The organism is Achromobacter xylosoxidans (assembly GCF_001457475.1).
Classification (GTDB): Bacteria; Pseudomonadota; Gammaproteobacteria; order Burkholderiales; family Burkholderiaceae_B; genus Achromobacter; species Achromobacter xylosoxidans.
Genome location: NZ_LN831029.1, coordinates 1,362,035 through 1,477,377, shown reverse-complemented (window position 1 = coordinate 1,477,377; position 115,343 = coordinate 1,362,035). Strand labels below are relative to the sequence as shown.

The 115,343-nt window shown below is 67.6% G+C and carries 91 protein-coding genes and 3 tRNA genes (2 of these 94 running past the window's edge); 33 read left to right on the top strand and 61 right to left on the bottom strand.

Annotation, left to right across the window (positions count from 1 at the left end):
- The 5 genes from AT699_RS06710 to AT699_RS06690 form a co-directional block, all read right to left on the bottom strand.
- Positions 1-620: the 5' end (the start) of an efflux transporter outer membrane subunit gene (locus AT699_RS06710; protein ID WP_024068064.1), read on the bottom strand. It extends 811 nt beyond the left edge of the window; only the first 620 of its 1,431 coding nucleotides appear in the window; its start codon is at positions 618-620; the stop codon falls past the left edge of the window.
- A 10-nt stretch (positions 621-630) separates the two neighbouring features.
- The gene (locus tag AT699_RS06705; RefSeq protein ID WP_006389192.1) at positions 631-3,750 is read right to left on the bottom strand and encodes a MexW/MexI family multidrug efflux RND transporter permease subunit; all 3,120 of its coding nucleotides are present in this window, start codon (positions 3,748-3,750) and stop codon (positions 631-633) included.
- Between the two features lie 16 nt (positions 3,751-3,766).
- Positions 3,767-4,897: an efflux RND transporter periplasmic adaptor subunit gene (locus AT699_RS06700; protein WP_058207259.1), complete on the bottom strand. Its 1,131-nt coding sequence runs from the start codon at positions 4,895-4,897 to the stop codon at positions 3,767-3,769.
- Positions 4,898-5,090: 193 nt separating this feature from the next.
- Entirely contained in the window at positions 5,091-7,061 is a 1,971-nt protein-coding gene (locus tag AT699_RS06695; RefSeq protein WP_006389190.1) for a BCCT family transporter, read from the bottom strand.
- Positions 7,062-7,239: 178 nt separating this feature from the next.
- The gene (locus AT699_RS06690; RefSeq protein ID WP_020924762.1) at positions 7,240-7,863 is read right to left on the bottom strand and encodes a TetR/AcrR family transcriptional regulator; all 624 of its coding nucleotides are present in this window, start codon (positions 7,861-7,863) and stop codon (positions 7,240-7,242) included.
- Between the two features lie 166 nt (positions 7,864-8,029).
- Here AT699_RS06690 and AT699_RS06685 point away from each other — a divergent pair, with 166 nt between their 5' ends.
- The 5 genes from AT699_RS06685 (at position 8,030) to AT699_RS06665 (ending at position 16,923) form a co-directional block, all read left to right on the top strand.
- Entirely contained in the window at positions 8,030-9,208 is a 1,179-nt protein-coding gene (locus AT699_RS06685) for an efflux RND transporter periplasmic adaptor subunit (RefSeq protein WP_024068062.1), read from the top strand.
- On the top strand, positions 9,205-12,378 hold the full coding sequence (locus AT699_RS06680; protein WP_024068061.1) for an efflux RND transporter permease subunit: 3,174 nt from the start codon (positions 9,205-9,207) through the stop codon (positions 12,376-12,378). The genes AT699_RS06685 and AT699_RS06680 overlap by 4 nt, the downstream gene beginning before the upstream one ends.
- Before the next feature lie 2 nt (positions 12,379-12,380).
- Positions 12,381-13,901: an efflux transporter outer membrane subunit gene (locus AT699_RS06675; protein ID WP_024068060.1), complete on the top strand. Its 1,521-nt coding sequence runs from the start codon at positions 12,381-12,383 to the stop codon at positions 13,899-13,901.
- 248 nt (positions 13,902-14,149) lie between these two features.
- On the top strand, positions 14,150-15,286 hold the full coding sequence (locus AT699_RS06670) for a C45 family autoproteolytic acyltransferase/hydolase (RefSeq protein WP_020924766.1): 1,137 nt from the start codon (positions 14,150-14,152) through the stop codon (positions 15,284-15,286).
- A gap of 74 nt (positions 15,287-15,360) precedes the next feature.
- The gene (locus tag AT699_RS06665) at positions 15,361-16,923 is read left to right on the top strand and encodes an ABC transporter substrate-binding protein (protein ID WP_006389184.1); all 1,563 of its coding nucleotides are present in this window, start codon (positions 15,361-15,363) and stop codon (positions 16,921-16,923) included.
- A 440-nt stretch (positions 16,924-17,363) separates the two neighbouring features.
- On the opposite strand, the gene AT699_RS06660 is transcribed toward AT699_RS06665, so the two are convergent.
- The 7 genes from AT699_RS06660 to AT699_RS06630 all read right to left on the bottom strand — a co-directional run bounded on the left by AT699_RS06660 (position 17,364) and on the right by AT699_RS06630 (position 25,178).
- A complete protein-coding gene (locus tag AT699_RS06660; protein WP_006389183.1) occupies positions 17,364-18,923 on the bottom strand; it encodes an ABC transporter substrate-binding protein in 1,560 nt (519 codons plus the stop codon).
- Positions 18,924-19,105: 182 nt separating this feature from the next.
- On the bottom strand, positions 19,106-19,726 hold the full coding sequence (locus AT699_RS06655; protein ID WP_024068059.1) for a GntR family transcriptional regulator: 621 nt from the start codon (positions 19,724-19,726) through the stop codon (positions 19,106-19,108).
- 90 nt (positions 19,727-19,816) lie between these two features.
- Positions 19,817-21,472 carry an ABC transporter ATP-binding protein gene (locus AT699_RS06650; protein ID WP_024068058.1) on the bottom strand — a complete coding sequence of 552 codons (1,656 nt, stop codon included), beginning with the start codon at positions 21,470-21,472 and terminating at the stop codon, positions 19,817-19,819.
- Positions 21,469-22,290, bottom strand: coding sequence for an ABC transporter permease (locus AT699_RS06645; RefSeq protein ID WP_024068057.1), 822 nt, complete (start codon positions 22,288-22,290; stop codon positions 21,469-21,471). The genes AT699_RS06650 and AT699_RS06645 overlap by 4 nt, the downstream gene beginning before the upstream one ends.
- A complete protein-coding gene (locus AT699_RS06640) occupies positions 22,287-23,231 on the bottom strand; it encodes an ABC transporter permease (protein WP_006389179.1) in 945 nt (314 codons plus the stop codon). The genes AT699_RS06645 and AT699_RS06640 overlap by 4 nt, the downstream gene beginning before the upstream one ends.
- A 61-nt stretch (positions 23,232-23,292) precedes the next feature.
- Positions 23,293-24,156, bottom strand: a complete 864-nt coding sequence (locus AT699_RS06635; RefSeq protein ID WP_020924771.1) for an alpha/beta hydrolase family protein — start codon at positions 24,154-24,156, stop codon at positions 23,293-23,295.
- 596 nt (positions 24,157-24,752) lie between these two features.
- Entirely contained in the window at positions 24,753-25,178 is a 426-nt protein-coding gene (locus tag AT699_RS06630; protein ID WP_006389177.1) for an Lrp/AsnC family transcriptional regulator, read from the bottom strand.
- Between the two features lie 296 nt (positions 25,179-25,474).
- Between AT699_RS06630 and AT699_RS06625 the strand changes: the two genes are divergently transcribed.
- Positions 25,475-27,631: a TonB-dependent receptor family protein gene (locus AT699_RS06625; RefSeq protein ID WP_024068056.1), complete on the top strand. Its 2,157-nt coding sequence runs from the start codon at positions 25,475-25,477 to the stop codon at positions 27,629-27,631.
- 91 nt (positions 27,632-27,722) lie between these two features.
- Here the strand turns inward: AT699_RS06625 and AT699_RS06620 are convergent, their stop codons facing one another.
- On the bottom strand, positions 27,723-28,634 hold the full coding sequence (locus AT699_RS06620; RefSeq protein ID WP_024068055.1) for a DUF808 domain-containing protein: 912 nt from the start codon (positions 28,632-28,634) through the stop codon (positions 27,723-27,725).
- 163 nt (positions 28,635-28,797) lie between these two features.
- Here AT699_RS06620 and AT699_RS06615 point away from each other — a divergent pair, with 163 nt between their 5' ends.
- The gene (locus AT699_RS06615) at positions 28,798-29,106 is read left to right on the top strand and encodes a DUF1272 domain-containing protein (protein WP_006389174.1); all 309 of its coding nucleotides are present in this window, start codon (positions 28,798-28,800) and stop codon (positions 29,104-29,106) included.
- Positions 29,107-29,203: 97 nt separating this feature from the next.
- On the opposite strand, the gene ytfE is transcribed toward AT699_RS06615, so the two are convergent.
- Positions 29,204-29,884, bottom strand: coding sequence for an iron-sulfur cluster repair protein YtfE (gene ytfE, locus AT699_RS06610; RefSeq protein ID WP_006389173.1), 681 nt, complete (start codon positions 29,882-29,884; stop codon positions 29,204-29,206).
- Between the two features lie 150 nt (positions 29,885-30,034).
- On the opposite strand from ytfE, the gene norR reads away from it, so the two are divergent.
- Complete coding sequence (gene norR / locus AT699_RS06605) at positions 30,035-31,555, top strand: nitric oxide reductase transcriptional regulator NorR (RefSeq protein ID WP_024068054.1); 1,521 nt, start codon at positions 30,035-30,037, stop codon at positions 31,553-31,555.
- A gap of 13 nt (positions 31,556-31,568) precedes the next feature.
- Here the strand turns inward: norR and AT699_RS06600 are convergent, their stop codons facing one another.
- From AT699_RS06600 to galU, 4 genes are all read right to left on the bottom strand, one after another.
- Entirely contained in the window at positions 31,569-31,919 is a 351-nt protein-coding gene (locus tag AT699_RS06600) for a hypothetical protein (RefSeq protein ID WP_024068053.1), read from the bottom strand.
- Positions 31,920-32,003: 84 nt separating this feature from the next.
- A complete protein-coding gene (locus tag AT699_RS06595) occupies positions 32,004-33,146 on the bottom strand; it encodes a sensor histidine kinase (protein ID WP_307190327.1) in 1,143 nt (380 codons plus the stop codon).
- A 25-nt stretch (positions 33,147-33,171) separates the two neighbouring features.
- On the bottom strand, positions 33,172-34,701 hold the full coding sequence (locus AT699_RS06590; protein ID WP_024068051.1) for a PAS domain-containing sensor histidine kinase: 1,530 nt from the start codon (positions 34,699-34,701) through the stop codon (positions 33,172-33,174).
- A gap of 106 nt (positions 34,702-34,807) precedes the next feature.
- On the bottom strand, positions 34,808-35,641 hold the full coding sequence (gene galU, locus AT699_RS06585) for a UTP--glucose-1-phosphate uridylyltransferase GalU (protein WP_024068050.1): 834 nt from the start codon (positions 35,639-35,641) through the stop codon (positions 34,808-34,810).
- A gap of 414 nt (positions 35,642-36,055) precedes the next feature.
- Between galU and AT699_RS06580 the strand changes: the two genes are divergently transcribed.
- Positions 36,056-36,472, top strand: coding sequence for a response regulator (locus AT699_RS06580; RefSeq protein ID WP_081247764.1), 417 nt, complete (start codon positions 36,056-36,058; stop codon positions 36,470-36,472).
- Here AT699_RS06580 and AT699_RS06575 read toward each other — a convergent pair.
- Entirely contained in the window at positions 36,433-37,260 is an 828-nt protein-coding gene (locus AT699_RS06575) for a symmetrical bis(5'-nucleosyl)-tetraphosphatase (RefSeq protein ID WP_024068048.1), read from the bottom strand. The two genes, AT699_RS06580 and AT699_RS06575, sit on opposite strands and share 40 nt — an antisense overlap.
- Positions 37,261-37,416: 156 nt before the next feature.
- Between AT699_RS06575 and AT699_RS06570 the strand changes: the two genes are divergently transcribed.
- Complete coding sequence (locus AT699_RS06570; RefSeq protein WP_006389165.1) at positions 37,417-38,181, top strand: SDR family oxidoreductase; 765 nt, start codon at positions 37,417-37,419, stop codon at positions 38,179-38,181.
- A 10-nt stretch (positions 38,182-38,191) separates the two neighbouring features.
- Here AT699_RS06570 and AT699_RS06565 read toward each other — a convergent pair whose 3' ends face one another.
- A complete protein-coding gene (locus AT699_RS06565; RefSeq protein WP_024068047.1) occupies positions 38,192-38,932 on the bottom strand; it encodes an SDR family oxidoreductase in 741 nt (246 codons plus the stop codon).
- Between the two features lie 39 nt (positions 38,933-38,971).
- Positions 38,972-40,312: a CitMHS family transporter gene (locus AT699_RS06560; protein WP_024068046.1), complete on the bottom strand. Its 1,341-nt coding sequence runs from the start codon at positions 40,310-40,312 to the stop codon at positions 38,972-38,974.
- 530 nt (positions 40,313-40,842) lie between these two features.
- On the opposite strand from AT699_RS06560, the gene AT699_RS06555 reads away from it, so the two are divergent.
- From AT699_RS06555 to AT699_RS06545, 3 genes are read left to right on the top strand one after another with little or no spacing between them, the layout of a single operon-like run.
- Positions 40,843-41,541 (top strand): response regulator transcription factor, encoded by a 699-nt coding sequence (locus AT699_RS06555; protein WP_049055169.1) that lies wholly within the window; start codon positions 40,843-40,845, stop codon positions 41,539-41,541.
- Positions 41,510-42,958, top strand: a complete 1,449-nt coding sequence (locus AT699_RS06550) for a sensor histidine kinase (RefSeq protein ID WP_058207258.1) — start codon at positions 41,510-41,512, stop codon at positions 42,956-42,958. The genes AT699_RS06555 and AT699_RS06550 overlap by 32 nt, the downstream gene beginning before the upstream one ends.
- Positions 42,948-44,030, top strand: a complete 1,083-nt coding sequence (locus AT699_RS06545) for an ABC transporter substrate-binding protein (RefSeq protein WP_058207257.1) — start codon at positions 42,948-42,950, stop codon at positions 44,028-44,030. Before AT699_RS06550 ends, AT699_RS06545 begins: the two co-directional genes overlap by 11 nt.
- Before the next feature lie 5 nt (positions 44,031-44,035).
- Here AT699_RS06545 and AT699_RS06540 read toward each other — a convergent pair whose 3' ends face one another.
- The 9 genes from AT699_RS06540 to AT699_RS06500 all read right to left on the bottom strand — a co-directional run bounded on the left by AT699_RS06540 (position 44,036) and on the right by AT699_RS06500 (position 54,465).
- Complete coding sequence (locus tag AT699_RS06540) at positions 44,036-45,091, bottom strand: hypothetical protein (RefSeq protein ID WP_054499433.1); 1,056 nt, start codon at positions 45,089-45,091, stop codon at positions 44,036-44,038.
- Between the two features lie 94 nt (positions 45,092-45,185).
- On the bottom strand, positions 45,186-47,639 hold the full coding sequence (locus tag AT699_RS06535) for a TonB-dependent siderophore receptor (protein WP_024068041.1): 2,454 nt from the start codon (positions 47,637-47,639) through the stop codon (positions 45,186-45,188).
- A gap of 86 nt (positions 47,640-47,725) precedes the next feature.
- Positions 47,726-48,676: a FecR domain-containing protein gene (locus tag AT699_RS06530; RefSeq protein ID WP_024068040.1), complete on the bottom strand. Its 951-nt coding sequence runs from the start codon at positions 48,674-48,676 to the stop codon at positions 47,726-47,728.
- Positions 48,677-48,682: 6 nt separating this feature from the next.
- A complete protein-coding gene (locus AT699_RS06525) occupies positions 48,683-49,210 on the bottom strand; it encodes a sigma-70 family RNA polymerase sigma factor (RefSeq protein ID WP_020924792.1) in 528 nt (175 codons plus the stop codon).
- 105 nt (positions 49,211-49,315) lie between these two features.
- Positions 49,316-49,759 (bottom strand): CopD family copper resistance protein, encoded by a 444-nt coding sequence (locus tag AT699_RS06520; protein WP_054505117.1) that lies wholly within the window; start codon positions 49,757-49,759, stop codon positions 49,316-49,318.
- Positions 49,760-49,779: 20 nt separating this feature from the next.
- The gene (locus AT699_RS06515; protein ID WP_024068038.1) at positions 49,780-51,906 is read right to left on the bottom strand and encodes a TonB-dependent receptor family protein; all 2,127 of its coding nucleotides are present in this window, start codon (positions 51,904-51,906) and stop codon (positions 49,780-49,782) included.
- Between the two features lie 96 nt (positions 51,907-52,002).
- On the bottom strand, positions 52,003-52,686 hold the full coding sequence (locus AT699_RS06510; protein WP_006389153.1) for an ABC transporter ATP-binding protein: 684 nt from the start codon (positions 52,684-52,686) through the stop codon (positions 52,003-52,005).
- On the bottom strand, positions 52,679-53,473 hold the full coding sequence (locus AT699_RS06505; protein WP_024068037.1) for an ABC transporter permease: 795 nt from the start codon (positions 53,471-53,473) through the stop codon (positions 52,679-52,681). Before AT699_RS06505 ends, AT699_RS06510 begins: the two co-directional genes overlap by 8 nt.
- The gene (locus AT699_RS06500) at positions 53,470-54,465 is read right to left on the bottom strand and encodes an ABC transporter substrate-binding protein (protein WP_024068036.1); all 996 of its coding nucleotides are present in this window, start codon (positions 54,463-54,465) and stop codon (positions 53,470-53,472) included. Before AT699_RS06500 ends, AT699_RS06505 begins: the two co-directional genes overlap by 4 nt.
- Before the next feature lie 61 nt (positions 54,466-54,526).
- On the opposite strand from AT699_RS06500, the gene AT699_RS06495 reads away from it, so the two are divergent.
- Positions 54,527-55,246 (top strand): Crp/Fnr family transcriptional regulator, encoded by a 720-nt coding sequence (locus tag AT699_RS06495; protein ID WP_024068035.1) that lies wholly within the window; start codon positions 54,527-54,529, stop codon positions 55,244-55,246.
- Positions 55,247-55,372: 126 nt separating this feature from the next.
- Positions 55,373-56,086, top strand: a complete 714-nt coding sequence (locus AT699_RS06490) for a DUF1971 domain-containing protein (protein ID WP_020924798.1) — start codon at positions 55,373-55,375, stop codon at positions 56,084-56,086.
- Positions 56,087-56,134: 48 nt separating this feature from the next.
- On the opposite strand, the gene AT699_RS06485 is transcribed toward AT699_RS06490, so the two are convergent.
- Both AT699_RS06485 and AT699_RS06480 read right to left on the bottom strand, forming a co-directional pair.
- Complete coding sequence (locus AT699_RS06485) at positions 56,135-56,863, bottom strand: META and DUF4377 domain-containing protein (protein ID WP_024068034.1); 729 nt, start codon at positions 56,861-56,863, stop codon at positions 56,135-56,137.
- A gap of 406 nt (positions 56,864-57,269) precedes the next feature.
- Entirely contained in the window at positions 57,270-63,323 is a 6,054-nt protein-coding gene (locus tag AT699_RS06480) for a DUF3320 domain-containing protein (RefSeq protein ID WP_024068033.1), read from the bottom strand.
- A gap of 186 nt (positions 63,324-63,509) precedes the next feature.
- Here AT699_RS06480 and AT699_RS06475 point away from each other — a divergent pair, with 186 nt between their 5' ends.
- Together AT699_RS06475 and AT699_RS06470 are read left to right on the top strand one after the other, a co-directional pair.
- Positions 63,510-64,295, top strand: a complete 786-nt coding sequence (locus AT699_RS06475; protein WP_020924802.1) for an extracellular solute-binding protein — start codon at positions 63,510-63,512, stop codon at positions 64,293-64,295.
- A gap of 79 nt (positions 64,296-64,374) precedes the next feature.
- A complete protein-coding gene (locus AT699_RS06470) occupies positions 64,375-65,307 on the top strand; it encodes a hypothetical protein (protein ID WP_024068032.1) in 933 nt (310 codons plus the stop codon).
- Between the two features lie 15 nt (positions 65,308-65,322).
- Here AT699_RS06470 and AT699_RS06465 read toward each other — a convergent pair whose 3' ends face one another.
- The 3 genes from AT699_RS06465 to AT699_RS06455 all read right to left on the bottom strand — a co-directional run bounded on the left by AT699_RS06465 (position 65,323) and on the right by AT699_RS06455 (position 68,539).
- Complete coding sequence (locus tag AT699_RS06465; protein WP_006389143.1) at positions 65,323-65,937, bottom strand: hypothetical protein; 615 nt, start codon at positions 65,935-65,937, stop codon at positions 65,323-65,325.
- Between the two features lie 221 nt (positions 65,938-66,158).
- Complete coding sequence (locus AT699_RS06460) at positions 66,159-66,758, bottom strand: nitroreductase family protein (RefSeq protein ID WP_006389142.1); 600 nt, start codon at positions 66,756-66,758, stop codon at positions 66,159-66,161.
- 140 nt (positions 66,759-66,898) lie between these two features.
- On the bottom strand, positions 66,899-68,539 hold the full coding sequence (locus AT699_RS06455; RefSeq protein ID WP_024068031.1) for a methyl-accepting chemotaxis protein: 1,641 nt from the start codon (positions 68,537-68,539) through the stop codon (positions 66,899-66,901).
- Positions 68,540-68,858: 319 nt separating this feature from the next.
- Between AT699_RS06455 and AT699_RS06450 the strand changes: the two genes are divergently transcribed.
- Positions 68,859-69,164 (top strand): hypothetical protein, encoded by a 306-nt coding sequence (locus AT699_RS06450; RefSeq protein ID WP_006389140.1) that lies wholly within the window; start codon positions 68,859-68,861, stop codon positions 69,162-69,164.
- Positions 69,165-69,297: 133 nt separating this feature from the next.
- On the opposite strand, the gene AT699_RS06445 is transcribed toward AT699_RS06450, so the two are convergent.
- The 5 genes from AT699_RS06445 to AT699_RS06425 form a co-directional block, all read right to left on the bottom strand.
- Positions 69,298-71,400: a PhoX family protein gene (locus AT699_RS06445; RefSeq protein WP_024068030.1), complete on the bottom strand. Its 2,103-nt coding sequence runs from the start codon at positions 71,398-71,400 to the stop codon at positions 69,298-69,300.
- Positions 71,401-71,524: 124 nt separating this feature from the next.
- The gene (locus tag AT699_RS06440) at positions 71,525-72,376 is read right to left on the bottom strand and encodes a hypothetical protein (RefSeq protein WP_070541363.1); all 852 of its coding nucleotides are present in this window, start codon (positions 72,374-72,376) and stop codon (positions 71,525-71,527) included.
- A gap of 18 nt (positions 72,377-72,394) precedes the next feature.
- The gene (locus tag AT699_RS06435; protein WP_024068028.1) at positions 72,395-73,858 is read right to left on the bottom strand and encodes a hypothetical protein; all 1,464 of its coding nucleotides are present in this window, start codon (positions 73,856-73,858) and stop codon (positions 72,395-72,397) included.
- 45 nt (positions 73,859-73,903) lie between these two features.
- Entirely contained in the window at positions 73,904-75,598 is a 1,695-nt protein-coding gene (locus tag AT699_RS06430) for an OmpA family protein (protein ID WP_020924805.1), read from the bottom strand.
- 347 nt (positions 75,599-75,945) lie between these two features.
- Positions 75,946-76,030: transfer RNA gene (locus tag AT699_RS06425), tRNA-Leu, on the bottom strand.
- Positions 76,031-76,363: 333 nt separating this feature from the next.
- On the opposite strand from AT699_RS06425, the gene AT699_RS06420 reads away from it, so the two are divergent.
- Positions 76,364-76,543 carry a hypothetical protein gene (locus tag AT699_RS06420; RefSeq protein WP_006389135.1) on the top strand — a complete coding sequence of 60 codons (180 nt, stop codon included), beginning with the start codon at positions 76,364-76,366 and terminating at the stop codon, positions 76,541-76,543.
- 85 nt (positions 76,544-76,628) lie between these two features.
- Here AT699_RS06420 and secG read toward each other — a convergent pair whose 3' ends face one another.
- The 3 genes from secG to AT699_RS06405 form a co-directional block, all read right to left on the bottom strand.
- Complete coding sequence (secG, locus tag AT699_RS06415) at positions 76,629-77,132, bottom strand: preprotein translocase subunit SecG (RefSeq protein WP_024068027.1); 504 nt, start codon at positions 77,130-77,132, stop codon at positions 76,629-76,631.
- A 21-nt stretch (positions 77,133-77,153) separates the two neighbouring features.
- A complete protein-coding gene (gene tpiA / locus AT699_RS06410; protein WP_006389133.1) occupies positions 77,154-77,900 on the bottom strand; it encodes a triose-phosphate isomerase in 747 nt (248 codons plus the stop codon).
- Positions 77,901-78,028: 128 nt separating this feature from the next.
- A complete protein-coding gene (locus tag AT699_RS06405; protein ID WP_006389132.1) occupies positions 78,029-79,006 on the bottom strand; it encodes an NAD(P)H-quinone oxidoreductase in 978 nt (325 codons plus the stop codon).
- Between the two features lie 122 nt (positions 79,007-79,128).
- Here AT699_RS06405 and AT699_RS06400 point away from each other — a divergent pair.
- Positions 79,129-79,216: transfer RNA gene (locus AT699_RS06400), tRNA-Ser, on the top strand.
- A gap of 140 nt (positions 79,217-79,356) precedes the next feature.
- Here AT699_RS06400 and AT699_RS06395 read toward each other — a convergent pair.
- Both AT699_RS06395 and AT699_RS06390 read right to left on the bottom strand, forming a co-directional pair.
- Positions 79,357-80,619 carry a hypothetical protein gene (locus AT699_RS06395; RefSeq protein WP_024068026.1) on the bottom strand — a complete coding sequence of 421 codons (1,263 nt, stop codon included), beginning with the start codon at positions 80,617-80,619 and terminating at the stop codon, positions 79,357-79,359.
- A gap of 108 nt (positions 80,620-80,727) precedes the next feature.
- Complete coding sequence (locus AT699_RS06390) at positions 80,728-81,963, bottom strand: MFS transporter (RefSeq protein ID WP_024068025.1); 1,236 nt, start codon at positions 81,961-81,963, stop codon at positions 80,728-80,730.
- 100 nt (positions 81,964-82,063) lie between these two features.
- Between AT699_RS06390 and AT699_RS06385 the strand changes: the two genes are divergently transcribed.
- Positions 82,064-83,050: an AraC family transcriptional regulator gene (locus tag AT699_RS06385; protein WP_058207255.1), complete on the top strand. Its 987-nt coding sequence runs from the start codon at positions 82,064-82,066 to the stop codon at positions 83,048-83,050.
- On the opposite strand, the gene AT699_RS06380 is transcribed toward AT699_RS06385, so the two are convergent.
- A complete protein-coding gene (locus tag AT699_RS06380) occupies positions 82,991-83,932 on the bottom strand; it encodes a LysR substrate-binding domain-containing protein (RefSeq protein ID WP_024068023.1) in 942 nt (313 codons plus the stop codon). The two genes, AT699_RS06385 and AT699_RS06380, sit on opposite strands and share 60 nt — an antisense overlap.
- Before the next feature lie 92 nt (positions 83,933-84,024).
- On the opposite strand from AT699_RS06380, the gene AT699_RS06375 reads away from it, so the two are divergent.
- Both AT699_RS06375 and AT699_RS06370 read left to right on the top strand, forming a co-directional pair.
- Positions 84,025-84,948, top strand: a complete 924-nt coding sequence (locus AT699_RS06375) for a carbon-nitrogen hydrolase family protein (protein WP_024068022.1) — start codon at positions 84,025-84,027, stop codon at positions 84,946-84,948.
- Positions 84,949-85,505: 557 nt separating this feature from the next.
- A complete protein-coding gene (locus AT699_RS06370; RefSeq protein WP_232254292.1) occupies positions 85,506-86,066 on the top strand; it encodes a PIN domain-containing protein in 561 nt (186 codons plus the stop codon).
- Position 86,067: 1 nt separating this feature from the next.
- On the opposite strand, the gene AT699_RS06365 is transcribed toward AT699_RS06370, so the two are convergent.
- The 4 genes from AT699_RS06365 to rpsO form a co-directional block, all read right to left on the bottom strand.
- Positions 86,068-87,285, bottom strand: coding sequence for a threonine ammonia-lyase (locus AT699_RS06365; protein WP_006389123.1), 1,218 nt, complete (start codon positions 87,283-87,285; stop codon positions 86,068-86,070).
- Between the two features lie 15 nt (positions 87,286-87,300).
- Positions 87,301-88,029 (bottom strand): hypothetical protein, encoded by a 729-nt coding sequence (locus AT699_RS06360; RefSeq protein WP_024068020.1) that lies wholly within the window; start codon positions 88,027-88,029, stop codon positions 87,301-87,303.
- A gap of 208 nt (positions 88,030-88,237) precedes the next feature.
- On the bottom strand, positions 88,238-90,394 hold the full coding sequence (gene pnp / locus AT699_RS06355; RefSeq protein ID WP_020924855.1) for a polyribonucleotide nucleotidyltransferase: 2,157 nt from the start codon (positions 90,392-90,394) through the stop codon (positions 88,238-88,240).
- Positions 90,395-90,484: 90 nt separating this feature from the next.
- The gene (gene rpsO / locus AT699_RS06350) at positions 90,485-90,754 is read right to left on the bottom strand and encodes a 30S ribosomal protein S15 (protein ID WP_006223612.1); all 270 of its coding nucleotides are present in this window, start codon (positions 90,752-90,754) and stop codon (positions 90,485-90,487) included.
- A gap of 318 nt (positions 90,755-91,072) precedes the next feature.
- Here rpsO and AT699_RS06345 point away from each other — a divergent pair, with 318 nt between their 5' ends.
- Positions 91,073-91,591, top strand: coding sequence for a hypothetical protein (locus tag AT699_RS06345; protein WP_020924856.1), 519 nt, complete (start codon positions 91,073-91,075; stop codon positions 91,589-91,591).
- Positions 91,592-91,651: 60 nt separating this feature from the next.
- Here the strand turns inward: AT699_RS06345 and pssA are convergent, their stop codons facing one another.
- The 4 genes from pssA to AT699_RS06325 form a co-directional block, all read right to left on the bottom strand.
- Positions 91,652-92,425: a CDP-diacylglycerol--serine O-phosphatidyltransferase gene (pssA, locus tag AT699_RS06340; RefSeq protein ID WP_006389119.1), complete on the bottom strand. Its 774-nt coding sequence runs from the start codon at positions 92,423-92,425 to the stop codon at positions 91,652-91,654.
- Positions 92,426-92,660: 235 nt separating this feature from the next.
- Entirely contained in the window at positions 92,661-93,677 is a 1,017-nt protein-coding gene (gene ilvC, locus AT699_RS06335; RefSeq protein WP_006389118.1) for a ketol-acid reductoisomerase, read from the bottom strand.
- 70 nt (positions 93,678-93,747) lie between these two features.
- Complete coding sequence (gene ilvN / locus AT699_RS06330) at positions 93,748-94,239, bottom strand: acetolactate synthase small subunit (protein WP_006389117.1); 492 nt, start codon at positions 94,237-94,239, stop codon at positions 93,748-93,750.
- A gap of 10 nt (positions 94,240-94,249) precedes the next feature.
- Positions 94,250-95,965 carry an acetolactate synthase 3 catalytic subunit gene (locus AT699_RS06325; protein WP_006389116.1) on the bottom strand — a complete coding sequence of 572 codons (1,716 nt, stop codon included), beginning with the start codon at positions 95,963-95,965 and terminating at the stop codon, positions 94,250-94,252.
- A 494-nt stretch (positions 95,966-96,459) separates the two neighbouring features.
- Here AT699_RS06325 and AT699_RS06320 point away from each other — a divergent pair, with 494 nt between their 5' ends.
- A complete protein-coding gene (locus tag AT699_RS06320; protein WP_024068018.1) occupies positions 96,460-98,682 on the top strand; it encodes an FUSC family protein in 2,223 nt (740 codons plus the stop codon).
- A 77-nt stretch (positions 98,683-98,759) separates the two neighbouring features.
- Here AT699_RS06320 and yaaA read toward each other — a convergent pair whose 3' ends face one another.
- The 3 genes from yaaA to AT699_RS06305 all read right to left on the bottom strand — a co-directional run bounded on the left by yaaA (position 98,760) and on the right by AT699_RS06305 (position 101,743).
- The gene (gene yaaA, locus AT699_RS06315) at positions 98,760-99,530 is read right to left on the bottom strand and encodes a peroxide stress protein YaaA (protein ID WP_024068017.1); all 771 of its coding nucleotides are present in this window, start codon (positions 99,528-99,530) and stop codon (positions 98,760-98,762) included.
- Between the two features lie 16 nt (positions 99,531-99,546).
- Positions 99,547-100,329 carry a 3-hydroxybutyrate dehydrogenase gene (locus tag AT699_RS06310; RefSeq protein ID WP_024068016.1) on the bottom strand — a complete coding sequence of 261 codons (783 nt, stop codon included), beginning with the start codon at positions 100,327-100,329 and terminating at the stop codon, positions 99,547-99,549.
- 148 nt (positions 100,330-100,477) lie between these two features.
- On the bottom strand, positions 100,478-101,743 hold the full coding sequence (locus AT699_RS06305) for a cation:proton antiporter domain-containing protein (protein WP_024068015.1): 1,266 nt from the start codon (positions 101,741-101,743) through the stop codon (positions 100,478-100,480).
- 258 nt (positions 101,744-102,001) lie between these two features.
- On the opposite strand from AT699_RS06305, the gene AT699_RS06300 reads away from it, so the two are divergent.
- Positions 102,002-102,092: transfer RNA gene (locus tag AT699_RS06300), tRNA-Ser, on the top strand.
- Between the two features lie 144 nt (positions 102,093-102,236).
- Here AT699_RS06300 and AT699_RS06295 read toward each other — a convergent pair.
- Positions 102,237-102,866, bottom strand: coding sequence for a TetR/AcrR family transcriptional regulator (locus tag AT699_RS06295; RefSeq protein ID WP_006389111.1), 630 nt, complete (start codon positions 102,864-102,866; stop codon positions 102,237-102,239).
- 133 nt (positions 102,867-102,999) lie between these two features.
- On the opposite strand from AT699_RS06295, the gene AT699_RS06290 reads away from it, so the two are divergent.
- From AT699_RS06290 to AT699_RS06260, 7 genes are all read left to right on the top strand, one after another.
- Entirely contained in the window at positions 103,000-104,793 is a 1,794-nt protein-coding gene (locus AT699_RS06290) for an ABC transporter ATP-binding protein (RefSeq protein WP_058207254.1), read from the top strand.
- Complete coding sequence (locus AT699_RS06285) at positions 104,787-106,553, top strand: ABC transporter ATP-binding protein (protein WP_024068012.1); 1,767 nt, start codon at positions 104,787-104,789, stop codon at positions 106,551-106,553. The genes AT699_RS06290 and AT699_RS06285 overlap by 7 nt, the downstream gene beginning before the upstream one ends.
- On the top strand, positions 106,553-107,494 hold the full coding sequence (locus tag AT699_RS06280; protein WP_024068011.1) for an ABC transporter permease: 942 nt from the start codon (positions 106,553-106,555) through the stop codon (positions 107,492-107,494). The genes AT699_RS06285 and AT699_RS06280 overlap by 1 nt, the downstream gene beginning before the upstream one ends.
- A gap of 20 nt (positions 107,495-107,514) precedes the next feature.
- Positions 107,515-108,438, top strand: coding sequence for an iron chelate uptake ABC transporter family permease subunit (locus tag AT699_RS06275; RefSeq protein ID WP_049052720.1), 924 nt, complete (start codon positions 107,515-107,517; stop codon positions 108,436-108,438).
- Positions 108,435-109,211: an iron ABC transporter ATP-binding protein gene (locus AT699_RS06270; protein WP_006389106.1), complete on the top strand. Its 777-nt coding sequence runs from the start codon at positions 108,435-108,437 to the stop codon at positions 109,209-109,211. Before AT699_RS06275 ends, AT699_RS06270 begins: the two co-directional genes overlap by 4 nt.
- Positions 109,208-110,188 carry a siderophore ABC transporter substrate-binding protein gene (locus tag AT699_RS06265; RefSeq protein WP_024068009.1) on the top strand — a complete coding sequence of 327 codons (981 nt, stop codon included), beginning with the start codon at positions 109,208-109,210 and terminating at the stop codon, positions 110,186-110,188. Before AT699_RS06270 ends, AT699_RS06265 begins: the two co-directional genes overlap by 4 nt.
- A gap of 110 nt (positions 110,189-110,298) precedes the next feature.
- The gene (locus AT699_RS06260; protein WP_024068007.1) at positions 110,299-112,569 is read left to right on the top strand and encodes a TonB-dependent receptor; all 2,271 of its coding nucleotides are present in this window, start codon (positions 110,299-110,301) and stop codon (positions 112,567-112,569) included.
- A 15-nt stretch (positions 112,570-112,584) separates the two neighbouring features.
- On the opposite strand, the gene AT699_RS06255 is transcribed toward AT699_RS06260, so the two are convergent.
- The 3 genes from AT699_RS06255 to AT699_RS06245 form a co-directional block, all read right to left on the bottom strand.
- Positions 112,585-113,562, bottom strand: coding sequence for a Bug family tripartite tricarboxylate transporter substrate binding protein (locus tag AT699_RS06255; protein ID WP_006389103.1), 978 nt, complete (start codon positions 113,560-113,562; stop codon positions 112,585-112,587).
- A 118-nt stretch (positions 113,563-113,680) separates the two neighbouring features.
- Positions 113,681-114,589 carry a dihydrodipicolinate synthase family protein gene (locus AT699_RS06250; protein WP_006389102.1) on the bottom strand — a complete coding sequence of 303 codons (909 nt, stop codon included), beginning with the start codon at positions 114,587-114,589 and terminating at the stop codon, positions 113,681-113,683.
- Between the two features lie 13 nt (positions 114,590-114,602).
- Positions 114,603-115,343 carry the 3' portion of a mandelate racemase/muconate lactonizing enzyme family protein gene (locus AT699_RS06245; RefSeq protein ID WP_024068006.1) on the bottom strand. The gene runs 387 nt beyond the window's last position, so 741 of the gene's 1,128 nt are visible here — the last part of the coding sequence; its start codon lies beyond the right edge, outside the window; the stop codon is at positions 114,603-114,605.

Genomic DNA, 115,343 nt, shown 5'->3' with positions numbered 1-115,343 from the left:
AGGCTGTCGCGCTGGCTCTCAAGATTGGCGCGCGCCACCGCCAGGCGTTGCTCCGCGCCGCGCAATTCGAAGTAGTTGCGCGCCACTTCGGCCGCCACCACGATGCGGGCCTGCGCCAGGTCGGCGGACTGGGCCTCGCTGCGCGCCGCGGCGCCCTCGGCCGCGCGCCGCAGGCGGCCGAACAGGTCGATCTCCCAGGTGGCGTCAAAGCCCGCGCGGTAGCTCTTGGCGAGATTGCGCTCGCCCGTCACGCCGGGGTTGGCTTGCGACAGGCTGCGCTCGAAGCGGCCGCCGAGCGTCACCGTGGGGAACTGGTCGAGTTCCTTTTCGTCCAGCACCGCGCGCGATTCGGCCAGGCGGGCCTGGGCAATGCGGATGTCGTGATTGCGTTGCAGCGCCAGGGTGATCAGGCGGTCCAGTTGCGGGTCCTGCAGCTGCTTCCACCAATCCTGCTGCACCCGGTCGGTGGAGAACAGCGCCTGCTCGGGACTGGCCAGCGCCACCGACGCGGCCTGGGGTTTCTGGTAGTCGGGACCGACGGCGCAGCCGGCGGTGGCCAGCGCGGCCAGCAGCGCCAGGGTGCCGCGACGCAGGCGTATGGACAGGTCGGGATGTTTCATGATCGGTTCCTCAATGCGATTCGGCCGGGCGCGACGTTGCCGCCGGCAGTCCGTCCTCGGCCTGCGCCCGGGCCAATTCACGGGCGCGGGGCGTGTCGTTGGCGGCGCGGTGGTCGCGCGCCAGCACGGTGTAGACGGTGGGCAGCACGAACAGCGTGAAGAGCGTGCCGACCAGCATGCCGACCACGATCACCAGCCCCAGGCTGTAGCGGCTGTGGGCGCCGGCACCGCTGGCGAACAGCAACGGGATCAGGCCCACCACCATGGCGGCGGTGGTCATCAGGATCGGGCGCAGGCGGATGCGGGCGGCGTGCTCCATGGCGCTGCGCCGGTCCAGGCCGTGGCTGACCTGCATCTCGTTGGCGAATTCCACCATCAGGATGCCGTGCTTGCTGATCAGGCCGATCAATGTCACCAGCCCGATCTGCGTGTAGATGTTGATGGTCGCCATGCCCAGCGCGAGCGGGATCAGCGCCCCGCAGATCGACAGCGGCACGCTCACCAGGATGATGAACGGATCGCGCAGGCTTTCGTACTGCGCCGCCAGCACCAGGTAGATGACGATGATGGCGAAGATGAAGGTGATCATCAGCGCCGAGCCCTCCTGGCTGAACTGGCGCGCATCCGACTGCCAGTCGTAGCTGAAGCCGGCCGGCAGTTCCTGCGCCTGGCGCGTCAGGAACTGCACCGCGTCGCCCATGGTCACGCCGGGCATCGGGATGGCCTGGAAGGTGGCGGCGTTGAGCTGGTTGAACTGGGTCAGCTTGTTGGGCTCCACGCCCATCGACACCGAGACGATGTTCGACAGCGGCACCTGCGCGCCGCTGGCGCTCTTGACGTAGTACCGCGCCAGCGATTCGGGCGAGATGCGCTGCTCGCGCAGGCTTTGCGGGATCACGTCGTACGAGCGGCCGTCCATGCCGAAACGGTTGACGTAGTTCTCGCCCACCAGCACCGCCAGCGTGTCGCCCACCGCCTTCATGGTGACGCCCAGGCTGTTGGCCTTGGCGCGATCCACCTTCAATTGCACCACCGGGTTGTTGTAGTCCAGGTCGCTGTCGACCACCATGAACAGGCCGCTGGCGCGGGCCGCCTGCTTCAGGTTTTCCATGGCCTCGTACACCACCGGATAGTCGGCCGCGCTCATGATGACCATCTGCACCGGCAGGCCGCCGGTCGAACCCGGCAGCGGCGGCAACTGGAAGGCGAAGATATTGCTGCCCTCGATCTGGTTGACCATCGACTGCATGTCGGCCTGGATCTGGTCGGCCGAGCGCTTGCGCTGCTGCCAGTCGACGAAGTCGACGCCGCCGATGCTGTTGGACACGCCGTCCGAGCCATTGATGAGCCAGCGGCCCTTCTGCTCGGGCAGCGTCGCCATCACGTCGTCCCACTTCTTGCCGAACTTCTCGACGTAGTCGATGTTGGCGTGCTGCGGCGACTTGATCGCGGTGAGCACGGTGGACTGGTCCTCGACCGGCGCCAATTCGCGCTGGGCGGCGTTGTACAGGAACGGCAGGCTGGCCATCACCGCCACCGCCACCAGGCCGGTGACCCAGCGGTGGTGCAGCGACACGTCCAGCAGCCGGCCGTAGGCCTGGCCCAGGCGATTGAAGAAGTGTTCGGCGCGGCGCGCCATCCAGCCCTCGGATACGTGGCTATTGAGCAGGAACGAGCTCATCACCGGCGACAGCGTCAGCGCGATCACGCCCGACACCACCACCGCCCCCGCCAGCGTGAAGGCGAATTCCTTGAACAGCGAACCGGTCAGGCCGCCCATCAGGCCGATCGGCGCGTACACCGCCGCCAGCGTGATGGTCATGGCGATGACCGGGCCGGCCACCTCGCGCGCGCCGATCAGCGCCGCGCGCACTGGCGACTTGCCTTCTTCGATATGGCGGTGCACGTTCTCGACCACCACGATGGCGTCGTCCACCACCAGGCCGATGGCCAGCACCATGGCCAGCAGCGTCAGCAGGTTCACGCTGAAGCCGAACAGCGCCATGATGGCCGCGCCCCCCAGCATCGACAGCGGGATGGTGACCACCGGGATCAGCACCGCGCGCAGCGAGCCCAGGCACAGGAAGATCACCGCCACCACGATGACGATGGCTTCCATCAGCGTGTGCACCACGCCGTCGATCGAGGCGCTGATGAAGCGCGCCAGCTCGAACGGCACCTGCACGCTGGTGCCCGGCGGCAGATTCTGCTTGATGTTGGGCAGCAGTTCGTTCAGGCGCTTGACGATCACCAGCGGGTTGCCGACCGGCGTGGCGTTCAGGCCGAAGTACACGGCCGGCTCGCCGTCCATCAGGCCGCTGGAATCGGTCGAGGCCGCGCCCAGCTCCACGGTCGCCACGTCGCCCAGGCGCACGATGGCGTCGCCCTCGCGCTTGACCACCATGTCGCGGAATTCGGCCACGTTGACCAGGTCGGTGTTGACCTTGATGTTGGACACCACGTACAGGCCTTTGGCCTGGCCGGGCGCTGCCTGCACGTTGTTCTGGCGCAGGGCCTCGGCCAGTTCGCCGGCCGAGATGCCGCGCGCGGCCAGCCGGTCGGGATCGAGCCAGACCCGCATCGCCAGCTTCTGGCCGCCGTACAGTTCCACGCTGGCCACGCCGTCGATCGACGACAGTTGCGGCTGCACCACGCGCGACAGGTAGTCGGTCAGCGCCGGCAGCGACATGGTCGAGCTGGAAAACCCCACGTAGGCCACGGCCGTCGCCTCGCCGGCGGACTTGACCAGCACCGGGTCGTAGGCGTCCTGCGGCAGGCGGTATTTGACTTCGTTGACCTTGGCCATGACCTCGGTCATGGCCTTGTTGGAATCGGCGTTGAGCTTCATGCGCACCGTGATCACGCTGCGGCCCTGGGTCGAGGACGACGACAGGTAGTCGATGCCTTCGACGGTGGCGACCGATTGCGCGATGGGCTGGGTGACGAAGCCCTGCATCAGGTCGGGCGAGGCGCCCGGGTACTGCGTGGTGATGGTGATGGTGGTGCTTTCGGTCAGCGGGTACTGGCGGATCGGCAGGCCGCTCAGGGCGCGCAGCCCCATCAGCAGCAACAGCGTGCTGACCACCAGCGCCAGCACCGGCCGGCGCACGAACAGATCGGTGAACTTCATGATCGGCTCCGCGGGCTCAACGGGCTTGCGCCACGGATTGCGGCGCGGCGTCCAGCGCCACGGTGTCCTGGGCGCTGATTTCCACGGGCGCGCCATTGTGCAGGCGCAACTGGCCCGAGGTCACCACCCGGTCCCCGGGTTTCACGCCCTTGGTCACCACCACCCGCCCGCGCACGCGCTCGGCGGTCTGCACGTAGGCCTGGGTCACTGTCGGCGGAGCCGACGTGTCGCCCGCCTTGGGCGGCGTCACCACATAGACCGAGTCGCCATAGGCGCTGTAGCTGATGGCGGTTTCCGGCACGGTGAGCACGCCGGGCCGCGCCGGCAGCATCACCTGCCCGTGGGCGAACATGCCGGCCGCCAGCGCGCCGTCGGCATTGGCCAGCGTGGCCTGCACCCGGACCGTGCGCGAGCCGGGATCCACCTGAGGCTCGATCGTGGTGACGGTGCCTTCGAATACCCGTCCGGCATGGGCATCCACGGTGATGCTGACCGGCTGGCCCATGCGCAGCGCGCCCAGCGCCTGTTCCGGCAAGGTGATGTTGGCGTAGACGCTGGCCGCGTCGGTCAGCGACACCAGCGGATCGCCGGCGCGCGCGAACTGGCCCAGGTGGACCCGGCGCACGCCGAGCACGCCGTCGAACGGGGCCTTGACGCGCTTTTGTTCGATCAGGGCCTGGATCCGCTTGATCTCGCCGGCGGCCTGGTCGTAGTCCGCCTGGGCCTGGTCCAGCTGTTCGCGGGTGGCGGCCTGCTGCGGCACCAGGCGGCGGGTGCGCTCCAGCAACGCCCGGGCATTCCTGGCCTGGGCCTGCAGGCGCGCCAGTTCGCCCTGCTCGGGCGCGTCGTTCAATTGCACCAGCAGTTGGCCGGCGCGCACCCGCTCACCGGGGGTGAACAGGATCTGCGCCACCCGGCCGTCGACTTCGGCCGGCACCAGCACCTGGCGCGTCGCCTCGAGCGAGGCGATGCCGGACAGCGCCACCGGGAAATCCGCCTGCAGCACGGGGGCCACCGCGACCTTGGCCGGCGCCATGGCCCAGCCGCCCTTGTGCTGCGCCCCGCCGAATTTCCAATACAGCCCGCCGCCCGCGGCCACCGCCAGGATTAGCACCCCTGCCGTCCATGCGCCAGATTTCGCCTTCATGATTCTCTCGCTATTTATCAAAGGAATGGCTTGGATAATCCCTGAAAAATCAGACGAAGTCAAAAAACCTAAAGTAATGTTGAGGATTGAGGAATCCTATCGGCGAAAAAAAGCGTAAAAAAACCGCCGGCAACGGCCGGCGGTCTGCGGGAAAAGGACGGGCGCCGGGCGCGGGCCGGCGCGGAGATGGCTTCTAGGTACGAACCATGTGCAGGTAGTGGCGATGGCGCTCGTACTGGTCGAGGATGTCGCCGATGACGGCGTCGCGGCTCCAGCCCATGATGTCGTAGTCCTGTCCGCCCTCGCGCAGGTGGACCTCGGCGCGGAAGTACTTGCGTTCCTCCTCGTCGGCGGCCTCCTCGGGCGTCAGGCTGGGCCGCACAAAGGCCTGCGGCTGCACCGAATAGAAGAAGTCCAGGTGCTCGCCGTGGTTCACTTCCAGCACCGCGCCGCCCTCGACGTCGCCTTCCTTGACCGCGACCGCGTAGCCCTGCTTGCGTAGTTCGTCGGCCACGTCCTCCAGCGCCGGCGTCACCACGTCCGCGATGAAGCGCAGCACGTGGGCGCGACGCGGCATCATGACCATGTTGCGCAGCCGCCGCTCCCAGGACTGGCCGCCGCGCGCCGGGCGCGACAGTGTCAACGACTGGTAGCGGATGCCGCGCTTGGTGGCGTCGAGCTTGAGCGCCTTGAACAGCCCCCACAGCGACAGCAGCAGGATGACCGAGAACGGCAGCGCGCTGGCGATGGTGGCCGTCTGCAGCGCCGTCAGGCCGTCGGCCAGCAGCAGCGCGATGGCCACCGCGCCCATCGATAGCGACCAGAAGATGCGCTGCCACACCGGCGTGCGGTCGGCGCCGCCCGAGGCCAGCAGGTCCACCACCAGCGCGCCGGAGTCGGCCGAGGTGACGAAGAACACCGCCACCATTGCGATCGCGAAGATCGATATCACCCCGCTCCAGGGCAGCAGCTCGAAGAATGCGAACAGCGCCAGGGAGTTGTCGTCCTTGACGGTGTCGGCGAAACCCTTGATGCCGTCGACCAGGATGAAGTGGATGGCGGTGTCGCCGAACACCGTCATCCAGAACAGCGTGAACCCGGCCGGCACCAGCAGCACGCCGCTGACGAATTCGCGGATGGTGCGGCCGCGCGAGATGCGGGCGATGAACAGCCCCACGAACGGCGACCAGGCGATCCACCAGCCCCAGTAGAACAGGGTCCAGCCGCCGATCCAGTCGGTCGGCTCATACGCATACAGGTTGAAGGTCTTGTTGACAATGTCCGACAGGTAGGCGCCGGTGTTCTGCACGAAGGTCTGCAGCAGGAACACGGTGGGGCCGGCCACCAACACGAACAACAGCAGGATCACCGCCAGCACCATGTTGGCTTCGGACAGGATGCGGATGCCCTTGTCCAGGCCGCTGGCCACCGACAGCGTGGCCAGCCCGCAGGTGATGACGATCAGGACGATCTGCGGCATCACGCCGACCGGGATGCCGAACAGGTGGTTCAGGCCGCTGTTCATCTGCGCCACGCCCAGCCCCAGCGAGGTGGCCACGCCCAGCACCGTGCCGATGATGGCGAAGATGTCGACGGCATGGCCGATGGGGCCGTGGATGCGGTTGCCGATCAGCGGATACAACGCCGACCGCAGGGTCAGCGGCAGGCCGTGGCGGAAGCTGAAGAACGCCAGCGTCAGCGCCACCACGGCGTAGATGGCCCAGGCGTGCAGGCCCCAGTGGAAGAAGGTGATCTTCATGGATTCGCGCGCGGCGGCCGCGGTGGCGCCCTCGCCCACCGGCGGCGACATGAAGTGCATGACCGGCTCGGCCACGCCGAAGAACATCAGGCCGATGCCCATGCCGGCCGAGAACAGCATGGCGAACCAGGTGAAGTTGCGATAGTCGGGCTCGCTGTGGTCGGGCCCCAGCTTGATGTCGCCATAGCGGCTGATGGCCAGGAACGCCACCGAAAGCAGGATAATGGCGACCACCAGGATGTAGAACCAACTGGCGTTGCCCAGGATCCAGGCCTGGATCGATTCGAACAGGTTCTGCGCGGTCCTGGGCGCCATGATGGCAAAGCCCACCAGCAGCAGCGTGAATACCGCCGCTGTGTAGAAGACCGGGCGGTTGATGGTGGATGGTCGGGTTTCTGAAGACATGCTGCCGCTCCTTTCGCCCGAGGGATGCCTGAGGCTGCGGCGCTGGCCCCCTCAGTCCAGCCGGCGCGCCGTTGTAATTACTATCACGCGAACGAGCACCGTGACAATGCCCGCGATGCCGCGGTCGCCGCGGCCATGGCCCGATTGCCCGGCAGTGTGGCGCTCGCGGGCGGCCGCGCTAGCCGCTGTCGCGCTCGCCGAACACCACGCGGCGGAAGAATCCCGCCAGCACCGATTCGGTCGTCTCGGCGCTGACGTTCTGCGGATCGAAGGCGAAGCTGAACTGCATGCCGTCGGACAGCGCCAAGAGGCCGATAGCCAGTTCGCGCGCGGGCAGCGGCAGCGGCGTGCCGACGCGCTCGGAAAACTGGCGGATGTACTCGGTGGTGGCGTCGCGCAGTTCGCCCATGCAGGCGATGAAGCCGATGCGGAACTCCGGGTCGCGCGCCGCCTGCAGCTTGGCTTCCATCCACAACAGGAAGCACTCGTTGTCGCGGAAATGGTTGCTGTAGTAGTGCAGCACGCTGTCCTCCATCTGCTGGCGGGTTTCCCCGGCCTCGAAGATGGCGCGCATGTCGCTCATGACGTTTTCGTGGTCGCGCTTGAGCAGCTGCAGGAACAGTTCGGACTTGCTGGCGAAATTGGAATAGAAAGCGCCGCGGGTATAGCCGGCCAGTTCGGCGATGTCCTCGACGCTGGCGGCGACGAAACCCTTGGTCAGAAAGATCGATTGCGCGGCATCGAGCAGGCGCTGGCGCGTCTGGTCACGGCTTTGCTCTCGGGTAAGGCGGACTTTTGACATGCGCAGATTCTATCATCTGGAACGATTTCAGATTCACTCTTGTATTTGAATACAAGGTCGCATTAGAATCCATCCCGTATCGGATTGCCAAGGCGCCGCGCCGGCCTGTAACGGCTGGCCGCCCCGCGTCCTGTTCCCCCCTCCTGCCCGCGTCGCGAGGTGTTTCGTGAATTCTCCAGGTTCTTGCGCGCCCGTCGTCGCGCGCAATCCCGCCGCCCGTGTCGCGGCGCTTTCCCGCTCTCCCCTGCGCCGCCCCTGGCCGGCGCTCACCCTGGCGCTGACGCTGGCGCTGGCCGGCTGCGGCAGCAAGGAGGCCGAGGCACCCGCGCCGCGCCCGGTGGTGGCCATGCCGGCCAAGGCCGACGCCGCGCTGCCGGCCTGGACCCTGCCGGGCGAAGTGCAGGCGCGCTACAGCACGCCGCTGTCGTTCCGGGTGGGTGGCAAGATCATTGAACGCAAGGTGCGCCTGGGAGATACGGTCAAGCCCGGCCAGGTGGTCGCCCGGCTCGACCCCGCCGACGCCACCAAGAACGCCGCCGCCGCCCGCGCCCAGCTGTCGGCCGCGCAGCACCAGCTCGACTACGCCAAGCAGCAGCTGGACCGCGACCGCGCCCAGGCCCGCGAAAACCTGATCGCCGCCAACCAGCTCGAGCAGACCCGCAACGCCTACGCCTCGGCGCTGGCGCAACGCGACCAGGCGGCGCAACAGGCCGCCCTGTCGGCGGATCAGCTCAACTACACCACCCTGGTGGCCGACCACGCCGGCGTCATCACCGCTGAACAGGCCGACACCGGGCAGAACGTGACGGCCGGCCAGGCGGTCTACAACCTGGCCTGGTCGGGCGACGTCGACGCGCTGTGCGACGTGCCCGAAAGCGTGTTGGCGGGCCTGGCCATCGGCCAGCGCGCCACCGTCACGCTGGCGCCCCTGCCCGGCCAGACCTTCAGCGCCGTGCTGCGCGAGATCGCGCCGGCGGCCGATCCGCAGAGCCGCACCTATCGCGCCAAGCTGACGCTGGAGTCGCCCTCGCCCGAGGTGCGGCTGGGCATGACCGCCAACATCAGCTTCGACAACCGCCAGGCCAACGGCGCCACTACCTACACGGTGCCGGCGACGGCGCTGTTCCATGACGGCACCGAGCCCGCCGTCTGGATCGTCAAGCCGCAGGAAGACACGCTGGAGCTGCGCCGCGTGCAGGTGCTGCGCTACGACGCGCGCAGCGTCACCCTGTCGCAGGGCGTGCAGGCCGGCGAGCGCGTGGTGTGGCAAGGCGTGCACGCCGTGTCGGCCGGCGAAAAGGTCCGCGCGGTGCCGCCGCTGCACCCCGAGGACTTCGCATCATGAGCGCGCCGGTTCCCGAGAATCAGAACGCCGCGCACCGCCACGAGGAAGGCAAGTTCAACCTGTCGGCATGGGCCCTGCGGCACCAGCCTCTGGTGATCTTCCTGATCACGCTGGTGACGCTGTTCGGCGTGCTGTCGTATTCGCGCCTGGCGCAGTCCGAAGACCCGCCCTTCACGTTCCGCGTAATGGTCATCAAGACCCTGTGGCCCGGCGCCACCTCGCAACAGGTACAGGAGCAGGTCACCGACCGCATCGCCAAGAAGCTGCAGGAAACGCCGTCCACCGACTTCCTGCGCAGCTACTCGCGCCCCGGCGAATCGCTGATCTTCTTCACCATGAAGGACTCGGCGCCGGCCAGCGAGGTGGCCAACGAGTGGTACCAGGTGCGCAAGAAAGTCGGCGACATCGGCGCGACCTTGCCGCAAGGCGTGCAGGGGCCGTTCTTCAATGACGAGTTCGGCGACGTCTACACCAACATCTACACCCTGGCCGGCGACGGCTTCTCGCCGGCGCAGCTGCGCGACTACGCCGACAATCTGCGCACGGTGCTGCTGCGGGTGCCGGGCGTGGCCAAGGTCGACTACTTCGGCGAACAGCCCGAGCACGTCTATATCGAGATCAGCAACACGCAGCTGACTCGGCTGGGCGTGTCGCCGCAGCAGATCGCCGAGGCCATCAACAGCCAGAACGCGGTGGCCAGCGCCGGCACCCTGACCACGGCCGACGATCGCGTGTTCGTGCGTCCCAGCGGCCAGTTCCAGGACACCCGGGCGCTGGCCGAGACGCTGATCCGCGTCAACGGCAAGTCGATCCGGCTGGGCGATATCGCCACCATCCACCGCGGCTACGACGATCCCCCGGCCGAGCAGATGCGCACGCGCGGCGAGCCGGTGCTGGGCATCGGCATCACCATGCAGCCGGGCCAGGACGTGGTGCACCTGGGCAAGGCCCTGGAGGCCAAGTTCGGCGAGCTCAAGGCGCGCCTGCCCGCCGGCCTGACGCTGACCGAGGTGTCGAGCATGCCCAAGGCGGTGTCGTTCTCGGTGGACGAATTCCTGCGCTCGGTGGCCGAGGCCGTGGCCATCGTGCTGATCGTGAGCCTGGTTTCGCTGGGGCTGCGCACCGGCATGGTGGTGGTGATCTCTATCCCGGTGGTGCTGGCGGTGACCGCGCTGTTCATGGACATGTTCGGCATCGGCCTGCACAAGGTCTCGCTGGGCACGCTGGTGCTGGCGCTGGGCCTGCTGGTGGACGACGCCATCATCGCGGTCGAGATGATGGCGGTGAAACTGGAACAGGGCTGGAGTCGCGCGCGCGCCGCCGCCTTCGCCTACACCAGCACCGCTTTCCCGATGCTGACCGGCACGCTGGTGACGGTGGCCGGCTTCCTGCCGATCGCGCTGGCCAAGTCCAGCACCGGCGAATACACCCGCTCGATCTTCCAGGTGTCGGCGATCGCCCTGATCACCTCTTGGTTCGCCGCGGTGGTGCTGATCCCGCTGCTGGGCTACCGCATGCTGCCCGAGCGCAAGCGCGAGGCGCACCTGCCCGACGACCACGAGCACGACATCTACAACACCCGCTTCTACCAGCGCCTGCGCGGCTGGGTGGCGTGGTGCGTGGACCGGCGCTGGCGCGTGCTGCTGGCAACGGTGCTGGTGTTCATCCTGTCGATGGCTGGCTTCGGCCTGGTGCCGCAGCAATTCTTCCCCAGCTCGGACCGCACCGAGCTGCTGGTCGACGTGCGCCTGCAGGAAGGCGCCTCGTTCGAGGCCACGCTGCGCCAGGTCGAGCGGCTTGAAAAGACACTGGACGGCCGGCCCGAGATCGCCCATTCGGTGAGCTTCGTCGGCACCGGCGCGCCGCGCTTCTACCTGCCGCTGGACCAGCAGCTGGCCACGCCCAACTTCGCCCAGATCGTCATCACCGCCAATTCGGTGGAAGACCGCGAGAAGCTGGCGCACTGGCTCGAGCCGGTGCTGCGCGAGCAGTTCCCGGCGATCCGCAGCCGCCTGTCGCGGCTGGAGAACGGCCCGCCGGTGGGCTTCCAGGTGCAGTTCCGCGTGAGCGGCGACAAGATCCCCGAGGTGCGCCAGGTGGCCGAGAAGGTGGCCGCCGAAGTGCGCGCCGACAGCCGCTCTGTCAACGTGCAGTTCGACTGGGACGAACCGTCCGAGCGCTCGGTGCGCTTCGACATCGACCAGCAGAAGGCGCGCGAAGTCGGCGTAAGCTCCAACGACATCTCCAGCTTCCTGGCGATGACGCTGTCGGGCTACACCGTGACGCAATACCGCGAGCGCGACAAGCTGATCAACGTCAGCCTGCGTGCGCCCGACAGCGAGCGCATCGACCCGGGCCGCCTGGCCACGCTCGCCATGCCCACGCCCAACGGCCCGGTGCCGCTGGGCAGCCTGGGCCAGGTGCGCTACGGTTTGGAATACGGCGTGATCTGGGAACGCGACCGCCAGCCCACCATCACCGTGCAGGCCGACGTCACGGCCGGCGCCCAGGGCATCGACGTCACCCACGCCATCGACCGCAAACTGGACGCGCTGCGCGCCGAACTGCCGGTCGGCTATCGCATCGAGGTCGGCGGCCCGGTCGAGGAAAGCGCCAAGGGCCAGTCGTCCATCAACGCGCAGATGCCCATCATGGTCGTGGCGGTGCTGACGCTGCTGATGGTGCAGTTGCAGAGCTTTGCCCGCGTGCTGATGGTGGTGCTGACGGCGCCGCTCGGCCTGATCGGCGTGGTGGCCGCGCTGCTGCTGTTCGGCAAGCCGTTCGGTTTCGTCGCCATGCTGGGCGTGATCGCGATGTTCGGCATCATCATGCGCAACTCGGTGATCCTGGTCGACCAGATCGAACAGGACATCAGCGCCGGGCACAAACGTGTCGACGCCATCGTCGGCGCCACGGTGCGGCGCTTCCGCCCCATCACCCTGACGGCCGCGGCCGCGGTGCTGGCGCTGATCCCGCTGCTGCGCAGCAACTTCTTCGGTCCCATGGCCACCGCGCTGATGGGCGGCATCACCAGCGCCACGGTGCTGACGCTGTTCTTCCTGCCCGCGCTGTACGCGGCCTGGTTCCGCGTGCGCCACGACGAGCGCGAAGAGCCCGAAGGCGTGCCGCCCGGCGCCCACGCCGGCGACAACGTAGAACGAGGAGCCTGACGATGTCCCTCCGTCTCCCGACCCCGGCCTGGCGCCTGGCCACCCTGCCGCTGTTGCTGGCGCTGGGCGCCTGCGCCTTCGCCCCCGATAGCAAGCCGCCGGCGATGGCGCAGCCGGCGCAATACGGCGTCGAAGCGCTGCCCGCCGCCGGCGCGCCGGCACAGGGCGTGGCGCAGCGCTATGCGCGCGACGGCCGTCCGGTGCCTGAATGGTGGAAACGCTTTGGTTCGGACGCGCTCAACGCCATGGTGGAGGAAGGCCTGGCCAACAGCCCCGACCTGGCCGCGGCCGAGCGCAATCTGGCCGGCGCGCGCGAGCAGTTGCGCGGACAGGTCAATTCGTCGCTGCTGCCCTCGGTGGATGCCGGCGCCGACGTTTCGCGCAAGCGCGCGCTGACCATGCCGAACCTGCCGCAACCCACGGCGCTCTACAACGTCTTCACCGGCCAGGTCCAGGCCAAGTACGACCTCGACCTGTTCGGCGCGGCGCGCTTCGAGAACGTGTCGCGCGCGGCCCAGGTGGAACAGCAGGCCTATCAGCTCGAATCGGCGCGCCGTTCCCTGGCCGGCAACATCGTCACCGGCGCCATCACCTCGGCGTCGCTGGCCGAGCGGGTGGCGTTGACCGAAAAGCAGGTGGTGCTGGCGCGCCAGGTGGCGCGCGACACCCAGCGCCGGTACGAACTGGGCTCGGCCTCGCAGAACGACGCGCTGCAGGCCGACCAGGACGCCGCCACGCTGGAAGCCTCGCTGCCGGGCCTGCGCGCGCAATGGCAGGCCACGCGCCACGCGCTGGCGGTGCTGATGGGCCGCAGCCCCGACCAGGCGCCGCCCGACCTGGCCTTCGCCATGATCGCCGTGCCCGAGGAGGTGCCGGTGCTGGTGCCGTCCGAACTGCTGGCGGCGCGGCCCGACATCCACGTCGCCGAGGCCGTGCTGCGCGCGGCGGCGGCCGACGTCGGCGTGGCCACGGCGCAGTTGTTCCCCAGCCTGTCGCTGTCGGCGTCGATGGGCAAGGGCGGCTTCAGCTGGCCGACGGCGCTGTCGGGCGCGGGGTCGATCTGGGCGGTGGGCGCGTCGCTGACGCAGCCGATCTTCCACGGCGGCGCGCTGCTGGCCGAACGCAGCGCCGCCAAGGAGCGCTATGAGGCGGCGGTGCTGCAATACAAGCAGACCGTGCTGACCGCCTTCCGCGACGTGGCCGACACCCTGGCGCAACTGGAGGCGGACGGTCAGGCGCTGGCCTCGGCCGAGGCGTCGCGCCGGGCCGCGGAGCAGTCGCACCGCAACACCGCCAACCGCGTGCGCCTGGGCGCGCTGGCGCCCTACACCGCGTACGCCAGCGAACAGCATTACGTCGCGGCGCGGGTGCGCGAAGTGGAGTACGCCAATGCCCGCCTGACCGAGACGGCGGCGCTGTTCCAGGCGATGGGTTCGCCGGTGCGGGCACCGCAGGCGCTGACGCAGCCGGCTACCGAAGGCGCGGTAGCCAATCGGCAGACACCGCAGCAGCAACAGCAGTAACCCTCGCCCCCAATCCGCGCGGCCCCACAGGCCCCCGACGCCTACGGCGCGGGGGCCTGTTCCTTGATGCGGGACGCCAGCGCCAGGAATTTGATGCGCCACGCCGCGCCGCCGCGAGTCGCGCCCGCGTCTTTCCGGACCGCTATCTCCGGGCAAACCCTCGGTAATATTGGCGCCAAAATAAGCTAATATTTTTGCAACATTCTCCCCTTCCCCGACCTCACGGCGCCTCGCGCCGCTATCCGTTCATGACCCAGATCACCCAATTCCCGTTCGTATCGGTATCCGGTACTCCCGAGGCCCGCGGCCGCGCCTATGGCCAGCAGGCTGCCGACCGCGTGCGCAAGAGCGCCGCCATGTACGGCCAGACGCTGGTCGACCTGGGCTACGACGCCATGGCGCGCACCCGCCTCATCGAGAGCTTCGCGCGCGAGATCGAGAACTTCGCGCCGCACTACCTCGAGGAAATGCGCGGCATCGCCGCCGGCGCCGACGTGCCGTTCGAAGACATCGTGATGGTCAACGCCCGCACCGAAGTCATCGCCAAGGCCCGCGCCGAAAAGAAGAAGGCCGCCGAACTCGAACCCGGTGACGGCTGCACCGGCGCCCTGATCCTGCCGACCCGCTCGGCCAACGGCCGCCTGATCCACGGCCAGAACTGGGACTGGCGCGCCGAATGCGCCGAAACCGCCATCGTGCTGCGCGTGCGCAACGACAACGGTCCCGACATCCTGACCTTCGTCGAAGCCGGCGGCCTGGCCCGCAGCGGCCTGAACAGCGCCGGCGTGTCGATCACCGCCAACTACCTGGAATCCGACCGCGACTTCCGCCAGCTCGGCGTGCCGCTGTCGCTGATCCGCCGCAAGGTGCTGGAACAGGAGCACTTCGCGCTGGCCATCAAGGCCGTCAGCACCACCCCGAAGTCGTGCTCCAACAACATCATGATCGGCATGGCCGCGGGCTTCGGCGTGGACTACGAATGCACCACCGATGAAGCCTTCCCGATCTACCCGGGCGCCGATGACCTGATCGTGCACGCCAACCATTGGGTCAGCGAAGTCGCCCTGGGCAAGCTGCGCGACACCGGCCGCGCCAGCACTCCGGAAAGCGCCTACCGCGACTGGCGCGTACGCCGCCTGCTGAACGAAAAGGACAAGCTGACGCGCGCGGACCTCAAGCGCGCGCTGTTCGACGACTTCGGCACGCCCTACTCGGTCTGCCGCCCGCCGCGCCCCGGCAGCCACGACAACCTGTCGGCCACGGTGGCCATGGTCGTCATGGAGCCGGCCGCCGGCCTGATGGAAGTGGCGCCGCTGCCGGCGCTGAATCGCACCTTCACCCGCTACAGCCTGGACGCCGAGCCGGAACTGCTGGCCGCGGCCTGAACGCTCCCGGCCCCTTGAACCGTTGGCGGCGGCCGGCCTGCCCGGCCGCCCATGCAACCCGTGGAAACGCATCGATGAAAACCAAACTCCTGAATACCGCGGTTGCCCTGGCGCTGGGCGCGCTGGCCGGGACCGCCTGCGCCCAGGCGCCGGCGCCGCTGCGCATCTCGTTCACCGCCGACATCCGCTCGACCGAGCCGGGCGTGAACCGCGACAGCAACAGCGACGCGGTGGTGCTGCACATCGTCGAGGGCCTTGTGGCCTACGGCGAGGATGCCGAAGTGCGCCCGCTGCTGGCCGAATCCATCGACATCAGCCCCGACGGCAAGACCTACACCTTCAAGCTGCGCCAGGGCGTCAAGTTCCACAACGGCGCGCCGCTGACCTCCGCCGACGTGCTCTGGACCTGGCGGCACTACACCGCCGCCAACTCCGGCTGGCGCTGCGCCAGCGAATTCGATGGCCGCGGCACCGTCAAGGTCACCGGCGTCGAGGCGCCCGACGCCCAGACCGTGGTCTACCACCTGGAAAAACCCAGCAGCCTGTTCCTGGCCTCGCTGGCGCGCGCCGACTGCGGCGGCACCGGCATCCTGCAGCAAGCCTCGGTCAAGGCCGACGGCACCTGGGACAAGCCCATCGGCACCGGCCCCTTCGCCTTCGCCGAATGGAAGCGCGGCGAATACGTGCGCCTGACCCGGTTCGCCGACTACGCCAACCGCGACGGCAAGCGCGACGGCTACACCGGTTCCAAGCGCCCCCTGGTCGATGAAGTGCGCTTCGTCATCGTGCCCGACGATTCCACCGCCAAGGCCGCCCTGCAACGCGGCAACATCGACATCATCGAGGACGTTTCCAACAACGACGTGCCGGTGCTGCAAGGCACCCCCAACGTCAAGGTCGCCTACGCGCCCGTCATGAGCATGACCGCGTTGCTGCTGCAGACCCGGGACCCGCTGCTGTCCAATCCCAAGCTGCGCCAGGCCCTGGCCCACGCCATCGACTACGACCAGTTGGCCGCCGCCGTCACCGAAGGCCTGGCCAAGCCCAACAACTCCATCGTCCCGCTGGTCTCGCCGTACAGCGATGCGACGCAGAAGGAAGGCTGGAAATACGACCCCGCGCTGTCCCAGAAGCTGCTCAAGGAAGCCGGCTACAAGGGCCAGGAGATCGAACTGATCACCACCAAGCGCTATCCCCAGTCGTACAACTCCGCCGTCATCATCCAGGCCATGCTGCAGGCCGTCGGCATCAACGCCAAGCTGTCCGTGTCCGAATGGGCCACCCAGCTCGACCGCTACAACGCCGGCACCTACCAGATGATGACCTTCCCGTACTCCGCCCGCCTGGACGCGGCGCTGAACTACGAAATGGTCACCGGCGACAAGGCCAGGCAACCGCGCAAGGTCTGGGACAACCCCGACGCCCAGAAACTCCTGGACGCCGCCTCGGTCGACACCGACCACGCCAAGCGCCAGGCCGCCTTCGACCAGTTGCACAAGCTGTTCCTGGCAGACGTCCCCAGCATCCCGCTCTACAACGGCCTGGACATCGGCGCCTTCCGCAGCGATATCAAGGGCTACACCCCCTGGGCCGTCAAGAAGCCGCGCGCCTGGGAAGTGGAGCGCGTGGCGAAGTAACCCGCGCAACGCCAAGCAAAGAGGCCGCGAAAAGCGGCCTCTTTGCATTGCAAATAAACAGCGGCAGCGGCAGCCCACGCGCAGCGCCAACCCCAACCGCAAGACACCACGTAAGCTCAAAAGGGCCGCCCGCGCGGCCGCCTTTGAGCGGGCCCCGCAAGACTCGCCCCCCCCACCCTCCGTTGCATCCAGGAACCCCGAGCAAAAAAACCGCCCCGGCAACCGTCAAGCTTCAACGGTGGAGTCCGGGGCGGCGTTGGCCTGGCGTGCGCGGGGCGTGTAGATGCGCCCGAGGGAATCTGAAGGAACAGCCGCAGGCTGTGACAGATGACAACGGGGCAGTCCGGAGCGAACGCTCCGGACCGCAATCGTAGCCCCGCGCACGCCAGGCCAACGCCGCCCCGGACGGCCCCAAAAAGAGACCGCCCGAAAAAAGCGACTTACTTGCCAACGATCTTAGTCTCCCAAGCCCGCGGCTTCCCCTCCCAGACCGAAAACCCCTGCACCCGCTTGTTGGTCGCCCAAGCATCCGCCCCGTTATAAAGCACCAACAAAGGCGTCTGCTCCAGCATCAACGCATGCAGCTGGTCAAACAGCTTCTGCCGCTTCGCCGGATCCGACTCCAGGAAGCTCTCGTCGATCAGCTTCTGCGCCGCTGGATCATCCCAGACCTTGCGCGGCTGCTTGCTTTTGTCGCCCGCGAACTGCTCGAAGCTCAGCGCCGGATCGATGCGCGACGAGAACGTGAACGAACTGATCTGGTACTTGCCCGTGTTGTAGCGGTCCAGCTGCGTGGCCCATTCCAGCACCTCGATCTTGGCATTGATGCCCACTGCCTGCATCATCGCCTGCGCGATCACCGCCACCTGATAGCTCGGCACGTGCGCGCGCTTGTTGGCGTAGATCACGATCGGCTCGCCCTTGTAGCCCGCTTCCTTGAGCAACTGCTGCGCGCGCGCCGGATCGTATTTGTAGGTGCGCTTCTCGGCTTCCTGGTAATAGGCCGAGCCGGCATACACCGCCGAATTGTTCAGCTGCCCCAGGCCCTCGGAAGCCGCCGCCACCACCTGCGGAATGTCCAGCGCCGCCGCGATCGCCTGGCGCAGCTTGACGTTCTTGAGCACCGGATCCTGCGTCTGGAACAGCAGCGTGTGCTTGGTCGCGTCGTGCGGGCTCATCACCGACACCGCCGCATTGTTCTTCAGCTCGGCCACGTCGGTAATGGTGATCTGGCTGGCGTCGATCGCGCCCGACACCAGGCCGGCCTTGGCCGTCGATGGGTCCGGCACCACCAGGAAGCGCACCTCGTCGGCCAGCGGGCGCTTGGCGCCGACGTAGCCGTCCGGCTTGTCGCCGGCGCCGGGCGACACGTAATCCTTGAACGCCGTCAACAACACGTACTCGCCGCGCTTCCATTCCTTGAACTGGTACGGACCGGTGCCGACCGGCTGCTTCCACGAGCCATCGGCGTTGACCGAATCCTTGCTCAAGATAGCCGTCATGCCGCAATCGGTGCGCGCGAGCGAATCCAGGAACACCGCCGACTTGCGGTCGATCTTCATGACCACCGTCTGCGCGTCCGGCGCCGACACGTCCGTCACCTTCAGTCCGTTGCGGCCGTCGAAGTCGCTGCGGCAGCGCCAGTCCGTCTTCGGATCCATGTAGCGCTGCCAGCTCCACAGCACGTCGGCCGACGTCAGCGGCGCGCCGTTGTGGAACTTGACGCCGTCGCGCAACTTGAAGGTGTAGGTCAGGCCGTCTTCGGACAGGTCGACCGACTTGGCCAGCAGCGGCGCCACCGTGCCATTCTCCCGGTAGCCAACCAGGCCCTCCACCATGTTCAGCACCACGCCGTCGGTGGTGTTGTCGCGGTTCACGCCCGGATTGGTCGAGCGGATGTCGGCCGGCTGGGCAATGGTCAGGGTAGCGGCCTGGGCCGCGCCCGCGGCGGCCAGGGCCAGGCTGAGCGCGAGCGCGCGGGAAACAGGATGGTGGTGCATTGCAGGAACTCCCCCGGGGGCATGCGACGCCGGATTCATAACTATATTGGCGCCAAAAATAGCTGCCCATTATGAAGGCTTGTGGCGGTCGCGGTATCCGGGGTATCCCTGAAAGCGGCCCGGAAACGAGCGCGGCGGCCTCCTTTGCAGGAAGGCCGCCGCGCGTGCCGGGCGCTGTCGGGTCAGGAAATGTCCTGGCCGACGTGCTGGGCGATGATTTTCTGCAGGCGCTTGACGTCGCGCGCTTCCAGCGCCTCGACCATGTCGAAATACTCGCGCGCCGAGATCTCGATGCGCGACCGCGTCACCCATTCCTTGGCTGGCGCCGCCGGACCGCGCGCCCGGGTTTCCTGGATCAGGGCGGCCAGTTCACGGTTGGAACACATGTCGTACATGCCGGCATGGAAGGCCAGGTTGACCTCGTACTGTTCCAGCAGCGTGCCGTCCTGCAACAGCTTGACGAAGCGCTCGGCCAGCGCGCGCAGGGCGCGCACCTTGGCGGCGGTGACGTTCGGCATCAGGTCCGCCGCCGCGCCGGTTTCCAGCAGCACCCGGATGTCGCGGATCTGCAGGTGCTGGTCCGGGTCCATCGTGTAGACGTGATAGCCCCGGTTGGGGATGTGCGCGATCAGCCGCTTGGCCGTCAATTGGTCGAGCGCCCGCCGCACGTCCAGGCGCTTGGCGCCGTAGCGTTCCTGCAGGTCGATCTGTTTCAGCCATGCGCCAGGGCCGTATACCCCCGATTGAATATCCAGGGCAATACGGTCAACCAGGCCCGGCTGTGTCGCCGCCGCTTTCGGCATGGACCACTCCCGTGAATCTAATCCAAACCGCGTATTTTATGCGTAAGTCCGCGCCGCAACGGTAAGCCCGCGCGGCGCGGCCCCGCCCCGTCAGGCCATGGCCCGCGAGGGCTCCGGCTGGTCCAGGCGCCAGCGCAGGCGCACGCCGCCGGTTTCGGTCGATTCCAGGGCCGGAATCGCCGACAGCAGGCTGCGGGTGTATTCCTCGCGCGGCCGGTCGAACACCGTGTCGCGCGAGCCTTGTTCCACGATGCCGCCGTCGCGCATCACCACCACCCGGTCGGCCACCTGCTCCACCACGCCCAGGTCGTGGCTGATGAACAGGCACGAAAAGCCGTGGCGTTCCTGCAGGTCGGCGAACAGGTCCAGCACCTGCGCCCGCACCGTCACGTCCAGCGCCGACACCGGCTCGTCGGCAATCACGAAGGACGGCCGGCGCACCACCGCCCGGGCGATGGCGACGCGCTGGCGCTGGCCGCCCGACAGTTCGTGCGGAAAGCGCTTGGCGTATTCCGAACCCAGGCCAACTTCGGCCAGCACCTCGTCGACGCGACGGCGCTTGTCGGCCGCCGGCATGTCGACCAGCATACGCAGGCCTTCGCCCACCAGTTGGCCGATGGTCATGCGCGGGTCGAGCGACGAGTACGGGTCCTGGAACACCATCTGGCAGTTCAGGCGGTAGTCGCGCCAGGCCGGCGAGCGGCGGCTGACCGGCTGGTCGCGGAACAGGATCTGGCCTGCTGTCGGCGCCAGCAGGCCGGCGATGGCGCGGCCCAGCGTGGTCTTGCCGGAACCCGAGCCGCCCACCACCGCCACCACTTCGCGCGGCTTGACGTGCAGGTCGATGCCGTTGAGCGCGCGCTTGGCGCCGGTGCGCGAGAACAGGCGCTGGTGGCCGGCGTAGTCGACCACCAGGTTCCGGACCTCGACAATGGGCGCTTCCTGGATCGGCGCGCGCGCCGGCAGGCGGCGCGGCATGGCGTCCAGCAGCTTGCGGGTGTAGGGATGTTGCGGGCGTTCGAGGATGCCGGCGGTGGTGCCGGTTTCCAGCACCTTGCCGTGCTGCATCACCACCATGCGCTCGGTGTAGCGCGCCACCATCGGCAGGTCATGGCTGATCATCAGCACGGCGGTATTGTGCTCGCGCGTCAGGTCGACCATCAGTTCCAGCACGTCGCGCTGCACCACCGCGTCGAGCGCGGTGGTGGGCTCGTCGGCGATCAGCAGCGCCGGCTCCAGCAGCATCACCGAGGCCAGCATCATGCGCTGGCGCATGCCGCCCGAGAACTCGTGCGGCCAGGCCTCGACGGCGGCCTTGGGGTCGCGGATGCCGACGCGGCGCAGCATCTCCAGGATGCGTTCACGGCGCTGCGCGGTCGACAGGTCGCGGCGATGCAGCTTGAGGCCTTCGTCCAACTGGCGTCCGATGGGCATGGACGGGTTGAGCGAGGTCATGGGTTCCTGGAACACCATGCCGATGCGCGCGCCGCGCAGCTTGCGCAGCGCGGCCGGGCGTGCCTGGGTGACTTCCACGCCTTCGAAGCGGATCGAGCCGCCGGCCACCACCAGCGGCGGCGGCGTCAGGCCCATGATGGCGCGCGCCGCCTGGGTCTTGCCACTGCCGGACTCGCCGACGATGCCGACCATTTCGCCCGGCGCCACCTCGAAGGACACGCCGCCGACGATCTCGCGACCGCCGCGGCCGACGGTCAGGGACAGGTTCGATACGGTTACCAGTGCGCTCATTGCACGCCCCTCATGCGGGGATCGAGACGGTCACGCACCGCATCGCCCAGCAGGTTGATCCCGAGCAGCGCGAGCGCGATGGCCAGGCCGGGAAGAATGGAAAGGTACGACGCCTGCGCCATGAACGGGCGGGCGGCGGCCAGCATGTTGCCCCAGGTGGGCGCCGGCGGCGGCACGCCCAGGCCCAGGAAGGACAGCGCGCTTTCCGCCAGGATCACCCAGCCGAACATCGAGGTCGCCAGCACCGTCAACGGCGCGACGCAGTTGGGCAGCACGTGGCGCACCATGGTGTAGATCTCGGAGTTGCCCAGCACGCGCGAGGATTCGATGAACTCCTTCTCGCGCAGCGACAGCACCGTGCCGCGCACGATGCGCGTCACCGACGGCGTATAGGCCAGGCCCAGCGCCAGGATGATGCCGTACTTGTTGGCGCCGACCACCGCCAGCAGGCCCAGCGCCAGCAACAGGCCGGGAAAGGCCAGCAGCGCGTTGTTGAAGGCCATGATGATGCGGTCGGTCCAGCCGCGCACGAAGCCGGTCAGGGTGCCGACGATGGTGCCGGCGACGATGGCGAAGCCCACCGTCAGCAGGCTGATCCAGACGCTGCTGGAGGCGCCGGCCAGCAGGCGCGACAGTTCATCGCGGCCGAACTCGTCGGTGCCCAGCAGGAAGTCGCCGCCGGGCGGCTTCAGGCGCGCCACGAAGTTGATCTTGAGCGGGTCGTGCGGCGTCCAGAAGGCGCCCATGATGGCCGCGACGAGCATCGCCGCCACGATCACGCCGCCCACCAGCGCGTTAGCTGCAATTCGCTTTTTCATTCGGCGGTCACTCTCGGGTCGAAGATGGGATAGCAGAGGTCGATCAGCAGGTTGACGATCACGTAGATCACGCCCACGAACAGCAGGCAGCCCTGGATCACGGGATAGTCGCGGGCGAAGATCGAGTCCACCAGCAGGCGGCCCAGGCCGGGAATGGTGAACACGGTTTCGACCACGGCGATGCCGCCGAGCAGGTTGCCCAGCACCAGGCCGATCAGGGTCCAGGTGGGGCCGAAGGCGTTGCGGAAGGCGTGGCGCATCAGCACCGCGGATTCCGACAGGCCCTTGGCGCGGGCGTGGGTGATGTAGTCCAGCCGCAGCACTTCCAGGGTGCTGGCGCGCGCCATGCGCATCAGCACGCCGATCTCGTGCAGGAACAGCGTCAGGATCGGCATGGCCAGGTACAGCAGGCCGGCCTTCCAGTCTTCGCCGATCGACACGTAGCCCACCACCGGCAGCCATTGCAGCTTCAAGCCGAAGAAGATCAGCAGCAGCAGGCCGAGCCAGAAGGTGGGAATGGACACCAGCAGCGTGGCGGCGCCGACCAGGATCAGGTCGGGCGCCTTGTTCTGCTTCCACGCGGCGATCATGCCGGCGGGCACGGCCACCAGGGCGGCGAACAGCACGGCCACCAGCACCACGCGGCCGCTGATCAGGAAGCGGTCCCACACCAGCGGCAGCACGGGCTGGCCGGTGTTGATGGACGAACCCAGGTCGCCATGCAGCATGTTGCCGAACCAGATGCCGAACTGGGTAGGCCAGGTCTGGTCCAGGCCCAGCCGCGCGCGCAGGTCGGCCAGGGCCGCCGGCGTGGCCAGGTCGCCCAGCAGCAGTTGCGCGGGGTCGCCGGGAATCAGGCGGATCATGACGAACACCGCCACCGCCACGATCAGCAGTGTCGGAATGGCCATGACGATACGGGATAGCGCGAAACGCAACATGGCCCTCTCCTATCGCGGCCGACAGGCGCAGGCGCGCCGGCCGCCGGTCTGCTTGTCGACGTTATTCATTGCGCAGCTTGCGCAGTTCGGCGGCCAGGAAGTCCTGCACCTGGCCGACGCACTTCAGGCCGTCGTGCGGCACGTTGTCGACCACGTCCAGCACGGCCTTGACGCCGGCGGCCTCGAACGAGCGGCGCAGCGATTCCAGGCGCTCGGGACGGGTGGCGCCAGCGGAGTTGGCGCCGGGCATGAAGAACTTGCCGCCTTCGCGGTGGGTAATCTCCCAGGTCTCCAGGTCGGCCTTGCCGACGATCATGTGCACCGCGACCTGGCGCAGGGCGTCGATGTCGACGCCCTTGCCGAAGCGGGCCTCGGCGTCGCGCACGCCGACCCACCAGTCCTGGGCGGGATCGAGCAGCGTGACCGAGCCGGGCGCGCCGATCGACACGGCCCACAGGGTTTCGGGATGCAGCAGGGCGTAGCGGTTGACGAACTGGCCGCCGCCGGAATAGCCGAACAGGGCGAAGCGGGTGAAGTCGCGGCCGAATTTCTCGCCGACTTCGGCGACCATGCCTTGCAGGATGTGGTCGTAGCGGATGTCGCCTTCGATCAGTTGCTTGAAGCCGTCGCGGTTGCCGTCGCCGAGCGGGCTGACGGGAAACAGCGGGCACAGCACGATGCAGTCGTTCCAGCGGGCGAATTCGGCGAAGGCATCGCGGTATTCGACGAAGGCGCGGCCGGTGCCGTGCATGATCACGACCAGCTCCATGGGGTGCTTGGCCTGATCGATATGCGGGGGGACGTACATGCAGTACGAGAAGCGCGGGTCGGTGCGCGAGGCGAAGACGGTGCTGTGGCCGAGGTCGTAGATGGCGCGGGCGCGGGCGGCGTCGGGGGCCAGGGCGGGTGCTGCGGTGGACTGCATGGTTTCCTCGATTCCCGGGCGGGGGTGTGCCGGGGGGTGTTGCGGGCGGGGGATGTTTGACTAAATTGGCGCCAATTTTAGGAACCAGGTGTGGGTGGGGGCAAGCGGGGGGAATCCCTAACGGGTGGTTCGTGACGTTGCCCCGGGAGGGATGGGTCGGGCGGTTAGGGCTGTGGTTCTTTTGACGCGTGGTGGCCGGGCCGGGCGGAGGGCGGGGCTACGATTGCGGTCCGGAGCCTTCGCTCCGGACTGCCCCTGCGTCAACCTCGTACGCCTTCGGCTCCCTACGGTTTCCCTTGGGCGCATCTACACGCCCCGCCCTCCACCCGGCCCGGCCACCCCGCTGCGTCAGCGCGTTTCGAGACGCCGCCGGGATGTGTCACGTGCTTGGGCTTCGTGGCGATGTTGTGTGGAGTAGGAAGATCTTGCGGAGTCGCCCAAGGCGGCCGCGCGGGCGGCCTCTTTGGGCGTTCAGTGGTGCGGCGTCGGCGTCCGGGTTTGCGGAGATGACGTAGGCGTCGTCAACAAGAGGGGCACAGACAAGAGCGGCGATTTTGCGCTCTGGTAGGGACGGTCGCAAGGATGGGCGGCGGGGCTCAATCGAGCTTGTAGCTTTTCAGGTGGATGCTGGTTTCCGTGGCGGAGATGGCCTTGATGAGACGGACGCGGTCCAGGACGCGGGACATTTCCTCGATGTTGGCGACGCGCAGTTCGGCCAGCAGGTCCCAGCGGCCGTTGGTGTCGTGCAGGGCGACGACGGCGGGATCGCCCAGGAGGATGCTGACGACGCGGCGGGTTTCGTTGCCGTCGACGGCGATGTTCATCCAGGCGCCGATCTGGTCGGGTTGGGATTCGGGGCGCAGCCGGACGGTGTAGCCGACGATGATGCCCTCGTCTTCCATGCGGGCGATGCGGTTGTTGACGGTGCCCCTTGATACGTCGAGCTTCTTGGCCAGGGTCGCGACGGTTGCGCGAGCGTCGGCGCGCAACAGACCCAGCAATTGCTGATCGAGTGTGTCCATGATTGTTCCAGCCTGAAAATTGGCGCCAATTTCACATCTTATACGGATTCGATGCGGCGCTGGCGCGCGCTGTCCGGCACGCGGGCCTGGCGGGCCATGGCGTGTTTTTGCCACGGCCCCAATTTACCCCGTTTGGATTGGCGCCAATTTTTGATATATTTCGGGCCGGTCCGACAGCGCCCTACTCGGCTCATGCATCCACCCTGGCTGACGTCCGTGCCGGACCCGTAAAGATTCTCAATGTGATTGACGCTCGTATTAATGACGCGCGCCCTCCCCCGCTTCCTGGACTCCCAATGCCGATTCCTTTTCCCCCGCGACGCCTGACGCTCGCGCTGGCCATGCTGACGCTGGCCGCCCACAGCCAGGCGCAGACCGCGGCAGACGCCGCGCCCGCCGACAACACCCTGGGCGCGATCAGCGTCGTGGGCGACTGGCTGGAAAACCCGAATGAAGAGAAGGTGCTTGAACATGGCGGCGCGCGCACGATCATCGAGCGTTCGTCGTTCCAGGACACCGGCGCGACCAACGTGCGCGATGTGTTGCGCCGGGTGCCGGGCGTGCAGGTGCAGGAAAGCAATGGCACGGGCGGCAGCGATGTGTCGCTGAACGTGGGCGTGCGCGGGCTGACCTCGCGCCTGTCGCCGCGCTCGACCATTCTGATGGACGGCATTCCGCTGGCGGTGGCGCCCTATGGCCAGCCGCAGCTGTCGATGGCGCCGGTGTCGCTGGGCAACTTGTCGGCGGTGGACGTGGTGCGCGGCGCCGGCTCGGTGCGCTATGGCCCGCAGAACGTGGGCGGCATCATCAACTTCGTGACGCGCGCGATTCCGCGGGACTTCACCGCCGACGCCACGGTCGAGACCGACATGTACAGCCACGGCGGCGTGAAGACCTCGCCCAGCGCATTCATCGGCGGCACCAATGAGCGGGGCCTGGGCGGCGCCCTGCTGTATTCAGGCACGCACGGCAACGGCTTTCGTGAAAGCAACGACCGCGTGGACATCGATGACGTGATGCTCAAGGGCACCTATCGCATCGGCGCCGACGACAGCGTGTCGGCCGCGCTGCATCACTACGAAGGCCGCGCCGGCATGCCCGGCGGGTTGACCACCAGGCAGTATTCCGAGGACCCGTTCCAGTCCACCCGGCCGTACGACAGTTTCACCGGCCGCCGCACCGACGCCTCGTTCCGCTACAACCACGACGACGGCATCAATAAGTTCGAGCTGCTGACGTACTACACCGACAGCTTCCGCGGCAGCAGCATCGAAACGGAGGGCACCGGCGCCAACGCCGGCAAGCGCCGCCTGACCTTCAACCCGCGCAACTATCACACCTTCGCGATCGAGCCGCGCTATTCGCGCCTGTTTCGCGGCGCCGACGTGACGCAGGAAATCAGCGTGGGCTACCGCTACCTGAAGGAAGCCAGCGACGAGCGCGCCTCGCGCACCGCGTTCTACGTGCCGGACGGCGGCTTCGATCCGCTCGATGCCCCGAATCCGCAGTACCAATACCGCACCGGCGGCACCACGGCGCATGCGGTCTACATCGACGACACCATCAATGTCGGCAACTGGACCATCACGCCGGGCGTGCGCTATGAATTCATCGACTCGTTCCTGAACGACAAGTCCAATCCCGCGGCCAGGCCCCATACCAGCATCAAGTCCGAAGAACCCCTGCCCTCGCTGTCGGTGGTCTACCACGTCAGCGAACAATGGAGCGTGTTCGCCAACGCCGGCCAGTCATTCGGCCCGCTGCAGTACTTTCAGATCGCCTCGACCACCAACGGCCTGCATCCGGAAAAGGCCACCACCTATGAAGTCGGCACGCACTTCAATGGCGGCGGCTGGAAGGGCGAGCTGACGCTGTTCAACATCGACTTCGACGACGAACTGCAGTTGCGCGGCGGCACAAATGGCGGTTCGGACGCCTGGACCAACCTGGGCGCCACCCGCCACCGTGGTCTGGAAACCGGGCTGTCGTACGACCTGGGCGAACTGTCGGCGGCGCTGTCGGGCCTGTCGCTGTACGGCACCTATACCTACACCCAGGCCACCTACAAGGCCGGCGTGTTCGAGGGCCGCGACCTGCCCTTCTATTCGCGCAACGTGGCCTCGCTGGGCGCGCGCTACACGCGCAACCAGTGGACCTTCAATGTCGACACTTTCCTGCAGTCCAAGCAGCGGTCGCCCGGCGCGCCCGATCCCGGCGCCCGCTACCAGACCGAGGAAAGCGCCAACGGCGCCTACGGCGACATCCCGGGCTACGGCACGGTGCACGTGCGCGCCGCCTACGACTTCGGCAAACAGATGCACAACCTGAACATCGCGCTGGGGGTGAAGAACCTGTTCGACAAGCGCTACTTCACGCGCTCCACCGACAACAACGCGGGCAAGTACGTGGGCATGCCGCGCACGGTGTACCTGCAGGCGTCGCTGGCGTATTGATCGGGCGCCGGCGCGTGCGGCGCCGCTTCGGCGCATGTGCCGGCGGCACGGCGGGCTGAACCCGCGCGTTCATGGCGGGATCACGGCGCCGCTATTTGCCCAACAGGCGCTTGACGCCAGCGACCACGCCCAGCGTCACCGCCCCCGCGACGATGCCGAACACGGCGCTGAGCAAGGTCGACACCAAGGGCGGCAGCAAGCCGCCGCCGCTGGCCGCCGCGACGTGTTCGATGGCCGCGCCCAGCGGCGCGATGCCGTGCGTCAGGATGCCGCCGCCGACCATGAACATGGCGGCGGTGCCCACCACCGACAAGGTCTTCATCAGGTAGGGCGCGGCCGCCACGATGCGCTTGCCGAACCAGGCGGCCAGCGCGGCGCGGCGGGCGCTCAGGTACAGGCCCAGGTCGTCGAGCTTGACGATGCCCGCCACCAGGCCGTAGACCCCCACCGTCATGACCAGGGCGATGCCGGCCAGCACCACCGTCTGGCGCAGCAGATCGGCGCCGGCCACCGCCCCCAGGGTGATGGCGATGATCTCCGCCGACAGGATGAAGTCGGTGCGCACCGCGCCCTTGATCTTGTCGCGCTCGAACGCCACCATGTCCACCGCGGCGTTCTGCAGGGCTTCGGCGCGGGCGGCGTGATTGCCCTCGGCGGTCTCGCCGTGCGGCAGGAACTTGTGGGCCAGCTTCTCGACGCCCTCGAAGCACAGGAACAGGCCGCCGGCCATCAGCAGCGGCGTCACCGCCCAGGACGCGAAAGCGCTGATCACCAGCGCCGATGGCACCAGGATGAGCTTGTTGATGAGCGAGCCCTTGGCCACCGCCCACACCACCGGCAGTTCGCGATTGACCGGCACGCCCGAGACCTGCTGCGCATTGAGCGCCAGGTCGTCGCCCAGCACCCCGGCGGTTTTCTTGGCCGCCACCTTGGTCATGACGGAGACGTCGTCCAGGATGGTGGCGATGTCGTCGAACAATGCGAAGAAGCTGCTGCCTGCCATGGCGGATTCCGCAAAGTGGAGATGCCCGAGTGTACAGGCGTCCGCGCGCCGGGAGCGGTCTGCCGGACGTGGCCGTTTCCGCCCGTTGCCTGTCCGCGCGCGCGATGGGCGCGCCGCCGGGGCGCGGGTATGCTGGCGGACCGACCGTTCGGAGAGGACCGCCATGCTCGAATTGCGCCCCAGCTGTGAACATTGTGACGCCGACCTGCCGCCGGCCTCGACCGAGGCCCGCATCTGCAGCTTTGAATGCACCTTCTGCGCGCGCTGCGCCGACGAGGTGCTCGGCAACGTCTGCCCGAATTGCGGCGGCGGCTTTGCGCCGCGGCCGGTGCGCCCCGCCACCGACCGGCGCAATGGCAATTTCCTGGGCAGGTATCCGGCGGCGGCCGAGCGCAAGCACCGGCCGGCCGACCTGGCCGCCCACGCCGCGCTGCGGCAGGCGCTGCGCGGCATCCCGCCACAGGACCGCTGAAACCGCCGGGCCCACGCGCCGCGCATCCGTCGCCGCCACGGCGGGCCAGGGAGCCGGCGCGCATGTGTCCGCGCGCCGGCCGTGCTGGCGGCGCCGACTAGCCGCGCGGGCGGACCGCCTCGGCCTCGGCGTTCTCGAACAGGATGTTGTTTTCCAGGTGGATGTGGGCCATCAGGTCCTGCTTGAACGTGCCGATGCCCAGGTACAGCGCGCGCCAGGTGTTGCAGGCGGCGCGTGGCAGCGTCAGGTCATGCGTCAGGGCCATCAGGCGCTCCAGCGCCACACCGTGGTCATCATGCTCCATGCGCATCATGGTGATGGGCATGACCGCCATGGCGCCATGGCCGCGCGCCAGCATCGGGAACAGCACCTGTTCCTCCTTCTGCATGTGGCTTTCCAGTTCCTGGTGCATATCGCGCAGGTGATCGGCCAGTCCGGTGGGGCAGTCGGGACTGTCCGCATGCACCTGTTCCACCTTCATCGCCAGCCGGATCAATTCGGGCAGCTGCTGCCGGTGCACCTCGTGATAGCGCGCCAGGATGTGATCGATCAGGTCGGCCGGGCTTGCCTGGCTCCAGTCGCGCTCGTCCGAGGCCGCGCCGGCCAGCGCCAGCAGCCGCGCCTCGATCTGGCTCGCATCCAGTGACCGTTGCGCCGCGGCCTCGGCCAGGCTTTTCTTGCCGCCACAGCAAAAATCCAATTGATATTCGTGAAACACCTGGGTGGCGCCGGGAATGCTGCGGGCCAGCTGGCCCAGGGACTGTTCAACCATGCTCATCGCGTTTCTCCATGCTTCATGAGGGTGTCTGATCAGTAGCGAGATCCGTGCCAGGAAAAACTTGCGCCAAATCAATGATTTGAAAATTAAAGGGTAAAAACCACCCGGCGCGCTTGCGGTATTTATCACCCCCAAGGGTACGATTGACCCATGCAGAACCTGTTGCTTACCGACCTGGTCGTGGACCTGCCCGCCGCCGTCCGCCTGCAGCGGCTGGCGGCCGGCCTGCGCGCCCATTTCCGCTGTGGCGCGGTCGCCCTGTTGCAACTGGAGGCCGACCACCTGCGGCCGGTCGCCGTCGATGGCCTGACCCAGGATGCGCTGGGCCGCCGCTTCGCGGTCCAGCAGCACCCGCGGCTGGCCGCCATCCTGGCGCGCCGCGGCGTCACCTGTTTCCATCACGACAGCACCCTGCCCGATCCCTACGACGGGCTGATCAACGGCATGGCCGGCGAACCGCTGCCGGTGCACGACTGCATGGGCACCAGCCTGCATATCGAAGGCCAGCCCTGGGGCGTACTGACGCTGGACGCGCTGGAGGTCGGCACCTTCGACGCCGAGGCGCAATCGGATCTGCGCGACATGATCGTGCTGGTCGAGGCCGCCCTGCGCGTGACGCGCCTGGAGGCCGAAACCCGCGCGCTGCGCGTGGCCCGCGGCGCGCTGCCGGCCGACAGCGCGCTGGCCGATGACAGCGAGATCCTCGGGCAGAGCGAGGCCATCGCCCGCCTGCTGCACGAGATCGAGGTGGTGGCGGACTCCGAACTGCCCATCCTGCTGCTGGGCGAAACCGGCGTCGGCAAGGAGTTGTTCGCGCATCGCGTGCATCGCCAATCGCGCCGCCGCGGCAAGCCGCTGGTGCACGTGAACTGTGCCGCCCTGCCCGAATCGCTGGCCGAAAGCGAACTGTTCGGCCATGCCAAGGGCGCATTCTCGGGAGCGCTGACCGAGCGGCCGGGCCGTTTCGAAGCCGCCAACGGCGGCACGCTGTTCCTGGACGAGGTCGGCGAATTGCCGCTGGCGGTGCAGGCCAAGCTGCTGCGCACTCTGCAGAACGGCGAAATCCAGCGGCTGGGCGACGACCGCCCGCGCACGGTCGACGTGCGCATCGTCGCGGCCACCAACCGCGACCTGCGCGATCGCGTGCGCCAGGGCGATTTCCGCGCCGACCTGTATCACCGGCTCTCGGTCTATCCGGTGCCGATCCCGCCGCTGCGCGAGCGCGGCCGCGACGTGCTGCTGCTGGCCGGCCGCTACCTGGAACTGAACCGCGCGCGGCTGGGGCTGCGCAGCCTGCGCCTGTCGCCCGAGGCCGAGGACATGCTCAGCCGCTACCGCTGGCCCGGCAACGTGCGCGAACTGGAACATGTCATCAGCCGCGCCGCCATCAAGGCCGTGAGCCACGGCGCCCATCGCAACGAGATCGTCACGCTGGGCCCCGGCCTGCTGGACCTGGACGATGTCGCCATGCCCGCGCCCCCGCCCGAAGCGCCCGCCTTGCCGGCCGGCGCCGCCCAGACCCTGCGGGCCGCGGTCGATGCCTGCCAGCGCCAGGCGATCCGGCGCGCCCTGGACGCGCACCAGGGCAGTTGGGCCGGCGCCGCGCGGGCGCTCGACATCGATTCCAGCAACCTGCACAAGCTGGCGCGCCGTCTCGGCCTGAAGGACTGAGCCTGCTAGCCAGCTAGGAGCGCGGCATGCGCTCCAGGCAGGCGTTCACCACCGTCATCACCCGTCCGCCGCGCAACTCGGCCTCGGCATGGGCCGCCCCCGAAGCCAGCAACTGGTCATAACGCAGGAAATCCTCCAATGGCACTTTCGCCTGCAGTCCGTCCAGCACGCACTGGCAATAGTCCTTGGCCTTGGCGTCGACGTCGCGCGCGGCGGCCGGCGCCTTGGCCTTGAAACCCTGCATGCAGGAGTTGTAGGTGGTGCGTTGCACCTCGGGCGGATACTCCGTCTTCTTGTTGCAGCCAGCCAGCAGGGCCAAGGCCATGGCACCGGCGCCCAGGGCGCGGCAGGAGCGGATCGGCATGGTATTCCTCGGATCGGGAGGGAATGGGAAACGCCGATTTTGGCACGGCGCGGCATGGCCGCATGCGCGGGCCGAGCCGGCGCGTCAGGATGCCTGGGGCGCGACTGGCATCCGCAGCGTGAAAACGGTGCGATCCTCGCCCGACCTGACGTCGATGACGCCTTGATGGGCCGTGGCGATGCACCGGCATATATACAGGCCCAGGCCGATTCCCGCCGCCATGCCAGTCCTGCCCGTGGCGCTGCTGACCCGCGTCAGCGGGTCGAACAGCGTGGGCAGGGCGCGTCGCGGAATCGGCGGGCCTTCGTTCGCCACTTCCAGCCACACCCAACCGGCCGGCTCGGCCATTGCCGTCAACTCGATCTCGCCCGCGCCATAGCGAGCGGCATTGGACAGCAGATTGAACAACAGTTGGCCGATACGTCCGGGATCGCAGCGGACAATCAGGTTCTCCGGGCACTCGACGCGGATCACGGCCTCCGGGTAGAGCGCGCCGATCTCCTCAGCCGCGTGGCGGCATATCCGCGCCAGGTCCTGCTCGGAAAGCGCCACCGGCAACACACTGCCCAGCCGCGTCCGCGCGAACACCAGCAGGTCATCGATCATCCACTTCATGCGCACCGCGCTGCGCTGCACGTACGAAGTGGCACGGATACTGGCCGGCGAGAGATTGCGGTCGCGCGACAGGATCTCCGCGGAATTGAGCAACACGCCCAGCGGCGATCGCAGGTCATGCGCCAGCACGCCGGCGAACAGGTCGCGGATGCGTTCGGTGCGCTCGGAAAACTGGCGGACCGACTCGGTCAAGCCCTGGTCGATCGCCTCATTGAAGCGGATCATTTCCTGAAAGGCCTGCGGACCGGCGAGCGCGCTGTGTTCCCACCGGCGCAACACGCTGGCGCGCAGCGCCCGGTATTCCGCCAGCACTTCATTGATGCCGAACCCCTGTGACAGGCGGTCGTCGGCGTGCAACATGGAAACGGTGTCAAAGGCGCTGTCCTGTTCGCGCTTGGCGCCATGCGATTTTTGCCGCTGCTGCAGGGGAGTCTGCGCCTGGCGCATGTTGGCGGCCACCCTGGTCAGCAGCTCGGCGCCTGAATTGCGCAACTCGACGGCCGTAAGCCGGTGCTTGCCCTGGTTCAGCACCATGGCATATTCCACCCAGTCGTCGATCAGGGCTTCCAGATTGGCTTCGATGAAATCCGCCAGGTCCATATCGGTCTCCATGGATGAAGCGTGCGCGCCGGACGCACTAATGCGCGGCCAACAGCCGCGTCAGGGCTTCGATCGAATAAGGCTTCTGCATGACCTCCAGCGCCCCGGCATCGCGCCCCGCCAACGCTTCACTGTAACCGGTTGCCAGCACCACCCGTATCGCCGGCCATTGCGCCTTGATCATTTCAGCCAATTGCACCCCGTCCATGCCGGGCAACACGATGTCGAGGATGGCGATATCGAAACGCCCCTGCTTCTCTTGCAACATGCGCAACGCGCTCTCGGCATCGGTGGCCCAGGTCAGGTCCTGGCCAAGATCGGTCAGCAAGGTCGACACGACCTCGCCGACCATGCGGTTGTCCTCGACCAGCAGGACGGCCTTGCGCGTCGTGACCCGGGCGGCGACGTCCGCGTCGACCGGCCCGGCCACCGCGCTGGCCGCCGTCGCGGCGGGCAGGTACAGCGTGAACGTCGTGCCCTGCCCGACTTTACTGCGCACCGCGACATCGCCGCCCGATTGCCGCACGAAGCCCTGGACCTGGCTCAGCCCCAACCCCGAATTCTGGTGCTTGCTCTTGGTGGAAAAGAACGGCTCGAAGACATGCGCCACCACATCGTCGGCAATGCCGACCCCGGTGTCCTGTACCGATAGCGCCACCTGCGGCCCGGGTTGGCCGGGAGCGCCGTTCGCGGCGGGCCTGCCATCGACGTGCCGCACCGATATCGTCAGCTGCCCGCCCGCGGGCATCGCATCGCGCGCATTGATCACGAGATTGAGCAAGGCCGATTCCAGCTGGCCCGGGTCCGCGGAAATCGTGCAATTGCCCGGCCCGAGTTCATAGCTCAGGGCGATGCTCGACCCCAGCGACGCTTCGAACAACTGACGCAACGACGCCAGGGTTTCGCGCACATCGAACACATGCGGCTGCAGCGGCTGCTTCCTGGCATACGCCAGCAGCTTGCGGGTCAGCTGCGCGGCACGCTCGGTCGTATCGATGATGATTCCGAGGTAACGCGTGGCCGAGGCCGGCAGGTCCGGGGACCGCTTCATGAACTCGGCGGAAAACCGGATGGCGGTCAGGAAATTATTGAAGTCGTGCGCCACCCCGCCCGTCAGGCGGCCGATGGCCTCCATTCGCTGGGCCTGGTGCATGGCATCGCGCGCGGCCTGGGATTCCTCGCGGCGCAGCGTTTGTTCGGTGATGTCCCGGGTGATCTTGGCAAAGCCCACCAGCCGACCCTGGCCGTCGTGGATCGGATCGATCACCGCGCTGCACCAGAAGCGGCTGCCATCCTTGCGCACCCGCCAGCCTTCGGTTTCGAACCGTCCAGCGCGCAATGCCGTTTCCAGGGCGCGCTCGGGCGCGCCGGCGGCGCGATCCTCTTCGGTGTAGAAGACGGAGAAGTGCTGCCCCAGGATTTCGTGCTCGGCGTAGCCCTTGAAACGCTCGGCCCCGGGGTTCCAGCTGCTCACCAGGCCGTTGGCGTCCAAGAGGTAGATGGCATAGTCCATCACCGCGTCCACCAACAGCCGGTAGCGCTCGTCGGAGGGAATTTGAGGGGCCATGTCTGCCTCGCGAAAGTCGAATTGGTGTAACGCCGCGCCAGCAAGAAACATGCCCCTTGCATGGCTGACGCCGCCGCACGACCACGCCTGAATCAACCCCGGCCGCTCACCCCAGGCCGTGATACTTCCGGCCCATCTCCATGGTGGCGCGGTAGAAGCCCTCCTTGCTGCCACAGTCGTAGCGTTGACCCTCGTACTGGTAGCCAAACACGCGCCCCCGCTCGAGCAGGGCCGCGATGGCGTCGGTCAGCTGGATTTCGCCGCCGACGCCCGGCCGGGTCGCCTGCAACGCCGGGAAGATGGCGGGATCGAGGATGTAGCGTCCCACCACGCCCAGGTCGGTCGGCGCGTCTTCGGGCCGCGGCTTCTCGACGATGCCGGTCAGGCGCAGCACCCCGTACGAGGCCTGCGCGCCGGAGACGATCCCATACTGATGGGTGTGGGCCGGCGGCACCTTCTGCACCGCGATCACGCTGCCGTCGAACTCCCGCGCCACCTTCATCATCTCGCCGATGACGGGCGTTTCGGCGTCGATCATGTCGTCCGCCAGCAGCACCGCGAACGGCTCATTGCCCACGATCGAGGCGGCGCACAGCACGGCGTGGCCCAGTCCCAGGGCGGCGGGCTGGCGGGTATAGACGCACTTCACGGTTTCCGGAATGACATTGCGCACGCTATCGAGCAGCACGGCCTTGTTCTTCAGTTCAAGGTCACGCTCCAGTTCCGGCACGCGGTCGAAATGGTCTTCGATGGCGCGCTTGTTGCGGCCGGTCACGAAGATCAGCTCCGTAATGCCGGCGGCCACCGCCTCCTCGACGGCATATTGGATGAGCGGCCGGTCGACGATGGGCAGCATTTCTTTGGGCATGGCCTTGGTCGCGGGCAGAAAGCGCGTGCCGAGGCCAGCAACGGGGAAAACCGCTTTGCGTATGGGAAGCATGGTATGAACCTCAGTCGGGCGGCTCACCGGAACGGAAGCCGTGCCAACGGCTAGCAAATGCCGTGCCCGGTCGCGAGCCGCGCCGGAATGCCTCTGATAATCTGGCCGCGCCGAAGATGTAAGCGCCCATTACCTTGCCGGCATCGCCGCTTCTGGCCGCTCCGGGAGAGCGGCGCGTTCTGCCGCTGGCCAGTGCGCATGCACTGGTTTGCGGGCATCTCACCGGCCACGGGATGACGGCATAGCATGAAATTTAGTGAAACAAAGGTGAAGCATCCGTCCGACCACAGCAACTAAGCTGCCAGCAACAGGTTGAGGAGGACTCCATCCGTGACGATCCGCACGCCCAGGCAGGATACGGCCGGCCCCCTATCGCAAAGCCCGCAGCCCGGAACCAAGGAAACAGGCCCGCCAATGCCACCGCGGCCTTTGACCATCCTGCTGGCCGACGACAATCGGGACGCTGTCGAAACCCTGGCGGAAATCCTCAGGCTTGACCACCACCAGGTCCATACCGCGCTCGAAGGGCGCACGGCCCTCGCCCTGGCGCAGGCGCACCGGCCGGACATCGTCCTGCTCGACATCAGCATGCCGGAACTGGACGGCTACACCCTTTGCCAACGGCTGCGGCGCGAACCCTGGGCAGCAGGCTTGGTGATCGTCGCGCTCAGCGGCTACGGCAGCCCGCAAGACCTCGAGCGCGGACGCATCGCCGGCTTCGACCGCTATTTCACCAAGCCTGCCGATCCCGGCGAACTGCTGGACTATCTGAATCGCTGCGCCGGCCACATTCAGGCAGGCACGGGCCACAACGCCTCGCGCCCCACCTGAAGCAACTTGCGGTCAGCCAGGCGCAGGGCTGTCAATACGCCGCCGGATACGCACCCGGTATCCAGGCACACCACGTCCGACCGCACCAGCAATCCCAGCGTTGCCCAGTGGCCAAAAAGGACTGGAGCCGGCCCCGCCTGCCGGCCCGGGACGTCGAACCAGGGCAGCATGCCGGATGGCCAGCGTCCCGGCGCGGCCTTGGCGTGCGGCGCCAATGTGCCGTCGGGGCGGCAGAGCCGCATCTGGGTGAACGCCCGGACAATGAACCTCAGCCTGGCCGCGCCCGACATCGTGTCGCGCCAGGACAGCGGCGACGGCCCCCGGATCCGCGGCAGGTGCTGGCGCCAGCGCGGATGGCGCAGCAACGCCTCGACCTCTCGCGCGCGCGCCATCGCCGTGGCAGGATCCCAGCGCGGATAGAGGCCGGCGTGCACCAGCAGGTGGCCGGCTTCGGCGTGCAGCAACGGCTGCCGGCGCAGCCAGTCCAGCAGCGACGTGGCGTCGCGCGCGCGCAGCAGCTCGTCCAGCGTATCGCGGCGGCCCGGCCGCAGGCAGCCGGCGGCGACCGCCAGCGCCCGCAGGTCGTGATTGCCGAGCACGACGGTGGCGCGCTCGCCCAGCGCCCTGACCCGCCGCAATGTCGCGGCCGACGCCGGCCCGCGGTTGACCAGGTCGCCCACGAACCAGAACCGGCAGCGCGGATCGTCGGCGATCTCGGGACGCGCCAGCAAGGCATCCAGGGAGTCGCGGCAACCATGCACATCGCCGATCACCCAGATCGATTCCATGGCGTTCAGTCCTTCTGCACAGCGCCACGCGCAGGCATGCGCGGACGTCGGGACGATGTCAGCAATTGGCGCGCCCGGCCCCATCGCAAGATCCGGATAGCCGGCGCATCGCGGCTTGCCTATCGTCGCCAGGTCATTTACCTACAAGGATTCACCATGCATCAACTGACCGGCAAAGTCGCCATCATCACCGGCGCCAGCTCGGGCATCGGCTACGAAGCGGCAAAGCTGTTCGCCCGCGAGGGCGCCAGCCTGGTGGTGGTGGCGCGGCGCCAGGCCGAACTGGAACACCTGGTCGCGGCCATCGAAGCCGATGGCGGCCACGCCGTGCCGCTGGCCGGCGATGTGCGCGACGAGGCCGTCGCCGAGGCCGCCGTCACCCTCGCCGAGCGTCGCTTCGGCGGACTGGACATCGCCTTCAACAACGCCGGCATGACCGGCGACGCCCTGCCCCTGCACCAGGTTCCGCCCGACGCATGGCGCCAGATCCTGGACACCAACCTGAGCAGCGCCTTCCTCGGCGCGCGCCACCAGATCCCGGCGATGCTGCGGCGGGGCGGCGGCTCGCTGGTTTTCACGTCCACCTTCGTCGGCCACACGGCGGGCTTTCCCGGCATGGGCGCCTATGCCGCCAGCAAGGCCGGCCTGATCGGCCTGACCCAGGCGATCGCCGCCGAATATGGCGCCCAGGGCATCCGCGCCAACGCCCTGCTGCCAGGCGGCACCGACACGCCGATGGGCCGCGCCTCGATGGACTCGCCCGAGGCGCGCCGCTACATTGAGAGCCTGCACGCGCTCAAGCGCCTGGCCAGCCCCGCCGAGATCGCCCGCTCCGCCCTGTACCTGGCGTCGGACGCGTCCAGCTTCACCACCGGCACGGCACTGCTGGTGGATGGCGGGGTATCGATCAATCGGGGGTGATGGCGCCCGCTCAACTCATGTACACGCCGCCGTTGATCGCATAGTTCGCGCCGGTCACGAACGCCGCCTGGTCCGACGCCAGCCAGGCGCACAGGCCGGCCAGGTCCTGGGCGGTGCCCAGGCGGCCCACCGGCACGCTTTCGATGATGCGGTCCAGCAGCGCCGGCGGGAACGCCTTGACGGTGTCGTCGGCGATGAAGCCCGGCGACACCAGGTTGACGGTGACGCCGCGCGCCGCCACTTCCTGCGCCAGCGAGCGGGTGAAGCCGATCACCGCGCCCTTGGCGGTGGCGTAGTTGATCTGGCCGATCTGGCCCTTCTCGGCCGCCACCGAGCCGATGTTGATGATGCGGCCCCAGCCGCGGTCGGCCATGCTGTCGACCACCTGCTTGGTGCTGTTGAACAGCGTGTCCAGGTTGCTGCGCAGCACCGCCGACCAGTCGGCCTGGCTCATCTGGCGAAAGCGCATGTCGAGCATGGCGCCGGCGTTGTTGACCAGCACGTCGATCTCGCCGACCTCGCGCCGCACCTTGGCGAAGGCCGCCTCGGTCGAGGCCCAGTCGGTGGCGTCGCCTTCGGAGGCGATGAAGTCGTAGCCCAGCGACTTCTGTTCCTTCAGCCAGTGGTCCTTGCGCGACGAGCGCGGCCCGCAGCCGGCGATGACGCGGTGGCCCGCTTGGTGCAGCGCCTGGCAGATCGCGGTGCCGGTGTGGCCCATCCCGCTGGTGACGTAGGCAATGCGCAAAGCCATGAACGTTCTCCTTTCAAGAAACGTGGGAAGGCGCCGCCGTCAGGCGACGGCGCCGACCAGGGGGAACAGACCGAACGCCAGCGCGGCCGCCAGCATCACCAGGCACACCATCGTGGCCCACTTGAGCGCATAGCGCTGGTGATCGCCGAACTCCACGCCCGCCAGGCCCACCAGCAGGTAGGTCGAGGGCACCAGCGGACTGAGCAGGTGCACCGGCTGGCCGATCAGCGACGCGCGCGCCATTTCCACCGGCGAGATGCCATAGCCCTGCGCCGCTTCGCTCAGGATCGGCAGCACGCCGAAGTAGAAGGCGTCGTTCGACATGAAGAAGGTGAACGGCAGGCTGACCAGCGCGGTGATGCCGGCCAGATACGGCCCGAGCGCGTCGGGGATCACCGCCAGCAGGCTGCGCGACATGGCTTCGACCATGCCCGTGCCCGACAGGATGCCGGTGAAGATGCCCGCCGCGAAGATCAGCGACACCACCGACAGCACGTTGCCGGCATGCTGCGCCACGCGGCGGCGCTGCTCGGCCAGGTTCGGGTAGTTGATGATCAGCGCGACCGCGAAGGCGATCATGAACAGCACCGGCAGCGGCAGCACGCCCATCACCAGGCTCACCATCAGCGCCAGCGTCAGGCCGGCGTTGACCCACAGCAGCTTGGGGCGGCGCAGGTCGTGGTCGACTTCGATCTCGGGCAGGTTCTTGGGGCCGTCCTCGTCGTAGCCGGCCTGCAGCGCGGCGCCGTCGGGCAGCGACAGCACGCCCAGGCGGCGGCGTTCGCGCAGGCCCAGGAAGACGGCCAGCAACAGGATCGCGACGATGGCCACGCCCATCACCGGCACCAGCGGCACGAAGATGTCGCCGGCGTCCACGTGCAGCGCGCTGGCGGCGCGCGCGGTCGGTCCGCCCCACGGCGTCAGGTTCATGACGCCGCTGGCCAGCATCGCCAGACAGGTCATGGACAGCGCGTTCATCTTCAGGCGGCGATACAGCGGCAGCATCGAGGCCACCACGATCATGTAGGTGGTGGAGCCGTCGCCGTCCAGCGAGATGACCAGCGCCAGCACGGTGGTGCCGACCACGATCTTGAGCGGATCGCCCTTCACCGCGCGCAGGATGCGGCCGACGATGGGGTCGAACAGGCCGGCGTCGATCATCACGCCGAAGTAGAGGATGGCGAACATCAGCATGACGCCGGTGGGCGCGATCTTGCGGATGCCGTCGAGCATCATCTTGTCGATGCCGGCGCCGAAGCCGCCGAGCAGGGCGAAGATGATCGGAACAAGGATGAGCGCCACCAGGGGCGAGAGGCGCTTGGTCATGATCAGCGTCATGAACGTGATCACCATGCCGAAGCCAAGCAGGGTCAATAGCATGAGGGGGTATCTCCGGGCTCGTTGTTATTTGCGCTCGGGGCGCTGGGGCGGAAGACTAGGAAGAAAAGCTGTCTGGAACCTGTCGTTTTTTGGGGGCCGGGGTCGGGTGGGGAGTGGGTGACAAAGGAGATGTAGGCCGTCCGGGGCGGGCGGGTGTCGCGGGGCGCGCCTGCGATTGCGGTCCGGAGCGTTCGCTCCGGACTGCCCCTTCCTCATCCTCGTCCTCGCCTACGGCGACTCCTTCGGATTCCGTCGGGCGCATCTGACGGCGCGCCCCGCGACACCCGCCCGCCCCGGACTACCGGTTTCTGGGTTTGATGCGTTGCTGGACCTCGGCGGCATGGGGAGTGGTGGCGGCCCGCCTTTTTGGGCCGCGCGGGCGGCCCAAACGGCATACGCGGTGGGGGATTGCGTGGCGGTGTGCGCTGCGCGCGGGTGGGGAGCGGGGCGCTATGACAGGGCGTTACAGGGGGACGGATGTGGCGGCGGGGGCCATGGGTGGCTGGGGACGCTATGCGACAATCTCGCGCATGCGGATTCTGGTGATCGAAGATGATGAGGACCTGGCCGACGCGCTTGTGCGTCGGCTGCGTCGTCTTGGGCATGCCGTCGATTGCCAGAAGGATGGGTTGAGCGCGGATGGGGTGTTGCAGTACGAGACCTTCGATCTGGTGATCCTGGATATCGGGTTGCCGCGCATGTCGGGGTTCGAGATCCTGCATCGGTTGCGGGATCGGGGCAGCAAGACGCCGGTGCTGGCGCTGACGGCGCGCATCGATATCGAGGATCGGGTGCATGCGCTGGATACGGGGGCCGATGATTACCTGGCCAAGCCGTTCGACTTCCGCGAACTGGAAGCGCGCTGCCGGGCGTTGCTGCGGCGGCCCAGCGTGCAGGCGGCAGGGGTGTTGCGGTTTGGCGATCTGGTGATCGACAGCGCGGCGCGGCAGGTCAGCCTGGCGGGGCAGCGCATCGATCTGCCCAAGCGGGAGTACAGCCTGCTCGAGATCCTGCTGGCCGGCATGAACCGCGCGGTGAGCAAGGCCGAGATCGCCAACAAACTCTTCGCGTTCGATGATGATGCCGCGCCCAATGCCATCGAGGTCTACATCGCGCGCTTGCGCAGGAAGCTGGAAGGCTCGCCGCTGCGCATCGAGACGCAGCGCGGCACCGGCTACCTGCTGAAGGCGGTCGAGGATGCCGACGCCGACGCGGCGCCGCGGGACTGAGCCGGTGCCGTCCCGCCGCATTTCCGTGCGCCGGCGCCTGCTGGCGATGCTGCTGGCGCTGTTCGTGGTGGGGTTGGGCACGCTGTACCTGCTGGTGCGCGGCTATGCGCAGCAGACGGCCGACACCACCTACGACCAACTGCTGCGGGCCTCGGTGCTGTCGATGGCGGACAGCCTGCAGCTGGTACAGGGCGAGTGGCAGATGGACATGCCGTACGCCGCCCTCGCGCTGTTGGAACAGGCGCCGCGCGACCGTGTGTTCTACCGCGTGGCAGCGGCCGATGGCGCGCTGATTTCCGGCTACGCCGACCTGCCTGCCCCGCCTGCTCACGGCGCCGACGCCAACGCCAACGCCGACACGCAACTGTTCACCGCCACCTACCAGGACCAGCCGGTGCGGGTGGCGTGGATGGAGCGCAAGATCGCCGGCCCGCGCGCCACCGAGACGGCGCTGATCCAGGTCGCGCAGACGCGCGAAGCGCGCAACGCGCTGGCCGCGAGCATCCTGTGGCAGGGCACGCTGACGCTGATCGGTTTCACCGCCGCGGCGCTGGCGCTGGCCTACTGGGGCCTGCAGCGCTCGCTGTCGCCGATCCAGCGCATCGAGCGCGAACTGGCCGCGCGCAGCGCCGCCGACCTGCATCCGATCGCCGCGCCCGTGCCCGAGGAGCTGGACACGCTGGTGCATTCGCTCGACGGCTTCATGGCGCGGCTGTCCGAGAACCTCGACACCCTGCGCCTGTTCATCGCCGAGGCCGCGCACCAGCTGCGCACGCCGCTGGCGGCGCTGCACGCGCAGATGGAAGTGGCGCTGGACGAAGAAGACCCGGCCGAACAGCGCCGCAGCCTGCTGGCGGTGCTGCGCAATGCCGAGAAGCTGTCGCGGCTGGTGAACCAGCTGCTCAGCGACGCCAGCGTCATCCACCGCAGCAACGTGCGCAAGTTCGGTCCCGTGGACCTGGCCGAGCTGCTTTCGCAGGCCGTCTACGACACCGTGCCGCAGGCCGACCCGCAGCCCGATGTGCGGCTGCAACTGCCCGACGCGCAAGAGGGCGCGCCGCCCCGCATCGCGGGCGACAGCCTGATGCTGCGCGAGGCCTTCAAGAACCTGATCGACAATGCCCTGCGCCATGGCGCCTCGGCGGATGGCCACATCGACGTGCGGCTCGAACGCGACGACGCCGGCTGGCGCATCACCGTGGCCGACCAGGGGCCCGGCATCCCCGCCGCGCTGGCGCAAAGCGCCTTCGAGCGTTTCTCGCGCGGCCCCAACCCGCGCACGCCCGGCGCCGGCCTGGGGCTGTCCATCATCAAGCGCGTGGTCGACATCCACCACGGTCGGCTCAGTCTCAGCAATCGCCCCGGCGGCGGCCTCGAAGCCGTCGTCCTCCTGCCCGCCAGCGCCCATGATGCCTAGATTTCCATTCCTCGCGCGCCTGGCAACGGCCGGCATTGCCCTGCTCCTGGCCAGCGCTGGCCAGGCCGCCGAGACCAGCACCGACGGCCTGACGCTGGGCCCGGCCGACAGCAAACACGTGCTGGTGCTGCACGCCTCCAACAGCGTGCAGGTGTTTCGCGGCGTGCTGGAGGACTTCAGCCAGCTCAACCCCGACGTGCGCCTGGAATACACGGAGCTGTCGACCCAGGCCCTGTATGCCGAAGTCGCCACCCGCGCCGCGCAGGCGCCGCGCGAGAAGGCCGGCCCCGACCTGGTCATCAGCAGCGCCATGGACCTGCAGACCAAGCTGGTCAACGACGGCCATGCCCAGCCGCACGTTTCGCCGGATACCCGCGCCCTGCCCGCCTGGGCCAACTGGCGCGACGAGGTCTTCAGCATCGGCACCGACCCCATCGTCATGGTCTACGACACCCGCCGCCTGGACGCTGCGCGCGTGCCGCGCACGCGCCGTGAGTTGCTGGCGCTGTTGCAGGCGCCCGACCAGCCGCTGGCCGGCCGGATTTCGACCTACGACGTCGAAGGCAGCGGCATCGGCTACCTGGCCGCCACCCAGGACGCGCGCCTGGACAGCCTGGCCGGCGCGCTGCTGGCCGCCTTCGGCCGCAACGGCGTCGGCGTGCACGAGTCGACCGAACACGCGCTCGACAAGCTCGAACGCGGCGAAATCACGCTGGCCTACAACCTGCTGGAGTCATACACCCGTCACCGCATCGACCAGGGCGCGCCGCTGGCCATCATTTACCCGCAGGACTACACCCTGATGCTGTCGCGCTCGGCCATCATCCCGCGCCAGGCCCCGCGCCCCGACCTGGGCGCGCGCTTCCTCGACTACCTGCTGTCGCCGCGCGGCCAGGACATGATCGCGCGCCAATCCGGCATGCGGCCGGTCAGCGCCTCGGTCGTGCCGGCCGCCGGCGTGCGGCCGGTGGCGTTGGGCGTGGGGTTGCTGGTGTACCTGGATCCGCTCAAGAAACGGCATTTCCTCGAAGTATGGCGGGCAGCGGCACAGCCGCCGCGCCAGGCGGACTGAAGCCGTCAGGCCAGGTAAGCCGTCACCTCATCCGGCGTCAGATAACGCACGAACGTCATCGACGGCTGCTGCGCATCATGGATCGCGCCGTTGAAACCCGACCAGTTGCGTTGCATGCCCTCTTCCGTCTCCAACGCGATCAGCACCCGCTTGCCATGCCGGGCCAGATTGTCGCGCAGCGCCGCTTCGCCCCAGGCAAAACGCATGTCGTTGACCAGCTTTCCCTGCGCATAGGCATCGGCCTGCAGCCACTGGAAATCGGCGCTGTCGCGTTCGGCGTCGGGTTCGCGCGCGGCGATCTCGCGGCGCACGCCCAGGGCCTGGACGCGGTCCCGCATCAGGTTCTGCAACAGCGTGAAGGCGTGGAAATTGTTGTTGATGCCGTGCGCCCGCGCCACGAAGCCCGTGCCGGATGTGGGCAACACCACCACGAGTTCTTCCTCGTAGCTGATGCGCGAGGCCAGCCACAGGTAATGCAGCTGCTCGAACGGCAGGTTGTCGTTGAGCGTGGTCATGGCGTACAGCAGGTCCATCAGTTCGGCGTCGGCGACGAAGGCCTGGTGATTGCGCTGGTCGCGCATCAGCATGGCCATCATCGGTAGCACCAGCGTGTCGATGGCGGCGACCTGCGCATCGAGTTCCCAGCGCCGGTCCTCGGGAATGGCTTCAAGCCGCGCCACCGCCTCTTTCCAGGCCAGGCGGTCGGCTTCCTCGACCTCGGCGTCGTCATCCTCGACCTCCAGCGCGCAATACGGCCGCAGGGTCTGCAACCACGGGCCCAGCAACGCCTGCAACGCGGGGAACAGCAGCACGGGATCGGCGCCATCCTCCACCAGCGAACCGCACATCAGCGCCAGCGCCGCCGCCCGGCTGGGGTACAGCGACGGCAGCAGTTCGGCGCAGAACCGCAGGCTGGCGTCGGTGTGCGCCGGATCCTGGGCTTGCTCGTAGAACGCGCGGACCTCGGGGCGCTGGAAGAACGCGTCGAGGGTCTCCACGTCGTCGGCTGACGTGACCGGGGAACGGAGCGCGGCGGCAAGCGAGGCAAAAGAGGTCGGCATGGGCTGACAGGAATAGTGATTCGGGGGGCACCACTATGGCACAAACGGGCCCCACCCAAAACCGCCAGTTGCCGGCCGCGCCGACCGGCGCGGATCAATACCGGTAGTTCACCCCCAGCATCGCGCCGAACGGCGCGCCGTAGTAGTTGCTGTAGATGTTGGTGCTGGCGTAGTACTTCTTGTCCAGCACGTTGTTCAGGTTCAGCGTGGCCGACCACTGGCGGTTGAACTGGTAGCGCGCCATCAGGTCCAGCAGGGCGTAGCCGCTCTGCGACGAGTCCAATTGCTGGCCGCCCGGGCCGCGGCTGGTGAAACCGCTCTGGCTTTCCCAGCGCACCCCGCCGCCCACGGTCAGGGCGCTCCAGTCGCCCGGCAGGCGGTAGGTGGTGTACAGCTTGGCGATGTGGCGCGGCAGCCCGACCTGGGTCGAGAAGCCCGTCGGCAGGCGGCGATCGACGTAGGCGTACGACAGCTGCATCTGCCAACCGGGCGCGAGTTCGCCGCTGAGCTCGGCTTCGACGCCGCGCAGCACGGCGCCGTTGGCGGCGACGTAGGCGCTGTCGCCATTGGGCGCCAGCTTGTCGCCGTCGACCATGGCGTAGTTGTCCTGGCGGGTGCGGAACAGCGCCAGCGCGCCGTTCAGGCGGCCGTCCAGCCAGGCGCTCTTCAGGCCGATTTCGTAGGTGTTGCCCTTGATCGGCGCAATGCCGCTGCCCGACACGGTCTGCGCCTGCTGCGGCAGGAAGATGCTGGTGTAGCTGGCATAGGCGGACAGCGTCGGCGTCAGGTCGTAGACCAGGCCAGCATACGGCGTGTACACGCCCTGCTCGCGCATGTTGTCCGGATAGGCCGAGCCGTCGTTGTAGGTGTACGAGGCCTGCTGGTCCCGCCAGGTGATCCGCGAACCCAGCACCAGCGACAGCGCGTCGGTCGGGCGCAGGCGCAATGCGCCATAGACCGCGTTCTGCTTCTCGGTGTAGTAGCGCTTGCCGGTCGCCTGCCATTGGGGTTGCGGCATGTCGCCATCCCAGGCGCGCACGTCCGGGATGACCGGGTCATAGCCGGGCGCGGTCCACAGCGGATAGGTGTCGTAGTCGCCCCGGGTGCGCGACAGGCTCACGCCCAGCACCAGGTCGTGGCGGCGGCCCAGCGCGTCGAACGCGCCGCTCAGGCTGGCGTCCAGCGCGTTCTGGGTCTTGGGGATCGGCCATTTGGCGACCCAGACCGAGGCGCCCTGCCCGGTCTGCGGGTTGGCCCAGCCGTTGCTGCTGAACCAGCCATAGGTGCGGTCGTTGTCGTCGCCGGTGCGCGACAGCGTCAGCGACCCCTTCCATGATGACGAGAACTCGTGGTCGAGCGTGGCGAAGACGTTGTAGCGCGTGCGTTCCTGGCGGCTCCAGTTGGTGGCGGAATTGAACCGTTGCCGGAAGTCGGTCTTGGAGCCATCGGCGTAGTACGCGGGAAAGCCGAAGTACGAGCACGCCGTGCACTTCTTGCGCTGGTATTCCGCGCCCAGGGTCAGCAGGGTGCGCTCGGACAGGTCCGCCTCGATGACGCCATACAGCAGTTGCGAATCCTGCTTGACGCGGTCGATGAACGAGCCGCCCTCCTGCCAGGCGCCCACCAGCCGCCCGCGCAGCTTGCCCGACGCATCCAGCGGGCTGCCCAGGTCGAACTCGGTGCGCCGGTAGTCCCACGATCCGACGCTGGCGCCGACGCCGGCCTCGAATTCGCGGGTCGGTCGCTTGCGCACCAGGTTGATGGAGGCGGCCGGGTTGCCTGCCCCGCTCAGCAGGCCGGTGGAGCCGCGCACCACTTCGATGCGGTCATACAGCGCCGTGTCCAGCCCCAGGGCATTGAAGTCCTTGTGGGTCGGCACGCCGTCGACCTGCATGTTGGTGATCTCCATGCCGCGCGCATACAGGCCCTTCTCGTTGTCGTCGGCCGAGCCCTTCTTCTTGAAGGTCAGGCCCGGGGTGTTGACGATGGCGTCTTCCAGCGTGTTCAGGCCCTGGTCGGTGAGCCGCTGGCGCGTCATCACCGAGACCGACTGCGGCGTCTCGCGCAGCGTCATCGGCAGCCGGGTGGCGGTGTTCGATACGCCGACCGTATACGAATCGGTGCCTTCGCTGGGCGTGGGTTCGCGCGCGCCCAGCACTTCGACCGGCGCCAGGGTCTGCGCATTGGCGGCGCGCAGGCCATAGCGGTTGCCGCCCTGATTGACGGCCTCCAGCCCGGTGCCCGACAGCATCGCCGCCAGGCCCGCAGCCACGCCATAGTCGCCCTGCAGGCCGGCGCTCTGGCGGCCCTGGGTGAGCGTGGCATCGAACGACAGCACCACCCCGGCCTGGGCGGCGAACCGGCTCAGGGCCAGGCCCAGCGGGCCGGGCGGCACATCATAGTGGCGCGACGCCTGCGCGCTGGAAACGGCCTGTGCCTGCGCCGACGGCGTGGCGCCCAGGGCGCCCAGGGCGGTCAAGGCGATGACAACGGCGCGCGCCAGGGGCGCGGGTTTGGCGGAGTGACGAAGCAAGGGTACAGAAGGCATGGACTCAGGTTTCCGTATGGCAGATCCGACGTAATCCCTGCTAAGTCGGACGAGCGCGGAAAAAGGACAATGCCGAGCGAAAAAAATCAGCGGCGGGCGACGATGCGGACGTAATAACGGGTAAAGCGCGCGATGTTCACGGGCAGCGCGCGCGTCACGGCGGCCAGCGCCTGGTCGGTGTCGTCGACAGGAAACGCCCCCGACAGGCGCAGCGCCGCCACGGCATCGTCGCATCGCAGCAGCCCGGGCCGATAACGGTCGAGCCGGGCAATGAAGTCGTCCAACCGCCAGTTGTCGACCACCAGCAGGCCCCGCGTCCAGGCGTCGGGCTCGCCGGTGATGGCGCCGGCCGCCTGCGCCCCCGCAGGCGCCAGCGTGCCCTGCTCGCCCGCCTTCAGGATCACTGGCGCGCCGCCCGTCGCGGGTTCCAGCGCCACCGCATGGCGCAGCACCGCGACCCGCGTCAGGTCGTCCTGCCGCGTGACGATGAAACGCGTGCCCAGGGGACGCACCGCGCCGTGCGCGGTGAGCACGCGCAAGGGCGGCAGGCCGGGACGGACGTTTTCGGTATCGACCAGGATCTCGCCGGCATGCACGAAGATGCGCCGCTGGCCGGCGTCGACGGTCACGTCGACCGCGCTGGCGCTGTCCAGCCAGAGCAAGGTGCCATCCGCCAGCCGCAGTTCGCGGCGCTCGCCTGCCCCGGTGCGGTAGTCGGCCAGCATCCGCTCCATCGGCAGGGCGCGCCAGGCCGCCAGGCCGCCGGCGCCCAGCAGCGCCACCGCGCCCAGTCCGTTGCGCAGCGCCGCGCGGCGGCGCGAGAAATGCTGGTCGGCACGATTGAGCGTGTCGGCAGCCAGGCGCGCCGGCGCGGCTCCCAGCGTGCCGCGCAACCGTTCCACCTGCCCCCAGATGCGCGCATGTTCGGGATCGGCCGCCAGCCAGCGCCCATGCGCCGCCAGGTCGGCCGCGCTGACGTCGTCCGCGCAGAGCCGCGCGTACCATTGCGCCGCCGCGGCGATGGTCTTGTCCGCCATGGCCGCCTACTGCCGGGCCAGCGCGTACACCAGGCAATGCTCGGTGGCGCGTGCCATGTACTTCTTGATGGAACTGACCGTCACGCCCAGGCGGGCGGCGATCTCGGCGTAGCTGGCCCCTTCCAGCTGGGACATCAGGAAAGCGCGCCGCACCTTGTCGCCCAGGCCGTGCAGCATGGCGTCGATCTCGCGGATGGTCTCGAGCAGGATGGCCTGCGTCTCGGGCGATATGGCGCTGGCCTCGGGCTGCTGCGCCAGGGTTTCGAGCCAGGCGCGTTCCAGCACCTGGCGGCGGATGTGGTCGACCAGCGTGCGTTGCGCCACCGTGGCCAGGAAGCTGCGCGGCTGCCGCACGCCCTGCAATTGCGCCATCGATGCCGGCGACGCCAGCAGGCGCAGGAAGGTGTCCTGGGCCAGGTCGGCGGCCTCGGCCGGCACGTTCAGGCGCCGCAGCAGCCAGCCGCGCAGCCAGCCGTGATGGTCGCGGTACAGCCTGCCAAGCTCGCGGTGTTCCAGGGATTCCGTGGACGACATGGCCGTCGCGTCAGCGCCTTGTGAATTTCGGGAATGGGAATTGTAATCATTATTGATGAAGGCATTCAAATGCCCTTCCCATTACGGCCGACGCCGCCCGGTGTCTCACCACGTCACATAGAACATCGCCTTGGCCAGCACCACGATGCCGACCATGTGACAGAAAACGCTGATGTGAATGCGCCGCTGCACGGCCGGCGTCAGCCGCCGCTTGCGGGCCAGCGCCAGGGCCGTGACGACGTGCACCGCCACGCTCGCCGCCAGCGCGATCTTGATCGACAGCAGGATGCCCAGCGGCGAGCCGGCCGGATGCGCCAGCACGCCGCGGTATTGCGACGCCAGGCCCAGGCCCGCCAGGTACAGCACCAGCACCGCCCACGGCACCGTGCCGCGCACGCGCGGGCCGAGCTGGGCGCCGAGCGCCTTGCGCACCTCGGGCGGCAGGCGCCGGTGCACCGGTTCCAGGAACAGCACCTCGAAGGTCACCGTGCCGACGAAGACGAAGGCGGCCAGCAGGTGCAGGATCAACAGCAAGGGATAGGTGTTCATGGCGGTGCCTGGATAGGTCATCAGAACCGGTAGGCCACGCCCGCGCTGAACGCCCTGCCGTTGCCTGGCAGGAAGATCGGCATGGCCGCCGTCGCGCTGTTGCGGATGGCGTAGCTGCTGGCGTAGGTCTTGTCGGTGAGGTTGTCGGCCTGCACGTAGGCGCTCCAATGCGCATCATGCTCGTAAGCGATCTTGAAACCCAGCAGCGCATAGGCATTCTGCTGCGTGCCCGGCGCGTTGGCGTGGTTGGTCTCAGTGTCGCTCATCAGCCAGCGCAGGTTGGGCCCCGCGCGCCAACCGCCTTTGCGGTACATCAACTCGGCGCTCAGCAGGTGGCGCGGCACCCCGGCGATGCGGTTGCCCTGGAATTCCCCCTCGCGGAAACGGAAGTCGCTGAAGGTGTAGGCGACGCGGTAGTCCAGCAGGCCGTCGCCCGGCGCCGGCAGGCTGCCGGACAGGCCCGCTTCGATGCCCTGGTGGCGGGTACGGCCGCGGTAGTTGTAGGTGCCGGCCGGCGTGCCATTGGCGTTGGTGACGGACATGAGTTCATCCTCCACCCGGCTGCGATAGAGCGACACGGTCCAGCGCAGGTCACGGCCGGCCACGGCGAAGGTGCCATCGCCGCCGAGTTCGACCGTCAGCGCGCGTTGCAGGTCGAGCTTGCTCATGGAAGTGACGGCGGTGGCCGGGTTCATGGGCGCGGGCACTTCGCCGTTGACGATTTCCCAGAAGGTCGGCGCCTCGTTGCTGCGGCTGACGTTGGCATACCAGCGCTGCGTCTGCGCCGGTTGCCAGACGATGCCCAGGCGCGGGGTGGCGTAGTTCCAGTCCTGGTCCAGCGTCTTGCCGCTGCCGCGCTCGCGCGCATCGCGCACCGCCTGGGTGTACTTCAGGTCGCCGACCAGGCTGAGCTGCCCGGTGAGGTGCCAATCCAGGCCGATCAGCGCGCTGCGGTTCTCGGCCGTCAAGGCATAGTTGCCGAAGCGTTGCAGGCGGCGGCCATCGGCGGGACGGATGGCGTAGAAATCGCGGTCCATATTGCTACGCTGCCAGTCGAGCGCCACGCGGTAATCGACACTGCCCGCCTTGCCGGCCAGCTGCCACGCCAGGCCGTAGGTATCGCCGTCCGTGACGTTGGCGACCTGCGGGTTGGTGAAGTCGTCATTGGTGCGCTGCCAATAAAGGCCGGCGGTCTGGTTCAAGTCGTCGCTGCCCCAGTAGCTGCGGTTGGCGATGCGGAACTGGCTGGTATCGCGGTGCGGGTCCCGGTTGTAGACGTTGTTGGCCAGGTCCTGCGGCGAATTGCCGTCGCCCAGCACGCCGCGCGGATCCGCATACATGCGGGCCTTGGGCACCGGCTGGGGAATGTCGAACCTGAGGTCGGTGTAGGACAGATAGGTACGGTTCTCGAAAGTCCCGCGACGAAAGCCCAGATTGCCCTGGAAGCTAGAGCGTTCGGACGCCGAATGATGGCGATAGCCATCCGACTTGTCATAGCCGAAGCTGAAGCGGCCATCCAGGCGCTCGTCCTCGAAGCCCTTGGACAAGGTGACCGAACGCGTGCCGAAGCTGCCAGTGCCAAGCCGGATCTGGTCGCCCTGGGTGCCTGTGAGCGACCGGAAGTCGACTTCACCGCCCAGCGTCGTGGCGCCGGGCGCCAGCGCATTGGCCCCGCGCCGCACGGCGACCAGGCCCGCGTTGCGAGGTTCGAGCAGGCTGATGACGAACGAGCCGTCGGCATCGTTCAGCGGCAAGCCGTCCTGCATCAGCAGGATGCCGCGACTGAGGGGATTGCTCTGGATGCCGGAACCGCGGATGTTCAGCCGGGGCTGGTCCAGTCCGCCGAAGAATTCCTGCACCACCACGCCCGGCTGGTAGTCGAGCGCATCACGCAGCGTGATCAGGCGCACCTCCTGCTGCGGCAGGATCAGGTTGGTGCCACCCGGCACGGCCTGTTGTTCGGCCTGGATCCGCCGGGGACCGGGATCGAGCCCGCGCGTGACGGACTCGCCGGACACGACCACCGGCGACAACGACGGCACGGCCTGGCCGGCCGCGGGAGGCTGCGGCTGGGCATGGGCCGCGGACAGGCCGAGCACGCCCAGGGTGAGGCTGGACGCCAACTGGCGTAGGAGGGGGGATGTCATGCGAGTACTTCCACGTAGCAAGGAAACAAAAGAGCGTTCATGGCGGAGCCGGCGAACGGGGAAATCGGAAAGACGGAAATCCTGGCAATGGCCGCGTCACGGCCCGGCGCCGGCCTCCAGCAACAGGGCGCGCAGGCGCACGGCCGACAAGGCGCCAGTGGCGTCCGGCTCGATGGCAATGACGCTCCCTTGCCGCACCAGCACGCAGCGGTCGACCAGGCCCAGCAATTCCTCGGGGTCGTGGCTGATGCACAGCAAGGCCGCGCCGCTGCGGACCAATTCCTCGCGGCAATTGGCGGCCAGCTGGCGGCGCAGCGCCGGATCGAGCGCGCTGAAGGGTTCGTCCAGCATCAGCAGGTCGGGTCCCAGCGCCAACGCGCGGGCCAGGGCGACACGCTGCGCCATGCCGCCCGACAACTCGCCCGGCCACGACTGCATCGCCGCGTCCAGCCCCACCCGGACCAGCCATTGCGCTGCCAGCGCCCGCGCCCTGGCGGGCGCATGGCCGGCAGCACGCAGCGGCAACGCCACGTTGTCCAACGCGTGACGCCAGGGCAGCAGCCGCGGTTCCTGGAACATCAGCGCGGCGTGGCGAAAATCGTTGCGCAAGGAGCCGCCGCTGGGCCGCGCCAAGCCGGCGGCCAGGCGCAACAGGCTGCTCTTGCCGGCGCCGCTGGGGCCGATCAGGCCCAACCGCTCGCCCGGACGCAGGCGCAGGTCGACATCGCGCAACACGGATTGCGCGCCATAACGCAGGGACAGGCCGCGCAACTCAAGCATGGCTCGGCTCCATCCAGCGCCCCAGGCGCCGCTGCAGCGGTTGCAGGAAGGCGAATTCCAACAAGGCCACCAGGCCCAGGATCAGCAGCACCCAGGCATACAGTTCGGCCGTGTCGAAGGTGCTGCGGGCATTGGCCAGCGCGTAGCCCACGCCGTTCTCGGCGCCCAGCACCTCGGCCATGACCACCAGCCGCACGCCGCCGCAGGCGGCGATCAGAAGCGCCGCCAGCAACGGCGCGCTGAGCGCGGGCAGGTACAGGTGCCGCAAGCGCAGCCAGGGGCCATAGCGGTAGACCTGCGTCATCTCGATCAGCTTGCGATCCACGTGCAGCATGCCCTTGACGGTGTTGACATACATGCCCGGGGCCATCATCAGCGTGGTGATGAAGATCACCATCGACGAACCCAGGCCGAACCACAGCATTGCCAGCACCACCACGACCACCGGCGGCATCGCCATCAGCAGCCAGCGCAGGGGCTCGATCAGGCCGCGCAGGCGGGCGCTGTGGCCGGCCAGCATGCCCAGCGCGAAACCCAGCGATGCGCCGGCCAGCACACCGACGCCGATGCGCATCAGGCTGACGCCAGCGTTGGCGAAGAATTGCGGGCCGCGCACCAGCGGGCCGATGGCGCGCAGCGCCTCCCAGGGCGTCGCCATGAGCAGCGGCCCGAGCTGGCGCGCGGCCAGGTGCCAGGCCAGCAACAGCAGCAGCACGCCGGCCGCGCTCCAGGCGCGCGAGGTGCGCAGGGCCGGCGCCCCCTGGCGCGAAAAACGCGGGCCGCTCATGGCCCGTAGAAGCCGACCGGCGGCAGGCCGCCGCCGATGGCCTGGGGATAGCGGTTGGCCAGCAACTGGTACAGGGCCTCGATGTCGGCACGCGCCTCGCGAGCGCTGCGGCTCCGCAGGCGCGTCTGGCGGATCGCGGCTTCGAGGGCGGCCTGCGGCATGTGCGGCAGATGCTCGCGCACCAACGCCGCGCATTCGGCCGGATGATCCATGCACCAGCGCGCGGACGCGGCATAGGCCGTGTCGACCGCCTGGCACAGCGCCACGTCGTCGGCCACGCCCGCGGCGGCCATGATGCCCGCCTGCGGCAAGGCAGGCTGCGCGGGGAACGCGGCGCGCCAGGCCTGCTCCAGGCTCGGACCGCGGTGCAACGTGGACGCGCCAGCCTGCTGCCGCGCCCGCCACAGCAGCAGCGACGCCATGGGTTCGACCAGCAGCGCCTGTTCGGTCTGGCCGTCCAGCATCAGCGCGATCGCGTCCTGGCCGTCGCGTGTGCGGCGCAGCCTGACGGGCGCCAGACCGCGCGCGGCCTGGGCCTCGAGCAGCGTATCCAGCAGCACCGCCGGCAGGTCGCGCTGGAATGGCACCGCCAGCTCGCGGCCGGCCAGGTCCTCGAACGACTGGATGGCGGGGTCGCGGCTGACCAGCCAGAGAATGCCCCACACCGAGATGTTCAGCAGCCGCACCGGCAGCCCGCGGTTGCGCAACAGCGCCGGCAGCGTGCTGGGCGCGGCGCTGAAGTCGACGTCGCCGTTCACCAGCAGCGTGCGCAGCTGGTCGGCGCTTTGCCACAGGCGAAAGCGCACCGCGTCCGCCTGCCCGGCCAGGGCGCCGGTCGCGGCCATGTGCATCAACGGATAGCTGACCACGGCGCCAGGCCCGGCCAGCGTGAGCGTGGCGCGTGGACGGGGGCCGGCCACGCCCCAGCGCGGCAGCAGCGCCGCGGCGCTGACTGCGGCGCAGAAACGGCGGCGCGTCGGGATGTTCTTCATGGAATTTCAAATGGGAATTGTTATCGTTTAAAATTTTCCCATTCACGCGCAAAGACCCAGAATGACAAATATCAATCTGCCCGACCCGGTCGCGGCGGACCTGCTCGCCCGCCATCCGCTGCTGCGCAGCCTGCCGCCGCCGGCGGTCGCCGAAGTCGCCACGTACCTGGTGGGCGACGCCGTGCCGCTGCGCGCCGAAGCCGGACAGATCCTGTTCGGCGAAGGCGACGTCGCCCGCCACTACCTGTTGGTGGGCCACGGCCAGGCCGAGGTCATGCGCTATGGCTACAACGGCGACGAACGCGTCTTCCGCGTGTTCGAGCCGGGCACGCTGATGGCCCATGCCGCCATGTTCATGCCGCATGGCCGCTATCCGATGCAGGCGCGGGCGCGCACGGCTTTCCAGGGCTGGCGGCTGTGCCGTCGCCGGCTGCACGAGGCCTGCCGCCAGTGGCCGGACCTGGCGCTGGCGCTGCTGGCAGGGCTGAGCAAGAACCTCTACGACCAGGTCAACAGGGTCGACTGGATGACGTCCAGCTCCGCGCCGGAGCGGTTGGCCAACTATCTGATGGGACTGCGCGAGCGCCAGGGCGACACGGTGACGCTGCCGCTGAACCAGCGCCAGCTGGCCGCGCACCTCGGTATCCGCGCCGAAACCCTGAGCCGCCTGCTGAACGACTGGCAGACCCAGGGCCATGTCAGCGGCAAGCGCCGCGAATGGATACTGCACACGCCGGCCTACCTGGAAAAACTGGCGACGACGGCCAAACGGCCGTTCTGACGGCCGGCTGCCACGCCCGGCGCGCCGCGACGCCGGCCGTGATGCCGGGCCCGCCAATGACATTCGTCATCGGCGCCGCCCTCCCCTCCGGCCGACAATGGGACTGGTCTTGCCCCCTGCCCCATCATGCCGCCCGATTTCCCCGACCTTCCCGCCGCGCCGATCAGCGAGGATGACATCCGCCGCCTGGTCCACCGGTTCTATGCCCGCGTGCGCCAGGACGACACGCTGGCGCCTATCTTCGACGCGCGCGTGACCGACTGGGATGCGCACCTGGCCATGCTGTGTGATTTCTGGTCCGCGCTGCTGCTGGGCACGCGCCGCTTCAAGGGCGCGCCGATTCCGGCGCACGCCCGCATTCCAGACCTGTCATGGCCACTGTTCCAGCGCTGGCTGGCGCTGTTCCACCAGGTCACCGCGGAAGTCGGGCCGCCGCTGCTGCAGGCGCAGGCCGACGCCATGGCCGAACGCATCGCCGCCAAGCTGTGGCACGTCTGGCAGCAGCGGCACGCCATGCCCGGCCTGCCGGATACCCTGCCCGCGAACGTGCGTCCCTACCGCGACAGCCCCATGTTCACGCCCGACAACCTGCCCGCCGCATTGCGCGCCGCGCATACGACCAAGGCGGGAACCTGGGGATTGTTGACCGTGTACAGCGGCGTGCTGCGCTACACGCTGGACGATCCGCCGCACACCGAAGTGGTGCTGGCCGCCGGACAGCGCGTGCTGATCGCGCCGCAAGTGCGGCATCACGTCGCCTTCGAACTGCCTGGAAGCTTCCAGATCACGTTCTGCCGCGCGGATGGGGCCTCGCCGGCAGACGCCGAACGTTCGGCGTAGTCGCCCCGGGGCCCTGGGAGGCCGCGCCCGATCGGGCGCGGCAGGTGCTTACTTCTTCTTGCCCGAGGCGTCCTGCTCGACCACCATGTCCAGCACGTACACCTTCGACGGCGCGTCGGCCGGCGGGTTCTTCCAGTCGTAGCGCTTGACCCGCAGCACGGTGCGCACGCCATCGCGGTGATCGTAGCCTTCGATCGACTGGTACAGCGGATGCCAGTCTTCCTGCGGCGGCAGCTGCACCCCGGCGTCGTTGTAGCGGCGCTCACGCACCATCAGGCACTGGTAGCGCGGAATCATGGGATGGCTGCAGTCGGCGCGCTTGGGCGCCACTTCCAGGAACATGATCTCGCCGGCGCTGCCGTACAGGGTCTCCGGCGTCGGTTCGCCGACGAACTTCAGCACGCTGCCGTCCCGCGTCACCAGCTCCAGCGCGGGCTCGGCCGGATCGCCGCCGAGCGTGGCGCGCAGGTCGCCCTTCAGACGCTGGCCGATCTCGGCGTCCAGCGTCATCAGGCTGGGCTCGCAGGCCTTCATGGTGGAAGCCAGATTGGCGACCTGCAGCACGCCGTTCTTGTAGGTATAGCCGCCGAACTGCGCATTGCAGCCGCCGCGCACGTTCAGGGCATCGGCCGTGAACGACAGGCGCAAGGGCTGTTCAATACCCTTTTGCAGGGCGGGGATGGATTTGCCGGCAGCATCGGTGGCCGACACCAGGCGCCAGTAGTAGGCGGGCAGGCTCACCGCGTTCGCGGCGGGCGTCGCGGAAGAAGTGGACATGGAGGACGATCCTTCGCCAGGGGTGGTAACCGGTGCGCAAGCCTGCAGCAGCGCGGCGCAGACAGACGCCAGGAGAATTGTTTTTTTCATGGTGGGTTCCTATCAGCCGTGCGGCACTGGTGAAAACCCGGATTCTACGTCCGCGCCATGGACGAAATGGGCGGGTTCTGTCCTGGGACGTATCAAAATCTTGCCGCCTGACTGAACGCAGGCTGACACCTGCAAGCATCTCCGCCCGCGCCTTCCCCCTGCGGCGGCGCGGCCAACCCCGGTACGCGGCGCGGGCGGATCGCGGCCCGCCCCGCAATTACAGTCTGACACTCACGGGCCACGCCCCGGCGCAACACTCTGCGCAGTAATGCAGATCTTTGCGGGCGCCCACGCGTGACGGGGCGCCCGCCGCGCCTCAATCCACCCGCAGCATGCCGGCATCGTCGCGCACCCGGCCTTGCGCCTGCAGCGCCGACAACGCCAGTCCCAGCCGCGCCTCGGCATCCGCCAGCGTGCGCGACAGGCCCAGGAGGCGGCAGACCGACTTGATCACATCGGCCCGCGGCGCATTGCCGGTCGTGGCCAGCACCCGCAGCACGCCGTTGGCCAGTTCTTCCAGGCAGACATCGTCGACGCGGCGGCGCGAGGCCTCGTCCTCGCCGGCGCCGCGAAAGTCCGCCCACGCCGCCGGCCGCGCACCGGCGGGCCAGAGGAACGTGACCTCGCCTTCGTGCGTGCGGCCGCTGTCGGCCGGCGTCAGCTGGCGCAGGCGCTCGACGATGCGCGCGCCGGTGCGTTCCAGGCCCCAGGCCCGCGCCACCCGCCGATGCAGCACGCTTTCGGGCAGGGGGCCCTCGGTCTCGATCACCTGGCGCAGCTCGGCGGTCAGTCGCGCATTGCTGGCGCGGTCGTAGAACGCCTGCGCGTCGCCCGGCGCCAGGTCGGTCACCTGGTAGGTCGTGATGGCGCCCGCCGCCGTGTTCGGCCGCGGCGGCGCCTGGCCCGGCATCGTGCCGGAGCCGGCCGCGTCCACGCCATCCTCGGTGGTGATGGTGAAAGCCACGTCGTCCGCCTGCGCCGCGTCGTCCTCGTCGGAACCAGACTGTGGGCCAGGCTGCGGGTCAGGCTCCGGTTCGGGCGCGGGCGCTTCCTCCTCGCGCGCCAGTTCCGCGTCCAGGCGGGCCAGCAGCTTGTCCACTTCGCGTTCGGGATTGATCCACCAGTCGGTCGACCAGATCCGGTGCAGGCGCCACCCCAGCCCTTCCAGCACCACCTGCCGCAGGCGATCGCGGTCGCGCGCGGTGGCCCCGGCATGATAGGCACGGCCATCGCATTCGATGCCCAGCAGGTAGCGCCCCGGCGCGCGCGGATCGACCACGCCCATGTCGATGCGATATCCCGAGCAGCCGACCTGCGGATGCACCACCCAGCCGCGCTCGCGCAGCACCTTGATCACCTGCGTCTCGAACGGGCTATCGGGCTCGCGCCCCGTGGGCAGCGACTGCGCCACCAGCGCGCGCGGCCCCTTCAAGGCGAACTCCAGATAGTGCTTCAGGTCGCGCACGCCGGCGGCGCGCACGCGCGACAGGTCGATCTGCTGCGGCGCCAGCGTGCTGTAGATCACCACGCCTTCGCGGGCCCGCGAGATCGCCACGTTCAGGCGGCGGTGGCCGCCTTCGCCGTTGAGCGGGCCGAAGTTCATCGTCATCTTGCCGGCCGCGTCCGGCCCATAGGTGATCGAGAAAAGGATCACGTCGCGCTCGTCGCCCTGCACGTTCTCCAGGTTCTTGATGAAAAGCGGTTCGCGCGCCTGCGCCGCAATGGCCTTGTCGAGCGCGGCATTGGCGCGGCGGCGCGCATCCAGCAGCGTTTCGATGAGCGACTGCTGCGGCTGGTTGAAGGTCACCACGCCCAGGCTCTGGCGGCGCCGCGCCGGGTCCAGGTAATGGCGCTCGATGCCCTGCACGATGGCCTCGGCCTCGGCGCGGTTGGTGCGGCTGCCGCCGCGGTCGTAGACGCCGGCCACGCGCTCGAGCCGCACCGCCACGTCGTCGGTGACCGGCGACGGGAAGGTGATGAGCTGCGAATCGTAGTAGGTCACGTTGCTGAAGGTGATCAGGCTTTCGTGGCGGCTGCGGTAGTGCCATTGCAGGCGCAGGCGGTTCATGTCGGCGCCCAGGCATTCGTCCAGGATGCTCTCCAGGTCTTCCACCTGGCCATCGTCGCCGGCGCCGTCGTCGTCGTTGGCCGACTTGCTGAAGAAGCTGGTGGGCGGCAGCTGCTTGGTGTCACCCACCACCACCAGCTGCTGGCCGCGCGCGATGGCGCCGATCGAATCCCACACCGGAATCTGCGAGGCTTCGTCGAACACCACCACATCGAACTGCGAATGGCCGGCGTCCAGGTATTGCGCCACCGACAGTGGCGACATCAGCAGGCACGGCTTGAGGCGCGGCAGCAGCGACGGCAGGCGCTGCATCAGCTGGCGCACCGGCACGTGGCGGGCCTTCTTCTGCAATTCCCGGCGCAACAGGCCCAGTTCGCTGTCGGGACTGACCAGGACGGCATTGCTGGCCGGCACCTTGCCGGCCAGCAATGCCGCGATATGGGCCGACGTGAGTTGCTGGAAGCGGTCATCGGCCTGGCGGAACTCGCGGATCTTGCGATCGTGGTCGGCGCTGGAGAACGACCGCAGCAGCGGCGAATGGTCGATGACCTTCTTGACCCACCAGTTGCGATAGCTGAACTCGAAATGCGCCTCGACCCGGGCCAGCGGCACGCGGCCCTGCTCCAGCGTCGCAACCAGGCCCTGCAGCTGCATGCCGATGGCCTGCTCGCGCGCCTGGCGCCAGACGCACCACGGCATCAGGCTCTGCTTGTTCAGCCGCCATCCGGCCAGCACGGCCTGGATGCGTTCGAGCGCCCCGCCGTCGTGTTCCTGCCCCTGCAGCGGCATGGTGGGATGCGCCAGGCCCTCCACCACGGCAAGCTGGTCGCGCAGCGCGCGCCAGGCATTGCGGGTGTCGAGCAGGCGCCTGCCAAGCGCGGCGCCCGGCTGCAGGAAGGCGCGATTCTCGCCCACCAGCGGTTGCAGGCGCGCGCGCAGCGCGCCGGCCGCGGCCGGATCGCCGGCCATCAGCGTGACCGCCTCGGCGAAGCGTTCGGCCCATTGTTCGTGGCGCCCGACCTGTTCCCAATCCGTGTCCAGGCCGGCGTAATCGTTCAACAACAGGCGTTCGGCATCGGCCTTCAGGGACGCCAGTTCCCGGTCTTCGGCATTGACCCGCGCCAGCGGCGCCAGCATCGCGTCAATGGCGGCATCGTCCGGACCACGCGCGTCGACACGAAACGCCGCCAGCCGCTTGCGCAGGCGCCGCTTGGCGAAGGCCGACTTGGGCCACCAGGCGGCACGCGCGGCCTGCCATTCGGCCTGCAGCGCGGTGCCGTCCAGGTCCGCCAGGCGCGCCTGCCAGGACGCGCCGACCTCGGCCCAATGCGCATTGCGCGCCAGGCCGTGACGGGCCAGCGCCTGCACCCGCTGGCGCGCCGCGGGATCATGCGCCTGCGCGGCCAGGCCCGTGGGCACCCGCGGCGCCACCAGCAATACGTCGATCAATGCATCCAGGCGCGCATAGGCCTCCAGGCCCAGGCCGGCGACCGGCACGCCCAGTTCGGCGCCGGCGACGTCCACGCAGGCCTTGAACGCGTCCGCCGCCCGGTCCAGGGCCTGCGCCGCCGCCAGCAGCTCGTCCTGCCAGCTGGGGCTCCACCCGGTCATGCCGATGTGGGCCAGGGCGTGGCCATGCAGCGCGCCCAGTTCGCCGGACAGCGTCGACATGCGCCGCGCCGCCTCGCGCAACTGCGCCAGCTCGTCCTCGCCATGCGCCTGGGCATCGGGCCAGGACAGCGGCGACGGTTCCTCGCCGCTGTGTTGGATGCAGGTGCCGATGGCGTCGTAGACCGTCAGGCCGTTGCCATGCCGCTGATGCAGGGCTTGGACCAGGCCGTTCAGCTCCTGGCGCAGCGCCGCCAGGCGCTCGGCTTCGCGGTTCCATTCATCGCTGCTGCGCTGGCCGCCCAGTTCCAGCGCCCGACCGAGCTGCTGCAGCACTTCGGACTTGCGCGCCTTGGACGAATGCAATTCCAGGCAGAACGGTCCCAGGCCGATATTGGCCAGGCGGCGATGCACCACCTCCAGCGCCGCCATTTTTTCCGAAACGAACAGCACCGTCTTGCCACGCGCCAGCAGGTGCGCGATCAGGTTGGTGATGGTCTGGCTCTTGCCGGTGCCGGGCGGGCCTTCGAGCACCAGGTCGCGGCCGGCATCGACCGCGCAGATCGCCTTCAACTGCGAGGAATCCGACAACAGCGGCGTCAGCAGGTCCTGCGGCCGGTAGCTTTCGTCCAGGCGCTCGAAGCGCGGATCCCAGGGTTCCTGCGCGAAAGCCTGGCCGGGGTGCTCGATCAGGTGCCGCACCACGCGGTTGGCCTTGAGCTGGCCGCTGCGGTCCTGCAGGTCCTTCCACATCAGGTATTTGGTGAACGAGAAAATCCCCAGGTGCACCTGCTCCAGCACTTCCCAGCCGACGATCTCGCGCACCGCCAGGCGGAACGCCTGCAACACCCGCGCCACGTCCACGCCCTTATCGTCGGCCGGCAGCGCATCCAGGCCGGGGATGCGCAACTCGTAGTTGTTGCGCAGCATCTGCAGCAACGTGGGGTTGATGATGGTCTCGTCATCGTGGCGCACCAGCCGGAAACCGCTGCGCACCGACTGGCGCTGCAGCGACACCGGCACCAGGATCAGCGGCGCCAGGTGGCTGCTCTCGGCGGCGGGATGCTCGGTCCAGCGCAGCATGCCCAGGGCCAGGTACAGCGTATTGGCGCCGCCTTCTTCCAGCCCGGTGCGCGCGGCGCCGAAGATGGTCAGCAGGTTGGCGTCCAGCGCCTCCTGCGCCACGCGGGCGATCAGTTCCTTGTTGCCCAGCGCCTCCAGCGCCATGTCATCCAGCGGCGCGCGGCCGCCACGGTCGACGTGCACCTGCGCCACGCGCGGGTCGCTGCCCTCCATCAAGGCAGCGGGCAAGGGACGGATGCGGAACTCGCCGCCATCGGCAATGGCGTCTTCCAGCCGTCCCAGGTCGGGCACCACCAGCGGCAGGGTCGACTTGGTGTTCTTGAAATTCAGCAGCCGGTTGCGCAGCGTCAGGTCCAGCAGGCGCGATTTCCACTTGGCCAGGCGACCTTCGGGCGTGTCGTCGGCCGGCTCCAGGCTGATGACGAACTCCGCATCCAGCGGCGGCAGCTGGGGCGTGGGTTCGATGGCGGCGGGCGCCTCGGTGGCATCGGCTTCGCCCGGCGTCGCGGCGCCGGCGCGCGACGGCAGCGGCTTGATCTGCAGTTCGCGCGCCCGGTGCACGTCGATGGCGTAGCGGAACGTATCGTCTTCGCGCAGGTGCGCGGCGCCCTGTTCCAGCGCCAGCCGCAGCGACGGCCGGAAACTCGGATGCTGGGCGATGCCGGTGGTCTCGAAGGCCAGGAATTCGCCGCTGTCCACGCGCTTGCGCACGGCCTGCACGTCGTCGGTCAGCGGATCGGCGAAGCAGGCCGGATGCAGCCACACGCCTACCCAGGCGTGGCCTTCCTTCATCAGGATCACGGGGCGCAGCCCGGCCTGCTCCAGGCACGACGAAAACAACATCGCCAGGTCCAGGCAGGTGGCCACGCGGGCCTCCAGGATGCGGTCGGGCGTGCGGATCTTCTGGCCGTCAATGCCGAACGATGCGGGCGGCTCGGCGTAATGCAGCGTTTCGGCCGCCAGCGTGCTGTAGACGGCCGACACCTGCTTCCAGACCACGTCTCGGCTCTTGGACTGGTAGCCGTTCATGGTCAGGTCGCTGTGCTGTTCGCGCAGCAGCCGGGCGGCCTTGCCGATGAGCCCGTCCACTGCCGGGTTGTTGGGCATGGAGAACGCGGCCAATAATTCCGGCAGCGCGCGGGTGCCGGCCCACTGGTCATAGGCCAGCACCGCCACGGGCTGCGCGGCGCGGCCCACTTCGCGCCCATCGGCCTGCGCCGTCACCTCGATGGCGGCGCGCTGCGCTTCCTGCAGATCGGCCAGGTAGCCATGGTCGGGCGCCAGGTCCAGCGGCGCGATGCGGCGGATTTCGCCGGGCACCAGCACATCGAAGCGCAGCCGCACCGGCTGCGCGAAGGCCGGATTGCAGCGGATCTGGACCTCGACGTTCTCGAAAGTCTCCTGCGAGCGGTTGACCAGGCGCAGCGATCGCAGGACCGGCACCGCATTCTGGATGGAGGCGTAGCCCAGCGTCGGATCGGCCTCGATCTCGATCATCACGCCATCCCGTGTCGCGACGTCCTGTCCGACCGGCTCCAGCGCCGCCATGCCGGCGCCATGCGCGGCGCCCTCCCGCATCGCCGGGGATTCCAGGTCCAGTCGCTTGTCCATCGATTTCTCTCTGCTCGGTTCTTCGCCCATTGGGCAGGGACTATAGACCGAAATCGATGGAATATTCGCGTCCGCCCCAACGTCCACAACAGGAGGGACCCACGCCGCGACGGCGCCGCGCCTCGTATCCCAACCCACCGGCCAAGCGCCTCGGCGCGCTGGCCGGCCCGCCGGAGAATCCCCGACATGAAATCGAATCGATCGACATTGCAACAGACACTGGCCGGCGCCCTGCTGGCGCTGGCCGCCGTGTCCGGCCCCGCCGCCTGGGCCGCGCAGGACCTGAACGTCTATGGCCCGGGCGGCCCCGCCCCGGCCATGAAGGAAGCGGCCGAGGCGTTTGGCAAGCAGCGCGGCATCGAGGTCAAGGTCACCGCCGGCCCCACGCCGGCCTGGGCCGAACAGGCCCGGCAGAATGCCGACGTGCTGTTCAGCGGCGCCGAGAACATGATGAGCGGCTTCGCCGCCGCCCTGCCCGGCGTGTTCGACCTGCGCGATGCGCGCACGCTGTACCTGAGGCCTTCCGCGATCCTGGTGCGGCCGGGCAACCCCAAGGGCATCCAGGGCTTCAAGGACCTGCTCAAGCCGGGCATCAAGGTCATGGCCGTCTCCGGCGCGGGCCAGACCGGACTGTGGGAAGACGTGGCCGGCCGCCTCGGCGACATCGAGACGGTGCGCGCCTTCCGCGCCAACCTGGTGCTGCCCGAAGCCGGCAACAGCGCCCAGGCGCGCAGCCAGTGGACCGAGGACAAGAGCATCGACGCGTGGCTGATCTGGAACATCTGGCAGGTGTCCAATCCGACGCTGGCCGACGTGGTGGCGGTGGAAGAGCCCTACCGCATCTACCGCGACGCCGGCGCGGTGGTGACGCGCCACGGCAAGGCCAATCCGCAAGCGCAGGCCTTCGTCGAATTCCTCGCGTCCGCCGAGGGCCGCGCGATCTTCAAGAAGTGGGGCTGGAAAACGGACTGACGCCGACGGCTGCGCGTCAGCGGCATTCGGCGATAATCGGGCAACTCCATGACCGCCCGGCCGCCGCCGGGTCACGCCGATGCGTATCCGCGCCGCCCTGCTGCTCTGCCCGCTGGCCCTTGCCCTGCACGCCCCGATGACGCGCGCCGACACCCGGGTGCAATCCCTGGACCAGGTGCCGGGCGCCATCAAGACCCAGGACGCCCGCAAGATGTACGACAGCCAGATGAGCGGCGCGCCCCGACCCGACGGCCTGGGCGTGCAACTGCCGGCGGGCTTCAGCAATGCCTTCCTGTTGCAGCAACTGGCGCCCGGCCAGAATCCCGCGCGCCTGCTGCTGGCGGGCGCCAAGGCCTGGCCGCAGCGCCCCGGATCCTACGTGGCGCTGGTGTGCCTGGCGGCCAGCGCCGAACGGGCCGAGCGCCTCAAGCAGTTCGGCGGCGGCGACTGCGCCAACCTGTCGCGCGACCAGGACAGGAACGAGATATGGGTCGGCGTGTTCGAATCGACGCCCGGCGCCGCGCCGCGCCTGGTGGCGCGCACCGAGGCCCCGGTGACGGAACCGACCGACTGGAGCGACACCGACATCGACCCGCCCATGGACCTGGCCATGCAGGATGCCGGCGCGCCCATGCTGTCCACGCCCGACAGCTGGAAGCGCTTCGATCTGGCCACCTACAGGATCGCCCCCGACACCACCGCCTTCGGCCTGCGCGCGGGCTGGAGCGAGGGTTATGCGGGCGGCGGCGCCGATTTCGAGGCCCTGTACCTGTTCCGCATCGACGGCGCGACCCTGAAGGTGGTGTTCGCCCGGCCCATGTCGTTCGTCAAGAGCATCGCGGGCGACTGGAACCCCGATGGCACGCGCGAACACGACGAATCCGACGCCAGCAATTCGCTGCTGGTGCTGCCGGGCAAGACCGGCGGCTACTTCGACATCCAGCTGCGCCAGCAGGGCGGCAAGTGGAAGCGCACGTTCAAGTGGTCGGCGGGCAAGCAGGCGTACGAATAGGTCCCGCGCCGCCGTTCAGGCCGCATCCACGTAATTCGGTTTGCCGCCCAGGAATTTCAACAGTTCCTCGGGCTGGCTGACCTGCGCCAGCGGAATGAAATACACCTCGTCCGCCACATCCGGACGCTGCACCGGAATGATCTGCAGATAATCCGGCGTCAGCGCGATCAACGAGATCTTGTCGTCTTCATAGCCGGATTCGAAATGGCTGCCGTTCTGGTCCAGCACGAAGCGGTCCGGGTAGAAACGCGCCGATCCCTTCAGGCTGGCGGCGCCCTTGAAGATGGTCTTGCGGATCATGCGCCTGAGCACCCACTTGGGCGTGGGCTGGCCGTTGCCCAGGCCCTTGATGATGCGCCGCGTCTTGGCGGCGGCGATGAAGCTCAAGGCCATCAGCAGCATCACGCTGGCGAAGACCGCCGTGTGCGCGCCCACCTTGCCGGTGGTCAGCTTCTCGATGCCGACGATGACGATGGAAGCCAGGAAGGCACCATGCCGTATCCAGGTCCAGGTGCGCGTGGCGGCGTTGACCACGTCGGCGGCGCGCTGGCGCTGCGCCAGCAGATGGGCCTCCAGCGTTTCCAGGGGCAGGTCGTAGTCGGCTTGGCTGATCGGTACGGCGTCGGTCACGGCGGGGCCTTTCTCTTTCTATATGCGGGCGGAAAACCCCGGATTATGCCTGCACGCGCAGCGCGCCCCGCTGCCGATGGCCGCACACGCGGCGTCCCAGGGTCTGGCCGCCCGCTGTCGCCGGCCAGGGTTCAGCCAAAGAAAAACCCGCAGGTCCCGGAATCGGGATGTGCGGGTTTCGAGAGGGGCGGCCCGGCGCGGCGCGCCAGGCGCGCGCCGGTTCAGCCGACCACGCGGAAGCGCTCGGCGTCGTCCATGAAGGCCTTTTCGCCGAAGCCGTTTTCGTTCGAGCCGAACGGCATCTGCGCGCGCAGCTTCCAGCTGGCGGGCACATTCCATTCACGCGCCACGCCGGCGTCGATGAGCGGGTTGTAGTGCTGCAGGCTGGCGCCCACGCCGGCATTGGCCAGCGCGGTCCAGACCGACAGCTGGGCCATGCCGCCCGCCTGTTCCGACCACACCGGGAAGTTGTCGGCGTACAGCGCGAATTTTTCCTGCAGGCTGCGCACCACGTCCTGGTCTTCGAAGAACAGCACGGTGCCGACGCCGGCGGCGAAGCTCTTGAGCTTGGCTTCGGTCTGGGCGAAGCTCTCGGCCGGAGCGACCTTGCGCACTTCCTCGATGGCCAGGTTCCAGAGCTTGTCGCTTTCGGCGCCGAACAGGATCACGGCGCGCGAGCTTTGCGAGTTGAACGACGAGGGGCTGTGCTTGATCGCGTCCTGGATCAGGGTCGCCAGTTCCTCTTTCGAGGCGGACAGGTTGCGGCCCAGCGAATACTGCGTGCGGCGCTTCTTCAGTGCGTCGAGGTATGCGTTGCTCATGAGGATATTGCCTTTCGACTGGTAGATAGAGGGGTAGGGAGTGAACAAATTCTACTGGCCGGTGCCGCGGGCGACCACCGTTCAAGCGCGGTTTTTGCCGGAACAAACTGTTCCAGTTTTGTAGCGAATGCCGCCCGGTCTCACGCCGGCAGCAATCGCGCATTGCCCGCGGGCGTGGCGCGCGCCTGCAAGGCACCGCCCGCCCCCACCCGGAACGCCGCGACGGCCTGCCGCAAGTCGGCCGCCTGCACCCGCAAGGCCTCGGCGCCGGCCGACGCCTCCTCGACCCGGCGCGCGTTCTTCTGGGTATCCTCGTCCAGTTGCGCGATGACCTGCGCGACGTGCTCGATGCGGCCGGTCTGCGCCACCGACGCCTGCACGATGCCATTCATGGTGGCCGTGGTCTGGGTGATCGCTTCCAGGATCAGGTCCATGGTCTGGCCGGCGGCGCCGACGCGGTCCACGCCCTGGCGCACCGTGTCGGCCGACTGCGAGATCAAGGCATTGATTTCCTTGGCCGCCGTGGCCGACCGCTGCGCCAGCGAGCGCACTTCGCTGGCGACCACCGCGAAGCCCTTGCCCTGCTCGCCCGCGCGCGCCGCCTCGACCGCCGCGTTCAACGCCAGGATATTGGTCTGGAAGGCGATGCCCTCGATCACCGAGGTGATGTCGGAGATCTGCGCCGACGCCCTGGACAGGTGTTCCATCGTGTCGATCACGGCATGCATGGTCTGGCTGCCCTGCCGCGCCGCGTCCATCGCCTGGCCGGCCATGTCGCCCGCCTCCTGGGCATCACGGGCATTGCGCTTGACCGCGCCGGTCAGTTCCTCCATGGATTCGGCCGTCTGGCGCAGCGCGCGCGCCTCGTCGCTGGTACGCGCCGACAGGTCGGCATTGCCCTGCGCCAACTGCACGCTGACCACCGATACGGCGTCGGCGTGCTGGCGCACCCCGCCCACCACCGAAGCCAGGTTGCGCTGCATGCCGGCCAGGGTGGCAAGGATGCTGCTGGCGTCGCCCTGCCTGACCGCGATCGGACTGGCCAGGTCACCGGCGCTGACGGTTTGCGCGATACGCTTGAGCGTCGCCGGTTCCGCCCCCAGGGCGCGCGTGATGCGGCGCGCGATCAACCAGGCCAGGCCGGCGCCCAGCAGGATTGCGGCGCCGGTCAGCGCCAGCATCAATTGCTGGAAATCGACGCCCACGCGCCGCGCCATATCGCTCTGGTCCTTCATCAGGCGTTCCTCCAGGTCGATCATGCGGTTGATCGCCGCCAGCCACTGCACGAACAGGGGCCGCGCCTGATCCAGCAGCGGCCGCGCCTGCGCGGCGTCGCCCCGCTCCAGCGCCGTCAACAGGCGCTGCACCACGGGCAGCGTGCGCGTCTCGATCGCCTTGATGCCCGCCAGCGTCTCGCGTTCCAGGGCCGACACGTCGGCGCCCTGCGCGAACAGCGCGTCCATGGGCGCCGCGGCCTCGTCGTATTGGCGCTTGAGGCGGTCGATCTCGGCCACCAGCGTCCGCAGTTCGGCGGGAGCGGCCAGCACGGCGTCCCGCAAGGCGATGGAGCGGTCATGCACGCTGCCCCGGAAGGTGATGGCATAACGCTGCTTGACGCCGTGGACATCGTTGATGGCGGCGAGCGCGCCATTCATCCGGTTGACCTGGGTGATGCCGACCACCGTCAACAGCACCATCAGGCAGAGAACGACGGTGAAGCCGAGCATGATGGAACCGCCCGTGCTGCGCACCCCGCGCGAAGGGGAATGGGAATCCTGCATGAAACCTCCTGCGGCCACCCGCCGGATGAGCCGGGCGGTGCCTATCGGTTTAATTTAATAAAACTATCACATATAGTTTTTTAATTATATATAACTATCGTTACGAATACAGCCTTTTCGCCCTGTTCCGCGCAGGGATTTCGCGCTGCATCGACGTGCCCAGGACATGCCGAGAGCCCGGATCCGGTCGCGGTCCCGGCCGCGATGCGCGATCGGTAAACTAGGCGGCATCTTCCTCATCCGCTTACGTCGTTCCCCTGATCGCCACATGACGATGGCCAGAGCGCCGAGCCTGGTCGCCAACGCTGGAGCCCCATCGATGCTGAAAGACCGCCGATTCCAGATCTGGCTGGCCGTGTTCGCGCTGGTCGCCATGCCGCTCGTGGCCCTGCTGTGGCCGCGCAGCCCGCAATACCCGTCCATCGGCGGCGGCGGCTACGACCTGTCCGGGTTCGTCTACACGCTCGCCCTGCTCGGCTTCAGCGGCGTATGGTCCTTGATCGCACTACTGGTGGCTTTCGGCCGTAACGAGGCCACGGCGGCCAGGCGGGCCTACGCACTGGCCGGCATCGGCGCCGCGACATTCGTGACGGCGGCCATCGCCTTCGGCCACCACCTGCACTAAGGAACGCATTACTTCAGACTCGGGCGCGGATCCGAGCCGCAAAAAAAAAGGCCGGCACGCGAGGTGCCGGCCAGTCACGATCGCTTTGCCATGGCGGCGGACGCCAGGTCCGCGACCATCGGCAGCATCGTCGTCAGGTGCCGACGGCGGTACCGTCCTGCTTCCAGATCACCACCGTGGCCGGGCGCGGCCGGCTGGCAGTGGCGTCGTCGGGCCACTTGGAGGCCATCAGGGGATTGTTCTGCGCATCCGTCACGCTCGGGCCTTCGCCCGGGTGCTGGATGTTGATGAACAGGTACTTCTGGTCGGGCGTCCAGGTCAGTCCGGTCACTTCGCAACCGATCGGGCCGGTCATGAAGCGGCGGATTTCCTTGGTGGCCGGATTGGCGACCAGCATCTGGTTGTTGCCCTGCCCGGCGTAGGGGCCGGTGTTGGAGTAGTTGCCGTCAGTCTCGATCCACAGCAGGCCGCGCTTGTCGAAGGCCAGGCCGTCGGGGCTGTTGAAAGTGTTGTCCGTGGTGACGTTGGCCGAGCCACTGCGCAGGTCGGTGCGCGGGTACAGCGTCGGGTTGCCCGCCAGCACGAAGATGTCCCATTCGAACGTCAGCGACGCCGGATCGCCGTTCTTCTCGCGCCAACGCACGATCTGGCCGTACTGGTTGGCGGTACGGGGGTTGGCGTCGTCGGCGCCCGGATGCTGCGGGCCGTTCGGATAGCGGGTGCCACCGGTGCCGCGCGAGCTGTTGTTGGTCAGCGTGACGTAGGCTTCGCGGGTGGTCGGATGGGTGGTGATCCACTCGGGCCGGTCCATTGGCGTGGCGCCCACCGCGTCGGCGGCCTGGCGCGTCTTGACCAGCAGTTCGCCCATGTCCTGGTTGAACAGGGCGCCGAGCGTGCCGCCGGCCAGCGCCGGGGTATCGAGCTTGAGCGCAATCCACTCGCCCACGCCCATCGCGTCGCCCTGCGCGGCGCCGTCCAGGAAGCGCGCGACGTACAGCGTGCCCTTGTCCAGCAGCAGGCGGTTCAGGGCCGGGCGGGCCGGGTCGTACTTGCCGTCGGACACGAACTTGTAGATGTACTCGCTGACCTGGTCGTCGCCCATGTAGACCACCACGCGCTTGTCGTCGGCCAACGTCATCGCGGCGTTCTCGTGCTTGAAGCGGCCCAGCGCGGTCAGCTTCTTGGGCGTGGAGTTCGGGTCGAACGGGTCGATCTCGACCACCCAGCCGCAACGGTTGTATTCATTGGGCTCCTGCGCCCAGTTGAAGCGGTTGTCGTAGTGGTCCCAGCGGTACGAACTGCTGGAGATCTTGCCCGAACCCTTGTAGCGTTCCATGTGCTTCTGGTACTCGGCATCGGGATAGTTCACCGTGGCCGGGTCGGCCGTGCCGACGCCGAAGTAGTCGGTGAAGTTCTCTTCGCACGTCAGGTAGGTGTTCCACAACGTGTAGCCGTTGCCACAGTTGCCGAAGGTACCGAAGCAGCGCGTGCCCGTCGGATCGGCGTTGGTGCGCACCAGGCGGTTGCCCGCCGCCGGCCCCACCAGTTGCATCGCGACGTTGGCGTTGACGCTGCGGTTGAAGGGCGAATCCAGCACCGGTTCCCACTTGCCATTGGCCAGGCGCATATGACGCACCGAAACGCCATGGGCGTGCTGCGACTTGCGCACCCAGTCCAGGTTCCATTGCGCGTTGCCCGGCTGCACGCCCACCGGATAGAAGTAGTCCGGCGTGGTGTATTCGTGGTTGGTGACCATCAGGCCTTCCACGCTGCTGCCGTTGACGCTGTCGGTGCCATCGATCGGGAAGAAATGCATGCCGTCGTGGTTGTACCCGAGCTGGCGGGCCTGGTCGTCGCCGCCGTTGCTGGCGTCGGCCTTGAAGGCCGGCGCACCGGCAAAGAGCGGATCGCCCCAGCGGTTGATCACGGCGAACTGGTAGCCCTCGGGGACCACCACGGTATCGGCGGTGCTGATCGGCACGGCCTTGAAATTGAGTTCCACGGGCTTGGCCGGCGTCTCGCCGCCCGGGTTGGTGCCCGGATTGGTGCCCGACGAATCGTCATCGTCGTCATCGCCGCCACAGGCCGTCAGGCCCGCGCCCATGAAGCCGACCGCGCCGGCGCCCAGCCCGGCCTTGAGAAAGCCCCGACGCGACACCGCGCGGCGCACCACTTCGTTGAAATGCACTGCCTGGGAGGGGTTGGACGGGATGTCGTCCTGGTCCGAAGAACTCATCAGTTTTCCTGTCATTGTCGGTGTTCTTGGCTGGCGCACCCGCGGGCCAGCCTCACGGCATGATGACTGTCGAAAATGACGGTGGAATAACAGATGAATGAAAGGTTTGCGTCTGTATGTGGTTTCAGCGGACAGGAGACAACAGCGCTGGCGCGCCAAACTCCACCAACTGAGCATTGCTGCGGGCAAAGTACTGCTCCCAGAACGTCCGCAGCTTGGCCATGGTCTTGGGGTCTCGATATACCCCCCGGTCTCTGCGCGCGGATCCGTCCCCTTGAACCAGGCCCGCACCCAGTACAAAGACCCGCGCCCCGCCAAAGTCGCCGAATTGCTGCGCGGCCTCCACCTTCTTTATCTCGACGGAAGGATCTATCGCGCGAACGTTATGGTTGGCATAGAAGCTGGAGATACTGGAATTTTCCAGCATGTCCGATAACACGAACACAATCATGTCCCGCGCGCCGGACTGCCTGACCCGGCTGGACAACTCCTTGAGCGCGGACAAGATGTCGGACTTGGCCAGTTCGGCGCTGACGCCGGCGAACGCCGTCTTGAGCGCGGTGGCCGCCTTCAGCCGCCCGTAGTCGAGCTGGTCGCGCATGCACGCATCGAACGTCCGCAGGACCTTCATGCCGATGCTGTTTCGGAGGCTTTCGTCGATCGGCTGTTCCAGCGTACCGGCACTCAGGACCTGCATGTAGCGCCCCTGCCCGAACGAAGAAAAAGTCGCGACGACGTAGGCGGAACCCGGCTGGATCAGCCGTCCTGCATTCTCGTTGGCCAAGCCTTGCAGCATCGCATCGAAAGGCGTGGTCTGATCGACCAGGATGAACAGTTCGGTACGGGGCGCCGGTGCCGGCACGCCCACTTTGCTCGCCTCATAGCAACTGGGTACGTCGTTCTGCGCGCCAGCATATGCCGTCGTGCCCGTCACCAGCGCCAGCATGACGGCCGCTCCGATCGTAAATCGCTTCATGGCACTTTTCCCTTGGCGTCAAAACAAATCATCGGCCAGTGCGTCCTGTGCTTCCCGTTCACGCCGCTCCTTTCGCTCCTTGAGCCACGCACGCAAATCCGCATCGCCGCGGACCGCAGCGGGCAGGGCCACGAAATACGCCTTTTCCCGCTCCGGGTCGTTCAAACGGTTGATTTCGGTCTTGATATGGTGCAGATCGTAGTCCGTCGCAACCTGAGCCGGCATTTCCGGCCCGGGGACGGCCGCGGGCATTTTGGGAGGCGTCAGATGGTCCACGATATCGAGCGCCGCCGAATTCCGGTTGGCTTCGCGCAGGTAATCGTCGAAGGTCTTGGACAACTTCATGCGATTGTTGGCGTTGGCCTCCAGGCGCTGCTGCAGGTCCTTGAGCCGGCCGTTGACCAGGTCTCGGATCGGCTGATAGTGACTTTTGTAGGCGCCGTAGTCGCTGAACCCCCCAGTGGAATCATAGGCGTTCTTCGACTCATTGCCCACAAACCCATATTTGTAGCCAATGAGCAAACCAATCGCCTGTGTCGCTACATAGATAAGGCCCAGCATCAGAAACGCCGTCATGCCCTCGATGGAGGTACCGCTATCGGCGTCGCTTTTTGCCTTGGCGTCCGCAGCACGCTGCGGGGCGCTTACGGCATCGGGCAAGGTGCTCGCGAACGGATTGAACGCCGCGCTGCCATTCATTTGCGCCGATTCCCGCGTCTGCTCATTGAGCATGTGCGTGTAGCGCAGGCCAGTGGACAGCACAGCGATGCCCACGATCAGGATGATGGCGGAGTAGACCCAACCGTAGCTGCCGCGGTCATAGGGATTCTTGGCGATTCGATTGAGGATCTGGTTGTAATAGGGCGCACGATCGTCGCGGCCGTGGTCGTTCAGGCCGACCTGCTCAACTTCGAGGTTCGCGCTACTGTCGCCCTCCTTGAACTGAGCGAAGCAGGCGCGCAGCAGTTTCGTCCGACGGTATTGGTGACCGGCCTGGTGCGTGATCATCACCATGATCACGCAAATGACGAACACCACGCAGACCGAAATGATGGCGACCATATTGCTGCTCGCTTCGCTGGCCATCCACGACGACAACATGTACGAGAACCCGATCCCTTCGGCGATCACCAGCACTACCAGCAGCGACCAGATGAAAAGAGGCGCCGGCTTTTGGCCTTTGTCCGACGCCTTGCGCAGATAGTCGCTATAGTGCGCGAACTGGCCTTGCGACATGAAGTTGCAGAACGGCTTGTAGATAGCGCACAGGCTTTCCTCCGCGCGTAGCCAGCCCTCGTTCCCCTTGGTGCGATCCTTGGCGAGGCGAGCCAGGCTGCCGATGATGGGCAAAGATACCCACAGATCACGAAACCACAGATTGAACCGGAACAAAGCCACTGTTATCGCCAATAGGATCATGGCAATGACGAAGTAGATAAATGCCGTGTTTGCCGCGTAGAAATTATTCAGGGATTCAAGCATCCTGCGTCCTTTGTATGTATCAACCGATCCGAGGCTGGTGTCGCGTCACTTAGCCAAGCTGGGAGCGAAAGCGGTCTGGTAGGACTGCTTGTTCAACGTATAGACCAGATTCGAATCAGGGGCGTGGCGGGGATCCTTGTTCGGAATGACGATGTCCATGCACTGCAAGGAATCGCCTACGAACACCCGGTACAGGAGAGCATCCGAGCCTTGATAGGCATTGACTTCCGGCTTGCTGCGGAGGGTCGGTTCAGCCTTCTTATCGCCCGAATAATTGGTGTAGACAAGCAGTTCAGGACGGCGCGCCGGCGAGCCGCCATCGCGCAACACGGCGACATGCGTCAGTGCCACCAAGTGCCCATTTACCAAGCCCGCCCAGCTCGAGTCGTACACGCCAGGCAGATAGTCGTTGGTGGAGAACTTGGCCTCCCGATCGTTCTTGAGCGACTTGACGCCCTTCGAAATGCGGGGGCGATCATCCGCGCAACTGCCCACGATGGAAGGCTCGGCTGCGTGCGCGGTGCTCAGCAAGCTGAAAGTCGATTTCTGCGTCGAGAGCTTGCCGATGCTGACCTGTACATAGTTGCCGTGCACTGGCGTGCCACCGAAATCAATGTCTTGGGCGGCAGTGCTCGCATGCGCCGAAGGCGTTGCATCCGTCGCCGACGGATCCGGGCTGGCAACTGACGGCCTGTCGTTCCGGTTCGCTTGGCCGACGGACGCCTTGCGGGAAGAGGTCGGCTGCGCCCCGCCTGTTGTTTCCTTGCGCGGCCCCGAGGCTGCCGGCCCGGGCGTCCGGTAGTACGCCAGCACGGGCTTGCGGTTGGCCAGATAGCCCGCCATGGCCTCGTCTTCGCCCAGATCGACCACCTCGACCCTGCGGTTACGCGCGCGTCCCGCTGCACTGTGGTTGTCCGCAATCGGCAGCGTTTCGCCCGCGCCTTGATAGAAGATCTGATCTGCCCTGAAACCGCGGGACACGAAGATCTTGGCCACCGCGCGGGCGCGAGCTTCGGAGAGGTCGGCGTTGAGCTGGGAAGAACCCGTGTCATCGGTGTGTCCGACCAAAAGAATGCGCATCGCATTGTTCCGCGCATTGACGGCGTCTCGATCCTTGGCGCTGGCGGAGGCCGCCGCCACATCGCGGTACGTGTCGGCCAGATCCGCCATGGCCTTCGCCGCCTGCGGCGTCAAAATCGCCGAGCCCGGCGCGAACTGTTCGCCCTTGTCGATGATGGACACGCTCAGGCCAGCGGTCGTCTTGGCAGCGTCCGCGGATCCGCCGCCTTGCGGCTTGGGCGTGGCCAGCGGATCCACTTGGGTATCGGCCACCTTGATGTCGGAAACAACCAGGTCGAGGTTATTGGCCTGCGCCACCTTGAAGAGCGCGCATCTGCGCTCGTCAATGTTGTGACCGATCACGCCGCCGACCAAGGCGCCTGCCGCCGCGCCGATGGCCCCGACAATCACCTTGTCCCTGGCGTTCTTCCCGCCCAGCAAAGCCCCGGCGACCGCGCCAAGGGCACCGCCCACGGCAATCCCTGTATTGCGCGAACTATCGGAGCAAGGATCATTACTCGCGAACGTACTTTGCAGCGCGTTGCTGTCGCCGGGTAAGGTCTGGCACCCCGCCAAGCCGAGGGAGGCAAGACTGGCACACAGCACGGTGGGAAGAATGCGAAGCGTCGTGACTCGCAGAACGGACGTGATTGTCGTGCCCACATCGAAACCAAAAGCCATCAACCCCTCACTACAATTACAAATATAAATTTATAAATGTGTATTTATCCGCGCCGCAGCCCGATATTGATTTAGATAAATTACATTTTGAAGGATTTGCATTGTAATAGATGCATTGTGATGCGCCAAATGCAATACAAATTATTTCAGATCGACAGAAGATGACGACCCATGGCGCCCCTCCCGTGCATTGGCATGGGGCTCAAATGGCGAATCGAAGGGGAATTGCAGAGCGGCCCCCCGGACAGGGCAGGCGCAAAGAGACGAACGCAAAGACAAAAGGCCTGTAAGAATCCAGTTCTTACAGGCCTTTGCTGTCCGGATGTCCGGATGTCCGGACAAATTCTTGGTGCCGACGGCGAGACTCGAACTCGCACAGCTTTCGCCACTACCCCCTCAAGATAGCGTGTCTACCAATTTCACCACGTCGGCTGACTTCATCCAGAAAAGCCGTGGCTTCCTGGAAAGTCGAACATTCTATCACGTAATTGACGATTCGCGTGCATCCGCTCGCCTTGCCGCTCCAGACCCGGCCGTCCGGCGAGCCTCGCCCGGGCAACAAGCCCTTACAAGCGCGACAGGCCATGGCATCAATCTGTCATGTCTCCGGGCAATACTGGCATCCCCATGCGCACACCCGGGATGTTCCCGGGGAATTTCCTCCGGATATTCATATAAAAGGGAATTCGTTGGCGCGCATGCCTGGCCGGCTTACGATGCCAGCCATACACAACAGGGCCTCAGGCCCGTAGAAAAGGTTCCACCATGCAACGTCTGATATCCCCCATCCTGGCCCGTCGCCCCACGCTGCTCGCCGGCCCGCGCAGCTCGCGCCGTTACGACGCCGTCGTGTCCCTGCGGGCTTACCGCGAAGCGCGCCAGTTGCGCGAATCCGCCGAACGCATCCTCGCGGTGTCGGCGCGCCACATGCTGCCGGGCGCCTGAACACGGCTTTCCCGCAAAGGGCGCCATTGCGGCGCCGCCATGAAAAAAGGCCGGCTATCGCCGGCCTTTCTCATGCTGTCCAGGCTTACTTGGCCGGCGTCTCGGCCGGCTTGTCGCCCGCGGCGGCCGGAGCCGACGGCACCGAAGCGTCCGGCTTGGAAGCCGGGGCCGGGGCAGGAGCCGAACCGGCGCCAGGCACCGACGAAGCGGCGCCGGGGACGGACGAAGCGCCCGGCACCGACGAGGCGCCCGCGCCCGGCTGGGCCGGCGCGGCGCCCGGCACCTGCGGCACCGAACGGTCGGCCGGGAAGTTCTGCATCACGCCGGAGTCGACGGCGGGGCCGCTGGTGCCCTTGTGGCTGACATAGGCCAGGCCGGCCGTGGAGGCGAAGAAGACCACCGCGGCCCACTTGGTGGCACGCGACAGGAAGTTGGCCGCGCCGGTGGCGCCGAACAGGCTGCCCGACGAGCCGCTGCCGAACGCGGACCCCATGTCGGCGCCTTTGCCCTGCTGCAGCAGGACCAGCACGATGATAGCCAGCGCCGAGATCACTTGGACGGCCAGCAGAAGTTTGAGCATCAAGGGCATTACAGACTCCGGAACGGAAACTTAGATGGCGGCGATTCGCAAAAATTCTTCGGCCACGAGCGACGCGCCGCCGACCAGGGCTCCGTCGATATCAGTCATGGCGAACAAACTGGCGGCATTGGCAGCCTTGACGCTGCCGCCGTACAAAACCTGCACCTGGGCCGCGCCCAGCGCGACCAGGGCGGCGCGGATGGCGCCGTGGACTTCCTGGGCCTGCTCGGGGCTGGCGGTGCGGCCGGTGCCGATGGCCCACACGGGTTCGTAGGCCAGCACCATGCGCGAGACGGCCTCGGCGCCCAGCGCCAGCACCGGCTTGAGCTGGCGTTCGATCACGGCCAGCGTGTTACCGGCTTCGCGATCGGCCAGCGACTCGCCCACGCACACCACCGGGGTCAGGCCGGCAGCCAGCGCGGCGCGAGCCTTGTCGGCGACCATCTGGTCGGTTTCACCGTGCAGCACGCGGCGCTCGGAGTGGCCGGCCAGCGCATAGCGGCAGCCGAATTCCTTGAGCATGGCGCCCGCGACTTCGCCCGTGTAGGCGCCCTTGTCGTGGGCGCTGACGTCCTGCGCGCCCCAGGACACGGCGCTGCCGGTCAGGGCCGAGGCGGCCTGCGCCAGGTACGGAAACGGCACGCAGACGCCGATCTCGCAATGGCTGGCGGCATCCGCGGCGCGCAGTTCGGTCAGCAACGCGGCATTCTCGGCCAGGTTGCCGTGCATCTTCCAGTTGCCCAGCACGAGGCGGGCGCGGTGTTCGACTGAAGTCATGGCGCAAATGTCAGAGTGGGTGAACCCGGGGGAAAAGCACCCGCCCACGGGCTGGCCTGGAAATAATTCCAGGCGAAACCCGTGATTGTATCCTGTTGCGCGGCGCCGCGCCGAACGCCGCGCGTTTCTTACACGGTCAGGATGATTTTGCCGATGTTCTCGCCGCTTTCCATCATGGCGTGGGCCTGGGCGGCCTGGGCCAGCGGGAAGGTGGCGTGCACGATCGGCTTGATGGCGCCCTGCTCCAGCAGCGGCCAGGCGCGCTCGCGCAGCGCCCGGGCGATGGCGCCCTTGAAGTCCACCGGGCGCGGACGGAGGGTCGAGCCGGTGATGGTCAGGCGGCGGCGCATGACCTGGCTGGTATCGACATTGGCCTGCGCGCCGCCCAGCTGGGCGATGATGACGATGCGGCCGTCGTCGGCCAGGCATTGCATGTCGCGGGCGATGTAGTCGCCGGCCACCATGTCCAGGATCACGTCGACGCCGCGGCCACCGGTGGCGTCCTTCACTTCCTTGACGAAGTCCTGCGTCTTGTAATTGATGCCGCGCGCGGCGCCCAGGGCCTCGACCGCGCGAGCGCGGTCATCGCTGCCGACGGTGGCGTAGACCGGGTTGCCCATGGCGCGGGCCAGCTGGATGGCCGTGGTGCCGATGCCGCTGGCGCCGCCGTGCACCAGCAGGATCTCGCCGTCGGCCAGGCGGCCGCGGTCGAACACGTTGCTCCAGACGGTGAAATAGGTTTCCGGCAGGCCGGCCGCTTCGATATCGGACAGGCCCTTGGGAATCGGCAGGCACTGGGCGGCGGGCGCGACGCAGTATTCGGCATAGCCGCCGCCAGCGACCAGGGCGCACACCTTGTCGCCCAGCGCGAAGCCGCTGCCGGCCAGGTCGCCGCCGACGATTTCACCGGCCACTTCCAGGCCCGGCAGGTCGGACGCTCCGGGCGGCGGCGCGTAGTTGCCCTTGCGCTGGAACACGTCCGGACGGTTGACGCCCGCGGCGCTGACCTTGATCAGCACTTCACCCTTGCCGGCTTCGGGCGTGGGACGTTCGGCGGGAACCAGGACCTCGGGGCCGCCCGGGCGTGAGATTTCTACACAGTGCATCGCGTGCCTCCTTCGCGGCAAATGGATTATTATTGCGCCCTTTACGGCAAGTCGCGTTTTCGTCAGGTAGAGTGTTTGCCTGGCGGCCGGATTGCCGCCCCCCGCAGTACAGTGCGGCACCAGGAAGCGTGGCAGAGTGGTCGATTGCACCGGTCTTGAAAACCGGCAACGGGCAACCGTTCGTGAGTTCGAATCTCACCGCTTCCGCCAGGAATCCGCCCTCTCCCCCCTTTTTCGCGCCATCATGCGCCCAGGCCTATCGGCCGGCAGGATCGCGCTCGCCTTCGCTTGTGCTGGGCGCGGAGGCCGGTCAGCGGCGGGTCGCGTCGCGCCTTGTGGCACGGCGCCCGTCATTTGTTGATCACGGCGCCATCACCGCGATGCTCGCGGCCACGCGCCGCGGGGGGTGCCGCATCGGGCGTTGGCGCGGCGGCGTCCGGCCGCTGGCGCTGGATCTGCTCCAGTTGCGCCGCCGCCTCGTCGCCCTTCAATTCGGCCACCCGGCCGCGCACGATCGCATCCATGTACTGGCGCGTGAACGTTTCGCCCACGCGCCAGGCATCGCCGTCGCGCACGAAATCGAAATCGCCTTCGAGCACCTGCCAGTCGGCGCGGCCGATGGCCGACAGCAGCCGGTCGCGATATTCGGCCTGCAAGCGGCACGACCATTTGCCGCCTCCCAGCTCCTTGCAGTCGCCCAGCGGCTGGACGTTGCGCACCGTACGCGTATCGGTTTCCGGCGGCAGGCCCACGCGCTGGCGTTGGCGCTCGTACGCCGCCTTGCGCGCTTCGCCCCGGGTGGTCTGGTCGAATGCCGCCACGCCCTGCTCGAACGCGGCTGCCAGCCGGACGGCGCCGGCCGGCTGGCCCACGTCGCGCGGCTTGCCGCTGGCATCGAGCTGCCCGTAACGGGCCCGCACCACGCGCGGGTCCGCGCCGGCGATCATCATTTCGCCCTTGGCATTGGGCCCGATGGTGTAGGCCAGGCTGGAGGTGGCCTCGCCCACCTTCAACGTGGCGGTGCAACCGCGCGAACGTTCCGGCTTGATGTAGCCGACCTCCTTCACGTCCGCAAATGTCGCCAGGTACAGGTCCGCGGGCGCCGCGCCCCCGGCCAGCGGGTTCCTGGACATCTGCTGGATGCGCGAGGTGAACATGCTGGCGCGCAGGGTCTTCTGCACATCGGCGTCATCGCATTGCGGCGGCGATGCCGGCGCAAACAGGTACCAGCCCGCCGCGGCCACCGCGATCACGCCGCCGCCCAGCCATGCCCAGCGCGGGCCGGGAAAAGCGCGCTTGAGCGCGATCTGGCGCACCTGCCGTTCGTATTCTTCAAGCTTGCGCTGCATCAGCGCGTCCATCTCGGCCAGCGCCTGGCGACGGGTGGCGTTGCCGGCGAAGGCGGCTTCGGTCACGGACAGCTCGCCGATGGCCGCCAGGTCCTCGTCGGAAACGATGTGCTCGTCCACCAGCCAGAACAACGCCTCGCCAAGCGACGCCCACGGTTCGGCGCCCCTCTCGCCCAGGCGCTGGCGCGCGGCGGCGTGGTGGTCCGGGCGAATGACGCCGTCGGCAAGCAGGCGGTCGAGAAGCGGGGTCGATGCAGGGACCATGGATGTGCGGCGGGCTGCCAAGACGAGGATGGCACATGATACCGTCGCCGCATTCGCGCGCCCGGCCGGCGCGGCCTCATACCGCGCCGGCCTCAGGCGGCGCAGGTCTCAAAGATGCACTGCCGGACCGGAGCCGCGTCCGGGCGCGTGGATGCGCACCCGCAATGCGATCAGCAGCGCCGCCAGCAGCATCAGGATGCCGGCCGCCACGAACACGCCGACAATGCCGTTGGCGCTGAACATCGCGCCACCGGCCGCCGCGCCCGCCGCGATCGACGACTGCACCGACGCCACCACCATGCCGCCCGCGCTTTCGGCCTGGTCGGGCACCGCGCTGGCCACCCAGTTCGACCACGCCACCGGCACCCCGCCGAACGCCATTCCCCATAGCGCCACCAGCAGCGCCTGTCCCGTCACGGACGCCGGCAGCAAGGCCAGCGCCAGGGCCGCCGCCCCCACCAGCGCGGGCATCAGCACCAGCGTGGCGCGGGCGCTGTGGCCCAGCAACCAGCCCGCCAGCAGGGTGCCGGCGAAATTTGCCACGCCAAAACCCAGCAGCATCAAGGCCAGTCCGTCGGCGCCGACGCCTGTCGTGGTTTCAAGGAACGGCCGGATGTAGGTGAACAGCGCGAAGTGGCCGGTGTGCACCAGCACGCATCCCAACATGCCCACGGCGATGCCGGGACGTAGCAATACCTCCAGCACCGTGCGCAACCGCGCGGTCCGGCCCGGCGCCAGCCGGGGCAGCGTGAGCCACTGGAACGCCAGCGTCGCCACGCCGACCACGGCCGCGGCGACGAAGGCGCTGCGCCAGCCATACCTGCCGCCCAGATAGCTGCCGAGCGGCACCGCCACCACGGTCCCCACGGCAATGCCACTGAAGATGATCGACAACGCGCGCGGCAGCAAGGCGGGCGGCACCAGGCGCATGGCCACTGCCGCCGCCATGCTCCAGAAACCGCCCAGCGCAACGCCGAGCAAAATACGCATCGCCAGCAGCACCGCCAGGCTGGAAGACATTGCCACCAACAGATTGGAGGCCACCATCAGGGTGCTGAAGGCCAGCAGCACCACGCGCCGGTCGAGCGCGCGCGTCAGACCCGGCACCAGCAGTCCGGCAAACAACGCCACCACCGCCGTCACCGTCACCGCCTGCCCGGCCAGCGCCTCGGAAACGCCCAGGTCGAGCGCCATCGGCGTCAGCAGGCTGGCCGGCAGGTACTCCGCGGTCAGCAAGCCGAACACCCCCATCGCCAGCGAAAACACCGCCATCCAGGCGGGCGGCGCATCCGCCGCGCGCGACATGCGGCCATCGCAGACCGCTTCACAGACACCATGACTCATCGCAGAACATCCTCAGGAAAACATCACAGCGGCCAGTCTAGGGATGGCGCCCAGGATGATCTATGATGAAGAATCTTTGATTTTTGATCTAAACACCTGAATGAATGCCACGGATGCCTTTGCGCTTTCGTCCGACCTGATCAGCGAACTGCTGACTGGCATGCGCCTGCGCGGCGTGCAATACCGCCGCATCCAGGTCGGCGCGCCGGTCGGCCTGGGTTTCCGCCCCCGCCCCGGTCACGCCTACTTCCACTACCTGGCGGTTGGCAACGCGGTGCTGCGCAGCGCCGACGGCGCGCTGCATCCGCTGTCCGCGGGCAACGCCGTGCTCATTCCCCAAGGCGATGCCCATCACTTGCTATCCGACCCGCGCGCCCCGGTGCGCGATATCGACGAGGTGGCCGCGGCGCCGCTGGGCGAGCAGGTCAGCGGCGTGGACACCTGCCCCAGCACGCATGACACGCCCAGCGCCGTGCTTTTCTATGGCTGCATGGCGTTCGACCTGGGCGGCATGCGGGGCCTCGGCCCCTTGATGCCTGGTCTGATGCTGGTGGACGCCACCAGCGAACGCTACCCGGGCGCGCTGGCGCTGCTGGACGCCATGAAGCGCGAAATCTGCGCCGGACGCATCGGCTTTGCCGGCATCCTGGCGCGCCTGGCGGAAGTGGTGGCCGCCATGATCGTGCGCGGCTGGATCGAAAGCGGTTGCGATGATGCCGCCGGCCTGGTGGCCGCCCTGCGCGACCCGCGGCTGGCGCGCGCCATCCTGGCCCTGCATCGCCAGCCCGGCCGCGATTGGACCGTAGAAGAACTGGCGGCGCAATGCAATGTCTCGCGATCGGTCTTCGCGCAACGCTTCCAGGCCACCATCGGCACGCCGCCGCTGCGCTACGCCACCGAATTGCGCATGCGCCTGGCCAGCCAATGGCTATCCCACGAGCGCTTGCCGATCGACACCGTGGCCGAGCGCCTCGGCTATACCTCCCAAGCCGCCTTCAGCCGCGCGTATAAACGCGTCACCGGTCAATCACCGGGCGCCAGGCGCCGCGGCCCAACCGTAGCCCTGCAGCAGGCCCAGCAGGGATAGGCGTGCCACCGCCACGGCCTCATCGCGCAAGGCATCGGCGCGCCAGCCCATCTCGATGGCGTAGCCCGGCATGACGACCGGGCACGGCAGCAGCCGCAGCCCCGCGACCGCCGCCAGGCCGCGCGCCGCGTGGGTCGGCAGGGTCGCCAGCGCGTCGCCGCCACGCAGCAGGAACGCCAGCGCCGCAAAGTGCGTGGTCGCGGCCAGCACCCGCCGCGTCAATCCCTGCGCGTGCAACACCTCGTCAACCACGCCGATGAATCCGCCCGACGACACCAGCACGTGCGCACGCCCGGTGAAATCCTCCACGGACAGCGCTTCCTGGCCCGGCGCCAGACTGGCCGGATCAACCAGGCAGGCATAGTCGCCCTGCCCCACGGTCACGCGCTGCAATGCGGGCGCGGTCAGTCCACCGGACGCGATCACCAGGTCGACGTCGCGCGCCATCAGCATGTCGGCGGCCAGGCGGCTGTGGGTCTGGCGAAAGATCAGACGTAGTCCCGGCGCAGCCTCGGCCAGCGCCGCGATGGCCTCGCGCCCCAGCGCGATTTCGAAGTCGTCCGACAGCCCCAGCGTGACCGAACGCCCGGCAAACCCGGCCGGCCCCGGCCGGGCCAGCGACAGGCTTTGCCGGCACTTGTCCAGCGCCTCGCCGATGATCGGCCGCAGCTCGCGGGCCCGCAGGCTGGGCGAAAGGCCGCGCCCGGTGCGCACGAACAGCGGATCCGCATACAGCGTGCGCAGCCGCGCCAGCGACGCGCTGACGGCCGACTGCGTCACGCCCAGCCGCAGCGCCGCGCGGCCCGCGCCGCCTTCGTCGTAGATCGCCTCGAACACCTTGAGCAGGTTCAGGTCGGTCGACTCGATATCGATCTGGCTCATATCATTTATCGTCAAATTGGATTGATCGATTTTAGGCTGGCGCCGACACTGGCAGCTCCCGACACCCCACCAGCCCCAGCCAAGGAACCCGCATGACCACCCAGACCGTTGCCGCGCTGCAGATCGGCGCCTCGCCCGAGGGCAAGGAAGCCACCCTGGAACGGATCCTGGCCTTCGAGGCCGAGATCACCGCCTCGGGCGCCGCGCTCGTGGTCATGCCCGAGGCCCTGCTCGGCGGCTATCCCAAGGGCGAGATCTTCGGCACGCGCCTCGGCTACCGCCTGCCCGAAGGGCGCGAAGCCTACGCCCGCTACTACCAGAACGCCATCGATGTGCCCGGTCCCGAGACCGACGCGCTGGCCGCGCTGTCACAGCGCACCGGCGCCAGTCTGGTGATCGGCGTCATCGAACGCGCCGGCAGCACGTTGTACTGCACCGCGCTGTACTTCGATCCGGCCACCGGCCTGGCCGCCAGGCACCGCAAGCTGATGCCCACCGGCACCGAACGTCTCATCTGGGGCCAGGGCGACGGCTCCACCCTGCCCGTGGTGGAAACCGCCGCGGGCCGCGTCGGCGGCGCCATCTGCTGGGAAAACCACATGCCGCTGCTGCGCACCGCCATGTACGCCAAGGGCGTGCAGATCTGGTGCGCGCCCACCGTCGATGAACGCGACATCTGGCAATGCTCGATGCGTCACATCGCCCACGAGGGCCGCTGCTTCGTCATCAGCGCCTGCCAGGTGCAACCGTCGCCCGCCGAACTGGGCCTGGACGTGCCCGGCTGGGATCCGCAACGCCCGCTCATCAATGGCGGCTCGCTCATCGTCGGCCCGCTGGGCGACGTCCTGGCCGGCCCGCTGCACGGCCAGACCGGCCTGCTGACCGCAACCATCGACATCGAGGACCTGGTGCGCGCGCGCTACGATTTCGACGTGGTCGGCCATTACGCGCGGCCCGACGTTTTCGCCCTGGACGTGGATGAACGCGTGCGCCAGAGCGTGCGTTTCACCGCCTGACTTCACCCGGCCGGCGTCCGTCAGGGCGGGAAGCCCGCGGCTCCAGTGGTATAGTCACGGCCGCTGGATACCCATGCCGCGCCCGCGCGGCTCACCCGGTATCCCGTTGCCGCCCCGTCCGCGGGGTCGGCGATGCCCGAGTGGTGAAATTGGTAGACACAAGGGACTTGAATCCATTTGAGCCCTCCGGAGGAAACTCCAGAGGTGTAGCCCGTCAAACTCGGCGAATGCCCTGGACCCGGTCCGAGCCAACGCCGAGCCAAGCCCGCTTCGAAAGAACCGGGAAGGTGTAGAGAGCAGACGGCGGGCACCTAAGGCCGCAAGGCTATGGTGAAGGCGTGCTCCAGACCACGAACGGCGCTTGACGCGCCGGCGGCGAAAGTCGAAGTGGTACGAAAATCCCTCGGCCGCAAGGCCGTACCGGTTCGATTCCGGTCTCGGGCACCACCCCTATGCCAGGCGCCGCCGCGCCTGCCTTGCCCGCGCGCCCGGACCGCCCGATCTTGACCGCCACACCCTCCGCCCCGCCCTTCATCGTCCTGGACGCCTGTGTCCTCATGTCCGGCATCCTGCGCCGCCTGCTGCTGCGCCTGGCCGACGCCGGCGTGTTCCAGCCGGTCTGGACCGAGCGCATCGGCGAGGAATGGCGCCGCAACGCCTGCCGCATCTGGGACATCCCGCCCGAGGTGATGGCCGAGTTCTGGGCCGAGATGAACGCCCGCTTCCCGCAGGCCATCGAGCACGACACCCTGGTCTACGAGGCGGCGCTGCGCTACAGCGACCCCAAGGACTTCCACGTCATCGCCGCCGGCCTGGCGCGCCGCGCCCGCTGCGGCCTGCCGCAGACGCCGGTGGTGCAGGTGCTGACCTGGAACCTGAAGGATTTCAACCGCTCGGAACTGCGGCGCCAGGGCCTGGACGTGTACAACCCCGACCGCATGCTGGCGCAATGGTGGCAGGACGGCGCCGACCGCATGCGCGAGGCCATCGCGCAGATTCCGGTGGACTACGTAGCGCTGGGGCGCGAGCCCGAGCCGCTGGCCGCGACCTTGCATCGCGAGCGGCTGTACCGGCTGAAAAACCAGGTGGGCCGCGACCCGGAACTGGGCCGCCCCTGACTCAATGGTCGTGGTTGCTGGCCGCGAAACCGGCCGCGTTCAGGATGTCGATCACTTCCTGGATGTGCTCCGGCCCGCGCGTCTGCAGCACGAAATCCACTTCCACATTGCGCACCGGCAATGAGGTGAACGCGCGCTGGTGATGCACCTCGGTGATGTTGGCCTGGGCATCGGCGATCAGCTTGGTCGCGTGGGCCAGCGCGCCCGGCAGGTCGCGCAGATCGACGCGGATGCGGGCCAGGCGACCGGCGCGCACCATGCCGCGCTCGATCAGTTCGCCCAGCATCAAGGGGTCGATGTTGCCGCCGGTCAGCACCAGGCCGATGCGCTTGCCCTTGAAACGCTCGCTGCCCGCCTCCTGCGCGCGCAGCAGCGCCGCCAGGCCGGCCGCGCCGGCGCCTTCAACCACGGTCTTCTCGATTTCCAGCAGCACCACGATGGCGTGCTCGATGTCGGCCTCGCTGACCAGTTCGATGTCGTCGACCAGCCGGCTGACGATGGGCTGCGTCAGCCCGCCCGGCGATTTCACCGCGATGCCTTCGGCGATGGTGTACTGCCCCTGCGGCATCGACACGCCCTTGACGGCGGCATACATGGCGGGAAAGCGCTCGGTCTGCACCCCGATGATCTCGATGCCGGGCTTGAGCGCCTTGGCTGCCGTGGCGATGCCCGAGATCAGGCCGCCGCCGCCGATGGCGATCACCAACATGTCCAGCTGCGGCTGGTCTTCCAGCATTTCCAGCGCCACCGTGCCCTGCCCCGCGATCACGGCCTCGTCGTCGTAGGGGTGGATCATGATCAGCCCGCGCTGTTTGGCCAGCTCGTAGCCATGCGCCTTGGCGTCGTCGAAGGTATCGCCGGCCAGCACCACTTCGGCGCCGAAGCGGCGCGTGTTGGCGACCTTCACGGTCGGCGTGAAGCGCGGCATCACGATCACGGCCGGCACGCCCATGCGCTGCGCATGGTAGGCCACGCCCTGGGCATGGTTGCCGGCCGACACCGCGATCACGCCCGCGCGGCGCTCGTCTTCCGACAGCGTCAGCATGCGGTTGAGCGCGCCGCGCTCCTTGAAGCTGGCGGTGAACTGCAGGTTCTCGAATTTCAGCCAGATCTCGGCGCCGAAGATGTCGGACAGCGTGCGCGACAGGGTGAACGGGGTCTTGAGCACCTGGCCACGCAGGTTCTCGCGGGCGGTCTGGATGGAAGCGATATCGATCACGGTGGAAAAATCCTGTTAGCGCACCGGCAGGAAATTGAACAGCAAAAGGCCTTGCGCATAGTTGATGCCGATGCGCCGCGAGTTCTCGCCCAGCAGATTGGCGATCAGGTCCAGCCGGCCGATGATGGCGCCGAACTCGCGTTCGAAACTGAGGTTGGTGACCTGCGCCGACATCTCGTTGGCCAGCAGCAGCGGTTCGCCCTGGTTGTTGCGGCGCGACGCCAGCAGCCAGGCCGCCGCCTCGACGTTCCGTGCGGCATTGTAGACCCGCTGCCCGTCGAGCGCGTCGGTGGCGTACAGGCGGGTCTTGCCATTGTGGGCGGCGATGATGGTGTCGGCCAGGCCGTAGATGAAGGCCCCGACGCGGTCGCCGCTGTAGTTGGGATCGAGCGACACCGCCAGGATCTGGATGTCGTGCAGGCCGGCCAGGTCGGCCGGCGGGATCCGCACCTCGATCGCATGCTTGACCCGCGACACCGCGGTCGCGTGGTCGGGCGCGCCGGTCTTGCGCCATTCGCGCGGGTTGCGTCGGTAGAGCTTGTCCAGCAGGCTGTAGAGGCTGGCCAGGTTGTCGCGCACCTCCAGGGTGACGGTGCGGTTGAAGTCGGTCTGGACCAGTTGGTCGGCCGACATGCCTTCGCCCTTGGGCGAACCCTGGCCCGGCCCGGGCGCGGACATGCATCCGGCCAACAACGCTCCCAGCAGCATGGCCGCCGCCGTGGCGGGTCCTCGCCATCGCGTCATGCTCGATCCATCCGTATCCCCCTCTGTCTGGCGCCCTGCCGGCTTGCGCCGCGCCGGCGCTCGTGTCACGCGCAAGACTTTACCGTAAGGCGCGCGAAGATGGGAGATGCGGGAGATTCGAAGACGAAAGAAGATGAATCCGCCTGCCACCAAAGCAAAGAAAAACGGCGCCTCGCGGCGCCGTTCTTGAGCAGGGGAAAGGCAGGCCTTATTCGGCTTGCGGTTCCGCTTGCGGGGCGGCTTCGGCAGCGGCCTGCTGCTGCTCGATGCCGCCGATCGCCTTGATGGACAGGCGCAGGCGGCCCTTGTCGTCGGCCTCGATGACCTTGACGCGGACTTGCTGGCCGACCTTCAGCACATCGTTGATGTTGGCGATGCGGTAGTTGGCGATTTCCGAGATGTGCAGCAGGCCGTCGCGGCCCGGCAGCACTTGCACGATGGCGCCGAAGTCCAGCAGGCGCAGGACCGAGCCGTCGTAGACCTGGCCCACTTCGACGTCGGCGGTCAGCTCGACGATGCGGCGCTGGGCTTCCTTGGCCTGCGCTTCGTCGACGCTGGCGATCACGATCGTGCCGTCGTCGGAGATGTCGATCTGGGTGCCGGTTTCCTCGGTCAGCGCGCGGATGGTGGCGCCGCCCTTGCCGATCACGTCGCGGATCTTCTCGGGGTTGATCTTGATGGTCAGCATGCGCGGGGCGAAAGCCGACAGCTCGCCGCGCGAACCGTCCAGCGCTTCCTTCATCTTGCCCAGGATGTGCAGGCGGCCTTCGCGGGCTTGCGCCAGCGCCACTTGCATGATTTCCTTGGTGATGCCCTGGATCTTGATGTCCATCTGCAGCGCGGTGACGCCGTTTTCGGTGCCTGCGACCTTGAAGTCCATGTCGCCCAGGTGATCTTCGTCACCCAGGATGTCGGTCAGCACGGCGAACTTGCCGCCGTCCAGGATCAGGCCCATGGCCACGCCGGCCACGTGATCCTTGACCGGCACGCCGGCATCCATCATGGCCAGCGAGCCGCCGCAGACCGAAGCCATCGACGACGAGCCGTTGGACTCGGTGATTTCCGAGACGATGCGGATGGTGTACTGGAAGTCTTCCGGGGCCGGCAGCAGCGGGATCAGCGCGCGCTTGGCCAGGCGGCCGTGGCCGATTTCGCGGCGCTTGGGCACGCCGATGCGGCCGGTTTCGCCGGTGGCGAACGGAGGCATGTTGTAGTGCAGCATGAAGCGGTCGCGGTACTCGCCCATGAGCGCGTCAATGATCTGCTCGTCCTGCTTGGTGCCCAGCGTGGCCACGACCAGCGCCTGGGTTTCACCGCGGGTGAACAGGGCGCTGCCGTGCGCGCGCGGCAGCACGCCCAGGCGCACGCTGATGGGACGCACGGTGCGGGTGTCGCGACCATCGATACGCGGTTCGCCGTTCAGGATCTGGCCGCGGACGATGGCCGATTCCAGCGAGAACAGGATGTTGTCGACGGTGACGGCGTCCGGCGCCGGCTCGCCCTTCTCGGCGGCGGCGGCGTTCAGCTTGGCCGACACGTCGGCGTAGACTTCACGCAGCTTGGTGGTGCGGGCCTGCTTTTCGCGGATCTGGTAGGCGGCGTTCAGGCCTTCCTGGGCGGCCGACGTGACGGCGGCGATCAGGGCCTCGTCCTTGGCGGGCGCTTGCCAGTCCCAATCGGGCTTGCCGGCGTCCTTGACCAGCTCGTGGATGGCGTTGATGACGGCCTGCATCTGCTCGTGGCCGTAGACCACGCCGCCCAGCATGATTTCCTCGGACAGCTGGTCGGCTTCCGACTCCACCATCAGCACGGCGTTTTCGGTGCCGGCGACCACCAGGTCCAGCTTCGACGACTTCAATTGCGACGCGGTCGGGTTGATGGCGTACTGGCCATCGATGTAACCCACGCGGGCGGCGCCGATCGGGCCGTTGAAGGGGATGCCGGAGATGGCCAGGGCGGCCGACGCGCCGATCATGGCGGCGATGTCCGGATCGATTTCGGGATTGACCGACAGCGTGTGGATGACCACCTGGACTTCGTTGTAGAAGTCTTCGGGGAACAGCGGACGCAGGGGACGGTCAATCAGGCGCGAGGTCAGCGTTTCCTTCTCGGACGGCTTGCCTTCACGCTTGAAGAAGCCACCCGGGATGCGGCCGGCGGCGTAGGTCTTTTCGATGTAGTCGACGGTCAACGGGAAGAACGTCTGACCCGGCTTGGCCTTCTTGGAGGCCACGACAGTGGCCAGGACGACGGTGTCCTCGATCGACACCACAACGGCGCCGGAGGCCTGGCGAGCGATTTCGCCGGTTTCCAGGACGACCGTGTGCTGGCCGTACTGGAACGATTTAGTCACTTTATTGAACATGACGATTATTCCTTACAAATGAAAAACCGTGGCCGTCGCGACATGCGTCGCACCGACCACGGTTGCGTCATGGGGAGCCAGCCCCGTCGATCACTTGCGCAGACCGAGTTTTTCGATCAGTGCGCGGTACGAATCGGGATTGCGGCCCTTGAGATAGTCGAGCAGCTTGCGGCGACGGCTGACCATACGCAGCAGACCGCGGCGCGAGTGATGGTCCTTCATGTGTTCTTTGAAGTGACCGGTCAGTTCGTTGATACGGGCGGTGAGCAGAGCCACCTGGACTTCGGGGGAGCCGGTATCGCCTTGAGCGCGTTGGAACTGCGCAACGATATCGGATTTCTTGATGTCAGCTACAGACATTGATGACCTCTTCGGACATGCGACAGGGCCGAGGCGCCCTGACGTGGTTTGGAAAAAAATCGCGGCCGGCGAAAAGCGTTATTGCGTTCTCACTGCTGCTTCAAGGCTACCCTGGAAGTGCCGCAAGACAAGGCTTGGCGCCCCATTTGCCGCATGTCCAGCCCAGCCCCGTTGCCGGCGCAAAGCATCTTGCAAAATCAATACACTTGATAAAGCCTGACGATTATAGCCGATTCGCTAGAATTACCCCAGTGAGACCGCCGGCCCGCCGCCGGGCGTCGCGCCGCCGCCCTCGCGGAAGGCACCAGGAGCCATAATATGTCAAATTATTACAGACTTGCCCGCACCACCCTGGCCGCCGCGGCCCTGGCCGGCCTGGCCGCCTGTGCCAATCTTGCCCAGGTCGCCCCCGGCACCCCGCTGGCCGACGTCCAGGCCCAGTTCGGCCGCCCCAATTTCGAATGCCCGCAGGCCAACGGCGGCCGCCGCGTGATCTGGACGCAGCAACCCATGGGCCAGTATGCCTGGGGCGCCAACGTCGGCGCCGACGGCCGCGTCGACCGGGTCGTGCCGCTGCTGACCGACGCCCACTTCAAGGTGCTGGAACAGGGCCAATGGAGCCCCGAGCGCGTGCGCTGCGAGTTCGGCCCGCCGGCCCGCATCGATCAGGCCGGCCTGGGCGAAAAACGCGAGGTGATCTGGTCGTACCGCTACAAGGAAAACAGCGTCTGGAATTCGCTGATGTACGTCTACATGGGCCGCGACGGCAACGGGGTGACGCACTTCCATCCCGGCCCGGACCCGATGTACGACGATGACCGCTTCATGTGGCGTTGATTCCCCCATGAAAAAACCCGCCTTCATCCAGGCGGGTTTTTCTTTTGCCGGGCGGCGGGCTCAGGACGACTGGCCGCGGCGCTCCTGTTGCAGCCGGCGGGCGCGGTTCCAGCGCCAGGCCCAGATCACCCAGCCCGAAAAGCCGTACAGCACGAACAGGCCGAACAGCACCACCGGGGGATCGCTGGAGACGAACACGAACACCGCCACCACCAGCAGGATGCCCCAGAACGGCACGCTGCGGCCCAGGGCGAAGCTCTTGCCGCTGAAGAACGGCGCGTTCGACACCATGGTGATGCCGGCGTACATGGTCAGCGTGAACGCGACCCAGGCCATCACGCTGTCGTGGATCGGCAGCTTGTTGTCGACCGCCAGCCAGACGAAGCCGGCCACCAATGCCGCCGCCGCCGGGCTCGGCAGCCCCTGGAAGTAACGCTTGTCGACCACCGCGATATTGGTGTTGAAGCGCGCCAGGCGCAGCGCGGCTCCCGCCACGTAGACGAACGCCGCCAGCCAGCCCCAGCGGCCCAGGTCGTTCAGGATCCATTCGTACATCACCAGCGCCGGCGCCACGCCGAACGAGGTCATGTCGGACAGCGAATCGTATTGCTCGCCGAAGGCGGATTGGGTATTGGTCAGGCGGGCCACCCGGCCGTCCATGCCGTCCAGCACCATGGCCACGAAAATGGCGATGGCGGCGACCTCGAAGCGGTTGTTCATGGCCTGCACCACGGCATAGAACCCCGCGAACAACGCCGCGGTGGTGAATGCGTTGGGCAGCAGGTAGATGCTTCGGTGGCGGTTCTCGGAATCGCGCATGGAAAAATTGGGCATGGTCTCAATTACTTACGACAGACATTGAAAGGTTAACTCATCTGGCCCCACAACGGGCCGCAGCAAGGGCCGTGCCCGCGCCGATCCGGCCCCGCCGGCGCGAAAAGCCCCGCTCGCGCCCCGCTGACGCGCCCGCCTCGCGCATTCTCCGCGCAAAGAAAAACGGCATGCCCTCGCGAGGCATGCCGCTTGCCGTCGGCGCGCGCGGGGCGCAAACCCCGCGCGGAAACCGGGATCAGTTCTTGGACTTGTCCACCAGCTTGTTGGCGGCGATCCAGGGCATCATGGCGCGCAGCTTGCCGCCCACCACTTCGATCTGCGATTCCGCGTTGATGCGGCGGCGCGAGGTCAGCGTCGGGGCGCCGGCGGCGTTTTCCAGGATGAACTTCTTGGCGTATTCGCCGGTCTGGATGTCCGTCAGGCACTGGCGCATGGCCTTGCGGGTTTCGTCGGTGACGATCTTCGGGCCGGTCTCGTACTCGCCGAACTCGGCGTTGTTCGAGATCGAGTAGTTCATGTTGGCGATGCCGCCTTCGTAGATCAGGTCGACGATCAGCTTCAGTTCGTGCAGGCACTCGAAGTACGCCATTTCGGGCGCGTAGCCGGCTTCCACCAGCGTGTCGAAACCGGCCTTGATCAGTTCGACGGTGCCGCCGCACAGCACGGCCTGTTCGCCGAACAGGTCGGTTTCGGTTTCTTCACGGAAGTTGGTTTCGATGATGCCGGCACGGCCACCGCCGTTGGCGCTGGCGTACGACAGGGCCACGTCGCGCGCGGCGCCCGACTTGTCCTGGTAGACCGCGACCAGGTGGGGCACGCCGCCACCCTGCTTGTAGGTGTTGCGCACCGTGTGGCCGGGGGCCTTCGGGGCGATCATGATGACGTCGATGTCTTCGCGCGGCACGACCTGGCCGTAGTGGACGTTGAAGCCGTGGGCGAAGGCCAGGGCGGCGCCGGCCTTGATGTTGGCGTGCACTTCCTTGTTGTAGACCGAGGCGATGTTCTCGTCGGGCAGCAGCATCATGACGATGTCGGCGGCCTTGACGGCTTCCGCCACTTCCTTGACCTGCAGGCCGGCGTTGGCGGCCTTGTCCCACGAGGCGCCGCCCTTGCGCAGGCCGACGATGACCTTCACGCCCGAATCATTCAGGTTCTGGGCATGGGCGTGGCCTTGCGAGCCGTAGCCGATGATGGCAACGGTCTTGCCTTTGATGAGGGAGAGGTCGCAGTCTTTGTCGTAGAAAACTTTCATGGGGTGCTCCAGATATTTTTGGATATTCGTTGGTTCGGGATGTAGGGTGCGGCTTGGCCTGGAAGGCCGGTCAAAGCTTCAGGATCCGTTCACCGCGGCCGATGCCGGACACGCCGGTGCGCACGGTTTCCAGAATGGCACTGCGGTCCAGGGCCTCCAGGAAGGCCTGTACTTTTTCCTGCACCCCGGTCAATTCGATGGTGTAGGACTTGTCGGTGACGTCGATGATGCGCCCGCGGAAGATGTCCGCCATGCGCTTCATTTCCTCGCGTTCCTTGCCGACCGCGCGCACCTTCACGAGCATCAGCTCGCGCTCGATGTGCGCGCCTTCGGTCAGGTCCACGACCTTGACCACGTCCACCAGGCGGTTCAGGTGCTTGGTGATCTGCTCGATGACTTCATCCGAGCCGGTGGTGACGATGGTCATGCGCGACAGCGTGGCGTCCTCGGTCGGCGCCACGGTCAGGGTCTCGATGTTGTAGCCCCGCGCCGAAAACAGGCCGACCACGCGCGACAGCGCGCCGGGCTCGTTCTCGAGGAGGACGGAAATCACGTGCTTCATGGTGGCCTCCTTACAGGTCTTCAGAGCCGAGCAGCATTTCGGTCAGCCCGCGGCCGGCCTTGACCATCGGCCACACGTTTTCGGTGCGGTCGGTGATGAAGTCCAGGAAGACCAGGCGCTCCTTGTGTTTCTTGAACGCTTCGCGCAGCGCCGGCTCGACGTCGGCCGGGCGCTCGATGCGCAGGCCCACGTGGCCGTAGGCCTCGGCCACCTTGACGAAGTCGGGCAGCGAATCCATGTACGACTCGGAATAGCGCGAGCCGTAGTCGATCTGCTGCCACTGCCGCACCATGCCCAGGAAGCGGTTGTTCAGGCAGACGATCTTGGGCGTCAGGCGGTACTGGGCGCAGGTCGACAGTTCCTGGATGTTCATCTGGATCGAGGCCTCGCCGGTGATCACGGCGATGTCATGACCCGGATTGGCCATCTGCACGCCCATGGCGTATGGCAGGCCCACGCCCATGGTGCCCAGGCCGCCGGAATTGATCCAGCGGCGCGGCTTGTCGAACTTGTAGTACTGCGCGGCCCACATCTGGTGCTGGCCCACGTCGGAGGTGACGAAGGCGTCGCCGCCGGTCACTTCCCAGAGCTTTTCCACCACGAATTGCGGTTTGATGACTTCGTCCGAATTGGCGAACTTCAGGCATTCCTTGCCGCGCCAGGTCTCGACCTGTTCCCACCACTTGGCGATGGAAGCCGGCTTGTGCTCGGCCGAGGCGGCCTCGTACTGCGCGCTCAGGTCGGCCAGCACATCCTTGACGTTGCCGACGATCGGGACGTCCACGCGCACGCGCTTGGAGATCGACGACGGGTCGATATCGATATGGATGATCTTGCGGGCGTTCTGGGCGAAGTGCTTGGGGTTGCCGATCACGCGGTCGTCGAAACGGGCGCCGATGGCCAGCAGCACGTCGCAGTGCTGCATCGCCATGTTGGCCTCGTAGGTGCCGTGCATGCCGGGCATGCCGACGAACTGGCCGCTGCTGGCCGGGAAGCCGCCCAGGCCCATCAGGGTGCTGGTGCAGGGCGCGCCCAGTTGCGAGACGAGCTTGTTCAGCTCGGGCGCGGCGTTCGACAGGATGACCCCGCCGCCGGTGTAGATCATCGGCCGCTCGGCGGCCAGCAGCATCTGCACGGCTTTCTTGATCTGCCCCTGGTGGCCCTTGTTGACGGGCGCATAGGAACGCATCGAGATCTCGCCCTTGGGCGGGGTGTACTTGCACTGCGCGACGGTGATGTCCTTGGGGATGTCCACCAGCACCGGGCCGGGACGGCCGGTGCGCGCGATGTAGAACGCGCGGCGCATGGTTTCGGCCAGGTCCTTGACGTCACGCACCAGGAAGTTGTGCTTGACGCAGGGACGGGTGATGCCGACGGTGTCGCATTCCTGGAAAGCGTCCTCGCCGATGGCCGCAGTGGGCACCTGCCCGCTGATGATGACCATGGGGATGGAGTCCATGTAGGCGGTGGCGATGCCGGTGACGGCATTGGTCACGCCCGGACCGCTGGTCACGATGCAGACGCCGACCTTCTGCGACGAGCGCGAATAGGCATCGGCCGCGTGCACGGCGGCTTGCTCGTGACGAACCAGGATATGCTGGAATTTGTCCTGCTTGAAAATCGCGTCGTAGATGTAGAGCACCGCGCCGCCAGGGTAGCCGAAAACGTGTTCCACGCCTTCATCGGCCAGGCAGCGCACGACGATATCGGCGCCATTCATTTCCATGTTGTCATTCCTTTCAAAACCGGCCCTGCAACCCTGACTGCTGCGCGCCCGGATACGGCGGCAACTGAACCCATGCCGGCTGCGGCAACATGATCCGGCGCTTAGCGGCTCACGGAGCCACGCCACCCGGACACCCTGCCGACCCGGCACACGTTCGACAGAACGCAGTGCAAACGCCCCTGGGGGACGCTGGAGGTCGAAATGGAAGCCTTGGCAACACACGCTTGTGGCGCGGCCAACGGCAAATGTATCTGCTGCGGGATGGCTGGGAGGTGACCCTGGCCATCCGCCTCATCGCGCCGGTTTCGGATAGGCAGACCGGCGCAAGTGGAGCAATTTACCGCGTTGCGTCAAAGCTAGCAAATCGAGGTTTCGCGGACGTTGCACGGAAGTCGCGCCCGGCCATGCGGGAAAGTCTGGTAACCATCTGGCCCCTAAAACGCGACCGCTCTCTCTATACTTGACGCGTCACCCGGATTCGAGCCCCGCCGTCCATGGATCTGCGCATTGCCAGCATTCGCCGCTTTCTCTACAGCCACTACTTCTTCGGAGGGGTGCGGCAGGGAGTCGGCATGCTGTTGCCGGTGCTGGTGCTGGGCGGGCTGTTCGGCCACTACACCACCGGCCTGGTCGCCACCTTCGGCGCCCAGTGCCTGGCCATCATCGACCAGCCCGGGGGCCCGCAGCGGCACCGCACCAACGAGATGCTGGGCGGCGCCGCGCTGGGCACGCTGACCGTCATCATCACCGGTCTGGCCTCGACCAACCCGGTGCTGATCTGGCTGGTGGTCATCGCGCAGTGCTTCGTCTATTCCATGTTCACGGTGTTCGGCAAGCGCGGCGGCCTGATCGGCTTTGCCGGCCTGCTGCTGATGACGCTGACCATGCATTCGCCGCTGGAACCGCACGAGGTGCTGGCGCATGCCGCCGCGACGCTGGGCGGGGCGCTGTTCTACGTGGCATTCAGTCTGGGATTTTCACGGCTGTTCTGGCTGCGGGAAGAACAGCAGGCGATGTCGGTGGCGCTGTTCGCCACCGCCGACTACGTCGCCGCGCGCGCCGCCTTCTACGACGAAACGGCGGACCTGGACGAGGCCTACCGCAATCTGATCCAGCGGCAGTCCGTCATGACCGAAAAGCACCAGGCCGCTCGCGACATGGTGCTGCGCGCCCTGCCCCGCGGCAAGGGCCTGGGCGACCGCCAGCGCGTGATGATCTGGAACATGTTCGTCGACATGCTGCAACTGCTGGATACGCTGGTGGCCACCCACACCGACTACGCCGCGCTGCGGCGCGCGCTGGCCGGCAACGACTGCCTGATGTTCATGCGCGACGCGCTGGTGAAGATGTCGCTGGAGCTGAACCGCATCGCGCTGGACGTGTCGCGCGGCCGCAAGGTGCAGTACCGCAGCAGCGCCAAGGCCGAACTGCGCGCCATCGAGTACGAGATCGAGCAACTCAAGCAGCAGGGCCTGGGCGAGCGCGAGCCCGAGATGCTGGCGCTGATCGTGCAGGTGCTGCGCCGGCTGCGCAACTCGGCCCGCATCGTCGACCGCCTGGCCGACCACACCGCCGCCTCGCCTCACGCCAAGCCCACCGACGTGCTGCGCATCAACAAGTCGCTGACGCGCTTCATCTCGCGCCAGGAATTCCGCTTCGGCCTGCTGACCAGCAACCTGCGCCTGGATTCGCCGCACTTTCGCTATGCGCTGCGCGTGACCGCGGCGGCCGCCATCGCCATGACGCTGGCCAGCCGCTGGCTGTCGCCGGCGTTCTCGGCGCACAACTACTGGATCATGCTGACCATCGTCATCATCATGAAGCCGGGCTTCGCGCTGACCCGCCAGCGCAACGGCTGGCGCCTGATGGGCACGCTGATCGGCTGCATCTGCGCGCTGCTGCTGTTCAACGTCACCGACCGCCCCGAGATCCTGTTCGCGGTGCTGCTGGGCGCCTGCGTCATGGGCAACAGCATGGTGCAGCTGAACTACATGGCCAGCGCCATCTTCAACACCCTGTTCGTGGTGCTGGTGTTCCACTTCGTCTCGCCCGGCACGGTGTCGATGGCGGTGATCGGCGAACGCGCCATCGATACGCTGATCGGCTGCACGCTGGCGCTGGTGTGCAGCTACATCCTGCCCTGGTGGGAAGCGCGCTACCTCAAGCCGCTGGCCGCCGCCGCCACGCGCGCCAATCGTGAATACCTGATGGCCGGCATGCGCTACGTGGAAGCGATGCAGGCACACGGCGCGCCGATGGGCGCGGCCGCCGACGCGACGCCCGCGGTCACCGACGCCGACATTGCCTGGCGCCTGGCGCGCAAGAACGTGCACATCGCCTTCAGCAATTTCGCCGAGGCCTTCTATCGCATGATGAGCGAACCCAAGTCGCACCAGGTCAGCGTGCCCGAGCTGAACAACCTGCTGATCCAGAACCACGTGCTGGCCTCGCAGATCACCGCCGCCATTCCCATCCTGGCCGCCCTGCCCGCCACGCCCGAGGCGGTGCAGCGGGCGCTGGCCGGCATGGTCGACCTGCTCGACGAGAACCGCGCGCAGGCCCCCGCCGACCTGCCCACCCAGTTCGACACCGAAGGCGAGCAGGCGGCGCTGGTCTATCCGGTCAAGCAGATGATCAAGGCCGCGCACATGATCCGCCAGGAACTGCTGGCGCTGGCCGATCCGCAGCACGCGCCGCCTGTCGCGGCGCCGGCCTGAATCGAGCCGCCGCGCTCCGCGAGAACAAAAAAAACCGGCCCTTTCGGGGCCGGTTTTCCGCGCTACCCGCGTCCCGCTCAGAGCTTGCGGCGAAACACCAGCCTGTCCTCGGTCGAGGCCGAGGCGTCGTACCTGTAGCCTTCCAGGTCGAAGCCGTGCAGGCCTTCGGGCTTGGACACCTTGTGCAGGATGGCGTAGCGCGCCATCAGGCCGCGCGCGCGCTTGGCGTGGAAGCTGATGATCTTCCAGGCGCCGTTCTTCCAGTCCTGGAACACGCACTGCACCACGCGCGCCTTGAGCGCCTTCAGGTCGACCGCCTTGAAATACTCTTCGGACGCCAGGTTGACGATGACCGGCGCCTTCTGCCCGGCCTGGCGTTCGTTCAGGTAGTCGGCGATGCCGCTGCCCCAGTATTCGTACAGGTTCTTGCCCTTGGACGTTTCCAGGCGCGTGCCCATTTCCAGGCGGTACGGCTGCATCAGGTCCAGCGGCCGCAGCACGCCGTACAGGCCGCTGAGGATGGCCACGTGTTCCTGGGCCCAGTCCAGCTGCTTGGCCGACAGCGTCGAGGCCTCCAGGCCTTCGTACACGTCGCCGTTGAAAGCCAGCACGGCCTGGCGCGAATTGGCCTGCGTGAAGGTGCGCTTCCAATGCGCATAGCGCTGCACATTGAGCTCGGACAGCGCCGGGCTCAGGCTCATCAGTTCGGATATATCGTCCGCGGTCTTGGTCTTGAGCACCTTGATCAGGGCGGCGGCCTGGTCCACGAACAGCGGCTGGGTATGGGTCTCGACATGCACCGGCGAGTCGTAGTCCAGCTTCTTGGCGGGGGAAAGCAGAAACAGCATTCGAAGATTCCTTTGATCAGCGCGCCGTCCAGCCGCCATCGACGGAGACGGTGGTGCCGGTGATTTGCGCGGCGGCATCGGAGGCCAGGAAGACGGCCGTGCCGCCCAGTTGTTCGGGCGTGACGAACTGCAGCGACGGCTGCTTTTCGCCGAGCAGTTCACGCGCGGCGGTTTCCTGGTCGACGCCGTTCTTCTCGGCCAGCGCCGAGATCTGCTTTTCGACCAGCGGAGTGCGCACCCAGCCCGGGCAGATGGCGTTGGCGGTGATGCCCTGACCGGCGGTTTCCAGCGCGGTCACCTTGGTGAAGCCGACCACGCCGTGCTTGGCGGCGACGTAGGCCGACTTGTTGGCCGAAGCCACCAGGCCGTGGGCCGAGGCGATGTTGATGATGCGGCCGAAGCCCTGCTTCTTCATGTGCGGCAGCGCGGCGGCGGTGCCGTGGAACACGGCCGACAGGTTCAGCGCCAGGATGGCATCCCATTTTTCGGTGGGGAAATCCTCGATCAGGGCGGTATGCTGGATGCCGGCGTTGTTGACCAGGATGTCGATGCGGCCCATCTGGCGCACCGCGTTGTCGACCAGGCCGCGCACGGCGTCGCCCTTGGACAGGTCGGCGCCGTCGTGCAGCACCTTGACGCCATGCTGGGCGGCCAGGCCGGCGCGGACCTTTTCGATCTCGGCGGCGTCGCCGAAACCGTTCAGCACGATATCGGCGCCCTGCGCGGCCAGCGCGGTGGCGATACCCAGGCCGATCCCGCTGGTGGAACCGGTGACGACTGCGACTTTTCCTTTGAGCATAGATGTTCTCCTGTGGCGGGGCGCGAAGGGCGGACGGCGGCCGGAACACGCCGGCCGGCGCCGTGGGCGAAACACGGACTGAAAAACTGCGTCAAGTGTAGCTGCCCGGCAAGGCGCCCATGATGCCATGCCCCCACGGCGCGCGGGGTCAAGCGCGCGGCCGGCCCGGCGCTGTATCCGTCGCTGTATCCGCCGTGGCGGGCGACAGTGCGCGCGGCGACGCATCCGCCCGCCCGCCGGCCGTCGCCGGGTCCGGCTCCGGCTCGGGCAGGTCCGCCATGCCGCCCAGGCGTTCGGGCACCCGTTCGAGCAGCTTGATCAGGATGGGCACCACCCCCATCGACACCGCCACCACCACCGCCAGCACGTCGCGCTGATCCAGGTCCATCAAGTGGTTGTCCCAGGCTTCGTTGAAGATCGCGAAGCTGAATTCGCCGCCCTGCGCCAGCACCATCGCGAACAACAGGCGGTGGTAGCGGGGCAGGCCGAGCACGCGCGCAAAGCCATACAGCACCGCCACCTTGACCGCCAGCAGCGCGCTCACCCCCGCCAGGATGAAGGCCCAGTGGTCCGCGACCACGCTCAGGTTCACGGACATGCCGATCGCGACGAAGAACAGGCCCAGCAGCAACCCCTTGAAGGGCTCGATGGCGGTTTCCAACTCGTCGCGGTAGCGCGATTCGGCCATCAGCACGCCGACCAGGAAACCGCCCAGGCCGGCCGACAAGCCCGCATAGTCGAACAGTTGGGCGGTGCCCACCACCATCAGCAGCGCCGCCGCCGTGAACAATTCCTTCAGTTGCGCCTTGGCTGCCCAGCCCAGGAGGCGCAAACGGTAGGCCACCGCCACCACCGCGACGGCGACCAGCGCTTCCTTGAAGGACGGCGCCGATGCGCCGCCCGCGCCCAACAGCCCCGCCGCCACCAGCATCGGGATTGCCGCCATGTCCTGGAACAACAGCACCCCCAGCGCCGACCTGCCCATGGGCGTGCGCGTCAGGCCGCGCTCCTCCAGCAGCCGCAGCGCCACCGCCGTCGACGACAGCGCCAACGACAGGCCGCACAGGACCGCCGCCTGCCATCCCATGCCTGCCATGTGCCGCAGGGCCGCGCCGAACACCAGGCCCAGCAGCAGGCCGCAGGCCAGCATCTGCATCGCGCCCAGCGCGAACACTTCGCGGCGCATGGCCCACAGGCGCTTGGGCGCCAACTCCAGGCCGATGACGAACAGCATCATCACCACGCCCCATTGCGAGACGTTGACCATATCGCTCACGTCCGTCACCAGCTTCAGGCAGGACGGCCCGACCAGCACGCCGGCCACCAGATAGCCCGGGATCGCGCCCAGCCCCAGCCGTTGGGTCAGGGGCACGCACAGGACGGCGGCCAGCAACAGGATGAGAATCAGGTTCATCGGCGCGAAACGGGGCGGGTCGGAACAACCCGATTCTGCGCAAGGATCGCCCAGCTGGGAAGCGGATGAAACCCGCTGTAGCCGCCGATATCGACGGGCTTTACACAAAACTTTTTTTTACTGTAGAATTGCGGGCTTCGCTGCTCCGACAACGCAGATTCTTCCGACCAGGGATCTGATCGTGGGAAACCAGGAACCGCCAATGGGCTCAAGCCCGGCGCCGGCCACTGGAATTTCACCGTTGCGGAACCCAGCCACGGAGAGGTGGCAGAGTGGTCGAATGTACCTGACTCGAAATCAGGCGTACGGTATCCCCGTACCGTGGGTTCGAATCCCACCCTCTCCGCCAGTTTTGGCTTGTGAGCCCCACCGCGGCTCGCAGGCAAGCAAAAACACAGACGACCCGCACAAGCCCCGCTTGTGCGGGTTTTTTGTTGCCCGGGTGTGTCGGCCATATCCGGCCAGCTGGCCTGCGGGCAGGGGCGCCCATGCCTCAGCCCTGCGCCTGAGGCACCGCCCCGGCATCGAGCATGGCGAGCGCGCCCATGATCAGCGCATGCATGCCCTGCGCGAATTCCGCCTCCATCTCGGCCTCTTCCGCCGCGCGTTCAGCCTCGACCAGTGGTTCGCGGCCCGCCACCGAATACACCGTGTCCGCCACCGCGATGCAATGGAACGCCACCGTGGCCAGCAGCCAGCGCGCCTGCTCCTTCGGAATGCCGTAGATGCGCGCGATGCGGCTCTGGTGCTCATCGATCTTGACGAGCATGGGCGGCGTCGCGGCCAACCGACGCAGCACGTAGGGTGTCAGTCCGAGATTCTGCTTGACCAATTGCTGGGCCGACGCCGAGAACGCGAGCAGGTATTCCTTCAACCCGCTGCGTCCGTCATCACAGGGCAGCGGGATTCGCCAGCGGCTGAAGATCTCCTCGGCCACCAGGTGCTTGAGCGCCTCCAGGCTGGGCACATGCTTGTAGAGCGCCATGTGGCTGACCCCCAGCGCCGCGGCAACGCCGACGAAGGTGATGTTCGGCAGGCCGATGGCGATGCCCGCGTCCGCGATCCGTTCGCGCGTGATGGAGGGTGGACGCCCGCGCGCCGCGGACCGGGGTGACGATTTCATATGGCAATTCCCGCTGATGGCGACGGACCCGCAATAACTTTGATCCGCCTGTCCATTTAGTTTAGTTGGATGCAAGTAACTCTTATTTAGTTTATAGTCATGCAACTAATTATTCAGACGCCTTATTCTTTGCATGAGCACGCGCGATACGGCTGCGGCCCCGCCCCAGAAATCCGGCCCGATCAGCCTGTTGTTGCGACCCATCCGCGCACGCCTGGCTCTCGCCGCCCTCTGCGCCGCCATCGGCACGATGCTGACGCTCGTGCCTTTGGCGGGCATCGCGCATATCGCGCAACTCGCCCTGGGCGAGCACGCCGCGGCGGCGTCGACGCGGGATGAAATCTGGCGGGTCGCCATCGCCAGCGCCGTATGCCTGCTGGCCGGCATGACGCTGGTCTTGACCGGTGAGCTGCTCGCCCACCTGGCCGACAACCGGCTCACTGCCCAACTGCGCCTGGCTGTCACGCACCGGCTGGCGCGGGTTCCGCTGGGGTGGTTCACCAGCCGCGCCTCGGGCGAGGTCAAGCAGGCCATGCAGGACGACATCGCCACCCTGCACAGCCTGACCGCGCACTTCTACACCGCGGTGGGACGCGCGGGCGGCGCGATCCTGATCTCCGTGCTCTACCTGTTCGCCATGGATTGGCGCCTTGCGATCGTCGCGCTGTTGCCGTTTCCCGGCTTCTTCCTGTTCCTGCGCCGCGCCATGCGGGCCAGCGGCGCCAACATGCAGGCCTTCGTCACCCGCCTTGGACGGGTCAACAGCGCGACGATCGAATTCGTCAGCGGCATTCCGGTGGTCAAGGCATTCGGCGCAGACGGCCGCGCACATGACGGGTATCGCAAGGCCGTTGACGCCTTTGCCGAGGCATTCGCGGATTTCACCCGCCCGCTGGTCGTGGCCATGGCGCATGCCCATGCCATGATCGCGCCGGTGACCGTGCTGGGCCTGGTGCTGGCCTGCGGCGCATTGTTCGTGGGGCTGGGCTGGATGACGCCGCTCGAGCTGCTGCCGTTCGCCCTGGTGGCGCCGGGCATCTGCGCCCCGGTCCTGCTGCTCCACACGCTGCTGCACGACCTGGGTAATGCCGCTGGCGCCGCCCAGCGCGTCCAGGCGCTGCTGCGAACGCCGATGCTGGCGGCGCCCTCGCCCGATCGGCACAGCCCGCCGACGGGCCACGAGGTCCGTTTCGAAAACGTCAGCTACGCCTATGACGCCGAACAGCCGGCGCTGACGAATCTCGGTTTCACCGTGGAACCGGGCTCGGTGACGGCGATCGTCGGTCCCTCCGGTTCGGGCAAATCGACATTGGCGCGATTGCTGCTGCGCTTTTTCGACCCGACCGATGGGCGCATCACGCTCGGCGGCGTCGACCTGCGGCAGATCGAGACGTCGCGGCTGTACCGCCATATCGGCTTCGTGCTGCAAGATGTGCGCCTGATCCACGCCAGTCTCCACGACAACATCGCCTTGGGACGGCCTTCGGCAAGCCGACGCGAAGTCGAGGACGCGGCGCGCGCGGCCAACATCCATGAACGTATCCTGGCCCTGCCGCGAGGCTACGACTCGGTGGTGGGCGAGGATGCGCAGCTGTCCGGCGGCGAACGCCAGCGCGTGAGCATTGCCCGCGCAGTGTTGCTGGACGCACCGGTGCTGGTTCTGGACGAAGCCACCGCCGCCGCGGATGCCGGCAACGAGGTGGCGATCCAGGACGCGCTGTCGCGCTTCGCGCGCGGCCGCACCGTGCTGGTCATCGCCCATCGCCTCGATACCGTCATGCACGCCGATCGCATCCTGGTGCTCGACCGCGGCGTGATCGTCGAGCAAGGCACGCACCAACAACTGCTGGCTCGCCAGGGCCGCTATGCGCGCATGTGGCGGCTGGGCGGCCACGCAGGCGCCCCTTTGCAGGAGGCGTCATGCTGAGAACATTGCTGCAATTGCTGGGCCCGGATGCCGTCCTCTTGCGCCGCTATGCCTGCCAGGCCGTGGCCTACAGCCTGCTGTGCGGCCTGACCATCAGCGCGCAGGTACCCGTGCTCAGCCATCTGCTGGCGGGCGATGCGCGCGCGGCGCTGCCTTGGCTGGCGTTACTGCTGGCCGGGGTCGCGCTCTGCTGGATCGGCCGGCGCTATGTGGAACAGGCCGGTGTGCGCGTTGGCGTCTGCGTGCTGCAAGGCGGGCGCCAGCGACTGGGCGACCACGTCGCGCGTTTGCCCGTGGGCTGGTTCACTGCCGACAACACTGCCTGGTTGGGGCACCTGATCACCCAGGGCATGATGGCGGTGGCTCAATTGCCGGCGCATGTCTTCACGCCCGTGATCGGCGGTCTGGTGACGCCGGTGGTCATCGTGGCCGTCCTGCTCGCGCTGCACTGGCAACTGGGCCTGATCGCGCTGGCGGCCCTGCCCTTGCTGGCCGGCGTGCTCGCGCTGAGTGGACGGCTGTCGGGGCGCGCGGACCGGGCCTTCCATCGCCACTTCGCCGATACCAGCCAGCGCATGGTCGAGTTCGCGCAGGCCCAGTCGGTGCTGCGCGCCTTCAACGGCGACGGCGCCAGCGCCCGCTTCGTCGAGCAGGCCGTGGCGCGGCAACAGCGCTCCGGCACGCGGCTGATCCTGCTGTCATCCCTGTCCTCGGTTCTCAATGCCTGGGCCGTGCAGGCGGTGTTCGCCGCGCTGCTGGTCGCGGCGACGCTATGGCTCAATGTCCAACTGGCAAACCCGCTGGCAGCCGCCGAGATCGTCGCGCTTGTCGTCTCACTGCTGCTGGTGGGCCGCTACATCGACCCGCTGCTGGAAGTCGCCGCCTACGGCGAAGCGCTGCGCGGCGCGCGCGGCCAGCTCGACGCCATACGCGAACTGCTGGCGGTCCCGCCGTTGCCGGCGGCACAAGCGCCGCGGCCGCCGCGGGACGCCGGCGTGGAACTACGCGACGTTTGCTTCCGCTACGCGCCCGGCCAGACCGATGTGCTGCGCGGCGTGAACCTGTGTGTCGCTCCCGGCAGCATGACGGCACTGATCGGCGCGTCCGGCTCGGGCAAGACCACGTTGGTACGCCTGATTGCGCGCTTCTTCGACGCCGACCAGGGCAGCGTGCGGGTCGGCGGGGTCGACGTACGCGACATGTCGCAGACGCAACTGGCGGGCCAGATCAGCCAGATTTTCCAGGACAGCTACCTGTTCACCGGCATCATTGCCGACAACATCCGCCTCGGCCGGCCCGAAGCGAGCGACGCCGACCTCATGGAAGCCGCGCGCCTGGCCGGCGTGACCGAAATCATCGAGCGCCTGCCGCAAGGGCTGGAGACGCCGGTCGGCGAAGGCGGCGCGCGGTTGTCCGGCGGAGAACGGCAGCGCATCGCCATTGCGCGCGCCTTGATCAAGAATGCGCCCATCCTGCTGGTGGACGAAGCCACTGCCGCGCTCGACGCCGAGAACCAGGCGGCCATCGCCGACACGTTGGCGCGATTGCGTGGCCGGCGCACCCTCATCGTGATCGCGCACCAGCTATCCACCGTGTCCATGGCCGACCAGATCGTGGTAATGGAAGACGGCCTGATCGTCGAATCGGGAACGCCCGCGCAGTTGCGCGCAAGCGCAGGGCACTACGCCCGTTTCCTGGCCCAGCGCCAGGCCGCCAAGGGCTGGCGCATCGCGCCGGCGGCGCCCGGTCGGGAACGCTGATGCCCGCGCGCCTGTGCTGCCTGCTGGCCATGCTGTGCGGCGTCTCCCTGCTGGTCGGCTCCAGCCCGGTGGCGTGGTCGCAGGCGCTTGCCGGATCGGGCGACGCCTGGCTGACGCTGACGGCCAGCCGCCTGCCACGCCTGGCGGCCGTGGTGCTGACCGGCGTGGGCCTGTCGGTCTGCGGCGTCATCCTGCAGCACATCGTGCGCAATCGCTTCGTCGAGCCCGGCACTTCCGGTGGGCTGGATGCCGCCAAGCTCGGCATCCTGGTGTCGCTGACGCTGGCGCCGGCGGCCGGCACGACGAGCCGCATGCTGTTCGCGCTGGTGTTCTGCCTGGCCTCCAGCCTGCTCTACGTAGGCATCATTCGCCGCATTCGCTGGCGCAATACGGTACTGGTGCCGGTCGTCGGCCTGATGTACGGCAGCGTGCTCAGCGCCGTGGCCGAGTTCTACGCCTATCGCCACAACATCCTGCAAAGCATGCAGGGCTGGCTGCTGGGCGATTTCTCGCGCGTCGTTCAGGGCCATTACGAGATCATCTATCTGGTCCTGCCCATCGTCGCCCTGGCCTATCTGTACGCGCATCGCTTCACCGTGCTCGGCATGGGCGAGGACATGGCATCCAGCCTGGGGCTCGGCTATGCGGCTACCGCGGCGCTGGGCCTCGTGCTGGTCGCGGTGACGGTGTCCGTAACGGTCATCATCGTCGGGGCGATTCCATTCGTCGGACTGGTCGTGCCCAACCTGGTGGCACTGCGCTACGGCGAGAACCTCGGCCGCACGCTTCCCATCGTCGCGCTGGGCGGCGCATCGCTGCTGCTCGCCTGCGACATCATCGGCCGCCTGCTCATCCACCCGTTCGAAGTGCCCATTGGCCTGACGGCCGGCGGCGTGGGCGGCGTCATGTTCCTGGTCCTGATCCTGCGGGGGTTGCGGTGAAGCGCGCGCCCCGGTTCTGGATGTTCGGCCTGGCATTGGCCGCCCTGGCAATCGCCTTCGTATTCGCAGGCGCCGGGTGGGACTTCGGTTACGTGATTCCCAAGCGTCTGATCCGCCTGGCGGCCATCGTCGTCGGCGGCATCTGCGTCGCGCTTTCGGCCATCGTCTTTCAGACGCTTGCCGGCAACCGCATCCTGACGCCCGCCGTGATGGGCTACGAGGCGGTGTATCTGCTGTGGCAGTCGCTGCTGCTTCTGTTGATGGGCACGCACGGCATGGCGATGCTCGGCGTGGCCGGAAACTTCCTGGTTTCGGTGGGGCTGATGCTGGCCTATTCCTGGGTGGTGCATCGCTGGCTGCTGCGCGGCGGCAACGATGTGTACCGGATGCTGCTGCTCGGCCTGGTGCTGACGATGGTGATCACGACTTTCACGCAGTTCGTTCAGCTGCGCATCAGCCCGGGCGAATTCGCCGTGTTCCAGGGACTGGGCTACGCCTCGTTCAATCGAGCGACGACCGAAACCCTGCTCTACGCAACGGTGGCGCTGGCGGCGGTGTGCTTCGCGGCTCGCGGCGGCCCGCCCGCGCTCGACGTGCTGGCGCTTGGCCGCGACCAGGCGATGTCGCTGGGCGTGCACCATGCCCGATATGTCCGTCGCTACCTGGCGCTGATCGCCATTCTGGTGGCGGTATCGACCAGCCTCATCGGGCCCACGGCCTTCATGGGCATCTTTGTCGCCAACATCGCCTATGCGGTGGCGGGCAGCAACCGGCACCGGATCACGCTGCCCCTGGGGTGCGGCGTCGCCATTGCCGTATTCATCGTCGCCCAGCTGCTGGTCGAACACGCCTTCAACTACAAGACCTCGGTCAGCATCCTCGTCAACCTGGTGTGCGGCGCGTACTTCCTTGCCCTGACGTTCCGAGGCCGAGCCACGCCATGATCACCGTCCGCAATCTTCGCAAGACCTACGGCGCCAGAACCGTCCTGGACGGCATCGACGCCGAATTCCCGGCGCGGCGCGTGACCTCGCTGATCGGGCCCAACGGCGCCGGCAAATCCACGCTGCTGATGCTGATGGCGCGGCTGCTGGAACCCAGCGGCGGCGAGATCCTGCTCGACGGGCAGCCGGTGACGAACTTGCGGATCGCCGAGTACGCGCGGCGTGTCGCCACCCTGCGCCAGGCGCCGGGGTTCGACCTGCGCCTGACGGTGCAGGAGCTGGTCGCCTTCGGCCGCTTCCCCTACAGCCGCGGCACGCTGACGGCCGCCGACCGCAACGCGGTCGACTCAGCCATCGATTTCCTGAGCCTGACGCCGCTGCGCGATGCCAACCTCGATGAACTCAGCGGCGGCCAGCGCCAGATGGCGTTCCTGGCGATGACGATCGCGCAGCAGACGGATGTGCTGCTGCTGGACGAACCGCTGAACAACCTCGACATGAAGCATGCCGTGCAGATCATGCGGGCGCTGCGTCGCCTGTGCGACGAGCAACGCCGCACCGTGATCCTGGTGATCCACGACATCAACTTCGCCGCCAACTATTCCGACCATATCGTCGCGCTCAAGGACGGCGCCCTGCATGGCAGCGGCCCGTCGGCGCAGGTGGTGACCGAGCCGCGCCTGCGCGCGCTGTACGAGCTGGATTTCGAGGTCTTGCGCAACGAACGCGGCTGTCTCTGCAACTACTTCAATCCATCCGGAGTTCCGATATGAGCTGGAAAAGCACCTGCCGCGCCGCGGGCCTGGCAATGATCGCGATGGTCGTCCTGCAGGCGTGCGGCGACAAGCCCGCCCAGCCGCCCCAGGCGGCGCAGGCCTCGCCGGCATTCGACTCGCCCATCAGCATCACCCACAAGCTGGGCACGACGACGATCACGCGCCCGCCCCGGCGCGTCGCGGTGCTGGACATGAACGAAGCCGATACGCTCGACCAGTTGGGCGTGCCGATCGTGGGCATGACCAAGGACTATGTGCCGCACTTCCTCGCGCGCTACAAGGAAGACGCCAGCGTGCTGGACCTGGGCGCCATCGTCCAGCCCAACCTGGAACGGGTGCACGCGCTCAAGCCCGACCTGATCCTGATCTCCCCGATCCAGGCCAACCATTACCGTGAGCTGACCGAAATCGCCCCGACGCTGCATTTCGATGTGGACTTCGGCAACAGCAAGGGCCAGCACCTCGCCGTCATCAAAGATCACCTGATGACGCTGGGACGTCTCTTCGGCAAAGAGGACGTGGCCCGCCGCAAGGCTGCCGAACTCGATGCCAAAGTGGCAGCCGCCCGCCGCGTGACGGAAGGCCGTCCCGAGAGGGCCATGATCGTGATGTTCAACAACGGGGCCTTCAGCTCCTTCGGCGTGCAGTCGCGCTACGCCTTCGTCTTCGACGCGCTGGGCGTCAAGCCCGCCAGCACCCTCGTCGATTCCAGCCTGCACGGCCAGCCGATTTCCAGCGAGTTCATTCAGCAAGCCAATCCCGACATCCTGTACGTGGTCGACCGTACCGCGGTCATGGAACGGCGCCCGGTCATGGATGCCGAGCGCATGAGCAACCCGCTGCTGCAGCAGACCAATGCCTGGAAGAACGACCGCGTGGTGTTCGTCGATGCCGACGCCTGGTACACCACCGCCGCCAGCGTGACTTCGTTGCAGCTGGTGATCGACGACGTCATCAAGGGCTACCAGGACTGAAACCCGGCCGTTTTTCCTGGCCGGTTTTTTTGATAAACGATTCTCGATCTCACTCGTTTTCTTGTTTTCAAACCGAAGCAATTTTTCAACCTACATTGAAAGGAATCGGCATGAACGCACTGTGCCGTCAAAACCGTATCGCCCTCCCCGCGCCGCAGGCTATCCGCCGCACCACCGCCTTCGAGTTGAACCGCACCGCGGTCGCCGTGCGAGCGGCGATCTGGCTGGGCGTGATACTCGCCGCGGCGGCGGTTCCGTCCGCGCGGGCGCAGACTGCCGGCTTGGCCGCGGACGCCCCTGAAACCCCGCGCGCGGCCGCCACGGCGGAGGGCGTGACCACCCTGCAGGCCGTCACCGTCCATGGGCAGGGTGAAACCGTGCAGCCCTACGCCGGCGGACAGGTGGCCACCGGCGGCCGTGTCGGCATGCTGGGCGACAAGGATTTCATGGAGACGCCCTTCAGCACCGTCAGCTACACCGACAAATTCATCGCGGACCGGCAAGCGCGCGACATCACCGACGTGATTTCCGCCACCGATCCTTCGGTGTTCTCCACCGGCGTGCAAGGCACCATCGCCGAGAACTATTCGATCCGCGGCTTCAGTTCCAACATCAACGATGTCTCGTTCGGCGGGCTCTACGGCATCTCGCCCTACTACCGCGCCTCGCCCGAGATGTTCGAGCGCATCGAGGTCCTGAAAGGGCCCTCGGCCCTGCTCAACGGCATGCCGCCGGGCGGCTCGGTCGGCGGCGCCGTCAACCTCGTGCCCAAGCGGGCCGGCGACGTGCCGGTAGCGAGCCTGACCGCGACCTACATGTCGGACTCGCAGTTCGGCGGCCATATCGACCTGGGTCGGCGTTTCGGCGAGAACCAGCAGTTCGGCATTCGTTTCAATGGCGTCTACCGGGATGGCGGTACGGCGGTCAAGCAGCAGGACCAGAAGTCCCAGCTGGCCGCGCTGGGACTGGACCTGCGCGCCGACCGGGCCCGCATTTCCATCGACGTCTACAGCAGCCAGGACCGCGTGGACGGTCCAACCCGGGGCATCAACCTGGCGCGCGGCGTGAGCGTGCCCAAGCCGCCGAAGCCCGATACCTTGCTCAACCCGACCTGGGCCTTTTTCGACACCCGCGACGAAGGCTTGATGGCCCGTGGCGAGATCGACCTGAGCGACCAACTGACGGCCTACGCCGCGGTAGGCACCAGTGATACCAAGTACAAGACAACCAGCGTACAAACGGTGGAGGTCTTCAACAACGCCGGCGACTATCGCACCAACGTCAGCGACCTGCGCTTCGAAGTCGAGAAGCAGTCGGCCGAGGCCGGTTTGCGCGGCAAGTTCCGCACCGGCGCCGTCGCCCATGAATGGGCACTGAACGCCACTTACTACGCTCACACCGACGAGCAATTCGGCCGGCGCAACGCGCTCGGCCCCGATTGGATCACCAACATCTACCACCCGGTATGGGGTCCCGCGCCCGATACGTTCATCGCGCCGCAGATCACGAAGACCAAACTGCGCCTGAGCAGTTATGGACTGGCCGACACCTTGTCCTTCGCCGATGGCCGGGTGCAGCTGACGCTGGGCGCGCGGCACCAGCAGGTGGTGGCCGATTCGTACAACGTCGCGACCGGCGCGCGCACCTCGCGCTACGACGAAAGCGCCATCACCCCCGCGGCCGCGATCTTGTTCAAGGCCACCGACTCGCTCTCGATTTACGCAAACTACATCGAAGGCCTGAGCCAGGGCGCCACTGCCCCGATCAGCGCGGCCAATGCGGGCGAGGTGTTCGCCCCCTACAAGAGCAAGCAGAAGGAAGTCGGCCTCAAGCTCGACCTGGGCGATTTCGCGCACACGCTGAGTCTGTATGAAATTACCCGCCCCAGCAGCTACACCGACCCGGCGACCAACACCTTTTCCTTCGGCGGGGAACAGCGCAACCGCGGCATCGAATGGACCTTCTTCGGCTCGCCGCTGGAGGGCGTGCGCCTGATGGGCGGCATTGCCTATATGGATCCCAAGCTGACCAAGACGGCCGGCGGCATCAACCAGGGCAACACAGCGACCGGCGTTCCCAAGCTGCAAGGCAAACTGGGCGCGGAATGGGATGTTCCGCAGCTGCGCGGCCTGACGCTGACCGCCAACGCGACGTCGGCATCCAAGCAGTACATCGATACCTCCAATTCGCTGTCGGTGGCGGGACGCACGATCTACGATGTCGGCGCGCGCTATGCCACGAAGGTGGCGGGCCGACCGCTGACCTTGCGCGCCACCGTCCACAACCTGACCAACAAGGCCTATTGGTCGATGCCGCAATGGACCAGCCTGGCCATGGGCGCGCCGCGCACGGTCATGCTGTCGGCAACCGTGGATTTCTGATCCCGGCCGCCGATTTCAACCTTCCGCCACGATCTTCGCGTCCTGGATGGTCTTGGCGTATTTGCGCTGCTCGGCGCGCATGAAATCGGCGAATCGCTGCGCGCTGCCGCCGCCGTCTTCCGCGCCCACCTGCGCCAGCTTTTCCTGCACGTCGGCCATGGCCAGCACGCGGTCGATGTCCCGGTTCATGCGCGCGACCATGTCGGCCGGCATGCTGGCCGGGCCGACCATGCCGAACCAGATGCTGGCCTCGAAGCCCGGGTAGCCCTGCTCGGCCACCGTCGGTACATCGGGCTGGCTCCTGGAGCGCTGCTGCAGGGTCTGCGCAAGCGCCATCACCTTGCCGGACTGGATCAGCGGCGTGGCCGTGGTCATGCCCTCGAAGCAATATTGCACGTGGCCGCCCAGCAGATCGTTCATCAGCGGCGCCGAGCCCTTGTAGGGCACGTGCAGCACATCGATGCCGGCGCGGGCCTTGAAGATCTCCAGCGCCAGGTGCTGGGCCGATCCGCTGCCGGCCGACCCGAAGATGATCTTGCCGGGTTGCGCGCGACACAGCGCCACCAGGTCGGGCAGGGTCCTGGCGGGCTGCGCCGCGCCGCCGATCAGCAGCGTGGGAGTCTTGCCCACCAGCGCGATGGGCGAGAAATCGCGTTCGGCCGAATAGGTCAGCTTGGGCTGCAGGCCCGGCGCGATGCCGTGGCTGTTGACGTGCGCCATCAACAGGGTGTTGCCGTCGCCCGGCTGGCGCGCGACCTGCTCGGCGGCGATGATGCCGGCCGCGCCGGCGCGGTTCTCGACGATCACCGGGATGTTCCACATCACGCCCAGCTTCTGTCCCAGCAGCCGCGCCAGCACATCCGTGCCGCCCCCGGCCGGAAAGCCGACCACGATCTTGACCGGCCCCGGCGGCAGCTCCTGCGCCCGGGCTGACGGCAGGACGAGCGCCGCCCCCAGCGCCGCGGCGCCGGTAATGAAGTCCCTACGTTGCATGCGTGTCTCCTCGCGCGCCGGGTTCATGCCCGGCGACTGTTGGTAAACCTTGCCCGCCCTCGCCTTCCATCGGCCACTCAAGGTGGCCGGCCGATGACGCGGCGTCCTGCGATGCGGCTCAGGCCGCGGGTACCGCCAGCCGCTGGGCCAGTTGCGCCGCCTGCGCGGCGGTCAACTCCACCAGCGGCGGCCGCACCGTGGCCCAGACCGGATCATTGCGTCGTTGCGCGATGGCCGCCTTCATGGCCGGGATCATCGGATAGGCCTGGAAAATGGCGCGGGTGTCGTTCAGGGCGCGCTGCCGCGCTTCGGCGTCGGGTTCGCGCCAGGCGCGGTAGAGCGCGACGATGGGCGCGGCGTTGACGTTGCCGGTGGCGGTGATGCAGCCCGCGCCGCCGGCCCGCATGGTTTCGAGCAGGACGGTCTCGGTGCCGGCGAACACGTCGAAGCCGCGCGGCTGGAAGTCCCGCAGCATCGCCGCCGTGTTGTCCCAGTCGCCCGAACTGTCCTTGATGCCGGCGACGATACCGGGGAACTCGCCCAGCAGGCGGTCGATGAGACCCTGGCTGATGGGCACGCCCGACACCGGCGGGATGTGATACAGGTAGATCCGCAGGCGTTCGTCGGCGACCCGTTCGATCACGTGGGCATAGGCGCGGAACAGGCCCTCGTCGCTGACGCCCTTGTAATAGAACGGCGGCAGCATGAGCACCCCGCCGCAGCCCGCGCTGACGGCATGACGGGTCAGCTCCACGGCGTCCGGCAACGCGCAGGCGCCGGTGCCCGGCATCATGCGCGCGGCCGGCAGCCCGGCTTCCAGCAAGGCATCCAGCAATTGGCGCTTTTCGGCCACGCTGAGCGAATTGGCCTCGGAGTTGGTGCCGAAGATCGCCAGGCCCGCGCCCTGCTCCAGCAGGGCGCGGCAATGCCCGACGAAGCGCGGCACGCTGGGCGACAGGTCCGCGTTGAAGGGCGTGAGGACCGGGGAATAGACGCCTTGCGGCCGGTCCGCGGCGCGTGTGCTCATGAAGACTCTCCTGTCAGCGGCCGATGCGGGTCCACTTGCCGTAGCGCTCGACCATGCGTTCATCGAAACCGAATCCCAACCCCGGCTCCTGGTGCAGCACCACACGGCCCTGTTTGTGGCTCAGTTGGCGATCCACCAGTTTGCGGAAATTCAGGACCTGGTCGTCCCAGAAAAACTCAACATAGCGCGCATTGGGCGTGGCGGCCACCAGCGGCGCGTGCACGTCGTGGAACCAATGCGGGCAGACCACCACGCCGTAGCTGGCGGCGGTGGCGGCGATGCGCTTCCATTCGGTGATGCCGCCACACACCGCGGCGTCGGTCTGCAGGATGCCGGCCGCGCCCTTGTCCAGCAGTTCCTTGTGGTACCAGCGGCCGTAGCCGATCTCGGCGGTGGCGATGGGCAGGTGCGTCAGGCGCGCCAGCTTGGCGTGACTGTCGATATCGTCGGGGCCGAACGGCTCCTCGATGAAGTATGGCTCGTACTGCTCGAAGCGGCGGATGTACTGCATGGCCTGGGTCACGTCCTGCCAGGCGTTGTTGCAGTCCATCATCAGTTCCACGTCGGGACCGATGGCCTCGCGCGCCGCCTTCAGCCGCGCCTCTTCCTCGCGCGGCGACAGGCGGCCGGTCTTCATCTTGACGGCGGCAAAGCCCTTGGCGACGTAGCTGGCCATTTCCTCGCCCAGATGCTGCGGCGTCTTGCCGTCCAGGTAGTAACCGCCACTGGCGTAGGCCGGCACGGACTCCAACTC

What these genes read in the sequence shown, in the direction of transcription:
- AT699_RS06660 (WP_006389183.1), bottom strand. Translation starts at nt 18,923, where the DNA reads ATGCACCACCATCCTGTTTCCCGCGCGCTCGCGCTCAGCCTGGCCCTG.
- AT699_RS06690 (WP_020924762.1), bottom strand. Translation starts at nt 7,863, where the DNA reads ATGTCAAAAGTCCGCCTTACCCGAGAGCAAAGCCGTGACCAGACGCGC.
- AT699_RS06680 (WP_024068061.1), top strand. Translation starts at nt 9,205, where the DNA reads ATGAGCGCGCCGGTTCCCGAGAATCAGAACGCCGCGCACCGCCACGAG.
- AT699_RS06650 (WP_024068058.1), bottom strand. Translation starts at nt 21,472, where the DNA reads ATGAGCGCACTGGTAACCGTATCGAACCTGTCCCTGACCGTCGGCCGC.
- AT699_RS06675 (WP_024068060.1), top strand. Translation starts at nt 12,381, where the DNA reads ATGTCCCTCCGTCTCCCGACCCCGGCCTGGCGCCTGGCCACCCTGCCG.
- AT699_RS06550 (WP_058207258.1), top strand. Translation starts at nt 41,510, where the DNA reads ATGCCGACGCCGACGCGGCGCCGCGGGACTGAGCCGGTGCCGTCCCGC.
- AT699_RS06520 (WP_054505117.1), bottom strand. Translation starts at nt 49,759, where the DNA reads ATGAACACCTATCCCTTGCTGTTGATCCTGCACCTGCTGGCCGCCTTC.
- AT699_RS06545 (WP_058207257.1), top strand. Translation starts at nt 42,948, where the DNA reads ATGATGCCTAGATTTCCATTCCTCGCGCGCCTGGCAACGGCCGGCATT.
- ilvN (WP_006389117.1), bottom strand. Translation starts at nt 94,239, where the DNA reads ATGAAGCACGTGATTTCCGTCCTCCTCGAGAACGAGCCCGGCGCGCTG.
- AT699_RS06320 (WP_024068018.1), top strand. Translation starts at nt 96,460, where the DNA reads ATGGATCTGCGCATTGCCAGCATTCGCCGCTTTCTCTACAGCCACTAC.
- AT699_RS06515 (WP_024068038.1), bottom strand. Translation starts at nt 51,906, where the DNA reads ATGACATCCCCCCTCCTACGCCAGTTGGCGTCCAGCCTCACCCTGGGC.
- ytfE (WP_006389173.1), bottom strand. Translation starts at nt 29,884, where the DNA reads ATGAGCATGGTTGAACAGTCCCTGGGCCAGCTGGCCCGCAGCATTCCC.
- AT699_RS06700 (WP_058207259.1), bottom strand. Translation starts at nt 4,897, where the DNA reads ATGAAGGCGAAATCTGGCGCATGGACGGCAGGGGTGCTAATCCTGGCG.
- AT699_RS06260 (WP_024068007.1), top strand. Translation starts at nt 110,299, where the DNA reads ATGAACGCACTGTGCCGTCAAAACCGTATCGCCCTCCCCGCGCCGCAG.
- AT699_RS06705 (WP_006389192.1), bottom strand. Translation starts at nt 3,750, where the DNA reads ATGAAGTTCACCGATCTGTTCGTGCGCCGGCCGGTGCTGGCGCTGGTG.
- AT699_RS06645 (WP_024068057.1), bottom strand. Translation starts at nt 22,290, where the DNA reads ATGAAAAAGCGAATTGCAGCTAACGCGCTGGTGGGCGGCGTGATCGTG.
- AT699_RS06595 (WP_307190327.1), bottom strand. Translation starts at nt 33,146, where the DNA reads ATGGAGACCGATATGGACCTGGCGGATTTCATCGAAGCCAATCTGGAA.
- AT699_RS06625 (WP_024068056.1), top strand. Translation starts at nt 25,475, where the DNA reads ATGCCGATTCCTTTTCCCCCGCGACGCCTGACGCTCGCGCTGGCCATG.
- AT699_RS06455 (WP_024068031.1), bottom strand. Translation starts at nt 68,539, where the DNA reads ATGCAGGATTCCCATTCCCCTTCGCGCGGGGTGCGCAGCACGGGCGGT.
- AT699_RS06500 (WP_024068036.1), bottom strand. Translation starts at nt 54,465, where the DNA reads ATGAAGAACATCCCGACGCGCCGCCGTTTCTGCGCCGCAGTCAGCGCC.
- AT699_RS06535 (WP_024068041.1), bottom strand. Translation starts at nt 47,639, where the DNA reads ATGCCTTCTGTACCCTTGCTTCGTCACTCCGCCAAACCCGCGCCCCTG.
- AT699_RS06360 (WP_024068020.1), bottom strand. Translation starts at nt 88,029, where the DNA reads ATGACGCGATGGCGAGGACCCGCCACGGCGGCGGCCATGCTGCTGGGA.
- AT699_RS06620 (WP_024068055.1), bottom strand. Translation starts at nt 28,634, where the DNA reads ATGGCAGGCAGCAGCTTCTTCGCATTGTTCGACGACATCGCCACCATC.
- AT699_RS06615 (WP_006389174.1), top strand. Translation starts at nt 28,798, where the DNA reads ATGCTCGAATTGCGCCCCAGCTGTGAACATTGTGACGCCGACCTGCCG.
- AT699_RS06255 (WP_006389103.1), bottom strand. Translation starts at nt 113,562, where the DNA reads ATGCAACGTAGGGACTTCATTACCGGCGCCGCGGCGCTGGGGGCGGCG.
- AT699_RS06345 (WP_020924856.1), top strand. Translation starts at nt 91,073, where the DNA reads ATGTCAAATTATTACAGACTTGCCCGCACCACCCTGGCCGCCGCGGCC.
- AT699_RS06250 (WP_006389102.1), bottom strand. Translation starts at nt 114,589, where the DNA reads ATGAGCACACGCGCCGCGGACCGGCCGCAAGGCGTCTATTCCCCGGTC.
- AT699_RS06430 (WP_020924805.1), bottom strand. Translation starts at nt 75,598, where the DNA reads ATGGCTTTTGGTTTCGATGTGGGCACGACAATCACGTCCGTTCTGCGA.
- AT699_RS06325 (WP_006389116.1), bottom strand. Translation starts at nt 95,965, where the DNA reads ATGGAAATGAATGGCGCCGATATCGTCGTGCGCTGCCTGGCCGATGAA.
- AT699_RS06285 (WP_024068012.1), top strand. Translation starts at nt 104,787, where the DNA reads ATGCTGAGAACATTGCTGCAATTGCTGGGCCCGGATGCCGTCCTCTTG.
- AT699_RS06435 (WP_024068028.1), bottom strand. Translation starts at nt 73,858, where the DNA reads ATGCTTGAATCCCTGAATAATTTCTACGCGGCAAACACGGCATTTATC.
- AT699_RS06490 (WP_020924798.1), top strand. Translation starts at nt 55,373, where the DNA reads ATGCCGCCCGATTTCCCCGACCTTCCCGCCGCGCCGATCAGCGAGGAT.
- AT699_RS06670 (WP_020924766.1), top strand. Translation starts at nt 14,150, where the DNA reads ATGACCCAGATCACCCAATTCCCGTTCGTATCGGTATCCGGTACTCCC.
- AT699_RS06575 (WP_024068048.1), bottom strand. Translation starts at nt 37,260, where the DNA reads ATGGAATCGATCTGGGTGATCGGCGATGTGCATGGTTGCCGCGACTCC.
- galU (WP_024068050.1), bottom strand. Translation starts at nt 35,641, where the DNA reads ATGCTTCCCATACGCAAAGCGGTTTTCCCCGTTGCTGGCCTCGGCACG.
- AT699_RS06395 (WP_024068026.1), bottom strand. Translation starts at nt 80,619, where the DNA reads ATGGTCCCTGCATCGACCCCGCTTCTCGACCGCCTGCTTGCCGACGGC.
- AT699_RS06590 (WP_024068051.1), bottom strand. Translation starts at nt 34,701, where the DNA reads ATGGCCCCTCAAATTCCCTCCGACGAGCGCTACCGGCTGTTGGTGGAC.
- AT699_RS06560 (WP_024068046.1), bottom strand. Translation starts at nt 40,312, where the DNA reads ATGCTATTGACCCTGCTTGGCTTCGGCATGGTGATCACGTTCATGACG.
- AT699_RS06540 (WP_054499433.1), bottom strand. Translation starts at nt 45,091, where the DNA reads ATGCCGACCTCTTTTGCCTCGCTTGCCGCCGCGCTCCGTTCCCCGGTC.
- AT699_RS06440 (WP_070541363.1), bottom strand. Translation starts at nt 72,376, where the DNA reads ATGAAGCGATTTACGATCGGAGCGGCCGTCATGCTGGCGCTGGTGACG.
- AT699_RS06445 (WP_024068030.1), bottom strand. Translation starts at nt 71,400, where the DNA reads ATGAGTTCTTCGGACCAGGACGACATCCCGTCCAACCCCTCCCAGGCA.
- AT699_RS06665 (WP_006389184.1), top strand. Translation starts at nt 15,361, where the DNA reads ATGAAAACCAAACTCCTGAATACCGCGGTTGCCCTGGCGCTGGGCGCG.
- AT699_RS06375 (WP_024068022.1), top strand. Translation starts at nt 84,025, where the DNA reads ATGACCACCCAGACCGTTGCCGCGCTGCAGATCGGCGCCTCGCCCGAG.
- AT699_RS06390 (WP_024068025.1), bottom strand. Translation starts at nt 81,963, where the DNA reads ATGAGTCATGGTGTCTGTGAAGCGGTCTGCGATGGCCGCATGTCGCGC.
- pnp (WP_020924855.1), bottom strand. Translation starts at nt 90,394, where the DNA reads ATGTTCAATAAAGTGACTAAATCGTTCCAGTACGGCCAGCACACGGTC.
- AT699_RS06495 (WP_024068035.1), top strand. Translation starts at nt 54,527, where the DNA reads ATGACAAATATCAATCTGCCCGACCCGGTCGCGGCGGACCTGCTCGCC.
- norR (WP_024068054.1), top strand. Translation starts at nt 30,035, where the DNA reads ATGCAGAACCTGTTGCTTACCGACCTGGTCGTGGACCTGCCCGCCGCC.
- AT699_RS06655 (WP_024068059.1), bottom strand. Translation starts at nt 19,726, where the DNA reads ATGCCGAAAGCGGCGGCGACACAGCCGGGCCTGGTTGACCGTATTGCC.
- AT699_RS06630 (WP_006389177.1), bottom strand. Translation starts at nt 25,178, where the DNA reads ATGGACACACTCGATCAGCAATTGCTGGGTCTGTTGCGCGCCGACGCT.
- AT699_RS06695 (WP_006389190.1), bottom strand. Translation starts at nt 7,061, where the DNA reads ATGTCTTCAGAAACCCGACCATCCACCATCAACCGCCCGGTCTTCTAC.
- AT699_RS06555 (WP_049055169.1), top strand. Translation starts at nt 40,843, where the DNA reads ATGCGGATTCTGGTGATCGAAGATGATGAGGACCTGGCCGACGCGCTT.
- AT699_RS06305 (WP_024068015.1), bottom strand. Translation starts at nt 101,743, where the DNA reads ATGAACCTGATTCTCATCCTGTTGCTGGCCGCCGTCCTGTGCGTGCCC.
- AT699_RS06565 (WP_024068047.1), bottom strand. Translation starts at nt 38,932, where the DNA reads ATGGCTTTGCGCATTGCCTACGTCACCAGCGGGATGGGCCACACCGGC.
- AT699_RS06380 (WP_024068023.1), bottom strand. Translation starts at nt 83,932, where the DNA reads ATGAGCCAGATCGATATCGAGTCGACCGACCTGAACCTGCTCAAGGTG.
- AT699_RS06295 (WP_006389111.1), bottom strand. Translation starts at nt 102,866, where the DNA reads ATGAAATCGTCACCCCGGTCCGCGGCGCGCGGGCGTCCACCCTCCATC.
- AT699_RS06275 (WP_049052720.1), top strand. Translation starts at nt 107,515, where the DNA reads ATGTTCGGCCTGGCATTGGCCGCCCTGGCAATCGCCTTCGTATTCGCA.
- AT699_RS06505 (WP_024068037.1), bottom strand. Translation starts at nt 53,473, where the DNA reads ATGAGCGGCCCGCGTTTTTCGCGCCAGGGGGCGCCGGCCCTGCGCACC.
- tpiA (WP_006389133.1), bottom strand. Translation starts at nt 77,900, where the DNA reads ATGACTTCAGTCGAACACCGCGCCCGCCTCGTGCTGGGCAACTGGAAG.
- AT699_RS06405 (WP_006389132.1), bottom strand. Translation starts at nt 79,006, where the DNA reads ATGCACTGTGTAGAAATCTCACGCCCGGGCGGCCCCGAGGTCCTGGTT.
- AT699_RS06370 (WP_232254292.1), top strand. Translation starts at nt 85,506, where the DNA reads ATGTCCGGCATCCTGCGCCGCCTGCTGCTGCGCCTGGCCGACGCCGGC.
- AT699_RS06310 (WP_024068016.1), bottom strand. Translation starts at nt 100,329, where the DNA reads ATGCTCAAAGGAAAAGTCGCAGTCGTCACCGGTTCCACCAGCGGGATC.
- AT699_RS06640 (WP_006389179.1), bottom strand. Translation starts at nt 23,231, where the DNA reads ATGTTGCGTTTCGCGCTATCCCGTATCGTCATGGCCATTCCGACACTG.
- pssA (WP_006389119.1), bottom strand. Translation starts at nt 92,425, where the DNA reads ATGCCCAATTTTTCCATGCGCGATTCCGAGAACCGCCACCGAAGCATC.
- AT699_RS06290 (WP_058207254.1), top strand. Translation starts at nt 103,000, where the DNA reads ATGAGCACGCGCGATACGGCTGCGGCCCCGCCCCAGAAATCCGGCCCG.
- yaaA (WP_024068017.1), bottom strand. Translation starts at nt 99,530, where the DNA reads ATGCTGTTTCTGCTTTCCCCCGCCAAGAAGCTGGACTACGACTCGCCG.
- AT699_RS06580 (WP_081247764.1), top strand. Translation starts at nt 36,056, where the DNA reads ATGCCACCGCGGCCTTTGACCATCCTGCTGGCCGACGACAATCGGGAC.
- AT699_RS06530 (WP_024068040.1), bottom strand. Translation starts at nt 48,676, where the DNA reads ATGGCGGACAAGACCATCGCCGCGGCGGCGCAATGGTACGCGCGGCTC.
- AT699_RS06635 (WP_020924771.1), bottom strand. Translation starts at nt 24,156, where the DNA reads ATGCAGTCCACCGCAGCACCCGCCCTGGCCCCCGACGCCGCCCGCGCC.
- secG (WP_024068027.1), bottom strand. Translation starts at nt 77,132, where the DNA reads ATGCCCTTGATGCTCAAACTTCTGCTGGCCGTCCAAGTGATCTCGGCG.
- AT699_RS06265 (WP_024068009.1), top strand. Translation starts at nt 109,208, where the DNA reads ATGAGCTGGAAAAGCACCTGCCGCGCCGCGGGCCTGGCAATGATCGCG.
- AT699_RS06460 (WP_006389142.1), bottom strand. Translation starts at nt 66,758, where the DNA reads ATGAGCAACGCATACCTCGACGCACTGAAGAAGCGCCGCACGCAGTAT.
- AT699_RS06480 (WP_024068033.1), bottom strand. Translation starts at nt 63,323, where the DNA reads ATGGACAAGCGACTGGACCTGGAATCCCCGGCGATGCGGGAGGGCGCC.
- AT699_RS06525 (WP_020924792.1), bottom strand. Translation starts at nt 49,210, where the DNA reads ATGTCGTCCACGGAATCCCTGGAACACCGCGAGCTTGGCAGGCTGTAC.
- AT699_RS06485 (WP_024068034.1), bottom strand. Translation starts at nt 56,863, where the DNA reads ATGTCCACTTCTTCCGCGACGCCCGCCGCGAACGCGGTGAGCCTGCCC.
- AT699_RS06280 (WP_024068011.1), top strand. Translation starts at nt 106,553, where the DNA reads ATGCCCGCGCGCCTGTGCTGCCTGCTGGCCATGCTGTGCGGCGTCTCC.
- AT699_RS06475 (WP_020924802.1), top strand. Translation starts at nt 63,510, where the DNA reads ATGAAATCGAATCGATCGACATTGCAACAGACACTGGCCGGCGCCCTG.
- AT699_RS06600 (WP_024068053.1), bottom strand. Translation starts at nt 31,919, where the DNA reads ATGCCGATCCGCTCCTGCCGCGCCCTGGGCGCCGGTGCCATGGCCTTG.
- AT699_RS06570 (WP_006389165.1), top strand. Translation starts at nt 37,417, where the DNA reads ATGCATCAACTGACCGGCAAAGTCGCCATCATCACCGGCGCCAGCTCG.
- AT699_RS06385 (WP_058207255.1), top strand. Translation starts at nt 82,064, where the DNA reads ATGAATGCCACGGATGCCTTTGCGCTTTCGTCCGACCTGATCAGCGAA.
- AT699_RS06270 (WP_006389106.1), top strand. Translation starts at nt 108,435, where the DNA reads ATGATCACCGTCCGCAATCTTCGCAAGACCTACGGCGCCAGAACCGTC.
- ilvC (WP_006389118.1), bottom strand. Translation starts at nt 93,677, where the DNA reads ATGAAAGTTTTCTACGACAAAGACTGCGACCTCTCCCTCATCAAAGGC.
- rpsO (WP_006223612.1), bottom strand. Translation starts at nt 90,754, where the DNA reads ATGTCTGTAGCTGACATCAAGAAATCCGATATCGTTGCGCAGTTCCAA.
- AT699_RS06420 (WP_006389135.1), top strand. Translation starts at nt 76,364, where the DNA reads ATGCAACGTCTGATATCCCCCATCCTGGCCCGTCGCCCCACGCTGCTC.
- AT699_RS06450 (WP_006389140.1), top strand. Translation starts at nt 68,859, where the DNA reads ATGCTGAAAGACCGCCGATTCCAGATCTGGCTGGCCGTGTTCGCGCTG.
- AT699_RS06470 (WP_024068032.1), top strand. Translation starts at nt 64,375, where the DNA reads ATGCGTATCCGCGCCGCCCTGCTGCTCTGCCCGCTGGCCCTTGCCCTG.
- AT699_RS06510 (WP_006389153.1), bottom strand. Translation starts at nt 52,686, where the DNA reads ATGCTTGAGTTGCGCGGCCTGTCCCTGCGTTATGGCGCGCAATCCGTG.